Source organism: Acidovorax benzenivorans, assembly GCF_028680575.1.
Classification (GTDB): Bacteria; Pseudomonadota; Gammaproteobacteria; order Burkholderiales; family Burkholderiaceae_C; genus Acidovorax; species Acidovorax benzenivorans.
This window is the reverse complement of sequence record NZ_JAPCKI010000007.1, coordinates 1-111,742: the sequence shown is the minus strand read 5'-3', so window position 1 is coordinate 111,742 and position 111,742 is coordinate 1. Positions and strand designations below refer to the sequence as shown.

Sequence of the window (111,742 nt, the reverse complement as noted above, 5' to 3'; positions counted from 1 at the left end):
ATCTCGGCGATGAAGCGGCTGGGCTGCGCGGCCACCATTTCACGGCCCTTCTTGCGGCGCTTGGTCCAGCTCACGGCCAGGGTGCGCTGGGCGCGGGTGATGCCCACGTACATCAGGCGGCGCTCTTCCTGCAGGCGCTGCAGCGTGTCGTCGCTCACCTTCTGCTGGCGGCCTTCGTCGTCGTCGAGCTTGAAGGGCAGCATGCCCTCGGTCACGCCCACCAGCACCACATGCGGCCACTCCAGCCCCTTGCTGGCGTGCAGGGTCGAGAGCGTGACCATGTCCTGCTCCTGCTCGCGCTCGCTGATGGTGGACAAGAGCGCAATGGTCTGCGACACCTCCAGCAGGCTCTTGGTCTCCTTGGCCACCACGGCGCCCGCCGTGTCGTCGATCTGGCCGCCTGCGCGCTGCGCCATCCAGTCGCAGAACTCCATCACGTTGCTCCAGCGGGCAGCGGCCACCTTCTCGCTGTCTTCGTTGTCGTACAGGTGCTGCTCGTAGCCGATTTCCTTGAGCCAGTCGTTCAGAAACGTGCGGGCATCCTCGGCGCCGTGTGTGCGACGCGCGCTGTACTCCAGGTAGTTGATGTAGCGGCCGAACTCGTGCAGGCCGTCCATCGCACGTTTCGGGATCGCCGCAGGCAGCATGCCGTTGAACAGCGCGCCAAACATGCTCTGCTTGTGCTGGGTGGCAAAGGCCCCCAGCGATGCTAGCGTGGTGTGGCCAATGCCGCGCTTGGGCGTGGTGATGGCGCGCAAAAACGCCGGGTCGTCGTCGTTGTTGATCCACAGGCGAAACCAGGCGCACAGGTCCTTGATTTCGGCGCGGTCAAAAAAGCTGGTGCCGCCCGAGACCTTGTAAGGCACGTTGGCCTTGCGCAGCGCTTTCTCGAACGGCTTGGCCTGATGGTTGGCGCGGTACAAGATGGCAAAACTCTTCCAGTCCGGCGGCGGGTTGCTGGCGGCGCGCAGGCTCTGGATGCGCGCCACAGCGCGTTCGGCCTCGTGCTCCTCGTTGTCGGCGTCCACCACACGCACGGGCTCGCCCTCGCCCAGTTCGCTGAACAGGGTCTTGGGGAACAGCTTGGGGTTGGGCCCGATCACGTTGTTGGCCGCGCGCAGGATGGCGCTGGTGGAGCGGTAGTTCTGCTCCAGCTTGATGACCTTGAGGTGCGGGAAGTCGATGGGCAGCTTTTTCAGGTTGTCCAGCGTGGCGCCGCGCCAGCCGTAGATGGACTGGTCGTCGTCGCCCACGGCGGTGAAATGGCCCTTCTCGCCCACCAGCAGCTTGAGCAGTTCGTACTGCGTGGCATTGGTGTCCTGGTACTCGTCCACCAGCACATGCGACAGCGCGGCCTGCCACTTGGCGCGCACTTCCGGGAAGTCGCGCAGCAGGCGCAGCGGCATGCCGATCAGGTCGTCAAAGTCCACGCTCTGGTAGGCCGCCAGGCGCTCTTCGTAGCGCGCCATCAGCGTGGCGATGATGCGTTCGTTGTCGTCGGCCGCCTGGGCCAGCGCCTGCTCGGAGGTCAGGCCCATGTTCTTCCACTTGCTGATCACCCACTGCCACTGGCGCGCGGTGGCCATGTCGGTGGTGCCGCCCGAGGCTTCCTTCAGGATGCCCGTCACGTCGTCGGCATCGAGGATGCTGAACTGGGGCTTGAGGCCCAGCACGTTGCCATCCTCGCGCACCATGCGCACCCCCAGGGCGTGGAAGGTGCACACCAGCACATCCTTGGCGCGGCGCCCGATCAGGCCCTTGGCGCGTTCGCGCATTTCGGCGGCGGCCTTGTTGGTGAAGGTGATGGCCGCAATGCGCTTGGGCTCCATGCCCTTTTCGATCATGTGGGCGATCTTCATCGTGATCACCCGTGTCTTGCCCGAGCCTGCGCCAGCCAGGACGAGGCAGGCCCCGTCGGTGTAGTGAACAGCCTGGAGCTGGGCGAGATTGAGACCGGCAGACATGGAGAAGGCGAGGGCAGAGAGAGGCGAAGGGAGGGAACCGGGCAGGGCGCGGGGCTGGGGGCGCCACGGGCGCGGGGTGCAAACCAGGGAGGTGTGCAGCGCAAGGGCGCAATGATACCGGCGCGCCTGCGGCAGCTGCGGGGCGAGGGCATCGGCTCCTGCCCCCCGCCCATGCGCGCCCGACGCCTGACGGGCTGCTGACGGGAGCGTCCCCCGGACCACCGTGTGGGCCCCGTGCTCCGGGAAACCCCGCTAGGGGCTTTGTTTTCACAATTTGATACTGGTTTGCGAGTCCCTCCCCCTTGTCGGGAGGGGAGTGTTGTGAATCGAGCCCCGCCATGAACCCTGCCACCCTGCCTTCCACCGCTGCGACTGCCGCAGCCGCTGCCCCCCGACCGAGCCGCCGTCTGCCGCTGCCCGCATGGACCGCATGGGTGGCCGCCGGGATACTGGCGGGCGCGGCGTTGCTGCCGGGGCTGGCGCAAGCGCAGATCGGCGGTAACACCCCCGTGCGCATCGGTGTGGTGGGGCCGTTCACCGGGCCGTCGGCCGACTTTGGCGTGCCCATGCTCAACGGCATCAAGCTGGCGGTGGACGAGATCAATGCCGTGGGCGGTTACCTGGGCCGGCCGCTGGAGCTGGTGGTGAAGGACGATGCCGCCAACCCCGACCAGGGGCGCAAGGTGTCGCAGGAGCTGCTGGCCGACAAAGTCGTCGCCACCATCGGCTTTTGCAACACCGGCGTGGCGCTCAAGGCCATCGACCTGTTTCAGGACGCCAAGAGCCCGCTCATCGTGCCCTGCTCCACGGGCACGGCGGTCACCACCAAATACCCCCCCGCCGACAGCTACATCTTTCGTGTGCAGGCCCGCGATGCGTTGCAGGCCCCCTTCATGGTGGACGACATCGTCAAGCGAGGCTGGGACAAGGTGGCCATCTTTGCCGACAAGACAGGCTATGGCGAGGGTGGCCACGACGACGTGGTGGCGGCGCTGGCCGCCAAGAACCTCAAGCCCGTGCACGTGGCCCGCTTCGACCTGGGCGTGAAGGACCTCACCGCCGAACTCGCTGCGGCGCGCAACGCGGGCGCCAATGTGATCTACAGCTACACCGTGGGCCCCGAAAACGCCGTCATCGCCAACGGCAAGAAGGCGCTGGGCTGGAAGGTGCCCCAGGTGGGCGCCTGGCCGCTGTCGTTCCCGTTTTTCCTGGAGGGCGCCAAGGATGCTGCCGAGGGCGCGCTCATGGTGCAGACCTTCATCGCCGAGCCCAGCAACGAGCGCCGGGCGTCCTTTTTGTCGAGCTACTCGCGCAAATACCAGCGCAAGGTGGCCGTGCCCATGGCCGCCGCCAACGCCTACGACGCCACCTACCTGCTGATGTACTCGTTCCTGGGCATCCGCGACGGCAACCTCACTGGCAAGGCCATCAAGGAGTCGCTGGAGGGCAAGATGAAGACCTACTACGGCGTGGTCTCGACCTACGAAAAGCCGTTCAGCGTGCAGGACAAGGACGCCATCACGCGCAACATGCTGGTGATCGGTCTGGTGAAGAACGGCGCCATCACCTTTGCCTACCCCGAGGACGCCAAGCGCAACCTCATCATCCAGCGCAAGCAATGACCCGGTGTCTGCGCTCGCCAGCCACGAGCCCACCCACCTGACTTTGCGCTGACCACCCCGGGCGCTGCAGGCCCTGGCCGCAGGCGCAACCAGGACAATCGGGCCGTGCTCTCCGTCCTTCTCATCACCTTCCCCTTCTTCGCGCTCGTGCTCTGCGGCTACCTCGCCGCGCGCCGTGGCGTGTTGCCCCAGCCCGCCATTCCGGGGCTCAACGCCTTCGTGCTGTACTTTGCGCTGCCCTGCATGCTGTATCGCTTTGGTGCCAGCACGCCCATCGGGCAACTGCTGGACCCTGCTGTGGCGGGCGTCTATGTGCTGTGTGCTCTGGTGATGGTGGGTGCCACCGTGGCCCTCACGCGCAATGCGCGCATTGGCTGGAACGACGCAGCCTTTGGCGCGCTGGTGGCGGCGTTTCCCAATACGGGCTTCATGGGCGTGCCGCTGTTGGTGGCCTTGCTGGGTGCCCAGAGTGCGGGCCCGGCCATCGTCACCATCGTGGTGGACATGGTCATCACCAGTTCGCTGTGCATTGCGCTCTCGCGCCTCGATGGCGCGGGCACCCACGGCGTGGGCGTGGCGCTGAGGAACGCCTTCAAGGGCATGGCCACCAACCCCATGCCGTGGTCGATTGCACTGGGGGCGCTCGCATCGGCCCTGCAGTTCAAGCTGCCGGGGCCGGTCGACAAGACGGTGGCCATGCTGGCCGATGCTGCCTCGCCCGTGGCGCTGTTCACCATTGGCGCGGTGCTGGCCCGTTCGCAGATGAACGAGCACGAGCAGGTGCCCGCACGCGACTATGTGCCGGTGGCGCTGGCCAAGCTGTTGGTGCACCCGCTGCTGGTGTGGGGCGCGGGCACGGCGGCGATGGCCCTGGGGGTGCCGCTCACGCCCTTTGCGCTGACGGTGCTGGTGCTGCTGGCGGCGCTGCCCAGCGCCAGCAATGTGTCGCTGCTGGCCGAGAAGTTCGGCGCCAACAACGGGCGGGTAGCGCGCATCATTCTGGTGTCCACGGCGCTGGCGTTTTTGAGCTTCTCTGCGGCCGTGGCACTGCTGACCTGAGCTGCGAGGCCGGTGGCGTTCGGCGCCGCCGGGCCACCGGGGGTGTCTTGCACCCTGCCAGGTACACGCGGCCGCTCAGCCTGCGCGTAGGTTTGAAATGTCAAAAATGATAGCTGCTAGCGCTTTATACAAAAAGCGCTACAAGCCAATTTGGCTAAATTTTCCCTGTCTGCCTTGGTCCCAAACGTGGCCGGAAAAGCAGCCGGGCAGCCGCCTTCACCCCGCGCCATTGCCTTCCAGAGATGGCTGCATGGAGAAATCGGCACGAAAAAACATTCGACACGGCATGCTTTTTGCGCGGACGATGCTGTGTGGTCAATGGGTGCCCACGAACGGACAACAACTGGAGATTCAACATGAGCAAGAGGAACATCCGGCTCTGGGCGCTGACGCCCGTGGCCTTGGCGTTGGTGCTTTCGGGCTGCGGCAGCGGTTCGGACAACGACCTGGCCGTGGACAACAATGCGCAGAGCTGCTCGGTGGTGTCCAGCTCCGGCTCGGCCGTGGTGGTGGGCTCTGGCGTGGCGGGCGACCCGGCTGCGCCGGAGGCCGCATCGGGCTACCGCCTGGGCTACAAGGCCAAGCAGTCCAGCAAGTACATGGTGGTGGCCAACACCCCGCTGGCCACCAAGGCCGGGTGCGACGTGCTCAAGGCCGGTGGCACGGCCGTAGATGCGGCCGTGGCCGTGCAGGCCGTGCTGGGCCTGGTGGAGCCGCAGTCCAGCACCATCGCGGGCAGCGCCTTCATGATGTATTACGACGCAACGACCAAGAAGGTGGTGGCCTACGACGGCCGTGAAACCGCGCCTGCCGCCGCCAATGGCTACTATCTGGTGCGGCAGGAGCAGGGCGATGCGTTGTCCCCCGCGCCCGTGCCCAGTGCCCGCCGCAGCGGCCGCTCCATCGGCGTGCCTGGCGTGATGCGCATGCTGGACATGGCCCACAAGGAGCACGGCAAGCTGGCGTGGGGCCAGCTGTTCAACGAGGGCGTCAACCTGGCCACCAACGGCTACAAGATCCCGACCCGCATGGGCTCGGCCATCAGCGGCAGTGCCAGCAGCCTGGCGCTGGACGCCAACGCCGTGGCCGCGTACTTCAACGCCGACGGCACGCCCAAGGCCAGTGGCACGGTGACAACCAACCTGCCCTACGCCCAGTCGCTGCGCGCGCTGGCCAGCGGCGGGGCCGATGCCATGTACTCGGGCCCCATGGCCCAGGCCATCGTGGCCAAGGCGGCCCAGGCGGTGGGCGACGATGCGGCCAAGACGCCCATCACCCCCAGCCTGATGACGTTGAACGACCTCAAGAACTACCAGGCCAAGAAGCGCGAGCCGGTGTGCACCACCTACCGTGCCAGCTACTACGTGTGCACCATGTCGCCGCCGTCGTCAGGCGGCATCGCCATCGCGCAGTCGCTGGGCATTCTGGAGAACTTCGACCTGTCCAAGTACGGCCCCACCAACCCCGCCAACGAGGGCGGCGTGCCCAGCGTGATGGGCGTGCACCTGGTGTCCGAGGCCGAGCGCCTCGCCTATGCCGACCGCGACAAGTACGTGGCGGATACCGACTTCATCCCGCTGCCTGGCAAGGGCGTGTCCACCATGCTGGACAAGGCCTACCTGAAGCAGCGCGCAGCGCTGATCCAGCCGGACGGCAAGTCGCTGGGCGTGGTGTCGGCCGGTGCGCTGGGCGACGTGCCGCTGGGTGTGGACAAAACAGTGGAGTACGGCACCACGCACTTCTCCATCGTGGATGCCTACGGCAACGTGGTGTCGATGACCTCCACGGTCGAATCGAGCATGGGCTCGTACCACATGGTGGGCGGCTTTTTGCTGACCAACCAGCTCACGGACTTCTCGGCCCAGCCCGCAGACAGCGCCGGTGTGCCCATTGCCAACCGCGTGGCTCCTGGCAAGCGTCCCCGCAGCACCATGGCGCCCACGCTGGTGTTCAAGGGCACGGAGCTGGGTGACTTCGTGATGGCCACGGGCTCGCCCGGCGGCGGCACCATCATCCAGTACGTGCTCAAGACCGTGGTCGGCGCGGTGGATTGGAACCTGGACGCCCAGCAGGCCACCTCGCTCGTGAACTTTGGTGCCACCAACAGCGCCACCACCAATGTGGACGGCGCCAACACCGCGCTGGACCTCACCGGGCTGATCGATGGTCTCAAGGCCAAGGGCCACACGGTGAACAACGCCGCGCAGTCGAGCGGTGTGTCCACCATCATGCGGGTCAACCGCAACGGCCAGACCCGCCTGGAGGGTGGCGTGGACCCCCGCCGTGAGGGCATTGTGCTGGGCGACGGCGCGCTGTAGTCGGCGTACCAGGCTCGGGTAAGGCGGGGGCTGCGTCAACGGCGCAGCCCCCGTTGTTTTTGGGCCGCCACACGACCCGTGCGGGCGCGGTTCAGATCGCCAGCGGGTCTACATCCACCAGCCAGCGGACCAGCCCCTTGTGCTCCGGCTGGCTGCGCGTGGCTTGCAACACCGGCTGCCACGCGGCCAGAAAACGCTGCAGGGTGGCGCGGCTGCTGCTTTCCATCAGCATCTGGGCACGCTCCACATTGGCCACGCGCTGGACGGTGAGCGGCACGGGTGGGAACAGGACGACCGTGCCATCCAGCAGCCCCGGCAACTGCGCGGCGTGGGCGGCGGCGGTGGCTGCTGACAGAAAACCCTGCGCCACTTCCTGCGTGCGCGCATCGGCCCGCACCAGTGCCTGGTACGAGAACGGCGGCATGGCGGCCTCCTCGCGCTCCTTGAGCTGCTGGGCGGCAAAAGCCTCGTAGTCGTGGGTGCGCAGCGCCTCGAACACGGCATGTTTGGGGTGAAAACTCTGCACCCACATCTCACACGGTGTGCCTTGTGCGGCCATGTAGGCCGCATCGCGCCCCGCCCGGCCCGCCGCCTGCATCAGCAGCGCAAACAGCCGCTCGGCCGCGCGGAAGTCGCTGCTGAACAGCGCGCCATCGGGCTGCACCGCGGCCACCAGCGTGATGCGCCGAAAGTCGTGCCCTTTGGCGATCATCTGCGTGCCCACCAGCACATCCACCTCGCCCGAATGCACCTGCGCCAGCTGGGCCTCCAGCGCTCCCTTGGCCTTGGTGGTGTCGGCGTCGATGCGGGCGATGCGCGCGGGCGTGCGGTCGGGCCGCAGCACCTCACGCAGCAGGTCGCCCAGTTGCTCCTCCAACTGCTCGGTGCCCCGGCCCATGGGGTGGATGTCGGGGCTGCCACAGGTGGGGCAGTGGTAGGGCACGCGCACGGTGTAGCCGCAGTGGTGGCAGCGCAGGGTGCGGTCGGTCTTATGGAACACCTGGTGGGCGCTGCAGTGCGGGCAGTCGCTTTTCCAGCCGCAGTCCACGCAGTGCAGCACGGGGGCGTAGCCCCGGCGGTTCAGCAAAATCATGCTCTGCTCGCCGCGCGCCACGCGTTCGGTGATGGCCTGCAGCAGCGGCGCGCTGAAGACCGTGCGGCGGGGCTGCTGGTTCATGTCCACCCGGCGCACGCGGGCCAGGGCACCGGCACCGATGCGGCTGGGCATGTGCAGCCGCACATAGCGGCCGCCCTCGGGGTCGTCGGCCGTGGGTGGGCGGCTGGCGTACCAGCTCTCCAGCGACGGCGTGGCCGAACCCAGGATGACCTTGGCGTCCTGCTCGCGCCCGCGCCAGATGGCCAGGTCGCGGGCCGAGTAGCGCGCGCCCTCCTGCTGCTTGTAGCTGGGGTCGTGTTCTTCATCGACCACGATGAGTTTCAGCCCTGGCAAGCTGGCAAACACCGCCATGCGCGTGCCCAGCACGATGCGCGCGCTGCCGCTGTGGGCTGCCAGCCAGCTGGCTAGGCGCTGCGGGTTCGTCATGCCGCTGTGCAGCGACACCACGGCGCCGGGGCCGAAGCGCGGCGCAAAGCGGCCCACAAAGCGCTCCTCCAGCTGTGGTGTGAGGTTGATCTCGGGCACCATGACCAGCGCCTGTGCGGTGGGGTCGGCCTCCAGCATCTCCTGCACGCAACGCAGATACACCTCGGTCTTGCCGCTGCCGGTGCTGCCAAACAGCAGGAAAGGCCCTTTTTCAGAAGAAATTCGGGACCTGGCGCTTTCCTGTTCTGCGGTGAGTGCTATGTTTTCAATAGTGTCGGAGGTGTCGCCTGCCCCCTTGGCCGGGCGCCGCAGCCGGCGCGCCAGTTGCTCGGGGCGCAGGTCGCGCAGCTGGGGGGGCAGGGCGGCCAGGGCCACTTCGCCCAGGGCGCGCTGGTAGTAGCGTGCCGCAAAGGCCACCAGGCGCCGCCAGGGCAGGCCCAGGGGCGCCACGCCGTCCAGCACGCCTGCAATCGGGCGCAGCGTGGCGCCGTCGGGCAGCTCGCCGGTGGCCTCGTCCGCATCCCACACCACGCCCAGCACCTCGCGTGTGCCCAAGGGCACGCGCACCAGCGTACCCGGTGGGAGCGGGCGCTCACTGGCGTAGCTCAGCAGGTCGCCGACCCCACTGTGCGAGGGCGTCTGCAGGGCAACGTGGACGATGGCGGAATGGATAGACACAAGCTATGAGGCAAGAAGCGGGCTTAGTGCAGGGTGTGGATGTGATCTGGAGCTTTGGCGGCTAAGTGCTTGATTTGTTGTGGGTGTGTGAGTAATCCCGGATTTCTGTGGATAACTTTGTTGACATCCTGCCCAGACCCTCGCCCAAGCCGCATGAATACTGGCTGCGAACAGATTGCCCGGAAATGCGGCACACCAAAAAAATCGTTATGAATCAATCATCTGAAGAAATTTACCCCGGATTTTTGTGCTAAGCCCTTTGTGCCGCTCCATGCTGCGCTGCATCACGGTAAGTGTGCATAAGTCGGACACCTGAACTTCGTCAAGAGGACAGATAGCCCCCTTTTTGTGCTAGCGGTGTGTTCCCATGTTCACGCACTTCTTCGATGTAGTCTGCAAGTGCTTGATTTAACAGGGTATTTGTAAGAAATCCAGAATTCCTGTGGATAACTTTGTTGATATCCCTTGGTTTTGTCCCGCAAGTCCTTGTCAATCCGTGCTTTGGCTGGATTGCCTGTCAAAAAAGCAGACGATCTAAATCCATACAAATCAATCACTTAGCGGTCTCGCAAGGATTTTTCGCCAGCCACAGCCTGAAGCCGGGCCGGGCGGGAGGATGCTCCAATTTTGTGCATAAGTGCGCTTGCCGGGCCGCTGGATCTGCTGCGAAACGCCCAAGGATTGTCGCAGGGCCCGAAGTCCCTGGAATCACGGCGGTCCATGTCGCTTTGCTTCAAGACGGCGTTACGGCTTGTGGCGACGATGCCGCCATGGCTACTTACTCTTCTTCCCCCATGGCAGAGGCTCCCACCATGGAGCGCGACGGTTTTGTGCTGGCCCGGCTGGACGAGGTGGTGCAGGCGGCACGCACCGACAGCCTGTGGTTCATGACCTTCGGGCTGGCGTGCTGCGCGGTCGAGATGATGCATGCCGCCATGGCGCGCTACGACTTGGACCGGTTTGGCATCATCCCGCGCTCCAGCCCCCGCCATAGCGACCTGATGATCGTCGCCGGCACCCTGACCAACAAGATGGCGCCCGCCATCCGCAAGGTCTACGACCAGATGCCCGAGCCGCGCTACGTGATCTCCATGGGCTCATGCGCCAACGGCGGCGGCTATTACCACTACAGCTATTCGGTGGTGCGGGGTTGTGACCGCATCGTGCCCGTGGATGTGTATGTGCCCGGCTGCCCGCCCACGGCCGAGGCGCTGCTCTACGGCATCCTGCAGCTGCAGGCCAAGATCAAGCGGCCCCAGGTGATCCAGCGGTAATCGGCAGTCCCCAGCGGGCGGCGGCTTCAACTGCGCCGCAGCAGCCAGTCCGCATCGTCGCCCGGCCGCCGGGTGTGGGCCTTGAGCGCCGCCGGGGGCCTTTCAAACAGGGCACGCGCCTCGCGGCTGAAGTGTGCCTGGTCAGCGTAGCCATGGCGCAGCGCTGCATCAAGTGCACCGGCGTTGCCATCGCGCATGGCCAGCAGGGCATGTTCGGCGCGCAGCATGCGTTCGATCTCGCCAGGCCGCAGGCCCGCCAGTTGCCGGGTGCGGCGCTGCAGGTGCCGGGGCGTCCAGCCGAGCGTGGTAGTCAGGGCCTGGCGTGCACCGCGCTGCCAGGCCTGGTGCAGCACCTGCAACCAGGCGGCATGCCGGTCTGTCACGGTCGCCCAGCGTGGGGTCAGGAAGTCCGCGCAAAGCGCCTGACGCACCCCATGGTCGGGCGCCGCGTGGACGGCCGCGAGGAAAGGGTGCCAGGCTGCGGGCAGCCAGGTCGTTGCGTCCGTGACCCGGTCGGTCAGCGGCGCAAGGTCCTGCCCGGTGAGCAGCCCCAGCGCGCCGGGCTGGAACGCCAGGCAGAACGAATCGCCATCACGGGAGGAGACCGAGTGGTACGGATGTCGGTGGGCGCCCGACAGCGTGATGGCAGGCATGGCCGCTGCTGTGGTCGCGCCCGCACATTCCACGAGTTGGGCCGTGCCCCGCGTGAGCCAGATGATGCCGGGGTAGGGGCTAGGTGGCACGCGCGTGTCCGCCGGGGTGTGGGGCGGCTGGCGGCCCAGGTCGCGCCAGAAGAACGCGCGCACGCAGTCCGCGAGCGCACTGGGCGGGGCTTGCAGGGCCGAGGCGGGCTCCACCGCAGGTGGCATCGGGTGCTCCGTTGCCATGGCCTTGTCACTGGTTTGTGTGGAGGCTGTCCTGGGCCTTCGCTCGGATGCTCAGCCCTGGCGCTGCGCGCGCGAGTGGTTGTGCACGGCCTCCACCAGCGCCGCGACATGCTCGGGCGGCGTGAACTGGCTGATACCGTGGCCCAGGTTGAAGATGTGGGTGGGGCCGGTGGTGCTGCGGTCGGTGTGCGGTGTGCCAAAGCTGTCGAGCACGGCATGCACCTGGGTGACGATCTGTGCAGGTGGCGCAAACAGCACATTGGGGTCGATGTTGCCCTGCAGCGCCTTGCCGGGGCCGCCGACTTGCCCGCCGACGATGGCGCGCGCCTTGCCCAGGTTGGCCGTCCAGTCCAGGCCCAGCACTTCGCAGTCGATGTCCTTCATGTCGTCGAGCCAGATGCCGCCGCCTTTGGTGAAGACGATGCGCGGCACATCGGTGCCACCCACGCCGGTGCGCTTGAGCTGTGCCAGCACGCGCTTGGTGTAAGCCAGGCTGAACTCCTGGAAGGCACCATCGGCCAGCACGCCGCCCCAGCTGTCAAAAATCATCACGGCCTGCGCGCCCGCGTCAATCTGGGCGTTCAGGTACGCTGCCACGCTGTCGGCATTCACGGCCAGGATGCGGTGCATCAGGTCCGGGCGCGCGTACATCAGGCTCTTGACCAGGCGGTAGTCGTCGCTGCCCCTGCCTTCGACCATGTAGCAGGCCAGCGTCCAGGGGCTGCCCGAAAAGCCGATCAAAGGAACACGCCCATTGAGCGCCTTGCGAATGCTGGTGACGGCGTCGAACACGTAGCGCAGCTTGTCCATGTCAGGCACGGCCAGCTCGGCCACGGCCGCTTCGTCGCGCACCACCTTGGCAAAGCGTGGACCTTCGCCCTCGGCAAACGACAGGCCCAGGCCCATGGCGTCGGGCACGGTGAGGATGTCGCTGAACAAAATGGCGGCATCCAGCGGAAAACGCTCCAGCGGCTGCAGGGTCACTTCGGTGGCGTAGTCCACATTGGTGGCCAGGCCCATGAAGCTACCCGCCTGGGCGCGCGTGGCCTTGTATTCAGGCAGATAGCGTCCCGCCTGGCGCATCAGCCAAAGGGGCGTGTAGTCGGTGGCCTGGCGGCGGCAGGCGCGCAGGAAGGTGTCGTTGGCGAGGGGTGCGAAGGTCATTCTGCGATTGTCGCAGGCCGTGTGGAGCGCCATGCAGCTGAAATGATGCTGTCATGGCCAGGATCAAACCTCGGCCCTTCTCTAGGGATGGCCCATGTAACGCCCTGCGGCCGGTGATAGCGCGGGCTCGGGCGGTCCGCTGCGCTGCTTTTCTTGCCAATAGCCCGGCTATTGGCAAGAAAAGACGCCTTGCGGTCCATCCTGATCTGCACTACCTCGCGACTCGCGGGGGTTATGCAGGCCATCCCTAGCGGCCGCTCATAGCAGTTCTGTCTTGGGCCCATGGTTGGTTGCTGCCCGGCTATTGATGCGGCAATGCGTGTGACAATCGGTGTGAATTGAAAATTACTATCGAAGGTGGGACGTGAATCCGGTGGTGAATCTTGTGTTGCATTATTGGTGCAATTTTTAAAGACTCTGTTTGTTTGTCATTTATTCTTGATATCCAATGATCCAAGAAAATCAAAAATCAAAAAATCACTCGATTGAAACGTTGAGGGCGGCAGCGGTGATCATGGTATTTGTGAATCACCTGCATTCTTTGAATATTATCACTGTTCCATACTTTGGTATTTCCGGAGGGTGGCTTGGAGTTCAGATATTTTTTGTCATCAGTGGATATTTGATTGTTCAAAGTGCCCTGCGGCACTCGGCTCTGGACTACTTGAAGTATCGGGTGTTGAGGATATATCCGGCCTATTTGTTCTGGTTTTTTGTTTTTTCCATTTTTTTTGGCAACCTCGCGTTTTCTACGCTTGATATCAAAAGCCTTGTTGTCCACCTGCTTTTTTTCCAGCATTTTTTTCCAGATGCCTATTTGAAGTATGATGCTTTGCGTGTTACTTGGACGCTCACCGTTGAGGCTGTCTGGTATGTTCTGGCCTTTTTGATTGCAGCAAGATTTTTTAAGGCGCCATCGAAGTACACCATTGTTTTTGTTTTGCTGGCCTGTGTGTGGGTCACTGGCGGGGTGAGCCTGCGGGTATTTTCTGGAATACAGGATCCGGGGCAAAAATATTTCTTCGTCCAGAATAGTGCAATCGCACAGCTACCATTCTTCTTTTTTGGGGCATGGATTGCGGTGAAGCAGCCACGATTTGATAAGGCAGCTTTGCTGGCGCTTCTGATTTCTACAGTTGCGTTGTTCAAGTCTTGGGAGCCTGTTGTAGTAACGCCCATATTTATCACGGGCTTGGGAGTTTCTGCGCTTTTTTTGATATTGAAGAACTCGAATTACAGCAACCCGAGGCCGATCAAGCTACTTTCTGATATTTCGTATTCCTTTTATCTGATTCACTATCCCATTCTTATGCTGGTGATGGGCTTTGTTCAAAACAAATACCATCGCACACTTTTGGCGTTTTTTATCACGGTGGTCGTTGCATACATCAGTTATCGTCTGATTGAACGGCCCTTCATGAAGATGGGGAGAAACAAAACGTCTTCTGCTCCAGCCTGATCGATTGCGGCTATCTGTGGCTGCTCAGCTGTAGCTGCTGATGGCCGGTTCTTGATGGCGCAGAATTTACGCGTTCATGTGTCGCAACGCCGCGAACCATGAATCTCGGGTAGCTGCAATGGCTTGAATGCGCCGGGTGCATTGCACTAAAGCCGACGCTCCTACCAAACCTCGGTGATGTGTCTGCGGCAGTGCGAGGGCTGGCTGCCCTGGCCCATTTGCGCAACCTTCGTCGGAGCGTGAGGGCCTACCGCTCTGCAATGTAGTGCGACATGCGCACCACCTCGCCTGGCGCCAGAAACGCACGCACTTCCGTCTCCAGCGCCTGGTCGGCCATGGTGGCGCGGGCGCGCTGGTGTAGGTAGTCGGCCCAGGACTCGACGATGAAGCGCTCCACATAGCGCGAGGGCTCACCCAGGTCTTTGTAGATGCGCCAGAACGTGGCGCCGTCGCGGCGGCGCGGGGCTTTCATGCGGCTGATGGTGTCGAGGAACTCTGCGTCGGTGCCGGGGGCGATGCGGTAGCCCACCTCCACGGCCACGGGGCCGGCCTCGGGCAGGGGCTCGGCTTCGATGAAGAGCTCATCCCAGGGCGTGGCCTGGGTCACCTCGTGCAGCGCGCCCATGCGCAAGGGCATGGGGCGAGCGAGCAGCAGGCCCGCACCCATCAGCGCGGCCGCCACACACAGTGTGGGCATGAGGCCGATCAGGTCCGAGGACGCGCCCCAGAAGGCCGAACCCATCGCAAACGCCCCCAGCGCGGCCACCATGTGCATGGCCACGGCGCGCGAGCGCACCCACTGTGGTGCGCTGGCCTGTGTGGCGGTGTTGAAGGTGGACATGGCCGACATCCAGGCCGCGCCCGCGAACAGCATGGCGATGTAGACCACCCAGGCGATGTGGGTCAGCGCCGCCACCAGCATGGCCGCAGCAAACACCACACCACCGGTGCCGACGATGGCCTCCAGTCCAAAGCGTGCGCGCAGCCGCCCCAGCACCAGGCCCACGGCCACGGCGCCGGTGCCCAGGCAACCCATTAGCAAGCCAAAGCCCTGCGCGCCCGTACCCAACTGGCGCTGTGCAATCACAGGCAGCAGCGCCCACAGGGCCGAGCCCGCCGCGCTGAACGCCATCACCCGCACCAGTTGTGCCAGGATCATGCGCGAGTGCCAGGCAAACCGCAGTCCGCTGAGCGTGCCGCCCCACAGGCGCTCGGCGGGCAGCTTGGAGGGTGGGTGCGCCTTGGGCGGCCAGCGGCGGATCGACTCCCACATCACCAGCGTGGTGGTCACCGTGACGGCAAACACCCAGCCTGCGCCCAACTGCGCAAACACCAGCCCGGCCATAGTTGGCCCCACGGCGCGCGCTGCGTTGTAGGCAATGCTCACGGCGGTGATGGCCTGGGGCCACTCGTCACGCGGCACCGGGTCGATGACCGACGAGTTCCAGGCGGGCGTCAGCACAGCCGTGCAGCAGCCGCAGATGAACACGAGGAAGAGCACCGACGCCGGGCCGCTCCAGCCCCCCAGCGTCAGCAGCGTGAGCAAGGCGCACGCCCCGGTCTGCGCCAGCAGCGCGCCCGATATCAACCGGCGCCGGTCGGTGGTGTCGGCCAGCACCCCGGCGGGCAGGGCCAGCAAAAACATGGGCATGAACACCGCCGTCTGCACCAGAGCGGCCAGAAACGACGAACCCGTGAGTTCCACCATGAGCCAGGCCGCCGCCATGCTCTGCATGCCGCTGCCCACAAAAAAGATGCCGCCACAAATCCACAGGCCCCGGAACGCGGGTTGGCGCAGGGGGCTCCACAAAGAAGTCGAGTGTTGGGACATGGAATGTGGGCGTTGGGTGTGCGTGGGTCGTTGTAGGACGGGGATGCGCGGGTGCGCCGTGGGCGGGTGGCTCAGGGCGGGTTTGAGGATATCGCTGGATCTCTGTTTGGGGGCGCCCCGTGCTGCAAACCCCCTCAATCCACATGCCGACCGCCCCGCAGTCGGTAGGTGCGCGGCACATCGGTGCGGGTGGCGACCAGCCCCTCGGCGCGCTGCTGCATGTCGGTGAGGGCCTGGTCCAGCATGTGCACGGCCTCGGCGTCCAGCCCCGCCAGCAGGTTCTGGTTGAGAGCCTTGACCTGCGGGAACAGGTCGTCGTGTACTGCCTGGCCCGCAGGCGTCAGCGACAGCTTGGCCTGGCGCCGGTCGCCGGGCATGGCGTCGCGCGTGACGAGTTTCTTGGACAGTAGCGAGGTGATGGCGCGCGAGGTGCGGGCGCGGTCCAGCCCCAGGCGCTGGGCCAGCTCCGCCGGGGGCATGCCCGGGTACTGCGCCAGCATCATGAGCAGGCCCCATTCGCGCCGGGTGATGCCGTAGCCGCCTTCGCACAACCGCACCACCAGACTGCCCGCCACGGCCAGCAGGCGGTTCAGGCGGTACATCAGCAGGTCATTGGCGGCCTGTGGCTCCGTCAGGCGTTGGCCGGGCAGGGCGGGCGGGCTGGGCGCCGGGGCGGGCTCTGGCATCAGGGTATTTCCGGGCAAGAATTGATTAGATCAATTGATTGTGTGGCCAATACAGTGGGTCTATCCACCGGCGTTCGCCGACGTTGGTTTTTCGTTCGTTCTTGCCCTGGAGCCCCTCACCATGTGGAAACCCCTTGCCTCCGTACTGGCCTCCCTGCTGGCACTTGGTGCCTCGCTCGCACAAGCCCAGGACACCCCGCTGCGCATCGTGGTGGGCTATGCCCCCGGCGGCGCCACCGACCGTGTGGCCCGCATCGTGGCCGACAAGCTGGGCACCAAACTCGGCACGCCGGTGATCGTGGAGAACAAGACCGGCGCCGGTGGCCGCCTGTCGGCCCAGGCTGTGAAGGCCGCGCCCGCCAACCAGCCCACCCTGCTGCTGGCTAACCCCGCCGTGATGCTGGTGGCGCCTCTGGTGTTCCCGGACGCGGGCTATGACCCCGAGCGTGACTTCCGCCCGGTGAGCCATGTCAACAGCTACGAGTTTGGCGTGGCCGTGGCCAGCGCCGTGCCGGTGAAGGAGCTGTCGCACCTCATGGCCTGGCTGCGCGCCAACCCCGACAAGGCCAACTTTGGCGTGCCCGCCACGGGCAGCCTGCCCCACTTTTTTGGCCTGATGGTGGGCGACGCCGCCAAGGTGCGCGCCGAGGTGGTGGGCTACCGGGGCTCGGCACCGTTGCTGAACGACTTGCTGGGCGGCCAGGTGCCGGTGGCGTTCGATACCTTCGACACCCTGCTGCCTCAGCATGAGGCGGGCAAGATCCGCATCCTGGCTGTGTCGGGCGCCAAGCGCAGCCCGCTGGACGGCAAGATCTCCACCTTCAAGGAGGGTGGCCTGGATGTGGCCGCCACAGGCTGGAACACCTTCTTTGCCCCCATGAGCATGCCCAAGGCCCAGGCCGAGCGCCTGGCCGGGCTGATCCATGAGGTGATGAAAGACCCGGACACGCAGCGCAAGTTCGAGTCCGCCAAGATGGAGCCCGTGGTGGCGACCATGGCGCAGACCGAGGCGATGCTCAAGGCTTACCGGGCGCAGTGGGCGCCGGTCGTACAACGCTCTGGCTTCAAACCTTGACAGGAAGCCCCCCTGAGCGGCTTCGCCGCTTCCCCCGAGGGGGACGGCGGCCTTGCTGCGGGGCGGCCCTTGCTAGCAGCCCCCCGCATGGGCCGTGCCAGTTGCGCAGGTCGCAGCCAACGGTCAATAACATTGAATTCCAGAGATGAACACGCACCCCCGCCCCAACATCATCTTCATCGTCGCCGACGACCTCGGCTATGCCGACCTGGGCTGCTACGGCGGGCGCGACGCGGCTTTTGGTCCGGTGTCGCCGGTGCTGGATCAGATGGCGGCGAACGGCCTCAAGCTCACGCAGGGTTATTCCAACTCGCCGGTGTGCTCGCCCACGCGCTTTGCGCTGATGACGGCGCGCTACCAATACCGCCTGCGCGGCGCCGCCGAAGAACCCATCAACAGCAAGAGCCGCGGCAGCACCACGCTGGGCCTGCCGCCCGAGCACCCCACGCTGCCGTCGCTGCTGCGCGCATCGGGCTACCGCACGGCGCTGGTGGGCAAGTGGCACCTGGGCTATCCGCCCGCGTTTGGGCCGTTGCGCTCGGGGTATGACGAGTTCTTCGGCCCCATGTCGGGCGGGGTGGACTACTTCACGCACTGCAGCTCCAACGGATCACACGACCTGTACCTGGGCGAAGAGGAGAAACAGCAGGACGGTTACCTTACCGACCTCATCACCGACCACGCGCTCGACTACGTGGAGCGCATGGCACCGGGCGCACAGGTGGGCAACCCCTTCTTCTTGAGCCTGCACTACACAGCCCCCCACTGGCCGTGGGAAACGCGCGACGACGAGGCGCTGGCGCAGGAGGTCAAGGGCAACCTGTTCCACCTGCACGGCGGCAACATCGAGACCTACCGCCGCATGATCCACCACATGGACGAGGGCATAGGCCGCCTCATGGCCTTGCTGGAGGCCAAGGGCCTGGCGCGCGACACGCTGGTTGTTTTTACGAGCGACAACGGCGGCGAGCGCTTCTCGGACAACTGGCCGCTGGTGGGCGGCAAGATGGACCTGACCGAAGGCGGCATCCGCGTGCCGTGGATCGCGCACTGGCCCTCCGTCATCGCGCCAGGGGGCATCAGCGCGCAGACCTGTTTGACCATGGACTGGTCGGCCACGATGCTCGACGCTGCTGGCGTGTCTGCGGCACCGGACTACCCGCTCGACGGCCGCTCTTTGATGCCGCTGCTGCGCGATGCCTCGGTGCACGATGAGCCCCCGCTGTTCTGGCGCATGAACCACCGAGGCCAGCGTGCCATGCGTCAGGGTGTGTGGAAGTACCTGCGCGTGGATGGCAACGATTACCTGTTCAACCTGTCGCAGGACGAACGCGAGCGTGCCAACCGCGCGCCCGTGGAGCCCCAGCGCCTGCAGGCCATGCGCGCGGCGTGGGAGGCGTGGAATGCGTCGATGCCCGCCATCCCGGACGACGCCACCGTCAGCCTGGGCTATTCCAGCAAAGATATTCCTCAACGCTGAAGTTATAGCTGTTTTAGCCCCTGGCGCTTATCAGTAAAGCGCTAGCAGCTATCAATTGAGTAGCGTTCCGCCGTGGCCTACCTCCAGCAGCCGCGTGAGCAGCGGGTGCATCACCTTGCGGGCGCTGTAGATCAGGTGGAACTGCTCCTGCACGTCGGGCGTGGTGCCCACCTGCACCAGGCCATGGGTCTGCGCCAGGTGCTCGCCCAGCGACACCGGCGCAGGCATCACGCCCATGCCGGTGGCAGCAAAGGTGCTCAGCAGGGCGCTGTCTTCAAACTCCCCAGCGATGTGCGGGCGGATGCGTTCGCGCTCCAGCCAGTGGTCGATGCGCGCGCGCATGGCGGCGTGGTCGGTGGGCAGCAGCACGGGCACCACGGTCAGGCTGTGCGGGAAGTTGTGGGCCGCCGCCTCGGCCCACAGCGGGGGGGCGTACCAGGCGATGGCGCTGGTGCCCAGCAACTGGCTGGTGGTGCGCAGGGCCGGGTTGGGCGGCGCGGCGCGGTCGGCCAGCACCGCGTCGAGCTTGTGCAGGGCCAGCTCACCCAGCAAGGGCTGGAACTCGCCCTCGTGGCACAGCAGGCGCAGGTGGGGTTCGTCCAGTACCGGGGTGAGCAGCCGGTGCACCGCCAGCTTGGCAATGCCGTCGGAGATGCCCAGGTTCAGCCGCATCGTGGGGCCGCTGGCGGCCTCGCGCACGCGCATGGGCAGCAGCTCGCCCAGCGCAAAGATGTGGTCCGCCTCGTGCAGCGCGGCCACGCCCGCATCGGTCAGCACCAGGTTGCGGCCTTCGGTGCGCAGCAGGCTCACGCCCAGCGACTTTTCCAGCTCGCGCACCTGGGCGCTGATGGTCTGCACCGCCATGTCCAGCCGCTCGGCGGCGCGGGCAATACCACCCTCCTTGGCCACCACCCAGAAGTAGAAAAGGTGGCGGTAGTTGAAGCTCTGGCTCATGGGCGCCTTTCGGGGGGGGGGGGGGGATTTGGTTCGTAAAAACCGAACCTATGCTACCAATATCACAGGTTTTTAAGAAGCCATGCTGCCCCTACAGTGCGGGTCTATTGCCGGGTGGACGCCCGGCGAGGCGAATCCCCTTTCGGAGAAAAAAGCATGGAAACGATAGGTACCTGGTGGATGTGGGCGGCTTTTGCCGTCTTCGTGGTCGTGGCCATCGGCATCGACCTCTTGGTGATGGAGCGCCAGGGCGCGCACAAGGTCACGATGAAGGAAGCCGTGCGCTGGAGCCTGTTGTGGTTCTCGCTGGCGTTTGTGTTTGTGGGGCTGCTGTGGTGGTACCTGGACAGCAGCCAGGGGCGCGAGGTCGCCAACGCGGTGTCCATGCAGTTCATCACCGGCTATTTGGTGGAGAAGAGCCTGTCGGTGGACAACATCTTTGTCTTTCTGATGCTGTTCAGCTACTTTGCAGTGCCGCCGCAGTACCAAAAGCGTGCACTCATCATCGGCATCGTCGGTGCCATCGTGCTGCGCACGCTGCTCATTCTGGCGGGCGCCTGGCTGCTGGCTACCTTCCACTGGCTGCTGTATGTGTTTGGTGCGTTCCTGGTCGTCACGGGCGTGAAGATGTGGTTTGCCGCCGGGCAGGAGCCCGACATCGCCACCAACCCGGTACTCAGGGTCCTGAAGCAGCGCATCCGCATCACCGACCGGTTCGACGGTGAAAAGCTCTCGACCATGATCAACGGCGTCAAGCACTACACCCCGCTGTTCGTGGTGTTGATCCTGATCGGCACCACCGACATCATCTTTGCGGTGGACAGCATCCCGGCCATCTTTGCGATCACCAGCGACCCGTTCATCGTGCTCACGGCCAACATCTTCGCCATCCTGGGCCTGCGTGCGCTGTACTTCCTGCTGGCTGACCTGGCAGACCGCTTTCATCTGCTGGCCTACGGCCTGGCACTGGTGCTGGTCTTCATCGGCGGCAAGATGCTGATCATCGACTTTGTGAAGATTCCGATTGGCTATGCGCTGCTGGTCACGGCCACGCTGATCGCCGGGTCCATCTTCCTGTCGCTGCGCAACTCGGGCGAAAGCGCCCACGGCGCTCCGGCCCTGCCGCGCAAGGACTGAGTTCTGTGGTCACCTCCATGTTGTGTTCCCTGCGCCGCTGGCTGCGCGCTCTGGAGCCCAGGGCCCGCCAGCTTCTGGACCGCAGCTGGCTGGCGCAGTTTCAGCCCTGGCTGGAGCAGCGGGCCCTGTTCCGCTTTCAGCGCCAACCCCTGGCGCGTGGGGTGGCGGCCGGCATGTTCTGCGGACTGATCCCCGGGCCGCTGCAGATCCCGGGCACGCTGCTGGTGTGCGCCTGGCTGCGCGGCAACGTGGTGGCCGGCGGCGTGGCCACGTTCTATACCAACCCGCTCACCACGGTGCCGCTGTATGTGATGGCCTTTTACCTGGGGGCGCTCGTGATGCCCGGCGCGCAGACGCTGCCCGCCTGGAGCAGCGTGGCGCCGGGCGGTGAATTCACGGTGCAGGCCCTGGGCACCTGGATGCAGGCGCTGGGCACGCCGTTGCTGATCGGCCTGCCCACCCTGGGGCTGCTGCTGGCAGCGTTGGGCTATGCGACGGTGCAGCTGCTGTGGCTGGCACCAGCCCTGCACCGCAAACGGCGGCTGGCGCGCAGCCGCTGAGCGCCATATTCGGCGCGCAATGTGGGCGCGGCGCAAGCCAGCGCCACCGTGGAGCTGGCTTTGCCAGGCCACGGGTGGCGTCCCCCTGCAGGGGGATGCGGCGCAGCCGCTCAGGGGGTTAGTCGAGTTTTACGCCCACCTTGGTAATGACGCGGCCCCACTTCTCCCGCTCGGTGCGCGCAAAGCTGCCCATCTGGGCGGCCGTGCCGGGCATGGGCTCCACGCCCAGGGCCTGCAGGCGAGCCTTGGTGCGCGTGTCTGCCAGGGCCGTCTGCAGCGCCTTGCTGAAGTTGGCCACCACATCGGCTGATGCGCCCGTGGGCACGACCAGCCCTTGCCACGCAAAGCCTTCAAACCCTTGCAGCCCTTGCTCGGAAATCGTGGGCACATCGGGCATGGTGCTCACGCGCTGAGGGCTGGCGACGCCGATGGCACGCACCTTGTTGCCCGCGAGGAACGGGTACACCGTGGCGCTGTCGATCCACATCGCGGGCACTTGGCCGCCGATCACATCCTGGATGGCCGGTGCCGCACCCCGGTAGGGCACATGGGTGAGCTTGAGCCCGCTTTGCTCGCGGAACAGTTCGCCCACCAGGTGGTGCGGGCTGCCCGGCCCGGCGGACGCCCAGTTCACACCATCCGGCTGGCCCTTGGCCCAGGCCATGAACTCCTTGAGGTTCTTGGCCGGTACGCTGTTGGACACCACCAGGAACATGGGGAACCGCACCAACAGGCCCACAGGCTGAAAGTCCTTTTCGGCGTTGTAGCTGAGCTTGCTGAACAGTGACGGGTTGGCCGCCAGCGTGGCGAAGTCGGCCGAGAACATCAGGTTGCCGTAGTCCTTGTGGCGTGCGCTGTATTCGGCGGCAATGTTGGTGCCCGCACCGGGCTTGTTGTTGATGACGATGGGGCGGCCCAGCGTGGCCGACATCGATTCGGCAATCGTGCGCGCCACGATGTCCGAGCCGCCGCCAGCGGCGTAGCCCACCACCCATTCGAGCGGCTTGGAGTCCTGGGCGTGGGCCAGGGGGAGGGTGGTGGCAAGGGCCAGGCCCGCGAGGGTGGCGAGGAAATGTTTGCGCTGCATGGTGGTGTTGTCTCCGTGGTGGTCAAAGTTCAAGGCGAGTTGGGCCCTGCACCGTCTGCGCGGTGCTGGGGCACAAGGTGGATGGTGTGTAGGCTAGGCCGCCACCGCGTGGGTGGGCACCACGGGCGTGATGGCCGGGGTGGTGCGCCGGTCGGCTGTGGGCACGGCACTGCCGCGCGCCAGTTGCAGCGCGTGCTGCAGCGTGGCCTGCTCACCGATGTGGTTGGCCAGCAGCAGCACCAGGCGTGCGTTCATGGCGTGGCTCTCGGGGGTGGATAGGCCCTGGTGCGCTGCAATCAGCGCTTCGTAAAAGTCGTCGCAGGCCTGTAGGTTCGGTTGGGTGTTCAGCATGGGCGTGTTCCTTGTCGTCTTCCTGGTCAGACGGCTGCGGCCGTGGCACGGGCCAGTGCGCTGCGCACAGCCGCTTCGGTGGGCGTGCGCCAGCGTGCGCACACATGCTGGTCGGGTCGCACCAGGTACACGGTGCGCGGCAGCGCATCCAGCCGCTGGGCGGCCAGCGCCTGGTGGTCGATCACGTCGATGCCGATCTGCAGCACCTTCACGCCGGGCAGGTCATGGGCCCATGCCGGAGCCGGGCCAAACACCAGCAGCGTGAAGTCCGGCCCCAGCTCGCGCAGCAGCCAGGTGGGCTGGCCCTGCTTCGTCAAGGGGGCGTCCAGCAGCACCGCGCCGGGCACCTGCGTGCCCACAAATTTGTCGCTATCGGGTGTGTTCAGCGGCGATGTATGCAGCGTGGCAGGTACCGACAGGCGCCCGCTGTTCACGATGCGCCGCGCAAACGCATGTTCGCGCGCCAGGTGCAGCGCCGCGTCGCGGAACAGGCGGCTCACCTCGCTTTTGGGCGTGATGAAGTCGGTGGCGCGCGTGGAGTTGCACAGGTTCTCGTCGGCCGCGTATTCACGCTCGGGGCCGTAGGTGGTCACCAGCGCGGGGCTGGCGCGGCCCCGGAGCACCCAGTCCAGCTTCCAGGCCAGGTTCTCGGCATCCTGCACGCCGCTGTTGGCGCCGCGTGCGCCAAAGGGCGAGACGCCGTGGGCGCTGTCGCCCGCAAACACCACGCGGCCGTGCACGAACTGGTCCATGCGCAGGCAGGCAAAGGTGTAGACGCTGGCCCAGTCCAGCTCGAACTGCGCATCCGCACCCAGCAGCGCCTTCACGCGCGGGATGATGTTCTCGGGTTTTTTTTCTTCCTCGGGGTCGGCGTCCCAGCCCAGCTGAAAGTCGATGCGCCACACGTTGTCGGGCTGGCGGTGCAGCAGCACGCTCTGGTTGGGGTGAAAGGGCGGGTCAAACCAGAACCAGCGCTCGGTCGGAAAGTCCGCATCGCCCGCCAGCTTCACATCGGCAATCAAGAAGCGGTCCTGAAAAATGCGGCCCTTGCTCTCCCGCCCCAGCATCTGCCGCGTGGGCGAGCGTGCACCGTCGCAGGCCACCAGCCATTGCGCGTCGACCTGGTAGGCGCCCTCGGGCGTGTCGATGGTGAGCAGTGCGCCGTCCGCGCGGCTTTGCACCGCAGTGACCTTGTTGTGCCAGCGGATGTCGATGCCCGGCAACTGCAGCGCGCGCTCTACCAAGTAGGCCTCGGCGTAATACTGCTGCAGGTTGATGAAAGCAGGGCGCTCGTGGCCCTCTTCGGGCAGCAGGTTGAATTCGTACAACTGCTCGTCTTTGAGGAACACCTTGCCCAGGTTCCACGAAACGCCCTTGGCCACCATGGGCTGGCCCACGCCCAGGCGGTCCCAGATCTCCAGCGTGCGCTTGGCAAAACAGATGGCGCGCGAGCCGATGGAGAGCTTGTGGTCGTTGTCCAGCACCACCACGCGCTGCCCGCGCTGGGCCAGGTCGATGGCGAGCGACAGGCCCACGGGGCCCGCGCCGATGACCACGATGGGGTGCTGTGCGGGCGTGGCGCGGTCCTGGTCGGGCGAGCGCACGTAGCCGAAATCGAGTGCCTGCACCTCGGCGCCACTCGCGTGGAAGGCCTCCGGGGGGATGTCTCTGGGGTTCATTTTTTGTCTCCTCCAGCCTCAGTGGCTCAGCCTTCCAGCGATTTCCACATCTGCACGTCGCGCTCGGCAGTCCAGATGCGCGGGTCGGGGTACTGCGTGGCCTCGTCGTACGCGCGGGTCACGTCAAACGGCATGCAGTGGTTGAAGATCACCCAGTGGCCGTACTTCGGCTGCAGCTTCGCGAAGGTGGCCTCGTACACCTTGCGCAAGTCTTCGCCTTGCGCAGCGCTGGCCTTCACGCTGTCGTACAGGTCGCTGATGAAGGCACGTGTACCAGCGAGGCCGGCCTGCACCTGCTCGGGTGTCTGCAGCGCGGCGCCCCGGCCGGGTACCAGCTTCTCTGGCTTCAAGGCGGCCAGGTTGTCCAGCGTCTGCGGCCAGTCCTTGAAGTACGCATCGCCCGCATACGGCGTGGCGTCGAACTCCACCAGGTCGCCGCTGAACAGGATCTTTTCTTGCGGCAGCCAGGCCACCGTGTCGCCCTTGGTGTGGCCCCGGCCCAGTTGCAGGATCTGCACTTCCACGCTGCCCAGCCACAGGGTCATCTTCTTGTTGAAGGTCATGGTCGGCCAGGTCAGGCCGTCTGGCACGCTCTCCACGTTCTGGAACAGGCGCGGAAAGCGGCCGATCTCGCTGTCCTTGTCGAACTGGCCGCGCTCCACGATCAGGTCGCGCGTGTCTTCGCTGGCAATGATGTGCTGGGCGCCATAAGCGCTGGCGCCCAGCACGCGCACGGCGTGGTAGTGGGACAGCAGCACGTATTGGATGGGCTTGTCCGTCACTTCGCGGATGCGGCGGATCACGTCCTGCGCCATCACGGGCGTGGCCTGGGTGTCGATGACCATCACCGCGTCGTCGCCAATGATGATGCCTGTGTTGGGGTCGCCTTCGGCCGTGTAGGCGTAGGCGTGGTCGGAGAGCTTGTCGAAGCTCACCTTCTTCACTTCGAGATCGGCGGCGGAGGCAAAGGTTTTGACGGTGCTCATGGTGGTGATTTGTTAATGGTGAATGCGTTTATCTAAACGGAATGTGTTGATGTTAGGCAAGAAATTTGTTCATGTCTAACTCATTTGTTTAGGTGAAAACCCGAGGGGGCTGACCTTGTCGCCGGGCGTGGACAATCGGGCCCATGGCCACCACGATCCCCGACCTGCCCCCCGCCGATGACGAAGACACGCCCCGCAGCCCGCGCGGCATTCAGAGCGTGGAGGTGGGTGGCCAGCTGCTGAAGGTGCTGGCGCGCACCGGCCGACGCATGGCGCTCAAGGACCTGGCCCGCGCGGCGGACATGACGGCCGCCAAGGCCCACCCCTACCTGGTGAGCTTTGGCAAGCTGGGCCTCATTGAGCAAGACGCCGTGAGCGGCCACTACGGCCTAGGCCCCTTGGCCATGCAGCTGGGCCTGATCAGCCTGCAGCAGGTGGACCCGGTGCGCCTGGCCATTGCCGAGCTGCCCGCGTTGGCCCAGCGCATCGGCTACACCGTGTCGGCCTCGGTCTGGGGCGACAGTGGCCCCACCATCATCCGTGTGGAGGAAGGCCCCACCGCCGTGTATGTGGCCATGCGCCACGGCACCACGGCCTCGGTGCGGCACACGGCCACGGGCAAGGTGTTTGCAGCCTTCGGCCCGCACGAGCGCGCTGCGGCTGCGCTGGCGGCCGAAGGGTTTGCGGGGGCCCTGGATGAACCCGCGTTTGCGGCCGAACTGGAGGCGGTGCGCCAGCACCAGATCAGCGAAGTGACCGACCAGCTCCTGCCCGGCATCAGCGCGCTGGCCACGCCGGTGTTTGATGGGTTCGGGCAGCTGGTGCTGTGCATCGCCGTGATCGGCCCCAGCGCCACGCTGCAGACCGGGCCGGCCAGCCCGGCAGCGCAGCACCTGCGCGAGGCGGCGCGGAGTTTGTCGCAGCGCCTGGGGGCGCCGGTCAGCCCCGTGTAGGTTGTTGGGCGATCAGCCCGCTGCGCGCCCCAGCGCCTGGTCGATGTCCCACAGGATATCTTGAAGGTCTTCAATCCCCACCGACAGCCGCACCATGTCCGCGCTCACACCCGCGCGGGCCAGCTCTTCTTCGCTCAGCTGGCGGTGCGTGGTCGATGCAGGGTGGATCACCAGCGTCTTCGCGTCGCCGATGTTGGCGAGGTGGCTTAAGAATTCGCAGGCGTCGATGAACTTCTCCCCGGCGGCTGCGCCGCCCTTCACGCCAAATGTGAGGATGCCCGAGGCGCCCGGCGCCCCGTCCACCGCGCGGAACTGCTTTTGCGCCAGCTCGTAGTACGGCGAATCCGCCAGACCCGGGTAGTTGACCCACGCCACCTGCGGGTGGCTCTGCAAAAACTTCGCCACGGCCAGCGCATTGCGGCAGTGCTCGCGCATGCGCAGGTGCAGGGTTTCAGCGCCCTGCAGCAGCTGCCACGCGTTCATGGGCGAGAGCACGCCGCCGAAGGTGCGGTTGACCTCCATGCGCGCCTTCATCGTGTAGCCAAAGTCGCCAAAGGTCTCGTAGAACTTCACGCCGTGGTACGCGCGGCTGGGCTCGACCATTTCGGGGAACTTGCCGTTGTCCCAAGGAAACTTGCCCCCCTCCACCACCACGCCGCCCATGGTCGTGCCGTGCCCGCCGATGTACTTGGTGGCGCTGTGCACCACGATGTCGGCGCCCAGTGCCAACGGGTTGCACAGGTAGGGGCTGGCCACCGTGTTGTCGATGACGAGCGGCACGCCATGCGCATGCGCCACCTCGGCCACGGCGGCGATGTCGAGCACGTTGACCAGCGGGTTGCCGATGGTTTCGCCATACACGGCGCGGGTGTTGGGGCGCATGGCGCGCGCAAAGTTTGCGGGGTCGGCCGGGTCCACGAATGTGGTCTCGATGCCCAGGCGAGAGAAGCCCACGCCCAGCTGCCCCACCGTGCCGCCATACAGTGTGCTGGCTGCCACGATGTGGTCACCCGTTTTGAGGATGGCTAGCAGCGCTGCCATCTGCGCGGCCATGCCGCTGGCACAGGCCAGGGCCGCGCGGCCGTTTTCAAGGCTGGCGATGCGCTCCTCGAACACCGCCACCGTGGGGTTGCTGATGCGGCTGTAGACGTTGCCAAAGGTCTGCAAGTTGAACAGGCTGCTGGCGTGCTCCGCGTTGTCGAACACAAAGCTGGTCGTCTGGTGGATGGGCGTGGCGCGCGCGCCGGTCACCGGGTCGGGCTGGGCACCGGCGTGAATGGCGCGGGTGCCAAAGCCAAAGGCGCGGTCGGCGCCGGAGGGTGGGTTGGAAGACATGGTTTATGAATAAAAAAGGCCGTTTGCGCGCGATGGGTAAGCGGTTGAAGCTATCAAATTGCTAGTAAGGCAGCTGCCGCAAGCGCTTGGCGCTGATCACGCGCGTGTTCACGCCCATCCAGCCCAGCCCCCCAAACAGCCGCGCGTGTTCGATCTTCACGCAGCGGTTCTGGATCACCTGCAGGCCAGCCGCTTCGGCGCGCTGGCCTGCCGCTTCGTTGAACACGCCCAGCTGCAGCCACAGGCATTGGGCGCCGATGGCGATGGCCTCCTCGGCCAGCGGGGGGATGTCCTCGCTCTTGCGAAAGCAGTCCACCATGTCGATCTTCTGCCCCTGCGCCGCCAGCGCGGCGGCCGCCTCTGTCACGCTGGCGTACGCCGTCTCGCCCAGGATCTGCCCGCCCTCGCGCGCCACCAGCGGGTTGACCGGCACGATGCGGTAGCCATGCGCCTGCATGTACTTGGCCGCGAAGTAGCTGGGGCGGTGCCACTGCGGTGAAAGGCCCACCACCGCGATGGTGCGGCAGGTGGTGAGCAGGTGGCGCAGGGTGCTGATGGTGTCGGGGGTGTGGAGCATGGGGCGATGGGCTACGGAAGGCGGGTGGGGGACGGGGCTGCAGGGTCCGGCGTGTACAAGCGCTTGTGCCGCTCCACCGAGCGCCGCCACACAACGGCGGTCAGGCAGCCTGCTGCAGCCAACCCGAGCCAGGCGCACCACAGGGGGAGCTGGGCCGCCTGCGGGGCGGTCCGGATGCTGGCCATGATGGCTACTCCGATGATCGAGAGCGCCCAAAATTTGTGCTTCTGGAAGGGTTGGGGCTGCGCCAGTACGAAGTGACCGGTACCGCGCCCTGGGCCCTGTATGGTGGGACGCACTGCGATGACAAACATTGCTAGCAGCAACAGCGGGATCAGGACGGCAAACCATTTGCCCATATGTTCTTTGATCCACTGCAAAAGTGGCGTGGGAATGGTGACGTAGAGTGCCCAGGTCATGCCTATGGCGATGCCCTGAAGTCCTGATGGGAGTTGTGCGGGTTCAGGATCGCGCTTCCATTGCAGGGTCTCCTTGCACAAGGGGCACGTTGGTACATCGTATTGGGGCGTGTACCAGCGGGCGTTGCGTGGCAAGAGGCTTGTAGTCCACCGATCGAAGGAACCGCTACATGCAGGGCAGCGGTAACGCCCCTCGCCGATGGGGGTGCCTACATCCAGATGGCTGGGTGCGGACAGCTCCTGGTCGCAGGCCGTGCAGATGGCGGTCGGGTTGGCGAGCGGACGCCCACATTGTTGGCATTGCATGCCCGCATCTTAGTGGTGCCTGCCAATGCACAACAGTGCCGCCGCGCACTGCATGGAGTGTGGGCGGCGACGCAATTTCTAGCTCAGGACTTGTACTTGATGCTGCACCCGTACGGCGCCGTCGTCGCCGCCGAAATCGGCTTGCCCGCCAGTGCCTCCGCCAGCCCCACCTTCACATAGTTGGTGGCTTTCTCGATGTCTGCCGGGCGGGCCGAGGGGATGCTGTCGATGCCGCCTGCGTACACCAGCATGCCCTGCGGGTTGACGATGTACATGTGCGGTGTGGTGCGCGCGCCGTAGCTCTTGCCCACGGTGCCTTCCTCGTCCATCAGCACGGCGGTGGGGGCGGCCTTGCGCTCGGTCTTCCAGGCCGCGAGCTTGGCGGGCTCCAGGTAGTCGCTGCTGGCTTTTTCGGTGGAGTTGATGGACAGCCACACCACGCCTTTGCCGGTGGCATCTTTCTGCGTGGCGGGCATGTTGCCGCTGTCGTAGTGTTTGCGCACAAAGGGGCAGCCGGGGTTGGTCCATTCCAGCACCACGTGTTTGCCTTTGAAGTCTGACAGGCGCACGGTTTTGCCCGACGTGTCCTTGAGTGTGAAATCGGGCGCGGGCTGGCCCACGGTGGCGGCGGCCTGGGAGCCCAGGGCGACCAGGGCGGCGGTGGCGATCAACGTACGGCGAAGCAGCTTCATGGCAGGGTCTCCTGAAGGGTTGGCGGGTGGTCGAAAGCAGGGAGGGCTACAGCTGGGCGATGGTGGCGCGCACCTCGTCCACGCTGAGCACCTCGGTCAGCACTACGGGCGGTTTGCCGGGGCGGTAGAACACGTACACGGGCACGCCGCTGCGGCCCAGCGCGGCCAGGGCTGCGGTGATGGCGGGGTCGCGGCGCGTCCAGTCGGCGCGCAGCAGGGCGACGTTCTTGGCTTGCAGGTCGGCCAGCACGTCGGCGTCGGCCAGCGTCGTTTTCTTGTTGTACTGGCAGGTCACGCACCAGGCGGCGGTGAAGTCCACAAACACGGGGCGGCCCCCTGCCACGATCTGCTCGGCCGCGCCGGGCGCCCAGGGCTGCCAGCCGGTGGCTGAAGCCTGCGGAGATGGCGTGGCGGCCTGCGCGGTGGGAATGTGGGTGATGTGGGGCGCAAAGGCCCAGACCAGCAGCGCCATGGCCGCGATGGATACCGTGGCCATCCACACCCGCGCACGCCCGGCCAGCGACAGGGCCCATACCACCAGCGACAGCCCCACCAGCAGGATCAGCAGCGCACCCGCGCCGTCGATGCCGCTTTGCTGGCCCAGCACCCACACCAGCCAGACCACGGTGGCGAACATGGGGAAGGCCATGAGCTTGCGGAAGGTGTCCATCCACGCGCCGGGGCGTGGCAGCGCGCGGGCCACGGCGGGGATAAAACTCGCGGCCAGGAACGGTAGCGCCAGGCCCAGGCCCAGGGCCGCAAACACGGCCAGCGCCTGCGGGGTGGGCAGGGTGGCCGTGAGGCCCATGGAGGCGCCCATGAACGGTGCGGTACAGGGCGACGCCACGGCCACGGCCAGCACGCCGGTCAAGAAGCTGTCGGCCACTGGGTGGCGCGCCTGCAGGCTGGCGACGGAGGAGGGCAGGAAATGCCCGAACTCGAACACGCCCGCCAGGTTGAGCGCAATCAGCGTGAACAGCGCTGCCAGCGATGCCACCACGGCAGGCGACTGCAACTGAAAGCCCCAGCCAATCGCCTCGCCCGCCGCGCGCAGGCCCAGCATGAGTGCGCCGAGCAGCATGAACGACAGCACCACGCCCACCGTGTAGGCGATGCCACTGAGCCGGTGGGCGCGACGGTCTTGCGCGTGCTGGGTGAAGCCCACCACCTTGATCGCCAGCACCGGGAACACGCAGGGCATGAGGTTGAGGATGAGGCCGCCGAGCAAGGCGCCCAGCAACGCGGCAGTGAGGGTGAGGGACGAGGCGCCAGAGCCTGCAGCCGATGTAGCCGCTCCGCCCGCCTGCGCCGAGTTGGCTGCATTGGCCTTCAGCGCAGCCTCCAGCGCGGGCGACACGCTGGCCACCGATGCCGCTTGCTGCCAGGTACCCAACACCTTCAGCTCGGCGCGGTAGCCGGTGCGTGTATCGGGGCCGGTGGCGTGCGCGGTCGACTGCTCGGCCAGCACCACAGGCATCAGGCTGGGGCTGGCGCTGCGTTGGGCGGACAGGGGAATCTGCGCGGTCCACACGCTGCCGTTCCAGGCCTGCTTCCAGCTGGCGGCGTTGTCGATGACCTCGGCGGTTTCGGGGAACAGGTCCAGCGTTTTGCCGCGCAGCGCCACGGGCAGGCCCTGCACGCTGACGTTCAGCAGGTTGCCGTCCTGCGCAATCTGCGCCTGGCTGTCCGGCACGATGCCGGTGGTGCCCGCCAGCACGGGGCGGGGTTGTGCCTTGGCGGCTGCCTCAAAGGCAGCGCCGTTCAGTGCCGTGGTGCTCTGGATGGGCAACTGCAGCGTGAATTCGCCTTCTTCAGGAATGCACTCCTTGCGGCACACCAGCCACGCTGCTCGCAGCTTGATGGTGGCGTCCTTGGCCAGCGGGCCGGGGGCGAAGGTGCTGGCCACGGTGACAGGCACGGGCAGCAGCACCGTGCCTTCATAGCCATAGTTGGCCAGTGTGCCGATGGGAATCTTCTTGGGCAGGGGCCAGGCGATCTCGCCTGTGTCCAGCCCGGCGGGCAGCGTCCAGGCCAGGTCGGTGGGCAGGCCGGAGTCGCCAGGGTTCTTCCAGTAGGTGTGCCACTCGGGCTGGTGGGTGATTTGCAGGCCCAGCCACAGCGGCTGGCCGGGTGCCACACCCTGCGGCGCATGGGCCAGCAGCTCGGCGCGCACATAGGGCGTGGTGACCACGCTGGTGCCTTGTCCGCTGGTTTTTGTGCCAAATTGGGCACTGGCGCCCGTCCATAAAGCGCTGGCAGCTATAAAAAAGAGAGTGGCTGCGAGGCGGTGGAGCAGGCGTGAAGGCATGGTGCAGTGTGGGAGCGGGCGGGGCGGGTTTGGTTCCGGCGCCCTGCGCTCTGCCTGCGGGGCGATGGGGCTGGCTGGCGGGAGATTCGCCCAGAACGTCCCGCCAGCCAACCGCTTATTGTGTCGCCAGGCTCAAATCCGCACGAGGTGTCCACTTTTCAGGCTGTTTGCCCGATTTGGGGGCCGCCACAAACAGTCGTTCCAGCGGCAGCTTTTGCGACACCAGGTACGCGCGGATCGCCTGGCCGCGCTGCGTGGCCAGATCGGCGGCCATGGCCTCGGTGGCGGGTTGGTGGGCCAGCAACAGGGCTTCCATCTCGGGCACGGTGAGATCCTTGGCCAGGCCGACCAGGTTGCGCGGCTTCGGGATGTCGGCGCGGCGGTACACCTCCTTGAGCAGGGCGGGGTATTCGGCGGTCGACACGGGGGCGGTGTCGCCGGGGCTGGCGCGGCGTTTTTCGGCCAGCACCCTTTGCTGCAGGTGTTCGCGCTGCAGGCCTTCGCGTTCGTCCTGCAGGCTGGCCATGCCGGTCACGGTGATCTTGAGTGCGGGGCGGTCGGTCAGGGCCTTGACCACCTTGCCCAGGTTCTGCTGCGCCTCGGGCGTGAGCGTGGCGCTGCCGGGGGCAAAGGGCACATGGCTCATTTCGTCGCCGCCGCCAAAGGCGCTGGCCAGCAGGCTGAAGGGCGAGGTCAGCGCCTTGCCGATGAGGTTGACGATGATCTTGAAGATCACCGGGCCAATGCGGAACTGCGGGTCGTTGAGCGAGCCGCTGATGGGCAGGTCCAGGTCGATCACGCCCTGGCGGTCTGCCAGCAGGGCCACGGCCAGCTTCACGGGCAGGCTGTTGGGGGCGCCCTCCACGGGCTCGCCAAACGTCAGCTGGTTGAGCACCAGCCGGTTGCTGGCGGTGAGTTGGCCGTTGGGCAGCACCTTGTAGTTCACGTCCACGCTGAGCTTGCCGCGCTCGATGCCGTGGCCCGCGTATTTGACGGAATAGGGCGTGAGCGGGGGCAGCTCCAGGTCGCGCACCTTGCCCATGATGTCGAGCGCCAGGGGCTTGGCCAGGGGGTTGAGCTTGCCGGTGACTTCGAGCGACGCCGAACCCTCGGCGCGGCCGCGCAGCTCCAGGTCGGCCAGCACGGGCTCGCCACCCGAGGCTTCGGACGAGAACGCGCTGAGCTTGCCGGTCAGCTCCGACAGGTCGGCCGAGTAGTTGGGCTTGATGAAAAAGTCCGAAAACAGCACCTTGCCGTTGACCAGGCTCACGGGGCCAAAGACCACCACAGGGGCCAGCGGGTCGGCCTGGGCCACCGCAGCAGGGGCAGGTGCGGTGGGCGTTGCCGATGCGGCTGAGGCGGGGGCTGATGTCGTGGGGGCGGCCGTGCTGGCCGCAGCGCTGGCCGCATTGGCCGCCCGTGCCTCGGCCGGGGTCTTGGCAATGTCGCTCAGGTTGATGCGGCCGGCCTCGTTGATGGTGACCCGGGCAAAAAAGTCCACCAGGCTGGTCTCCTTGACCTCCACGCGCGGCGCGGTGCCGGGGGCGGTGGCCACGGCCAGGCCGCGCAGGTTCAGGCTCTTCCAGGCCAGCAGTTCCTCGCCCACCTGGGCCTCGGTCTTGGGGGTGAAGGCGGCCGTGCTGTTGGCCTGCAGGTCTTCCACCACCACATCGCCGCTCAGGCGCAGGCTGGTGCCCTTGTCGGTCTGCGCCAGGGCCACCTGGCCCCGGTAGCCCACATTCGCGCGCAGCAGCTCTACCGACAGCTGGCTGGCCAGGTAGCCGTCCAGCGCGTGCAGCGGTAGGCGGGTGGCGTCGAGCTTGCCCTGGGTGGCCAGCGGTTGCAGGGCCAGCGTGCCCTGGTAGTCGAGCTTGCCCGGCGCGGCCTTGCTGCCCTTGCCCGGTGCGGCGGCGCGGGCGGTGAGCGTGAAGGCTTCGGGCTTGCTGCCGTCGCTGGCGAGGTTGCGGGCGGTGATGCCCAGGGCCGTCACGTCCAGCGCCACGGGGCGCGGCTGGGCGTTGTCGGCCAGCGAGACGGTGCCGCCTTGCAGCGAGAAATCGGCCACGCGCAGCTTCCACGGCGCGGTGTCGCTGGCGGGCGCGGCGTCGGCCGGGGCTGCGGCGCTGCCTTGCGCAGTGGGCGCCGCTTTCAGCCAGCGCTCGAACATCCAGCGCCCGTCCGCACCCCGTTCCACCGCCACTTGCGGCTGGCTGATGGTCAGGCGCTCCAGCGTAGCGGTGCGCGCGTCCAGGGGCACTTCGGCGCCCGCAATGTCGAGCTTGCCCAGGCTGGCCAATGTGGTCTTGCCCTGTTTGACGGCCAGCTGCTCCAGCGCCAAGGGGCCCGCCTTGATCGTGACACCCGTGGCGCCGACCCGTGCGGCTTGGGGTGTGGGGGCTTGCCACAACACGCCCACATCGCCGGTGAGCTGGCCAGTCACCGTGGGCTCCAGCGCCTGGGCCAGGTAGGGCGCCGCCAGCTGCAGCGCCAGCGAGTTCAAGGTGGCGTTGACCTGGGCCTTCTGGTCGGTGGCTTCGCCGGTAAAGCTGAGGGTGCTGCCTGGCAGTTGGAGCCCGCCCTTGAAAGTAAAGGGCTTTGCAAAGGGCAGGGCCAGGTCGGCCGCGTCCAGCGTGACCTCGGTGGCCTGCAGGGCTGCGGCGGGGCGCGTGGTCTGGTCGGCCCAGCGCAAGGTGCCGCCGCGCACGGCAGCGGTGGCGACTTCCACCACCCAGGCGGGGGCGGTCTTGGCATTGGATTTGCTGGAAGACGCGGGTTCAGCAGATGCGGGCGCTGCAGGTTCAGTGGTCTTGCCCTTGGTCGCGGAGGGCTGTGGGGCGGGCGGCGCCAGTTGCGCCAGGTTGATCTGGCCTGCCGCGTCACGCGTGGCAGTCACCACGGGCGCGGTCAGCTCAATATGCTGCAGGCGCACCACCTGGTCCAGCGGGCGCACATCGGCCATGTCGATCTTCAGGCGCTCGTAGCTCAGCAGGTCGGCGCCCTGGCGGTCTGCGATGCGTACACCGCTGGCTTGTACGGTGCCGGTGAGCTTCACGGCCATGCGCGGGTGTTGCTCAAAGGCCACTTTCACGTCCGCATCCAGCGTGGCGCCCAACACCTTGATGGGCAGGGTGGCTGGCAGATAGGCCAGGTAGGGCGCGAGGTTCAGCCCGTCCAGCCGAATCTGCGCGTCGGCCTGGCCGGTCTGCGCAAACGGCGTGCCCTGGGCGGACGAGTCAAACCGGCTGCCATCCAGCGTGAACGCCAGGTGGGGCTCGACCTTTACCTCGCGCTGCGAGGGCAAGGTGCTGATGAACGGCACTTGCAGCGTCAGCGCACGCACCTCGTGGGTCTCGCTGACGGTGTTGTCGACGAAGTCGATGCTGCCACCCGTGAGCGCCAGGTTGTACAGCGCCAGGCGTGCGGGGCCTTTGTCGGGCTCGGGTTCGCTCTTGGGCGCAGTGACCTTGGCGATGATGTCGTCCACGTCATACCGGCCATCGCCCAGGTGCGTGATGCGCAGCACCGGGTTTTCGATGGTGAAAGCGTCCACCACGGGCGCCAGACGCAGCAGCGATTGCAGCTCGCCATCGGCATAAATGCGGCCAATGGTCAGTTGCGGGGGCGCACCGTTGGCGCCCGCCACAGCCACATCGCGCAGTGCGAATTCCAGGCTCCAGGGCTGGAAGTCGATACCCCCCACCGTGACCTGGCGCCCCAGTTGCTCGGACGCGATGCGCTCCAGCGGGCCCTTGACCAGCGGTGGAAGGGCCAGCCAGGTGACCAGCCACAACACGATCAAGCCCCCCAGCGCGCGGACGGCGGGGCGGAACCAGCGGTGCTGGCGCAGAGTGGCAAAAGAGACGGAGCGCAGGGAGATCGGCATGGCGGCAGGCTAGGGTAGGCGCCGCGACCCTAGAAGGGACTGGTGAAAAACCAGAGGGGTCGCGCGCGAGCCGCCTATTGTCCCCGTTGTGCGTCAGCCGAGGTAAGCCATTGCAACAGGTGGGAGGAGGCGGTTCAAGATTGTTGACAGTGAGTTGCGGCAGCTTTTCGCTGCGCTCACTGGGCGAAGCCCAGCACCACCCTGCGGGTGGTAGTTGATGGCAAGGGCTTTTGGTGCGGCCTCACTTGCACTGTGTGCAAATGATTCCGCCCCAAAGAAAAGCGCTCTTCGCTTCGCTCACTGGGCAAAGCCCAGCACCACCCTGCGGGTGGTGGCGCTTTTTTTCTCAATCTTGGTCACCACGATGGCGCCGATCTCTGCCGTATTGGCCACATGCGTGCCGCCACAGGGCTGCAGGTCGATCAGCGGTGCGTCGTTGTCGCCCCCGATGCGGATGGTGCGGATGCGCCCGGTGCCGCGTGGGGGTTGCACGCTCATGCTTTTGACCAGGGTGGGGTTGGCGTCCAGTTCTTCATCGCTGATCGAGGCCACCGTGAGCGGGTGCGCGGCGGCCACCAGGGTGGCGATGGCGGCGGTGAGTTGCTCCTTGTCCAGCGGGTCGGTCATCGCAAAGTCCAGCCGCGCGTAGTCGGGCGTGATGGAGCAGCCGTTGACCAGCTGCGGCACCACATGGCACAGCAGGTGGCTGGTGGTGTGCAGTCGCATCATGCGGTGGCGGCGGTCCCAGTCGATGCGGGCCGTGACGGCGGTGCCGGGCGTGAGCTGCGCCACGCGGTCTTCCTGCCCAGGGGCGGGGATGTGCACGATGTCGCTGGTGGGGTGGCCTTCGGCGTCCTTGCCCTTGCGGGTGTCGGCGATCGCGATGTCGGTGCCGTCCGCTAGCACCAGCACGCCGCTGTCACCGGCCTGGCCGCCACCCAGAGGGTAGAACACGGTCTGGTCCAGCACGATGCCGGCATCGGTGACGGCGGTGATGTGGGCGCTGCATTCGCGCAGGTAGGCGTCTTGGCGGAAGAGGTCTTGGGTCATGCGGTGATGGTAGCGGGATGGGCGGCAGCGCGTGGCGGTGGGGCGGGCGCTATGCTGGGCTGCAGGGGTTTCTGCCACCCCATCCCGCACCACGCCACCTTCGGGTTTTCATGAACATGCCCTTGCCTTCATCGCCGCAGTCGTCTTCTTCGGCCCCGCTCTCGCGCATGGCGGTGTGGGTCTCGCGCACGCTGGACGTGCTGCTGCTGGGGCTGTGCGTGGCATTGGGGGCACTGTCCTACTACACCTTCACGCTGTACTGCGAGAGCTTTGGCTGTCTGGGCGTGGGGCTGTTGTGGATGCTGTGGGCCGGGCTGGCAGCGGTGAGTTGGGTGGTGGCGCTGGTGCTGCGCGCCTGGCAGCGCCGCCGTGGCCTGGGCCGCAGGGCCAGCGGGCTGGCGTCCGCCGCGCTGCTGCTGATGGGCGCGGGGCACCTGCTGTACTGGCTGGGCAAGATGGTGCTGAAGTGACGCGCCCCTGAACAGGCCCTAACATCGCGGCATGACCGCTGCCGCCGCGCCCCAACTAGCCCCACTCTCCTTGCCCTCGCGTTTCTGGGCTGACCTGTCCACCCGCGACTTTGCCGCGCTGCAGCACAGCGGCCAGGCCGATCAGGTGGTGGCCGTGTTGCCTGTGGCGGCCGTCGAGCAGCATGGCCCGCACCTGCCGCTGTCGGTCGATGCCACGCTGCTGCAGGGCGTGATCGATGCCGCGCTGCCGCAGTTGCCCGCCGACCTGCCGGTGCTGTTCTTGCCGCCGCAGAACGTGGGCCTGAGCCCGGAGCACATCCGCTTTCCCGGCACGCTCACGCTGTCTCCCGCCACGGTGATCGCGCTGTGGACCGAGATCGGCGAGTGCGTGGCCCGCGCGGGCGTCAAGAAGCTACTGCTGTTCAACGGCCACGGCGGCCAGGTGAGCGTGATGGACATCGTGGCGCGTGAGCTGCGCACGCGCTGCGGCCTCATCGTCTACAGCGCCAGCTGGTTCAGCCTGCCGCTGCCCGACGCGGTGGCCGGTCAGTTCAGCGCCCAGGAGCATCGTTTTGGCATCCACGCGGGCGAGATCGAGACGTCGATGATGCTGCACCTGGCGCCTGCCACCGTACACATGGAGCATGCGCAAAACTTCCGCTCCACGTCGCAGGACCGGTCGGAGCGCTACGCCATCCTGGGCAACGGCAAAAGTGCCAAGCTGGGCTGGCAGATGCAGGACTACCACCCGGCCGGGGCGGTGGGCGATGCGGCTGCCGCCACTGCCGACAAGGGGCGGGCGGTGGTGGACGCTGCAGCGCAGCAACTGGTAGCGCTGCTGCAAGAACTGCAGGCGTTGCCGCTGTCTACCCTGGCGGATGGGCCCCAATTGCGTTGAGCTAAATTGCTATATTTTTAATAGCTGTCGGCGCATAGTCCACTGGCGCAAGCGGCCTAAAAGACTAAAAAACTGAAATATCGGCGCTCAGGCGTGTGTCACCCACTGCGCATGCTCCAACTCGTTCAGGTGCGGCAGTGTGTTGAAGGTCTGCAGCATCAAGCGCTTGGGCGAGATGGAGAACTCCGTCACCGCACTGTTGCGGATGCGCATGTTCAGCGCAATCGTCACCTCGGGCGCGGTGCCTAGCACCTCGCCCACGGCGGTGGAGATGGGGCCGCCGCTGCTCACCAGCAGCACGTTCTGGCCTGCGTGGTGGTGGCGCACGTGGTCCAGCGCGCTGCGCACGCCAGCCGAAAACTCGTTCCAGCTGGGCATGCCCTGGGGGCTGATGACGCCCGCCATCCACTGCGCCAGCGCGTCGCACAGGATGCGAAAGTGCGCGCGGTAGCGCTCGGGCGTGTCGGCCGGGCCGAGGGGCTGGGGGTGGATGGCGGCGATCAGCGCGTGGCTGTCGTATTCGTTGAGGCCTGGCAATTGCAGCGCCTCGGGCGTGGTCTGCAAGCCTTCGGCAATGCCTTCCAGCGTTTGTGTGTGGCGGCGCAGCGTGCCGGTGATGACGGCGTCAAACCCCAACCCGCGTTGGCGCCAGTGTTCGCCCAGGCGCACCGCCTGCTGGCGGCCCAGGGGGCTGAGCTGGTCGTAGTCTGCTGCGCCAAACGAGGCCTGGCCGTGGCGCACGAGGTAGAGGGTTCCCATGCGGCGGATTGTGAGCAGAATCCGCCGCAGGCGCTTGTCGCAAAAGCGACCGATGCTATTAAATGTGTAGCTTTTTCGGCCGAGGCTGCAAGGGCTTCAGCCCGCCAGAACGCGGCTGAATACGGGCGCGTCCACGTTGCCGCCCGTCAACGCCAGGCCCACGTTCAAGCCTTGGAGTCGGTCGCGCTCCTGTAGTGCCGCAGCCAACGCCGCAGCACCCGCGCCCTCGGCCACGTTGTGCGTGTCGGTGAACAAGGCGTGCATGGCGGCGGCCACTTCGGCGTCGCTCACCTGCACGATGTGGTCGATGTGCGGGGCCAGCACGGCCAGGGCTTCGGGGTCGGCCACGCGGCAGGCCATGCCGTCGGCGAGCTGGGTGGTGACGGGCGCCTCGACCACGTGGCCTGCGGCCAGCGAGTCGGCGTAGGTGGTGGCGTGGCTGCTGACCACGCCCACCACGCGCACGGGGTGCTGCAGTGCCAACTTGGCGGCGATGGCCGAGCATGCGCCTGAGCCCTGGCCGATGGGCACGTACACCACGTCGAGCTGCGGCACGGCGCGCAGGAACTCCCACCAGTAGGTGCTCACGCCGCGCAGCAGGTCGGTGTGGAAACTGGGCACCATGTGGGCGCCGCGCTGGGCTGCGAGCTGGATCGCGTGTTCGCGCGCTTCCTGGAAGTCATCGCCGTGCTCGATGAGTGTGACGCCCAGCGCGCGCATGGCGGCGTTTTTCTCCAGCGAGTTGCCGCGCGGCACGACGATGGTGCACGCCACGCCGTGGCGCCGCGCGGCCCAGCCCATGCTTTGGCCGTGGTTGCCGCGTGTGGCGCTGATGACCTCCTTGGGCAGCGCGCCGCGTTGGGCGAGCTGGTCAAAGTAGGTGAGGCCGCCACGGATCTTGAACGCGCCCACGGGCGTGTGGTTCTCGTGCTTGAGCCAGCAGTCAGTGCCCAGACGCTGGCTGAGCAGTGCCCAGCGGTACTGGGGTGTGGCGGCGAAGTCGCGGTACACCACCTGGGCGGCGGCTTCGATGTCGGCCAGGGTGGGCAGCAGGGCGGTGGGGTCGAGGCGGGCGTTCATGCGGTGGCTTTCTTTTCGGTGAGGAGGCGCAGGGCGAGCAGGCCCAGCACGGTGCCCATGAAGTAGCGCTGGGCGCGCATCCATGCAGCGTTGCGGTTGAGGAACAGCGCCACGCGGGCGGCGCCCAGCACCAGCAGCGCGTTCACGGCGGCGCTGGTGCTGATCTGCACTGCGCCCAGCGTCAGGCTTTGTTGCAGCAACTGGCCGCGTTCGGGGTGCAGGAATTGCGGGAAGAACGACAGGTAGAACATGGCCACCTTGGGGTTCAAGAGATTGGTCATGAACCCCATGAGGAACAACGTGCGCGGGCTGTCGTGCGGCAGGTTGCGCGCTTCAAACGGCGCGGCGCCACCGGGCTTAACAGCCTGCCAGGCCATCCACAGCAGGTAGGCGGCACCGGCGTAGCGGATGGCATCAAACGCCAGCGGCACGGCGGCCAGCAAGGCGGTGAGGCCCAGTGCCGCTGCCAGCAGGTGCACGACAAAACCCAGCACCACGCCGGTCAGCGAAATGAGCCCGGCACGCGGCCCCTGGGTGAGGCTGCGCGAGACGCAATACACCATGTTGGGGCCGGGCGTGAGCACCAGCACGAGGGCGGCGAGCGCGAAAAGCAGCAGTTCTTGCGGCGAAAACAGCATGGTCAGGTCTCCGGGGTGAAGGATGTGATGGCCACAGGCCCGCGCGGGGTGACGAGCTGCGCAGTGAGGCGCGGTGCATCGCCGGGGGTGATGGTGACGCCGGTGCCTATCCCGATGGCTGCGCACGCCGCTTGCAATGTGGCCGCCTGCGGGTGCTGCAGCGTGAGCTGCAGCAGCTGCACGCCGCTGGCGGGCAGGCTGTCGCAAGGGTGCGCGGCGCCCCACTGGATGAGGGTGGGCAGGCAGCCGGCCATCAGGCGCAGGCCGTCGTCGCGCACGGTGATCTGCCACTGCAGCAGGCCGTTTGGCGTGGGGCGGCTGGCGGTGAGGATGGGGCCACGCTCGATGTCCAGCGCGGCCAGCGCCGCACACCGGTCGGCCACGTCGGGCACGCTGGCCACCCAATGGATGAGCTGTGGTCCGTGTTGTTCCACCTGTTGTTGCAAGGCGGCATCATCCATGTCAAACCAGCGTCTGGCGCCCGTTGGTATTGCGGGGGTAGCTCCTTTGTTGATAGCAATGATTTCCAGGTATGCACGCGGGTGGGCGGGGCTGGAGACATTGAAGATGCGGTTGTGTGTGCCCATCAGCGGGTGCTCGCCACCCGCTGTGGGCGTGATGCCCAGCGTGCGTTCGCACCAGGCCACGCCGGTTGGCAGGTCGGGCGCGAGCACCACGAGGTGGTCCACGCAGGGAAGCGGGGAGGGTGCCGTCACAGCAGCACCTCGCCCGCCATGCAGGTGACCGAGCTGCCGCCGACCCAGATGGTGTCGCCGTCCTGCTCCACAAACACCCGCCCGGCGCGCCCCAGGCAGGTGCCTTGCGCGGCCACATATTGGGCGGGGGCCAGCCCGGCGCCGATGAGCCATTGCGCCAGCGCTGCGTTGAGGCTGCCAGTCACGGGGTCTTCGGCCAGGCCGTTGTTGCCGGGGAAGAAGGCGCGCACTTCAAAGGCGATGCCTTCGGCGTCGGTGCTGCCAATGACGCCCACCTTGCCACGCGGGCCGACCACGCCCACGTCCAGCTGGCCAAGGATGCTGGCGTCAGGCTTCAGCGCCAGCACCTGTTCGGCGCTTCGCAGCATCACGCCGCGCCAGTTGGGGCCGTTGTCGCACCAGGCGTGGTGCAGGATGTCGCCGCGCGCCACGCCCAGGCCGCGTGCGATCAGCGCCACATCGTCTTCTGCCAGCGGGCCGCTTTTGATGAGGGGTGGAGCGGCAAACGCCAGGCGCTCGCCATCCTGCCGCAGCGTGACCAGGCCCACGCCACATTCCTGCATCACCTTGCCAGCCACCTGGGGCTGGCCGCCTGCCTTGAGCCACGCATGGCAGCTGCCCAGTGTGGGGTGGCCCGCAAAAGGCAGCTCGCGCCCGGGGCAGAAGATGCGGACGCGGTAGTCGGCACCTGCGGCGCGGCCTTCGGGCGTGGGGGGCAACAAGAAGGTGGCTTCGGACAGGTTGGTCCAGTTGGTGAAGTCCTGCATGGCTTCGGTGCTGAGGCCGGTGCCGTCCAGCACCACGGCCAGGGGGTTGCCACGGTAGGGCGTGGCGGTGAACACATCGACTTGCTGGAAGGGGCGTTGGTGCATGGTGGTCAGGTCCTTGGTATCAAACGAGCAGTGAAGCGGGGTGGGCCGGGCACGCCGGGGGCTCACCGGGGGGGCGGTGGGGATGACTTCGTGGTGGCTCAGCCCTCGCCGTGCGAGGGGCCGAGGGGGAAATCAGCCGCTGGGGCGCGGGGCGGGGCGGCGCTGGCTCATAGCAGCACCGTGCCTTCGATGCAGGTGACCGCACGGCCACCCACCCAGAGCTGGTGGTGGTCGTCCTGGCGGATGTGCACGCGGCCTGCGCGGCCCAGGCATTCGCCCTGGGCCACCAGGTAGCTGCGGGGGGCCAGGCCATCGGCGATCAGCCATTCGGCCAGGCTGGCGTTGAGGGTGCCCGTCACCGGGTCTTCGGGGTTGCCCATGGGGGCGGCAAAGGCGCGCACCACCGCGCCGGGCTGGGCGGCGTTGCTGGCGGCGGGGCTCACATGGATCACGCCCACATCCTGGCCCAGGTCCTTCAGGCGGGCGTGGTCCGGGTGCAGGCCCAGCACCGTGTCAGCGCTGTCGAGCAGCAGGCCCAGCCACACGGGGCCGTTGTCCAGCATCTGCGCGCCCAAAATTTGCTGCGGGCGCAGGCCCAGGGCGCTCGCAATCAGCGGCACCAGCGCGGGGCTGGGGGCGCTGCGCTTGAGCGGGGGCGCCGCAAACGCCAGAGTGTCACCGCTCAGTGCAATGCGCACCAGGCCCAGTGCGCATTCCTGGATCACCATGCCGTCTTGCCGCGGGCTGTGGCCCATCTGCAGCCAGGCATGGCAGGTGCCCAGCGTGGGGTGGCCCGCAAAAGGCAGCTCGCCGTTGGGGCTGAAGATGCGCAAGCGGTAGTCAGCCCCGGCCGCGCGCCCTGCGTCGGTGGGCGGCAGCAGAAAAGTGGTCTCCGACAGGTTCGTCCAGGCCGCAAAGCGGCGCATGTCGCTGTCGCTCAGGCCGTCGGCGTCCAGCACCACGGCCACGGGGTTGCCGTAGCCGGGGCGGTCGCTGAAGACATCGATCTGCTTGAAAGGGCGCTGGTGCATGGTGGCCTGCGGTCAGGAGAGGGATTGGTCCAGGACCCCGCGTGCGCCGGGTCGGGTGCTGACCGTGTTGTACCACCGCTCCAGGTGGGGGTGTGCGGCGCGATCTTGCGGCAAGCCCCACCAGCGGTGGATCTCGCAGCCCACCGGGATGTCGGCCATGGTGAAGCGCTCGCCCGCCATGAAGGGCTGGTGTGCCAGGTGGGCGTCCAGCATGGCCAGCAGGGGCTCCGTGGTCGCCACCGATGCGGCAATCAGTGCCTCGCTGCGCTGTGCCGCTGGCGTCCGTATCCACTGGATGAAGGCATCGCGCCCGGCCGGGTTCAGCGTGGTCTGCTGCCAGTCCATCCACTGTTCGGCCACAAAACGCGAGCGCAGGTCCTCGGGGTACAGGTTGCCCAGCGAATGCCGGGCGCACAGGTAGCGCACGATGGGGTTGGACTCCCACAGCGTTACGCCCGTGTCCTCGTCCTCGATCAGCGGCACCAGGCCGTTGGGGTTGAGGCCCAGAAAGCGCGCCTCGCGCACGATGCCGTACTGGCCGCCCGCGTCGGTGCGCTGCACCGATGGGAGGCCGAGCTCCTGCACGGCCCACACCACCTTGCGCACGTTGATGGACGACAGGCGACCCCAGAGCCTCAGCATGGTGAATCAGCCCTTGTGCTCACGAATGGCAGCGGCCAGCGCTGCAACGCCCGTGGCGATCTGCTCGGCGGTCGACGTGACGAACGACAGGCGCAGCGTGCGCGGGTCGGCGTTGTCGGCATAGAAGGCCGCGCCGGGCACAAAGGCCACGTTGCGTTCCACCGCCTTGGGCAGCAGCTCGATCGCGCTCATGCCTTCAGGCAGGCGCACCCACAGGAACATGCCACCGTCGGGGCGGTTCCAGTGCACATCCAGGCCCGCCATTTCCTTGGTCAAGGCGGTCAGCATGGCCTCGCACTGCTGCTTGTACAGCGCGCGGATGGTGGGCACATGGCGGTCCAGGAAGTTGCCCTTCATCACCTCGGCCACCAGGCGCTGGTTGTAGCCGGGCGTGTGCAGGTCGGCCGCCTGCTTGGCTTGCAGCAGCTTGGGGTAGACGGCTTTGGGGGCCACCACGAAGCCCAGGCGCAGGCCGGGGGCCAGTACCTTGGAGAACGAGCCCATGTAGATGCAGCCGTCGGGGTTGCGGGCCGTGAGCGGGGCGGGCGGAGGGGCGTCAAACCACAGGTCGCCGTAGGGGTTGTCTTCCACCAGTGGCAGGTTCAGCTCGGCGGCGGCGGCCACCAGCTCGGCGCGGCGCGCATCGCTCATGGTGCGGCCGGTAGGGTTCTGGAAGTTGGGCAGCACGTACAGAAAACGTGCCTTGTTCGCGCCGGTGCCCACCTTGGCACGCAGGTCGTCGATGAGCACACCCTGGTCGTCGCTGGCAACGGACACCACGTTGGGCTCCATGGGCGTGAAGGCCTGCAGCGCCCCCAGGTAGGTGGGCGTCTCCACCAGCACGCGGCTGTCGGTGTCGATGAGAATCTTGGCGATCAGGTCCAGCGCCTGCTGCGAGCCGGTGGTGATCAGGATCTGGTCGGCATCCACGTCCCAGGGCAAGAAGTCGGCAATCGCCTGGCGCAGCGGGCCATAGCCTTCGCTGGCGGCGTATTGCAGGGCGCCGGGGCCGTCGTTGGCCAATACGGCGGCCGAGGCTGCGGCAAATGCGGAGACCGGGAAGGTCTTGGGCGAGGGCAGGCCACCGGCCAGGCTGATGATGCCGGGCTTTTCCGTGACCTTCAGGATTTCGCGGATGACCGAGGGGTTCATGCGCTCGGCACGGCGTGCCAGGGTCCAGGTGCTGGTGGTGGGAAGGTCGTTCAGTTTCACTCTCGTCTCCTGCGGGTGGCCGCCTGGGCCGCTACGGTTGCAAAGTTGTCGTCAAAAAAAGGGTATGCAGCAGCCCTCTCAGGCGCTAAGTCAATCCACGATGAACAGGGTGGCGCCCTGTGGCGATGTGGACCGATGGGGTTCTGCATTGTCCGCCACCTGGTAACTCATGCCGGGTGTCAGGGTGTACTGGCGGCCGTCGGCCAGCTCGGTGTGCAGCTCTCCGCTCAGGCACAACAGCACATGGCCCTTGGTGCACCAGTGGTCCGATACATACCCCGGTGTGTACTCGACCATGCGCACGCGCACATCACCAAACTGTTGGGTGCGCCAGAACGCCTGGCCAGCCTGCGCGCTTTTTTCTTCGCGCGGCACGGCGGCCCAGTCGGTGGTGGCAAACGGGATGTGGTGCATCTTCATGTGGCGGGCCTTGGTGTGGTGTGGACGGGCATCCTCTTGCCCAGAAACACCGTGGCAATCACGGCAATGGCAAATACCAGGGTGACGGCATCCAGGTGTTCGCCCAGCAGCGGCACGGCAAACAGCAGGCTCAAAAACGGCTGGATCAGCTGGATCTGGCTGACCCGCACAGCACCCAGTGCCAGGGCGCGGTACCACGCGAAGAAGCCGATCCACATCGAGAACAAGGCCACGTACAGAAAGCCCACCCAGCTCATCGCGCCAATGCTGGAGGGCACCGCCGGGGCAAACCACCATGCCACCGGCAGGGTGAGTGGCAGGCAACAAACCAGCACCCAGCAAATCACCTGCTCGGCCCCCAGGCGGGGCGTGAGGCGGGCGCCGCCGATGTAGCCCAGGGCACCCGTGGTCATGGCGATCAGCAGGTAGATGTTGGCCGCGCCCAGATACAGGCCGCCTGCACGCCACACCATGAAACCCAGCACCAGCCCGCTGCCCAGCACCGCACAGGCCCAGAAGCCTGCCGAGGGCCGCTGCCGGTACCACAGTGCACCCAGCAGGGCGGTGGACAGCGGCAGCAGGGCCGTGACCACGGCGCCGTGGGTGCTGGGCACATGGCGCAGTGCCAGTGCCAGAAACAGCGGGAACCCCACGATCACGCCGAAGGCTGTGATGCCCAACAGCGGCCACTCGGCCCGGGTCGGCCGGTTCAGGTGCCCTTGCGCGCGCTGCCACAGCAGGTAGCCAATCGACAGCAAGCCCGCCACGGCGGCACGCCCGAAGGTGACAAACCAGGGGGACAACTGGGGCGCATCGGTAGAGCCCACCGCCAGCCGTGTCATGGGCAGCGTGGCTGCAAACAGCGTGACACCGACCAGGCCCCAGAGCAGGGCTTCTTTTTCCTGTGTGCGGTTCATAGCGTGAGCATCCAGTAGGCAGTGAGCACCAGCACCAGGGCCAGCGCACGGTTGAACCACAGCAGCCGTGTGCCCTGTGCCAGCCACTGGCGCAGCAGCGAGCCCACGAGCGCATAGACAAAATTGCTGGTGAAGGCGAACACCATCATCACGCCGCAGATGATGGCCAGGCGTTCTCCGGGATTGGCGGCGGGCTGCCCGGCGGCGTTGACCACCCAGCCTGCGCTCAGGGTGAGCGCCAGCATCCAGGCCTTGATGTTCACGAACTGCAGGCCCACGCCTTGCCAGAAGGTCACGTTCAGGCGCGAGGTGTCGATGGTGGTCATCTGGCCGGCGCGGCTGAGCTTGAAGGCCAGCCAGAGCATGTAGGCCACGCCCAGCAGCGTCACCGCCCAGCGCAGGGCGGGCACGCCGGTGATGAGGGCACCCAGGCCCAGCCCGCTGCCCAGCATGAGCAGTGTCCAGCCTGCGGGGACAGCGAAGCAAAAGCGCAGCGCGCGCTTGAGCCCCAGGTTGGCCGCCAGCGCGGTGGACAAGGTGGTGTTGGGCCCAGGCGAAAAGCTCATGGCGGTGCAAAACAGCAGCAGGGCGGTGAGTTCGGCGACGCTCATGGTGGGTGCTGGATGGGGTGGGGGACTTGTCGGGGGTCTGCCTTCAATGTAATCTTGCTACCAATACACAACCAGTACAGACAGTCGGCGCAGTTGCAAATCTGTATTGCCCGGCAAAACAATACACACAGGCGCCAGGCGGCGCACCTTGCAGGATGCCCCCATGCTGATGAAATCGTCCACCCAGTCGCTGACCGAACAACTGTCTGCCCGGTTTGCCGAGCGCATCCGCAACCGCCTGATGGCGCCGGGGGCGCGCCTGCCTTCGGTGCGCCAGTGTGCGCAGCAGCATGGGGTGAGCCCGTCCACCGTGGTGGCGGCCTACGACCAGCTGCTGGCGCAGGGCCTGGTGGAGGCGCGCAAGAACCGGGGGTTTTTTGTGCGTGAAAGTGGCCGTGTGGTGGATGCGCCAGACGGTGACCCTGACACACGCGCTCGCCCCGACGACCTGGCTCTGGAGAGTGCAGCGGCCAACTGGAGCACTGCGCACTGGTTTGCGGCGCGTGCCGCCGGCCGCGCGGGTCCAGGGGTGTCGCCCGTCAACGCCACGGCGCTGATCCGGGGCATGTTCCACAAGATCAGCGACAAGCCCCAGCCCGGCATGGGGGTCTTTCCACCCGACTGGCTGGAGTCCACCTTCATGCCCGCTGCCGTGCGCAAGGTCACCAACTCGCGCGCCTTGCAGGAGTTTTCGCTGCAGTATGGCGAGCCGCTGGGCGATGCAGGCCTTCGGCGCGTGCTGGCCAAGAAGCTGTCCACGCTCAACGTGCATACGGTGCCCGAAAACATCATCACCACCGTGGGGGCCACCCATGCGCTCGACATCGTGAGCCGCACCCTGCTGCGCCCGGGCGACCCGGTGATGGTGGAGGAGCCCGGCTGGGCGGTGGAGTTTGCGCGCCTGGCCGCTTTGGGCATGCACATCCTGCCCGTGCCCCGCCGTGCGGACGGGCCCGACCTGGAAGTGATGGCGCGCTACTGCGAGGTGCACAAGCCCAAGCTCTACGTGAGCGTGAGCGTGTTCCACAACCCCACGGGTTACTGTCTGTCGCCGGGCAGCGCCCACCGCGTGTTGCAGTTGGCCAACCAGCACAACTTTCATGTGGTGGAAGACGACACCTACAGCCACATCGCGCCGGAGCACGCCACGCGCCTCACGGCGCTGGATGGCCTGCAGCGCACCATCTACGTGAGTGGCTTTGCCAAGATCCTGGCGCCCAACTGGCGCATTGGCTTCATGGCCGCGCCGCCCGCGCTGGTGGAACAATTGTTGGACACCAAGCTGCTGGCCACATTGACCACCCCGGCGCTGCTGGAGAAAGCCCTGGCGCTGTGCATCGAGCAGGGCCAACTGCGCCGCCACGCCGAACGCATCCGCACCCGGCTCGATGCCGCACGTGCGCGCAGCGTCAAGCTAGCCCTGGGTGCGGGGTGCACCTTTGCGGCCGAGCCGGTGGGCCTGTTTGGCTGGGTGGAGACGGGGGTGGACACCGATGCGCTGTCGCAGCGCATGCTGGACGAAGGCTACCTGCTGGCGCCCGGTGCGTTGTTCCATGCAGAGCGCAAACCCAGCACGCTCATGCGCATCAACTTTGCGACGACGCAGGAGGCCGCGTTCTGGAAGACGTTCGCCCAGGTGCGCGACGAGCAGGCGAGGTAAGTAGCCGAGAGCGGCTTACAGCTTACCCGTGCATGGCGGGTGCTTCATCGTGTTGTCGGCTCGAACCCGCGTGCGGCCCATACCAGTGCCACCGCGTAACTGGCTCCGCCAGGCCGCTGGTGGCGTCCCCTTTGGGGGGAAGATGCGCAGCGGCCCAGGGGGAGCTTATTTCCTGTCCACTTCCAGGTCAGACAACACCCGCAGCAGCGCGCGGTTGACCTCTTCCAGGTCCATCTCGAAGGTCTCGCACAGCTGGCGGATGGCGCTGGCGTCGTCCGTCTCCAGCGCGCAGGCCATCTGCAGGCCACCGGTGTAGGGGCCGGTGCGCAGCACGGTGGCGTCGTAGATGCGTTCGGACAGGGGCAGGCGCTTGAGGATGGTGCCCAGCGGCTCGCCCAACAGCTCATCGAGCTGGGAGAGCAGGCCACACAGGTAGATCTCGCGGCGCAGGTCGTTCTCGATGCCCGCGTCCAGCAGCCGCGCAGTGAGCTGGGCGCGGATCACCATGGCTTCGCGCACGGGCTGCATGTTGGCCTCGGTGCTCGCATGGGGCAACTGGTCGGACAGCCAGCGCTTGATGGAGCTGTAGCCCATCATCACCAGGCCCCGGCGCAGCGAGTCGATGCCCGTGCGCAGGCCCAGGGCGGCCGAGTTGGTATAGACCATGAAGCGGTACGCAAGCAGCGGATCCTCACCCATGATGTCTTCAAAGGTTTCCAGCGACTGCTCGTCGTCGATGGCCTTCATGAGCTTGAAGATCACTGCGTGCGACGGCTGCTGCGGGTGGTGGCGCAGGCTGTACAGCACGTCTTCCGTCGGCCACCCGGCCAGCGCCATCGCGTTGCCCTGGTCCAGGCAGTGGTCCATGAGGGCCCGGCTGGCGATGTTTTCGTACATCTGGCCGGCCAGCACCGGGCTGGGGGTGCGTTTGGCGGCAGGTGCCGCTGCGGCGGCAGCACTACCGGGGCGTGGGGGCGTGGCCTGCAGTGCGGCCACGGCGTCTTCGGGGCGCAGGGTCAGCAGGCTGTTGTCGAAGCAGCGGGCGATCTCGGGCTCGGGCAGCTTGTCCATGTCGCCCCGCCACACCATGCGCAGCCCGCGCTGGTGAGCGGCCTTCACACGGTCATAGATGGCGGAGTCCGACAGCCACTCGCCGCGCACCTCGATCCAGGGCGCAGCCCGTGGCGCGTGTTCGAGCAGGTCGCACAGCAACTGGCGGGTCTGTGCCGAGATCAGCAGTGGCGGCGAGCTGGCCGACCACAGCTCCTGCAGCGTGCGCAGCAGGTGGCCGCCATCGACCGTTGCCGACGCCTCGTTGTGGGCATACAGCTGGATGCCAGCGAGTTTGCGGGCGCGGTTCCACAAAGGGCGGTAGCCCAGGATCAGGCTGCCAAGGACGGATTGGACCATGTGCTCTCAGGCAAAAAAACGGGGCCAGCCAGCGCGCGCGGGATGGGTGTCGCCACGTTGCACCAACCGGTGCTGAAGCCTGGCGGCACAGGGTGCGATGGGCGCTGCGCCCGAACACCCCCTGCCGCGCGGGCTCCTAGCCAATAAAGTTGAACAGCGACAACTTCTGAACCTGCGCATAGGACTTGAGTGCAGCCTCATAACCCACCTGCTGGTTCTGGAAGTCGGAAATGCCCTTGATCATATCGAGATCCTCCGCCCGCGAACGGTCGCCTTCGAGCTGGATGGAGCGCTTTTCCTGGTCGCCGGTGATGCGGTCTGCGCGGTTGAGCAGCTCGCCTGCGTAACTGCGCATGTTGTGCACGCGTTCCAGTCCGATATCGATGTTGGCCAGTGCTTGCCCCACGGCCTGGATGGCGCCGTTGTTGTTGGGAGCGTTGCGGATGCCGTTGATGGCGCTGTCCAGTGTGCTGAACATGCTGGCGCTGGGCTGCAGGGTGATGGTGTCCCCGTTGGCGGGGTTGCCCTTGATATCGAAGGACAGCCCCGGAATGCCGGGAACTGAAATGGTGACCGGCTTGTCGGTGGGGTAGTCCGGCACCACCACGGGGGCAGATACGGCGCCTGTGGTGGTGTTGGTGATGGTGTACGTGGCCGTGCTGGTGCCGGTGGTGGCGCCCGGACCCACCGCGCTGAAGGCAATGGTGTAGTTGTCGCCCGTTACCAAGGCCGTGTTGGTGGGCGTGATGGCCGTGGTGGTGAGCTGTCGGCCTACCGGGATGGTGCTGACTCCGGCGGCATAAACACCGTCGCGGTTGGGGTCGAACATAAAGGCAGAGTCGCCGTCGAGCGTCCCCGGCACCGTCACGCCGCTGCTCGCCGTTTGACCAGGCAAGCCCTGGAAGTCGTAGTCGGGCGAGCTGCTCAGTGGACCCAGGAACGGTGCCAGCGCGCTGCCCAATGCACTCAGCAAGGGGATGCCGTTGGTGTCCTTGCGGTTGGCAACTTCCAGCAGCTGTTCCCGCAAGCCCTGCAGCTGGTTGGCCACAGTGGCGCGGTCGTTGGGGGTCATGCTGGCGTCGCCCGCACTGACCACCAGCTCCCGAAAGTTCTGGATCAAATTCACTGCGTCGCCCAGTGAGGATTCCCCCTGCGCGATGGCGTTGCGCTGGGTCTCCAGCGCACGTTGCTCGGTCTGGATGCGCGACAGGCGGTTGAGCGCACGCTCGGCCTGCGCGGCAGACACGGGGTCGTCGCTGGCCCGCACCACGCGCTTGCCCGAGGTCAGGTTTTCCTGCAGGTTGCTCAGGCTGGTCTGGCGCGCGCCCAGGTTGCGCAGCGCGTTGTCGTACATGTTGGCCGTGCCAAGGCGGTAGATGTTAGTGCTCATGTCGAACTCCTCTGGCGGGGACTATGGTCATCGGCCCAGGCCCTGGATCAGCGAATCAAAAATGTTCTGCGCAATCTGGATCATCTTGGCAGACGCCTGGTAGGCCTGTTGGTATTGGATCAGCTTGGCGGCCTCTTCGTCCAGGTTCACGCCCGACACCGCCGTGCGGTCGCGCTCCAGGTTGGCAGCGATGGTGGTGGACAGCTGTTCTGCAAACTTGGCGCTTTGCGTGCGTGTGCCTACCTGTGCAATGGCGCCAGCGTACCCGTCCGTGAGGGTGGACTCGTCAAACATTTTCACGTCGCGCAGGCCCATCAGCGCACTGGCATTGCCCGCATTGCGGGTGTAGGTGTCACCGTATTGCGGGTCCAGCGCGTTGCCGATCACCACGGTGTCGCCCGTCTTGGGGGTGCCCTGCAACGTGATTTCCCACCCGTTGATCGAGATAGGCTGGCCCGAGGTGTAGGGCTGCGCAGTCGCCAGCGAGGTGGGGGGCGTGGTCCCGCGGTCGAGCACGTCGTAGGTCGTGGGCGGCCCGGCGGTGAACTGCAACTGGATACCTCCCAGGATGGGCGGGATGGCTGCTGGGTTGGCATTGGCCGGCAGCACCAGCCCCGGCGGGTTGGGCAGGCCCGTGGCCTTGAGGCTGCCCAGCTGCATGGTGCCGCCGTTGGACGTGCCCATGGCCGCGTTGATGGGGTTGGCTGCTGCCAGGTCGCGCGGCGAGTACACCAGCGCCTGGATGTTGTTGGCAGCCGTGCTGAACGGCTTGAACAGCATGCGCTCGCCCGGGTTGCCAGGCGTGGTCAGGTTGAAGTTGAGCCCGTCGATCTGCAGCGTGGCCAGGTTGGCCGCGTCGGTGAACGGGGTTGATTTGCCGTCGGACAGGCGCACCACCTGCCCGGCCGTACCGGTGGTGAAGCGGATCTCATAGTCGGACGCTGCAAACTGCGTAGGGCCGGTGAACGACACCGTGCCCACACCCGCGCCGTTGGTGGAGCCCGGCATGCTGGTAGGCAGCGCGAACAGGTCCTTGCCCGGCACGCCATCCAGCGTCAGGCCCAGGTTCTGCTGCTCGTTCATCGTCATGCCGATGGCCAGCGCCATGCGGCCCAGCAGGTTGCGCCCTTCGGTCAGGTCCGTGTTTTGAAAGCGCAGCAGGCCCGAGACGGTGCCGCCGCCCAGCACGTTCTCGTCCAGTTCGACGGGGGTGGCACCGGGGCGGTTGAAAAACAGCTTCGACTGGCCGCTGCCAGGGAAGGCCGTGGCGTCATCAATCGACAGGGTGGTGGCCGTGGAGCCCAGCACCAGGGGCTGACTGCCTGCCACGAACAGCCCCACGGTGCCGTCATCCGCCGGGATCTGGGTGGTCTGCACATACTGGTTGATGTCGCGGATGATCTGGTCGCGCTGGTCCAGCAGGTCGTTGGGGCTTTGACCGTTGCCGGTGGCGCGGGCGATCTGCTCATTGATGGCCGCCATCTGTGCTGCCAGGCTGTTGATCGCAGTCACGCTGCTTTGCAGCTGTTCCTTGACGGTGTATTCGATCTCGTTGATCCGGTCGCTCGCCGTGCGCATGCGTGCGGCCGTTTCGTCCAGCCGCGTGAGCACCACCGTGCGCGCGGTGATGTCGGTGGGGCTGCTGACCACATCCGAGAATGCGTTCATCATGTCATTGATGGCGGCGCCCAGGCCTTGGGTGCCGCCGCTGAACACTTCCTGCAACTGGCTCAGGCGCTCGGCACGCACGGCATCGGCTGCCTGGGTCGATCCGGCAGCGGCCGACTGGCGCGTGAGCAGCTCGCTCTGGTTGCGCAAGATGGTCTGCACATCCACACCCTGGCCGATGTAACCACCGCCCGTGAACTGGCCCTGCACGGTTTGCAGCACCACCGTCTGGCGCGAATAGCCGGGCGTGTTGACATTGGCGATGTTGTGGCCTGCCGTCTGCAGGGCCACCTGGTTGGCCAGCAGGGCGCGGGCGCCGACGTTGAGCAGACTCATGGCTTACCTCGGTTCTTCTCGTCCATCACGCTTGGGCACGTTGCACGCGCAGCGCACTGTTGATGGCGCCGCTGAGCTTCTTGGCGTACTCGGGGTCGGTGGCGTACCCGGCCTTTTGCAGCTCGGCCGCGTAGGCCACGGCAGAGCCCGTCTTGGCCGTGGCCTGGGCTTTTTCATAGCGCGGGCTGTCGGTGATCAGCTTGGCGTAGTCGCGGAAGGAATCTTCGTATGAGTCGTACGCGCGGAACTTGGCCACCACCTTGCGCGGTGTGCCGTTGATGTATTCGGTGGTGGTGACCTCGGCCACCTTGCCAGTCCAGCCCTTGCCCGCCTTGATGCCGAACAGGTTGAACGAGGTGCCGCCGTTGGCGGTCTTGATCTCGCTCTTGCCCCAGCCGGTTTCGTGCCCGGCCTGGCCCAGCATGAAGCTGGCGGGAATGCCGCTCTCTTGCGCCACGCGCTCGGCGGTGCCGCTCAGGTGCTGCACGAACCCTTCGCGGCCCTTGGGAACGGGCAGGGTGGTATCGACGGACGATGTGGTGGCGGAGGTCGCAGACCGGGGCTGCGCCTGCGGCAGGCTCAGTGTGGACGGCACCGAAAAGTTGGCATCCGCCCCCCCCATCTGGCGCGAGAGCTGGCGGGCGATGGCTTCCGACAGGCCGCCCTGCAGGCCCGACATGTTGACCGACAACTGCTGGTCCAGCATGTCCTGGCCCAGGTTGGCCTGCTCGCCCTCCATGAGGCCGGACTTCATCGTGGCGTCGCGCATGCTCTTGATGAGCTCGCGCATGAACAGCGATTCAAACTGCTTGGCCGCCTCGCGCGTGACCTGTGAGCTGTTGCTGGTGCCCGCTTCGTATTTGAGGGAGTTGAGCGAGCGGATATCGACCGCCAGCGCGTTCGACGGGCTGGTGGTGCTACCGGAGGACGGGAGGGTGAGGGCCATGGTCAAGCCTCTTGCGGTGGGTCACCCACAGGCCGTGAACCCGGCGCGGCGCAGTCCAGTGCACCCGTGGAACTGGCTTTGCCAGGCCACCGGGTGCGTTCCCCTCCCGCAGGAGAGGGGGAAGGCGCGAAGCGACTCAGGGGGTGCTTCATTCAGATCACCTCCAGCTCGGCGTTCAGCGCGCCGGCGGCTTTGATGGCCTGCAGGATGGCCAGCAGGTCTCCGGGCGTGGCGCCCAGCGTGTTGAGGGCCTTGACCACGTCCGCCAGTTGCGGCGACGCGGGCATCTGGATCACGTTGCCCGGCTCCTGGTTGATGGTGATGTCACTCTTTTGCGTGACCACCGTCTGGCCCTGCGAGAACGCATTGGGCTGGCTGACCACCGGTGTGGAACTGATGGTGATCGACAGGTTGCCGTGGGCGATGGCGCAAGGCCCCAGCGTGACCGCCTGGTTGAGCACCACCGACCCCGTGCGGGCGTTGATGACCACCTTGGCCGAGGGCACGGAGGATTCAAGCGGAAGCTCTTCCAGGTCGGCAATGAAGCCCACGCGGGCGCCGGGGTCGATGGGCGCGCGCACCTGCACTGTGCGGCCGTCCAGCGCGGTGGCCAGGCCGTTGCCCAGCTTGGCGTTGATCACCTGCGCCACGCGGCGGGCGGTCTGGAAGTCCGAGGCGTTGAGTCCCAGGTTGATGGTGTCGCCTTCGTTGAGGGGGGTGGGCACGGCCCGTTCCACCTGCGCGCCCAGCGGAATGCGGCCTGCGCTCAGGTGGTTGATCTGTACCTTGCTGCCACCGGCCGATGCGCCCGCACCGCCCACCACCATGTTGCCTTGGGCCAGTGCATAGATTTCGCCGTCAGCGCCACGCAGCGGTGTGACGATGAGCGTGCCGCCCTTGAGCGACTTGGCGTTGCCCATGGATGAGACGTTCACATCGATCTGCTGGCCCGGCTGGGCAAAGGCGGGCAGTTGCGCGGTGACGATCACCGCCGCCACGTTCTTGAGTTGCAGCTGCGAGGCCGTGCCGGGCGGCAGGCTGATGCCCATCTGCTGCAGGTAGTTGGACATGGCCTGCGTGGTGTAGGGCATCTGCGTCGTCTGGTCGCCTGTGCCGTCCAGCCCCACCACCAGGCCGTAGCCGGTCAACTGGTTGCTGCGCACGCCCTGCACTGCCGCCACTTCCTTGATGCGCAAGGCCTGTGCGGGTGTTGCCAGGCCTGCGGCCACCAGGGCCAGCAGCAGCCACAGCGCGCGCACGGTGCGGGGCAGGGGGGAGTGGGACGAGGCTTTCATGGCATCCATTGTGGTGGGCCATGGCCAGAACTAAAACCCAAAAAGAAGCGGGTTCACCGGCTTATTGCATGGGTCCAGAGTGGGGCGAAACCGACCAATGGCGCACTGCGCACCCGGAGGTCACCATAAGATGAAATTTGAGAGAAATTGGCTGCTGGCGCTTATCTATATTGCGCAAACAGCTATTAAATTAATAGCATTCTCGATGCTCTGCACCGGAGGCACTGGCGCGGCCAAGGCGGGGGGCGCCGCGCAAGAGCCGCCCCCGCCGCGCTGGCGGCGTCCCCCCTCAGGAGGAGGCGCGCAGCGGCTCAGGGGGCTAGAACGGCGTGACGGTGTTGAAGAAGCGGCCCAGCCAGCCCATGGCCTGGGCTTCGTTCTGTGCGCCGCGTCCGCGCGACTCGACGCGCACATTGGCCACCTGGGTCGAGTTCACGATGCTGCCGGGTTGCAGCGCGCGCGGGTCCACCGTGCCCGAAAAGCGCAGCACGTCCACGTTCTGGTTCACGCCGATCTGTTTCTCGCCGGTGATGACCAGGTGGCCATTGGGTAGCACGTCCACCACGGTGGCGGTGATCGATCCGGTGAAGGTGTTGGCGCTTTCTGTGCCGCCCTTGCCGGAGAACGCATTGCCCGAGTTGGCACCTACGCCCAGCTTGTCGGTGAAGGTCTTGTTGGTGAAGGGTAGCGCCGTCACGCCAGCGGAGACTTCGGAGGTGCGGTCCACCGTGGACGAAGACTTCTGGCTGGCCGTCACGTTCTCCACGATCTGGATGGTCACGTTGTCGCCCACCAGGCGCGCGCGGCGGTCTTCAAACGCGGGGCGGTAGCTGGCGTTGTGGAACAGCCCGCCAGTGACCGGCGGTGTCGTGCGCGGTGCAGCGGCCAGCGGGGGTGGGGTGGTGGGCAGGATGTCCACTGGTGGCGGTGGCGACAGCGTGGCGCAGCCCGCGCACAGCAGCGCAGCGCCCACGGCGGGTACGCCCGCGCGCAGCGAGCAAAGCGCCTGCAGCAGGCGAAGGGAGCGGGTGAAAGTGCGCATGGCGAAGGTCCTGGGCAAAAGCGCGCGGGGCGTTGCGGTCACAGCTGGGCGAGCTTGGCGAGCATCTGGTCCGAGGTCTGGATGGCCTTGGAGTTCATCTCGTAGGCGCGTTGGGTCTGGATCATGGTGACCAGCTCTTCCACCACGTTGACGTTGGAGGCTTCCAGAAACCCCTGCTTGATGATGCCCAGGCCGTTCGTGCCCGGCGTCCCTTGCTGGGGCTGGCCGGAGGCGGCGGATTCCTTGAACAGGTTCTGCCCGATGGGCTCCAGGCCGGCGGGGTTGATGAAGCTGGCCATGGCCAGGTTGCCCACGGTCTGCGGCTGTGTGTTGCCGGGGACCGTGACCGCCACAGCGCCTTCGGCACTGATGCTGATGCTGGTGGCGTTGGCCGGGATGGTGATGCCGTTGACCACGGGCAGGCCGCTGGACGTGACCATGCGGCCCTGGGCATCGACCTGGAACGAGCCGTCGCGGGTGTAGCCCACGGTGCCATCGGGCATGGTCACTTCAAAGAAGCCGTTGCCGTTGATGGCGACATCCAGGTTGTTCTTGGACTCCTGCAGGCTGCCCTGCATGAAGTTGCGGCTGGTGGCCACGGTGCGCACGCCCAGGCCCAGGTGCAGGCCGGTGGGCAGTTGGTTTTGTTCGGTCGTGTTCGCACCCACCTGGCGCAGGTTTTGGTAGATCAGGTCTTCGAACACCGCGTTGTTGCGCTTGTAGCCGGTGGTGGAGACGTTGGCCAGATTGTGCGAGATGACATCGAGCTGGGTCTGCTGGGCAGACATGCCGGTCTTGGCGATCCAGAGGGAGTTGATCATGGTGCTTCCTTAGGGCGGGTGCGTGCGTTGGTTGGCAGTGGCATCAGCCGTTCATGCTCAGCAACTGGCTGGCGGTCTTGTCGTTGGTTTCGGCGGTCTGCAGCAGCTTCATCTGCTGCTCGAACTGGCGCGATGCAGCGATCATTCCGACCATGCATTCGACCGGGTTCACGTTCGAGCCCTCCAGCGCGCCCGACAGCATGCGCGCGTTGGCGTCGTTGGGCATGGGGTCGCCCGATGCGGTGCGAAACAGCCCGTCGTCACCACGCTTGAGCGGGTCTTCGGGCGTGGGCGTGGCCAGCTTGAGGCGGCCAATGGCCTGGGCGGGCTGGCCCGGGATCTTGGAGGTCAAGGTGCCGTCGGACCCGAGCGACACATCGGCCCCGGGCGGCACGTCGATGGGCGCTCCGCCATCGGACAACACGGGCAGCCCGGTGGGGGTGAGCAGTTGGCCGGTGGCAGACACCTCGAAGCTGCCGGCGCGGGTGTAAGCCTCGGTGCCATCGAGCCCCTGCACCGCAAACCAGGCATTGCCTGCCGCCATGGCATCGAGATTGCGGCCGGTGCGTTGCACGGGGCCGGGGGTGTTGACGTAGCCCGAGGTGGCCTCCAGCGCAAACACGCGCGTCTTGGCGCCGTCGCCTTGCAGTGGCACCGAGCGGAAGGTGGACATCTCGGCGCGGAACCCGCCGGTGGACACGTTGGCCAGGTTGTTGGACAACACCGCCTGCCGGTGCGCTGCGGCGTTGGCGCCTGTCATCGAGGTGTAGATGATGCGGTCCATGGGGGCTCTCCGGTGTCCTGGGCGGGTTCAGTAAGGGCTCAGCCGATCAACGCAGGTTCACCAGGGTGGACATCACCTGGTCTTGCGTCTTGATGGTCTGTGCATTGGCCTGGTAGGCGCGCTGGGCGGTCATCATGTTCACCAGCTCGGCGGTCAGGTCCACGTTGGAGTCTTCGAGCGCGCCCGAGCGCAGCGAGCCAAAGCTGCCATCGGTGGCCGTGCCTGCGACGGGCTGGCCTGATTCGAACGTGGCCACCCAGTTGTTGCTGCCCACCGAGGCCAGGCCCTGCGTGTTGCGGAAGCTTGATAGCGCGAGCTGGCCCTCGGCACGCGTCACACCGTTGGAGTAACGGGTCATGATCATCCCGTTGTTCTCGATGTTGATGCCGGTCAGCTCGCCCGAGGTGTAGCCGTCCTGGCTCAGGTTGGACACCGCGAATTTGGTGCCGAACTGGGTCACCTTGTCCAGGCTCACGTCCACGGTATAGGTGGGCAGGTTGTTGGGGTTGGGCGGCGTGGGGTTGACGGTGAGCGGCAGCGAAAAGCCCGTGGCGGGTGGCGTGGCCACCGGGCCGGTGATGGCGCCGTTGTTGTCGAATGTGATCTGGCCGATGGGCGTGGCCACCACGGGCGGCACGGCCGTGGGGTCGTCCAGGGCGTCATACACGTCCCAGGTGTTGTCGGTGGCGGTCTTCTGGAAGTACAGGCTCACCGGCTTGGCCACGCCCTGGCTGTCGAACACGTTGATCGACGTGCCGTACGTGGCGCGCGGTGTGGCCGGGATGGGGGGCGTGGCTGCAGGGTCGCCCGCCGCGTCGGTGGCGCGGGCGTCCAGGTTGAAGGCCGCCGTGATCTTGGTGGTCTGCTTGGCGGGGATTGGCTCGGCCGTCGGGAACACCATGGGGATGGGGTCAGTGCCTGTACGCAGGCCCGTGACCGGGTCCACCGGGTAACCCATCACCTTGGCGTTGTCGTTGGTGATCATGTTGCCTTCCTTGTCCAGCTTGAAGTTGCCGGATCGGGTGTAGGCGGCGGTGCCGTCGGGCAGGGTCAGGGTGAAGAACCCGTTGCCGTTGATGGCCACGTCCAGGCTGTTGCCGGTGATGCTCAGGTTGCCCTGGGTGAACTGCTGCGCCACGGCAGCCACTTCCACCCCGATGCCCGCGTTGGAGCCACCTGCCGAGCCGATGGCCGAGGCCACCATCTCGGCAAACTCGGCCCGCGAGGCCTTGAACCCGACGGTGTTGGAGTTGGCAATGTTGTGCCCGATGACATCGAGGTTCTTGCTGGCGGCGTTCAAGCCGGACAGGCCTTGCTGAAAACTCATGGTGTTCTCCTGTTGACGCGATACGAAGCAGGCTGGTGTTACACCAAGGCCTTGATCTGGCTGTAGTTGATGGTTTTGCCGTTGGACAGGCTCAGCACGAGCTGTCCGTCTTCGGCGCCTGCGGCCGTCACCTTGGCCAGGCTCAGTGCGGTGGAGTCCAGCTTGGTGGAGCCATTGACGGCCGTCACGCGGAACTGCAGTGCATCGGTGGCGCCGGTGTATTTGCTGGCGTCCCAGTCAAAGGTGTGGCGGCCTGCCGCCTTGGCGCCCAGGTCGATGGTGTCCACCACCTGGCCGCCAGCGGTTGTGACCTCGATCTTCACGTTGGTGGCGGCCGAGCCCAGCTCGAAACCGCCCTTGCCGGTCTTGTCGGCCACCGCCAGGCTGGAGCCCTCGGTCAGCACATTGCGACCCACCAGGGCGGTGCCCTGCATGACCTGCAGCGAGTTGAACTGCGCAGCCATGCTCTGCATCGTCTGGTTGAGTTGCTGGATGCCGGTCACCGTGTTGATCTGCGCGATCTGCGAGGTCATCTGGGCGTTGTCCAGGGGGTTCATCGGGTCCTGGTTGTTCAGCTGCGCAACCAGCAGTTTCAAAAAGCGGTCTTGCGCTGCAGCCGGGTCGGTGGACGCGTTGGCCTTGGTGCCGGACGAGTCCGTCACCGTGGGGGCGTTGGTGGCACTGAGAATCATGGTGGTGTCCTTCTTGGAGCAGGCTTTTGCCTTACTGGCCCATCTGCAGGGTCTTGAGGAGCAGTGACTTGGCCGTGTTCATGACCTCGACGTTGTTTTGGTACGAGCGCGAGGCCGAGATCATGTTGACCATCTCCTCGACCGCGTTGACGTTGGAGTGCGTCACATACCCTTGCTCGTCGGCCGACGGGTGGCTGGGGTCGTGTACGCGGCGGCCGGGCACATTGCTTTCGCTGATGCCGCTGACCTTGACGCCCGCAGAGCTGTCGGCTCCCATGGGCACTGTCTGGAACACCGCCTGGCGAGCCTTGTAGGCCTGGCCGTCGGGGCCGGCCACAGCGTCCACGTTGGCCAGGTTGCTGGCCACCACGTTGAGCCGTTGTGACTGCGCACTGATGGCGCTGCCGGACACATTGAAAATCGAAAACATGGACATGGAGTGGCTCGCTTTCTGCGTTGCAGGGCTGGCTGGTTATTGGCCCTGGATGGCGCTGAGCATGGTTTTGGCGTTGCCGTTGATGAACCGCAGCGTGGCTTCGTAGCGCACGGCGTTGTCCACGGCGTTGGCGCGCTCGCGGTCCAGGTCCACCGAGTTGTTGTCCAGGCTCGGCTGCGTTTGCACGGCATAGCCCAGGGCGCCCTGCCGGTCGATGCTGGTGCTGGAATTCACGGTGGGCAGCGGAATATGGTGCGGATCGGTGGTGCCTGCGGTTCCGTACGAGCCTCCGGTTGCCAGCCGCGTGACCGCTGCGCCAGCGATGCCTGTGGCGGAAGAAGTCATGCCCGTGGCCTCGCGCAGCGCATCGCCAAACTTGAAGTCGCGGGCCACGTAGCCGGGGGTGTCGGCGTTGGCAATGTTGCTGGCGATGGCGCGCTGACGTTCCCCGCGCAGCACCAGGGCGTTGCCGTGAAAATTCAGCTGGTTGGTCATCTTGTCAAGCATGTGTGCCTCACACCGTCGGTTGCAAAGGCGCCAGCCCCGGAGGGCTTTTTGGCGTTGCTCGATTATGGAAACCGCGCCTTTTTTCTAAAGCGCGAAGAAGTGGCAAATGGATGCGCAGTTCCGGGTTTTGCGCCCGGGCCATCTGCCTATAGTTCTTGGGGTGAAATGGCCCCTGCCTTCCTTAGCGCCCCGTGCGCGGGCAGCCTGGCCAGCCGATGTCCAGGAGGCCCCATGACCACTCGCTCCTTTTTTTCTCGTGCCAACAATGGCGCCGCGCTGCGCAGCGCCCCCCGGTCGTCGCTGGCTGCGCGTGCTGGTGCCGTGGTGCGCGCGCTGTGCCTGGTGGGTGCCGTGGCTGGGGCCGCGCTGGGTGCCGGTGGGGTCGCACAGGCCCAGTCGGCGGCAGACCCGGCGGCGGACCTGGGCCCGCTCACCCAGCGCTGGCTGGACGATGCGTTGGCTCGCAACCAGTCCTCCGCGCTGCCGTTGCGTATGGAAGTGAGCGTTGGCTCACTGGATTCGCGCCTACGGCTGGCGCCCTGCGCGCGTGTCGAGCCCTATCTGCCCGTAGGGGCCCGCCTGTGGGGCCGGACACGCCTGGGGCTGCGCTGTGTGGAGGGTGCCACCGCATGGAATGTGTTTTTGCCCGTCACCATCAAAGCGTTTGGTCCGGCCTGGGTGTTGACCAATAATGTGGCGCCGGGCGCCGCGTTGACGGCCAATGACGCCACCGAGGCCGAAGTGGACTGGGCGGCCGATGCCTCTCCCGTCCTGGCCAACCCCGACCTGTGGGTGGGCCAGACCGCTGCCCGCCAATTGGTGGCAGGGCAGGCGGTGCGCCAGGCCATGGTGCGCGCGCCGCTGCTGTTCAAGGCCGGTGCGCAGGTGAAGGTGGTGGCGCAGGGGCCGGGCTATGCGGTCAGCTCTGCGGGCCAGGCACTGACCGCAGGCTCCGCCGGGCAGACTGTGCGCGTACGCATGGAGAATGGCCGTATAGTGAGTGGTACTGTGAGTGATTCTGGGACAGTGGACGTCACTCTGTGATGACGTCCCGGTAATAAATGGCTAAAGTCCGGGCCAAACGGGTCGAAAACATTGCTACTGATGCCCCACATCCAACGGGGTGGTGGAGAGAGCGATGAAGATAGGTCAAACACCGGAACTGCCGGGCGGGTTGCCGCCGACGGGGCTTGCCAAGCAAGCCAAGGCCCCAGCAAGCGCTGCTGAAGGCGCCACCAAAGACGCGCTGGTTGCGTCATCCGTCGGTGTGCCTGTCACTGTTTCCACGGCTGCCCGGGCGCTCAGCCCCACGACCCGCAGCACGGCAGATTTCGATGCAGGCAAGGTCAAGGCCGTGCGCGCCGCTATCGACAAGGGTGAATTTTCGGTGGATGCCGAAGCCATCGCCGACAAGCTGTTGTCCAACGCCCAGGAGATCCTGTCCCGCTCGCGGGGTTGATCGGCGTTTTGCTCCCAGGCGCAATCCATCGCACAATGCGCCATGTCTCTGGAAGAATCCCTCTCGGCTGTTGAGCAGCTGATCGAACAAGTCTCCACCGCACTCCTGGCGGCAGATCCCACCTCCCTGGAAAAACACAGTACGGCCCTGCGTAATGCAGCGGCCGATTTTTCGCGTGCGCTGGAGCAGGCGGCTGCGCGGGGTTTGCCCTTGCCGGCGTCGCTGCAAAAGCGCGCGGATGCCATCCGTACCATGCTGGTTGTGCACCGCGAGAGCTTGGCCCGGCTTGCCGCCAGCACCGACCGCCAGGCCGCGGGCTTGCTGCCACCCTCCAACGCGGCCGCTACCTATGGTGATGGCCTGGGGACACGCGGTGCTGCGCCGGGCGTGGCGCGCATCTACCGCTCGGCGGGCTGAGCTTCACCCGTTTTTCAGAAGGGGTTGTGGGCCAGGTCGCCACAGGCGGCGCCCCGTAACCCTATGGACGTGCGCCACAACCTGCGTGGCGCCTTGTATCGGCCGGTTATGTGCGCTCAGTGCGCACGCATCTTGGCCCGCAGCCGGGCGATCGACTGGCTGTGCAACTGGCACACGCGCGACTCGGTGACGCCGAGCACGGCGGCGATCTCCTTGAGGTTCATGTCATGTTCGTAGTACATGCCCATGATGTACTGCTCGCGCTCGGGCAGCGTTTTGATGGCGTTCACCAGCGACGTTTTGAGTCGCTGGTCGCGCAGCAGCTCCACCGGGTCGGCTGCGCTGTCGGCAACGTGGCGGTCCAGAAATCCGTCCTCGTCGTCGTTGCCATGTGTCATGTCTTCCAGGTACACCAGTTGGGTACCACGGACCTTGCCCAGCAGATTCTGGTAGTCCGCCAGGTTCATGCCCATCTCGCCCGCTATTTCTGACTCCAGCGGGCTGCGGCCCAGCTTTTGCTCCAGCCGGTGCACGGCGTGTTCAATGTCTTTCTGGCTCTTGCGCGAGCTGCGGCTCATCCAGTCACCCTCGCGCAGCTCGTCGAGCATGGCGCCCCGGATGCGCTGGGTGGCAAAGGTTTCAAACTGCACGCCTTGAGCGACTTCGTAGCGCGACAGGGCGTCGGCCAGGCCCATCATGCCGACCTGGATCAAGTCATCCAGCTCCACATTGGGAGGCAGCTTGGCGATCATGTGGTGCGCAATCCTCCGCACCAGCGGTACATGCTGGCGGATCATGGCATCGCGATCAAGCTGGCCTTTGGCGGTGTACATAGAGAGGGTGTTATGCACTGGTAGGGCGGGTATGCGATCTTGTTCTGGAGCCGCTTGAGGGGGGCATCGCCCGATGCTCACCCGCCGCTCGGGGCCAGCGACTTGCCGAGCCGTTTAGAGCGTTTCGGGTGAACGTGGGTACGTAGAGGTGCATCACAGGCTCTGGTCAATGGCTCCGGACAAAATGCGCAGACATGCCTGTCAAGTTGCTGGGTGTCAGCGCAGCCAGCGCTCCGTTCATAGTGCCCGCATTTTCCAGCAGTTGCAAGGCCAGGCGCTGTAGCTCCTGGGGATTCTGCGTGGCAATGGTGGTGGTCCGTATCGGGCCGCCCAGATGGCGTTCGGCGCAGGCCTGCAGCGTCATCAGTTGGGACTGGGCCTTGCGGCGTTCAGCGGCCGTGTTGTTGTGCAGCAAAGCGGCCACCATGCATGGCAACCCGGTGTGCAGGGCAATCTGCTTGAGGCTCTTGTAGCTGGTCATTACGCCCGCTGCACCACTGCCCATGACCACTAGCGGCACTGTGGTCGTGTGGGTCAGCAGGGGCCCCAGGGTGGACGCTGGTGCGTGAATCACCATCAGACCGTAGGTCCTGAAGTAGGGCAACAGGCTCTCCATCGGCGACCGCGTGGTGCCGCTTGCCTTGCGGCTCAGATACTGCAGCCCCTTGGCCGCCGGTATCACGGCGAGCGAGGATGCCGTGGCGCCCAGGTTCAGGCTCGCACCGTCATTCCAGGTGGCATGTTGCAGCAGGTGCAGCAGCCCGGGGCTGTCGTCGGACTCCTGCGCCGTGCCGTCGAGCACTACCACCGGATAGCCCAGCCGCTGCAGGCTGGCGCAGATCTGCCACAGCGTTTCCAGACCGCTCGCAGTGTTGCCCTGGCTGGCCACCGCCAGCAGCCGCAACTCGGCCTGCGGGGTGAGGCTGTGCAGGCTGGACGCCTGATGAAAACCCAGATCAAGCATCGACCAGCCCCCCCTCCGTCACGGTGTCGGGAGAGTGCGAGAAAAAGAAGTTCAGGTCCGTGGCCTTGGGGTCGAACGCCGACTTGGCTGGCGCGCGCATGGACGCGCTGATCAGTTGGTGGGCGTTGGCGCGTTCCCAGTCCTCGGGCACGCGCTGGCCGTTGGTCACGCCGCGCAGCACCATCTGGTGACGGATCAGCGCATCGATCGCGGGGCCCAGCTTCACGGCTTCGTCCACCTTGGACAGGATGGCCTGCTGCGAGCCGTCGGTCTTGAAGGCGGTCAGCACGTCGTCCAGCGTGTCGCCGTGGCAGCCGGCGTTGAGCACCAGCAGGCGGTTGACGTGGGGCAGGTCCAGCACGTCCAGCATGTCGCGCTTGCGGGGGTCGCGAGGGGCCACGCCGGTGGTGTCGATCAGCACCATCTTCTTGCCGCTGAGCAGGCCCAGCAGGTCCTGCAGCGCGGCGCGGTCATGGGCCAGGTGGGCCACGATGCCCAGCATGCGGCCATACGTACGCAGTTGTTCGTGGGCACCCACACGGTAGGTGTCCAGCGTGATCAGGCCCACGCTGCCGGGGCCGTGGATGCGTGCGCACATCGCGGCCAGTTTGGCGGTGGTGGTGGTCTTGCCCACACCGGTGGAGCCCACCATGGCGAAGATGCCGCCCTGTTCGTAGAGTGGGGGATCGGTCTGGTCGGTCTTGAGGTTGCGCTCCAGCACCTCCATCAGCCAGCGCACCGATTCGCCAGCCGACAGGTCTTCAGGCATGCGTTCGAGCACGGCGCGGGCCAGCGATGGGGAGTATCCAGCACGGATCATCTTGAGCATCAGGTTGGACTGGATCGGGTTCTGGCGCGCCTGGCCCAGCCAGGCCAGCGTGTTGAAGCGGTCTTCAATCAGCTCCTTCATCGCGTGCAGTTCGTTCATCACGCTTTGCTGGTTGTTCGACTGGATCAGGTGGGCGCTGGGAGCCTCTTGCCGACGGCGTGGTGGTTCGGGCGGGATGTCCATCGGGATGGTGCGCAACGGGTTGTGGCGCGCCACAGAGGGCGCTGGCATGCGTTCGCGTTCCGGCTCCTGGTCGCGGCTGCGTTCAGACAGTGTTTGGGGCTCCGACGGGCCGTTCAGTGCCTCGTGGCGACGGCGCAGCATGCGCTCGCGCACATAGTCCTGGAACGACAGCGTGCTCATGGCCAGTTGTTCGGTGTCTTCCTCCACCGGGTTGCGGCCCAGGCCAGACGCTGCGGCAGGCTGGCTGGCGCGCTGTGGTGCGCTGCGCGCGGTGCTGGGCGCCAGCAGGGGTGGGTTGGAAGAAGAGGTGGGCACACCACCGTCCAGGGCCGACAGCGTGTCCTCGGCCGTGGCCACCACTTCGACGCCGTTGGCCGTGGGGCGGTTGGACAGGATCAGCGTGCCGTCGCCAAAGGCCATGCGCGCCTTGGCCAGAGCCTCCCGGGAGGTGGGGGCGGTAAAGCGTTTGATGTTCATGCTGATGCACCTCTAAGGATCGGCCCAATACGGATGGTGTGGGTCTCTGGAATTTCACTGTGTGCCAGCACCTGCAGGCGGGGCGCCACGCGGCGCACCAGGCGGGAGATGGCATTGCGGATCTGGTCTGGAACGAGCAGGCAGGCGGGCAGGCCCATTTCTTCCTGCTTGAGGGCCACTTCGGCCGCTTTTTGCGTGAGGATGTCGGCCACGCCTGGGTCCAGCGCAGGCCCTGCGGCGTTGCCCAGGGCTTGCACCAGCAGGCGCTCCAGGCCGGGCTCGATGGCAATGACGTTGAGCTCGCGGGTGGGGCCGTAGATCTGCTGCACGATGGCAGGCGAGAGCGCAATGCGCACGCGGCGGGCCAGCTCGACGGGGTCCGAGACACCACCGGCAAACTCGGCCAGCGTTTCGATGATGGTGCGGATATCGCGGATGTGCACAGACTCTTCCAGCAGCAGCTGGAGGACTTTCTGGAACGTTGCGATGGAGACCATTTTCGGAACCACTTCTTCGATGAGCTTGGGGGCCAGCTTGGCCACGTGTTCCACCAGTTGCTGGGTCTCGGTACGACTCAGAAGCTTGGCGGCTTGCACTTGCATCAAGTGTGACAAATGGGTGGCCATCACGGTTTCGGAATCAACGACGGTAAAACCAGCCATTTGTGCCGCTTCCTTCTGCCGATCGTCGATCCAGTGTGCTGGCAGGCCAAAGGCGGGGTCCGTAGTGGCCGTGCCGATCAGTGGTGTGGTGATGCCGCCGGGGTTGATGGCCAGGAACATGCCGGGGAAGGCTTCACCCTCGCCCACCACCACGCCGCGCAGCGTGATGCGGTAGCCGCTGGGCTTGAGTTCGAGGTTGTCGCGCACGTGCACGGCCGGTGGCAGAAAGCCCACCTCTTGCGCAAACTTGCGGCGCACGCCCTTGATGCGGGTGAGCAGGTCGCCCTGGCGGCTCTTGTCCACCAGGCTGATAAGGCGGTAGCCCAGTTCCAGGCCCAGCAGGTCCACAGGCTGCAGGTCGTCCCAGGTGGCTTCGCCGTCGGCGACAGGAGCGGGTGGCGCTTCGACCACCGGGGGCGCCTTCTGGCGCTCGTACATCACCCAGGCGCCATAGCCCAGCAGACTGCCCATGGTCAGGAACACCACGTGCGGCATGCCGGGGATCAAGCCGAGCAAAATCAGGATGCCGGCGGTCACGCCCAGCACGCGTGGCGACATGAACAGCTGCTGCACGATCTGGCGGCCCATGTCGTGGTCCTTGCCCACGCGCGAGATCACCATGGCGGCTGCCACCGAAATCAGCAGGCCGGGAATCTGTGCCACCAGCGCATCGCCAATGGCCAGCAGGATGTAGCTGTCTGCGGCCTGCTTGGCCGACAGGTCGTGCTGCAACACACCAATGGCGAAGCCGCCAATGATGTTGATGAGCAGGATCAAGATACCGGCGACCGCATCGCCGCGCACGAACTTGGAGGCACCGTCCATGGAGCCGAAGAAGTTGGCTTCTTCTGCCACTTCGGCGCGGCGGCGCTTGGCTTCTTTTTCGTCGATCAGGCCCGCATTCAGGTCGGCGTCCACCGCCATCTGCTTGCCGGGCATGGCGTCCAGGGTGAAGCGGGCCGACACTTCGGCAATGCGCTCCGCGCCCTTGGTGATCACCACAAAGTTGATGACCACCAGAATGGCAAACACGATCAGGCCAACGGCAAAGTTGCCGCCGATCAGGAAGTGGCCGAAGGCCTCGATCACCGCGCCAGCGGCGCCCGGGCCCTGGTGGCCTTCGAGCAGCACCACGCGCGTGGAGGCCACGTTCAGCGACAGGCGCATCAGCGTGGTCAGCAGCAGCACCGAAGGGAAGGCCGCGAAGTCCAGCGGGCGCAGCATGTAGGCCGCCACCATCATCACCATCAGCGCGACGGCGATGTTGAGCGTGAAAAACGCATCCAGCAGCCACGGCGGGATGGGCAACACCATCAGCGCCAGAATCGCCACCACCAACAGCGGTGCCGACAGGCCCTGCAGGGCACCGGCGTTGGTGCCCGCCCATTGCTGCAAAGACTTTACAGAGGTGTTCATACGGCGGCACCTTGCACCGTGGTGCGGTTCAGCGGATCGAGTTCAGGCGGCACGAAAGGCTCCACCAGGCTATCGGGCATACGGCCTTCGCCACGCAGGGCGGCCTTCAGGCGGTACACATAGGCCAGCACCTGGGCCACAGCGGTGTAAAGCGTGGCGGGGATGGCCTGGTCCAGCTCGGCGTGGGCATACAGCGCGCGGGCCAGCATGGGCGACTGCAACACGGGCACGTCGTGCTCCTTGGCCACGTCGCGGATCTTCATCGCGATGAGATCGGTGCCGCGCGAGATGACCTGGGGCGCGCTCATGGTCTTCTCGTCGTACTTGAGGGCCACCGCATAGTGGGTGGGGTTCATCACCACAAAGTCGGCCTTGGGCACGGCGCCCACGCTGGCGCGGTCGGCGATCTCGCGCTGCTTTTGGCGAATGCGACCCTTGGTATGGGGGTTGCCGTCCGACTCCTTGTGCTCCTGCTTGACTTCCTCGTGCGACATTTTCAGGCGCTCCTTGAAGAAGTGCGCCTGCAAAGGCACATCCACCAGAGCTGCCAGGAATACGACCAGCAACAACAGGCTCATGCCCGAGGTCAGCCAGTCCGCAATCTGGCGAATGGCCAGCGGCGAGGGCTGCAGCACCAGCATGGCGACCGATTCGATGCTGTTGCCCAGGAACTTCCAGGCCACGTAGCTCAGGATGGCGGTCATCAGCACCATCTTGGCCACGTTGGCCATCTGTTGTTTGGAAAACAGGTTGGTCAACCCGGAGATCGGGTTGAGGCGGTTGAACTGCGGCGTGATGGGCTTGGCGCTGAGGATCCAGCCGCCCGCCCCAATGGCGCTGATCAGCGCGGCAGCGCTGGTGAGCGTGGCAAACACTGTGCTGGCCACCAAGCCCACGATGACCATGTCCTGCAGACGGGAGAGCATGGTGCCCGGCGCCATCACGGTGGCCGCATTGAACGCCAGCTGCTGGCTCATGGCCCACTGCATGCGGTCCATCAGCTCAGGCGCCAGCAGCAGCATGCACGCCGCCCCTGCGCCCAGGATGGCCAGGTGCGACAGGTCGCGCGAGCGTGCCCCTTGACCGTCTTCGCGCGCTTTTTGCAGCTTGCGCTCTGACGCGGGGAGGCTTTTTTCTTGGCTGGATTCCATGGTGGCATGACGGCTGGTGTCATGCCATTGTCGTGAGCGACCTGGAAATCTAAAGGCTGATAAGGGGGCTGCAGCCCCCTCTTTTCGGTAACGGCCTGGGTGTTTTCAGTGGCGGGACTCTGCCCGGATCGCGCCGTGCGCTACCATTTTCAATATCAAAATGATAGCTGCTAGCGCTTATTGCATAAGCGCTAGCAGCCAATTAGACCGGAGGTGGAGGGTCAGAAGCCGAGGCTGGCCAGCAGATCGTCCACCTGGGACTGGTCGGTGACCACGTCGGGGGTGTTCTCCGGGTCCACCACCGGGCCCTGCAGGTGTGCTGGGCGGGCGGGCTCGGCGGGCACCTGCGCGCTGGACGGGGCCGTCTGGATGAGCAGCTGTACCAGTTGCTCTTCAATGGTGGCTGCCAGGTTCACCACGCGCGCAATCACCTGGCCGGTGAGGTCGTGGAAGTCCTGCGCCATCATGATTTCCGTGAGGTGCGTGTCGGCCTCTTTGGTCACGCGCTCCACGTCGGTCATGAAGTTGAAGATCTCGCCCTTGGCCACGGCAGCCACCGGGTCTGCAACCAGCGAGTTGACCACCCGGCGCGTTTCCGCCGCGATGTAGTCGTGCTGGGCCTTGGCTTGTTCGACGCGGTTGAGCACCTTCTCGGCAGCCTCTCCGGTCAGGCGGGCGATGTATGACAGTCGGCTCTGCGCGTCGGGCAGTTCGCCCATCGAGCCGCGCAGCTTGTCGGCGTAACCCAGCTCGTTGAGCGAGTCGTGAAGTTGGCGAGTCAGCAGGCCAATTTTGTGGTGAACATCGGCTGGCTGGCTGTTGTCCGGTGTGTCGTCCATGGTGTCATAACCCCATCTTCTTCAGAATCAAGGTCACCTTCTCTTCCAGGGTCGCCTTGGTAAAGGGTTTGACGATATAGCCCGCAGCACCCCCCTGCGCAGCGGCAACGATGTCTTCCTTGCGGGCTTCGGCGGTCACCATCAGGACGGGCAGGTGTTTGAGCTTGTCGTCCTTCTTGATTTCGGCCAGCAGCTGGAAGCCGTTCATGTTGGGCATGTTGATGTCGGTCACCACAAAGTCAAACTTGCTATTGCGAAGTTTGTTGAGTGCGGCGACGCCGTCCTCGGCTTCGTCAGCGTCTGCAAACCCGCTCTCCTTGAGCAGGTTGCGAACGATGCGTCGCATGGTGGAGAAGTCGTCAACGATCAAAAAACGAAGGGCTGTGGTCACTTGGGACCCTTTCAGTCGAGATTTACTGTAAGCATTGTCATGGGCGGCAGGTTTGGTGACAAGTCGTAACTGTTACCTGCTTGGGGGGGGATTTTCCCGCTTTTCAGTCAACAGTTCTGTGGACGTGATTTCGGGGATCCCTTTGCCCATGAGCCGTTCTTCGGCCTCGCGGGTCAACACCGTGATGGTGATGCGCCGGTTGGAGGGGGAGCGTGGGTTCTGGGGATCCAGCAGATCACTGGCGGCCAAGCCCACCACACGGCCCAGTTTAGCGTCTGGCATACCGGCAGAGACCAGTTCCCGCCGCGAGGCGTTGGCGCGGTCGGCCGATAGCTCCCAGTTGCTGTAGCCCTTTTCACTGTTGCCATAGGGCACGGCGTCGGTGTGGCCCGCAAGACTGATGCGGTTTTCGACGCCCCCCAGGGCCGCGCCAATTTCTCGCAGGATGTCGCGCATGTAGGGTTTTACCAACGCACTGCCGCTGTCGAACATGGGGCGGTTCTGGTCGTCAATGATCTGAATCTGCAGGCCGTCGGGTGTGATGTCGATGCGGATCTGCGACTTGTACTCATTCAGGCGCGGGTTTTCGGTGATCAGGGCATCGATCTTGGCCTCCAGGGCCTTGATGCGTTCCTGGTCCTGCTTGGCGCGTTCTGCGCGTGCGGCATCGATGCTCATGCGGCGCTGTTTGGCTTCTTCCACATCGGAGCGGCGCACTTGGCCGTGCACCTTGGCCAGATCGTTGCCGCCGCCCGGAATGACGCTGGAGCTGTTGCCCGCACCGTCGCCTCCGGTCATCGCCACTTTGAGTGGCGAAGCGAAATACGCCGCAATGCCCTGCAGTTCGCCCTTGGCCGTGGAGCCCAGCAGCCACATCAGCAAGAAGAACGCCATCATCGCCGTCACAAAGTCGGCGTAAGCGATCTTCCAGGCGCCACCATGCACCGCGTGGCCGCCTTTCTTGACGCGCTTGATGATGATGGGCTGAAGCTTCTTTTCTGCCATGGTCAGCTATCTCTCCGGCTTTCCATGACGCTGCGCACCGCCTGCGGCCTTTGATACCAGCGCGTCCCAGGCCAGGGCAGCCGAGAAAGGGCCGCCCCGCAGCGCCTCAGGGAGGAGTCTCATTTTTTCCCCTTCACATGCCCTTCCAGCTCCGTGAAGCTGGGACGGACGTTGGAGAACAGCACCTTGCGGCCAAACTCAATGGCTGTGGCGGGGTTGTAGCCTTGCATGCTGGCCAGCAGGGTGGACTTGATGCACTGCAGCTCTTTGGCTGCGTCCTCGGTCTTTTGCTCGACGAGGCCGCCCAGGGGCTCGACCACGCCGTAAGCCAGCAAAATGCCCAGGAACGTGCCCACCAGCGCCGAGCCGATCATGCCGCCCAGCACCGACGGCGGCTGGCCCACCGATCCCATGGTGTTCACCACGCCCAGCACGGCCGCCACGATACCGAACGCAGGCAGGGCGCCCGCCAGCCGCGCAAGGGCCGCAACGGGGGCGTGGGCTTCCTGGTGATGGGTGTCGATTTCGCTGTCCATCAGCGCTTCGATCTCGTGCGAGTTGAGGTTGCCCGACACCATCATGCGCAGGTAGTCGGTAGTGAACTCGATCACGTGGTGGTCGCTGCCTACGGTGGGGTATTTCTTAAAAATCTCGGATTCGTGGGGTGCCTCGACATCCTTTTCAATGGCCATCAGTCCCTCTTTGCGGGCTTTTTGCAGGATGTCGTAGAGCATGGCCATCAGCTCCATGTAGCGCTCTTTGGTGTATTTGGAGCCCTTGAGCGCCATCGGCAGCGCGGCCATGGTGGCCTTGATCACCTTGGGCTGGTTGTTCACCACAAACGCACCCAGTGCGCCCCCCAGGATGGTGATGATCTCAAACGGCAGGGCCTTGAGAATCACGCTGATATTGCCTCCGTGCACGATGTACACACCGAAGATGCAGCCGAGGCAGACGACGTAACCAATGATGACAAACATGCTTTAGACGTGTTGGGCGGCAGCTGGGGCACGACTGCAGCGTAGTGGTCTGCAGTCCACGGATTGACCGAAGGTTACTGTAAATGTATCGGATTGCAGAACGCGGAATGCCGCAAGAGAGCGGTCAACAGGGGGCTTCTTGGGCGAATGGGCGCCTGCCTGGCTATCGAGTGCGGGGCTGAGGGGCTGAATTGGCTCGACGGGTGATCTGCAAGCCAGCAGAGCGCTGCAGCCTCCCGATTTTGCCAAAACGTGTCGATGCGCAGGTGTTCTATGCCTTTGTTGCTATTTTGTTTATAGCAATCTGGAGATTCCGTGCACTACCAATGCGTCGTTCGCCGTTGATGGCGCTTGCAAACGCCCTATTTGGGCGGTGTTTCTGCGGCGACTGGGCCTTTTTGGTCATCTGGGGCTGCACTATGCTGCGGGCATGAAAGCTGTACTGCTGGCGGGCGGGCTTGGCACCCGCATCTCGGAAGAGTCGCACCTGCGGCCCAAGCCCATGATCGAGATCGGTGGGCGGCCCATCCTGTGGCACATCATGAAGATGTACGCCGCCCATGGCGTCAACGACTTCATCATCTGCCTGGGTTACCGGGGCTACGTGATCAAGGAATACTTCGCCAACTACTTCCTGCACATGTCGGACGTGACCTTTGACATGGCCAACAACCGCATGGAAGTGCACCACCGCCACGCCGAGCCCTGGCGCGTGACGCTGGTGGACACCGGCGAAAGCACCATGACCGGCGGGCGCCTGCGCCGGGTGCAGGAATATCTGCCTGCGGGCGAGCCCTTTTGCTTTACCTATGGCGACGGCGTGGCCGACCTCGACATGACGGCCCAGTTTGCCTTTCACCGCGCCCACGGTCTCCAAGCGACCGTGACCGCCGTACAGCCGCCGGGCCGCTACGGCGCCCTGGTGCGTGACGGCGACACCGTGGCCGGGTTCGAGGAAAAACCGCGTGGCGACGGCGGCTGGATCAACGGCGGCTTCTTTGTGCTGCAGCCCGAGGTGATCGATCTCATCGACGGCGACGCCACCAGCTGGGAGCAGGAGCCCATGGCCCGCCTGGCCAGCAGTGGCCAGCTGCGCGCCTTTGAACACACCGGCTTTTGGCAGCCCATGGACACGCTGCGCGAGAAGAACCTGCTCGAAGACCTGTGGCAATCGGGCCGCGCGCCCTGGAAGTGTTGGTAATCCACGATGCGCCCTGATCCCGACTTCTGGCGCGGCAAGCGCGTGTTGCTCACCGGCCACACCGGTTTCAAAGGTGCCTGGCTCGCCCTGTGGTTGCAGCGCCTGGGCGCGCAGGTGACCGGTGTGGCGCTGCCGCCTGCCACCGACCCCAATCTGTTTGCTCTGGCCCAGCTGGCCCAGGCAGGCGCGGGCATGGAGAGCCATTTTTGCGATATCCGCAGCGCGCAGGCCTTGGCGATGCGGGTGCGCGCCGCCCGGCCTGAGGTGGTGCTGCACCTGGCCGCGCAGGCGCTGGTGCGGCCCGGCTACGCGGCACCGCTTGACACCTTTGCCACCAACGTCATGGGCACGGCGCATTTGCTCGATGCCTTGCGCGGCCTGGCGGGCGTGCGCGTGGCGGTGGTGGTCACCACCGACAAGGTCTACCGCAACCGCGAATGGGCCTACCCCTACCGCGAGGACGACCCCTTGGGCGGGCACGACCCCTACAGCGCCAGCAAAGCCGCCGCCGAGCTGGTCACCGCCAGCTACCGCGATTCCTTCCTGGCCGCCCAGGGTGTGGCCGTAGCCACCGCCCGCGCGGGCAATGTGATTGGCGGCGGCGACTGGGCGCAAGACCGCCTGCTGCCCGACGCCGTGCGCGCCTGGGAAAAGGGCGAGACCCTGCACATCCGCCGCCCCCAGGCCACACGCCCCTGGCAGCATGTGCTGGAGCCGCTGGCCGCTTACCTGCGCCTGGCCCAGTGCCTGTGGGAGTCGCCCACGCTGGCCGGTGCCTACAACTTTGGCCCGCTGCCGCACGAGGCGGCCACCGTCAAAAATGTGATCGAATTGGCCGCTAGTGCTTATCCATCAAGCGCTACCAGCTATGACAACGATAGCAAAGGACCGCACGAAGCCGGTTGGCTGGCGCTGGAGACCGCGCACGCCCGCCAGGTGCTGGGCGTGGCCCCGCACTGGGCGCTGAACACCGCCGTGGCCCGCACCATGAACTGGTACCGCCAACAACATGGCGGTGCCGATGCGCGCGCGCTGTGCCTGGCCGACATCGACGCCTGGGAGGCGCGCCCATGAGCCGCCTGGCCCTGGCGCCGCTGCCGCTGACGGGGTTGTTCCGCGTGCAACGCCAGCCCTTGGTGGACGAACGCGGCTTTTTTGCGCGCCTGTTCTGCGCCGAGGAGCTGGCGGGCTCGGGCTGGACGGCGCCTATCGCCCAAGTCAACCAGAGCTACACGGCGCTCAAAGGCACCGTGCGTGGCATGCACTACCAAAAGCCGCCACACGCCGAGATGAAGCTCGTGAGCTGCCTGCGCGGCGAGGTCTGGGATGTGGCCGTGGACCTGCGCCACGGCTCGCCCACCTTTTTGCAATGGCATGCCGAACATTTGTCGGCCGACAACGGCAGCGCGCTGCTCATTCCGCCTGGTTTTGCGCACGGTTTCCAGGCGCTGACGGACCATGCCGAGCTGCTTTACTGCCACTCCGCGGCCTACGCGCCAGCGGCCGAGGCCGGGTTGCACCCGCTTGACCCGCGCCTTGCCATTGCCTGGCCCCTGCCTGCGAGCCACCTCTCGCCCCGCGATGCGGGCCAGCCCTGGATGACCGAAAAAATCGAAGGAGTGCGCCTGTGAAGTGCCGACACTGCGGCAGCCCGCTGCAACTGCCGTTTTTGGACCTGGGCAGCGCGCCCCCGTCCAATGCTTACCTGAGCGAGGCCGCCCTGCGCGCGCCCGAAACCTGGTTCCCGCTGCGCCTGCTGGTGTGCGAAACCTGCTGGTTGGTGCAGACCGAAGACCACGCCGGGCGTGAGGCGCTGTTCACCGACGACTACGCCTATTTCAGCTCGTTCTCGTCGTCCTGGTTGACCCATGCCAAGGCCTATGTCGACGCGATGCGTGAGCGCCTGGGCCTGACCGCCGAAAGCTGCGTGGTCGAGGTCGCGTCGAACGACGGCTACTTGCTGCAGTACGTGTTGGCTGCGGGCATCCCCTGCTATGGCGTGGAGCCCACCGCCAGCACAGCGGCGGCGGCGCGCGCCAAAAGCATCGAGGTGGTCGAGCGTTTCTTTGGTGTGGCGCTGGCCGACGAGCTGGCCCGGGCTGGTCGCCAGGCCGACCTGATCGCCGCCAACAACGTGTTGGCCCATGTGCCCGACATCAACGACTTTGTGGGCGGCTTCACGCGGCTGCTCAAGCCCCACGGCGTGGCCACGTTCGAGTTCCCGCACCTGCTGCGCATGGTGGAGGGCTGCCAGTTCGACACGGCGTACCACGAGCACTATTCCTATTTGTCGCTCACGGCGGTGCAGCGCATCTTCGCGGCCAACGGCCTGGTGGTGATCGACGTGCAAGAGCTGCCGACGCATGGCGGCAGCCTGCGAGTGTTCGCCGCCCGCGCCGACGCTGTGGGCCACCCGCAGGCCACGGCTGAAGGCGCCGCCCGCGTGCAGCAACTGCTGGCCAACGAGGCAGCGGCAGGCATGCTGGGCGCAGGTTTTTACAGCGATTTCCAGGCCCAGGCCATACGGGTCAAGCGCGAGCTGCTCACATTTTTGCTGCAGTGCCAGGCCGATGGCGTGAGCGTGGGCGCCTACGGAGCTGCCGCCAAGGGCAACACCCTGCTCAACTTCGCGGGCGTGCGGCCCGACCTGTTGCCCTATGCGGTGGACAAGAACCCGGCCAAGCAAGGCCAGTACCTGCCCGGTAGCCACATCCCGGTGGTGAGCGAGGCGCACCTGCGCGCCCACAAGCCCCAGCGCATCCTCATCCTGCCCTGGAACCTGCGCAGCGAGGTGGCTGACCAGCTGGACTACACGCGCAGCTGGGGTGCGCAGATGGTGGTGGCCGTGCCGCGCCTGGAGGTGTTTTAGGTGATCGAGCTGCACCCCACCGCCAAGGTTTCGCACTTGGCAGACATCGAAGACTCGGTGCGCGGCACGCGCATCGTGGTGGGCGCGCATTCGGTGATCGACAGCTTCGTCAAGGTCAAGCCTGCGGGCGGCAGCGGCGACCTGGTGGTGGGCGAGCATGTGGTCATCAACGCGGGCTGCGTGCTCTACACCGGCAACGGCATCCATATCGGCAACTACGTGGCGATTGCCGCCAATTGCACGTTTGCGCCGGTCAACCACGCCTATGCCGACCGCAGCCGCCTGATTCGCGAGCAGGGTTTTTTGCCCAGCAAGGGCGGCATCGTGATCGAAGACGACGTATGGATCGGCGCCAACTGCGTGCTGCTCGACGGCGCCGTGCTGCGGCGCGGCTGTGTGGTGGGCGCGGGCTCCATCGTGCGCGGTGAGCTGCTGGCGTACACCGTGTATGCCGGGCAACCGTTGGCGGCCGTGGGGGAGCGCCGGTGACGGGCCTGCCCCTTTCGACGTTTACCGTGCTGGGCGCCTCGGGCTACATCGGCAGCCGCCTGGTGGCGCATCTGCGGGCCCAGGGCCACACGGTGTGGGCGCCTGCGCGCGGCGATGCCGAGGTGTTCACCCGGCCGCTGGGCCATGTGATGTATTGCGTGGGGCTCACCGCCGACTTTCGCACGCGCCCGTTCGACACGGTGGACGCCCATGTGGGCCTGCTGGCCGAGGTGCTGCGGCGCGCGCAGTTCGACTCGCTGCTGTACCTGTCGTCCACGCGTGTCTACATGGGGGCAGCGTCCACGCACGAGGATGCACCGCTGACGGTGCTGCCGGGCGACCCCTCGTACCTGTACAACCTCACCAAGCTCACCGGCGAATCGCTGTGCCACGCCAGTGGCCGCGCCGGGGTGCGCGTGGCGCGCCTGTCCAACGTGGTGGGGCCGGGTTTGGACGCTGCATCGGGCAACCTGGTGGCCGACCTGGTGCACCAGGCGCAGGGCGGCCACATCGTGCTGCGCTCCGATCCGCAGTCCGCCAAGGACTATCTGCATGTGGACGACCTGCTGGACTGGCTGCCACGGATTGCGCTGACGGGCCGTGCGGCCGTCTACAACGTGGCCAGCGGCCGCCAGACCACCCACGCCCAGTGGCTGGCCTGGTTGCAGGCGCGCACGGGCTGCACGGTGGAGGTGGTCGCTCACGCACCGCTGCAGGCGTTTCCCCCTATCAACGTGCAGCGGCTGCTGGGTGAATGGGGCGTGGCGCCCCGCGCCGTGCAGGCCGATGACCTCTTGCCATTTCTGCCGTCGAATGACCCTGTTGGAGTACCCCCGCCATGAACCCCGTTGACCAATTCGCCCAGGAACGCCGCGACCGCCTTGCAGGCTATGCCCAGGACACCGCCTTCCAGACCCTATCGCGCGACTGGCTGCAGGCCTCGATGCAGCGGCAGTACGTCTACAACTTCGACTGGATGGGGCGGCCCATCATCCAGTACCCGCAGGACATGGTCGCGATGCAGGAGCTGGTGTGGCGCGTGCGGCCAGACCTCATCATCGAGACCGGCATCGCGCACGGCGGCTCGCTGGTACTCAGCGCCTCACTGCTGGCGCTGCTCGACATGAGCGATGCGATTGAGGCGGGCACCACGCTCGACCCGCGCGCCTCGCGCCGCAAGGTGCTGGGCGTGGACATCGACATCCGCGCCCACAACCGCGCAGCCATCGAAGCCCACCCCATGGCCAGCCGCATCGCCATGATCCAGGGCTCCGCCGTGGCGCCCGAGGTGGTGCAACAGGTGCATGAATTTGCCCAGGGCTACCAGCGCGTGCTGGTGTGCCTCGACTCCATGCACACGCACGACCATGTGCTGGGCGAGCTCAACGCCTACGCGCCGCTGGTCACCCCCGGCAGCTACTGCGTGGTGTTCGACACCTTTGTGGAAGACATGCCGCCCAAGTTCTTTGCCGACCGCCCCTGGGATGTGGGCAACAACCCCAAGACGGCGGTGCACCAATGGCTGGCCGGGCACGCCGAGTTTGAGATCGACGCCGAGATGGAGCAGCGGCTGCAGGTCACCGTGGCGCCACATGGGTTTCTGTGCCGCAAGGGGTGAGGGCGAGGCCCTTGGGGGCGAGATTTTGGCTAAAAATGCTGCCTGGCGCTTGATGAATATGAGCTGGTAGCTATCAAATTGATAGTGATCGCCTGGGCGGAGCAGCCCCCGCAGCCAGGCGCCCGCCCCTGGGCGTCAGGCTGCAGACCCGGAGCCCAGGCCCATCGCCTGCGTGGCATGCCGCAAATAGGTCACGGCAAATTCGGTGTGGCCGTGGGCGTGTTCCACCTCCGCCAGGCAGGCCAGGGCCACGGGGTCGTTGGGCACGGCGCTGAGCACGGTTTCGGCCAGTTCGGTCACGGCGATCCAGTGGCGGTCCTTGAGGGCCGGGCCCTCGCTGGCGTCGGTGCCGGTGGCGGGTGTGGGCGGCGGGGCGGCCTTGGCCTTGTCCACCAGGCCCTGCAGGCGCTGGTGGGCTTCGTGCAGGCTCACGCGCTGGCCGGGTTTCAGGCCCACGCCGGGCACGGGCGGCTGGGTCCAGGCCTCGGGTAGCTGGGGCAGCCAGTCCTGAATCGCTTGCGCCTGGGCTTCGGGCTCGCCGGGGTGCTCGGCCCGGGCCAGCCACTGCAACCACATCACACGCAGGCCTTCCGCGAAGTGGTGGTTGAAGATGTCCTCGCGCATCAGGGCAGACGCCTCCACCTCAGCGCGCAAGCCCTGCCGCAGGGTGTTCAGCGCCTGCACATCGGCCGCCAGGTCGGTGGCGATGCGCACATAGTCCTCGGGCGTTTCGGCCAGCCATTCGGTGCGGCCCAGGTAGGCGAGCAGGCCTACGCCCATGCGGCTTTTGAAGCTCTCGCCCACCATCGACACGATGGGCAGGCCCATCCACAACACGTCGAAGGTGGTGGTGCCGCCGGTCAGCGGGAAGGGGTCGAGCGCGATGTCGATGCGGTGGTAGGTCAAGTACTGGTTGTCGTTGCGCAATGCCACCAGGTCTACCTGTGCCGGAGGCAGACCCAGGCGCTCACAGCGCTCTCGGTAGGCCTGCGCAAAATCGGGGCGGTCCAGGTTCTTGCCCTCGATGAGCAGGCGCGAGCCCGGCACGGCGGCCAGCACCTGGCCCCACAGGGCCAGCACCTCGTCGGTGAGCTTGCCCAGGTTGTTGCAGGAGCCAAAGGTGATGAAGCCGTTGGCGAGCGCAGGCGCGGGGCGCACCTGGTAGCGCGGCTGGTAGCGCCACAGCGGGTTGCGGCTCATGGGGCGGTAGCAGGCAAACAGCGTGGGCAGGCGGTAGAGCTGCTCGGTGTACTGCGTTTCGGCGCCAGGCGGGTCGGTGATCTCGTCGGTGAACTTGTAGTCCACGGCCGTGAGCCCGGTGGTGGCCGGGAACCCCAGCCATGACACCTGCACCGGGGCCGCCTTATGGGCCAGCGTCAGCAGGCCGTTGTTGCCGGTGTGGCCTGCCAGGTCGATCAGGATGTCGATGCCTTGGGCGCGAATGGCCTCGGCCTGCTGCTGCGGGCTGAACCCGGCCAGGGGCACAAAATGGTCGGCATGGCGCTGGACGCGCTGGGTGACGTGATCGTCCCGCGGGAACAGATAGAAAGCGAAAACCTCAAACTGCCGCCTGTCCAGTTGCACCAGCAGGCCCTCCACAAAGTACATCACCGAGTGCACGCGGAAGTCGGGGGAGAGGAAGCCGATCTTCAGGCGTCGCCATGGCGAGCCCCGGTGCTCCTGGAAATCGGGCCATTCTGGGCGCAGCGGTGGCTCGAACACAGCGCCGTACTGCCGGGCTGCCTCCGAGAGCTGGGCGGCGTTCACCTGGGGATCTGCCAGCATGAACAATAACTTGTTGGTGTAGTTGCCTGGGTCGTTGTAGCGCAGGGCGATGGCTGTCTCGCAGTCCTTCACCGCCTCGCGCACCTGGCCCAGCTCGCGCCGGTGGATGGCGCTTTGCATGAGTGCGGCGACGCGGTCGTGCAGTGTCTCGGCCAGGGCGGCGGCCTTCTGGCTGGCGTCAAAACCCTTGTCGTGTTGGGTCAGCAGGTAGCAGCATTCGGCCAGCTTGATCCAGCCAATGGCCTGCTGGGGACGCAGCTCGCACACCTTTTCCAGCAGAGGCAGGGCGTCGATATTGCGTGCTTGCTCAATGAGCACGTTGGCATAGTTGACGAGTAGCTCGGCGTCTTCAGGCCAGTACACATAGGCCTGTCGGTACGCCTTGAGGGCGGCGTCGAACTCGCGCTGCTTGTTCAGCGAGAAGCCCAGCAGCCGATGCGCGCTGAGGTTGCGACTGTTTTTGCGCAGGGCCTGGCGGCACAAGCGGGTGAGAAGGGGCCAGTCGGCAGCAGCAAGTGCGGCCTGCAGGCGGGACGCGTCCTGTTCGGTGTGTTTGGTGTGCACGGTGGCGCCGATCTACGAGCAAAGGAGCGGGAGGTGGATGCAGTGTGCCATGTACAAAGGGGCCCGATGGGCCCCTTTGGTGTTGCTGTTTCACTGCGCAGCGTGTGGTTTGGTCAGGTTACTTGAGCAGAGACAGCACGCCCTGCGGGATCTGGTTGGCCTGGGCCACCATCGCCGTACCGGCCTGTTGCAGGATCTGGGCGCGCGACAGGTTGGCGGTTTCGGCCGCGAAGTCTGCGTCCTGGATGCGCGAGCGCGATGCAGACAGGTTCTCAGACGTGATCTGCAAGCTGGCGATACTGGTTTCGAAGCGCGATTGCAGGGCGCCGAGCTTGGCGCGCTCGCCGTTGATGAAGGCCAGGGACGAATCTACGGTCTTGAGCGCGTCGGTGGCGTTGGTGAACGTGGTCACGTCCAGGTTGGCCACGGTGTGCAGCGAGGAGCCACCGTTGTCCAACTGGTTGCTGGCCGAGGTCACGGCGAAGGACTTTTCGGAGTCCAGCGTGATGTAACCGCCCGTGTTGATGAACTCCACGTTGGCGTCGGCCGCGAGCGTCTGGGTCGCGCCGTTGCTGGCACCGGCTGCATCGTAGCCGGTCACGGTCACGGCGCCCGCGTTGGCGTTGACGGTGTCACCGATCACGATGTTGTTGCCCGTGGCATTGGTCAGGATGATCTGCGTGCCGTCTGAGCTCAGCGAGGCATTGATGCCTGTCTTGGCCGATTGCTCGTTGATGGCCGACACGGCAGGGGAGAGGCGGTCGGTCCCCGTGCCTGCGACCAGCGTGAATGAAATGGTGCGGGGGCTGCCGACGTTGTCACCTTCCAGCGTCAACGAATAGGACCCGGCCGCCGCCATGCCACCCAGGTGTACTTCGGTGCGGGCTGTGGCGGTCACGCCGGTGGTGGCCTGCAGGGCATTGATCTGGTCGGCGGTGGCTTTGGCGGTAGCACTTGCGGCCACTGTCAGGGTGCCGGTGCCCAGGTAGCCGCTGACGGCTACCGAGCCAGTGGTCACACCGTTGGTGCCTGCGGTGGCTTGGGTGGCCGATGCGCCAATGCCGGAGCCGTTGGAGGCAATGTTCTGGTTGTTGCCATAGACATTGGTGCGCAGGTTGGCTGTGGCAGCCACAATGGTCTGGTTGGCGTTGGCACCCACCTGGAACTGCTGCGTACCAAAGGTGCCGTCCAGCAACTTCTGGCCGTTGAATTCGGTGGTTTGCGAGATACGGTCCAGTTCAGCGACCAATTGGCCGACTTCCTGTTGCAGGGCCTGGCGGTCACCGGCGCTGTTGGAGGCGTTGGCCGATTGCACTGCCAGTTCACGGACCCGCTGCAAAATGTTGCCAGCCGACCCCATTGCACCTTCAGCCACCTGTGCCAGAGAAATCCCGTCGTTCGCATTGCGAACAGCCTGGTTCAGGCCACGGATCTGGCTGGTGAAGCGCTCGGAAATCGCCAGGCCGGCGGCGTCGTCCTTGGCGCTGTTGATGCGCAGACCAGATGACAACCGCTGAATAGCGGTGTTCAACGAGGTCTGGCTCATGCCCAGATTACGCTGCGCGGTGAGCGAGCTGATGTTGGTGTTGATGGTTGCTGCCATGGCGAAACTCCTTAACGTCGCGAGACGGATCTGTTTGCCGGTTCAAGCGCACCCGTCCGGCTGTCAATGGGGGAACGATGGATGGATTGTGGAGACGCTGATTTCTGGTGTAGGGGAGATAAGCGGCAAAAAAGTCGCGCAACTTGTGCGTTTGCCCCTCAAGTTTTCCGGCGGCGACCCGAAAACAATTGCAACGGTCCGTAAGCGGCCCGCCGTTCACCAGATGGCCTGCAGCACTGGGAACCCAGGAGGCCAGCGCGGTGCTGGCGCCCCCGGCTGGCGGCAACGCCATATTCAGTCAGTTCTTTCAGGAGATTTGCAATGGCTTCCACCATCAATACCAACATCGCTTCGCTCACGGCCCAACGCAACCTGGGTATGAGTCAGACTTCTCTCAATACGTCCATTCAGCGCCTGTCGTCCGGCTTGCGCATCAACAGCGCCAAGGACGACGCTGCTGGCTTGGCGATTTCCGAGCGCTTCACCAGCCAGATTCGGGGCCTGAACCAGGCTGTTCGTAACGCCAACGACGGTATCTCCCTGGCGCAAACCGCTGAAGGCGCCTTGAAGGCTTCCGGCGACATCCTGCAACGGGTGCGTGAACTGGCTGTGCAGTCGGCCAACGCCTCCAACAGCGCTGGCGACCGCCAAGCCCTGCAACAGGAAGTCGGCCAACTGGTGTCCGAACTGGACCGTATCTCGCAAACCACGGAATTCAACGGCTCCAAGCTGCTGGACGGCAGCTTTGGTACGCAGCAGTTCCAAGTGGGTGCCAACGCCAACCAGACCATCGTGGCTGCCACGGGCAACCTGCGCACCAGCGTCTACGGCAACAACCAGAACGTCGCCTCCAACGGCTCGGGTATTGGCGCATCGGCCACCCAAGCTACCGCAGGCACCAACGGCGTGACCACTGGCAGCGTGGCCATTAGCGGTGCTCTGGGCACAGGTACGCTGACCGTGGCTGTCAGCGCCACGGCCAAGGCTACGGCCGACCAGATCAACGCACTGAAGGCCGACACCGGTGTGACCGCCACGGCCCGTACCGAAGTGCGCCTGGGTGGCATGGCTGCAGCCGGCTCTTACTCGCTGACGCTGGAAGGTGACAACGTGGGGGCGCCGCGCACCGTGTCGTTCACGCTGACTTCCGCTACCGGCACTGACCGCCTGTCGGCCGCCGTGTCGGCTATCAACGACCAGACGGCCAAGACGGGTATCAACGCCTCGCTCAGCTCCGACGGCAGCCAGATCATCCTGACCAACGCCACCGGCAACAACATCGTGGTCGGTGATACGACCAACGCCAATGCCGCCGCAGTGACGGTGACTGGCTACGACGCAGCCGGTGCCAGCAATGGCACGGCCCGCACGTTGGCAGCTGACACCACTGCTGAGTTCGTGAACACTGGCGGCTACATCACGCTGGACTCGGAAAAGTCCTTCGCTGTGACCTCGGCCAGTAACCAACTGGACAACGGTGGCTCCTCGCTGCAAACCGTGGCCAACCTGGACGTGACCACGTTCGGCAACGCCACCAACGCCCTGAAGACCGTGGACTCTGCCCTGGCCTTCATCAACGGCGAACGCGCCAAGCTCGGTGCTCTGCAGTCGCGCTTTGAAACGTCGATCAGCAACCTGCAAGTGACCTCGGAAAACCTGTCTTCTTCGCGCAGCCGCATTCTGGATGCCGACTTCGCCGCAGAAACAGCTAACCTGTCGCGTTCGCAGATCCTGCAACAGGCCGGTACGGCGATGGTGGCCCAGGCCAACCAGCTGCCACAAGGTGTGTTGGCCCTGCTGCGCTAGTAAGCGGCGGGCACGTCGGTCGGGGCGTTGCAGCGCCCTGACGGACCCCAGGCGGCGGCAGATTTCTGCCGTCGCCCTTTGGCTTTTTGGGACAGCGGGTGCCAGGACCGCTGGATAAGACGGGTTTCCTGGCGTGTTTACGGACGTTCTTGATCGCCGTTCGGCGCCATAATTTCCGTTGAACCAGTTCAGGAGGTTTGTATGGCAACCATTTCATCCCCAGGCGTCGGCACGAACGGACTTGATGTCAAGAGCATCATCTCCCAGCTCGTCGCCCTGGAAAAGAGGCCCCTGGACACGCTCAAGCTGCAAGCGGCCACAGTCAATACCAAGATTTCCGCCTTTGGACAGATCAAGTCGCTGGTGTCCACGCTGCAGGATGCCGCGGGCAGGCTCACCAGCGTGACCGGGTGGAATGGTGTGGCCACCACATCATCCGACTCCAAATATGTTTCCGCCACTGCCGTTGGGGGCACGCTGCCCACAACGTTCAGCGTGGAAGTCCAAGGCCTTGCCAAGGCGCAGGCTACAGCGTCGGCCGCTTTGCTGCCTGTAGGTGGTGCGCTCGGGGCTGGCACGCTGCGCCTCGAACTGGGAAAGTGGAGTGTGGCGCCCGCATCGTTCACGCCTGGCAGCGGCCAGCCTGTGGACATCACCATCAGTGCCAGCGACAAGCTGTCGGACGTGGCCAGCAAGATCAATGGCGCCAACGCTGGCGTAACTGCGTCGGTCCTGACCGATGCCTCCGGCGAGCGCCTGCTGCTGCGCAGCAAAAGCACCGGTGAAGAAGCCGGCTTTCGCCTGAGCGTGATGGAAGGCGGGGACACCGACCCCCAGAGCGCTGGCAACACCGATGCTACAGGCTTGTCCCGCCTCGTCAATGGCGCCACGGTCACACAGGCTGCCGCCGATGCCAAGGCCACTGTCAACGGGATTGCCGTGTCCTCGGCCACCAACACGTTTGCGTCCACGATCTCGGGCGTGACTTTCAAGGCCGAGCAGGTGACGACCGCGCCCATTGAGGTCACGGTGAGCAAAGACAATTCTGCGATCCAGTCCAATATCGATGGATTCGTGAAAGCCTACAACGCCATCAACCAACTGTTGCAGGATGCCACCAAATACGACGCTGCGACTAAGTCGGCGGGCTTGTTGCAGGGCGACTCTACGGCGGTGGCCCTGCAAAGCTCCCTGCGCAATGCCATCCAGTCGGTCACTACGGGAGGCGGAGCCTTTCAACGGCTGGCGGACATTGGTATTACTCAACAGTTGGGTGGTGATCTAGCGGTCGACTCCACCAAGCTGAACAAGGCGCTGTCGGAGAGTCCCGACGACGTGAAAAACCTGTTCCGCAATACCGGCGGCGGCTCTGCCGACGGTATCGCTGTGCAGCTGAAAGCGCTGACGACCAACCTGCTGTCCAATGATGGCTTCTTCAAATCCAAGGACGCCACCCTGCAGCTGAGCCTCAAGCGCAACAGCCAAGACCAGACGCGGGTGAATGAGAAGGTCGATGCGTTTGAAAAACGCATTACCCAGCGCTATAACGCGCTCGATACCAAGCTGAGCAGTCTCAATGGCCTGAATGCGTACATCTCTCAGCAGGTCACCGCCTGGAACAAATCGACCGGTTAATCAGGGGCTTCAGTTTTTCTGGCGAATGCCGATAACTTAAGTAATACCTCGGAAGGATTGTCAGCATGTTCAGCGCCTACAGCCCCCGTGCAGCCAACGCATACCAGCGCATCAATGTAGAGACCAGCATGCACACGATGGACCAGCACCAGTTGGTCAGCCTGTTGTATGAAGGTGTTCTCAACTCCATTGCCACAGCACGCGGCGCCATGGCGCGCGGTGATGTGCTTGGCAAGGTCAATGCCATCTCCAAGGCAGTGCGCATCCTCGAAGAGGGCCTGAGCACCTCGCTCGACAAGGTCGATGGCGGAGAACTGGCCGAGAACCTGGGGGCCCTTTATGACTACTGCATCCACCGCCTGATCCTGGCCAACGCCCGCAACGACGATGCCTTGATGCAAGAAGTCATGCGCTTGATCGAGCCAGTGGCAACCGGGTGGAACGAAATCAAGAAATCGGGTGTCGGCGCTGCCGAAACGCCCGCCTCGGGCCAGCCAGTGCTGGTGGAGGCCTAACCATGTCACACATGTTGATTGACTACTACAAGGCGATTGAAGACAGCAGCGCCAAGATGCTGGAGGCTGCCAAGCTCAAGGACTGGGATGGCGTGGTGCGCTACGAAGGTGCCTGTGCCGTGCTGATCGAGCAACTGCGCTTCAAGTCGCAAGAGCACGAGCTGCTGCCTGAGCACCGCCGTGAAAAGACCCGCATCATGCAGCGCATCTTGCGCAACGATGCCCAAATCCGCTGCCTGGCAGAGCCTTGGCTCGCGCAGTTCGAGCATTTGTTTGAGGGCCAGCCTCAGATGATGCATTGAGGCATGCTGCAGCCCCAACACTAAGCCGACCTCATGAGGTCGGCTTTTTTATGGCCAAAATTGCCCGTTGCGCTTATGAATAAAGCGCTTGCAGCTATAAAAACAAGAGTGATGGACTGGGATGTTTGGGCGGAAGCGCCCAAAGCCCAAGCGGTGTAGCCGCTCTGGGCGGGTTACACCTGCATGTTCATGATGTCGGTGTACGCCTGCACCATGCGGTTGCGCACGTGCAGGGTGGCTTGAAAGCCGATTTGCGCCTTCTGGATGGCCACCATGGTTTCTTCCAGGCTCACGGAGGGGTTTTCCATTTGCACCTCCTTTTGCATCTCGGAAGACTTGTTCTGCGCGGCACTCACTGACTGTAGTGCGCCCTTGAGCGCGCCGGAGAAGCCGACTTCATTGCCCGTGGTTTGCGGCGCTGCGGCACGGCGCGCCACGCCAGCGCCCGTCAGCGGGGCGGTTGAGCTGGAGATGCGAAGGTCCATGGCGGTATCCGTAGGGGAATGGCGGTATGCTGCGTATCCTAGCTACCGGCCCGGAATGCATCGTTCTGAATAGATGGCCAAACGGATGGCTTATCCAGCGAACATTTTGGGGGCGTGACCGAATAATCGACCCCACGCTAGGTCTGTTGCAGGGCCTGCTTTAATGGAAAGCAAGATGTCTGCTGTTGCTGAAGTCCCTCTCAATCCGCTCCCGACGCCGGCCAGTCCCAACTGGCTGCAGCGGCTGTCTGCCCTCGACCGGGCGCAGCGCATGCGGCTGGGTGCGGGCGTGGCGCTGCTGGTGGCTGCTGCTGTTGCGGCCGTTGTGATGGGGCGCCAGCCCGACTACCGGGTGCTGTTTTCCAATCTGGGCGACAAGGATGGCGGGGCCGTGGTGGCCCAGTTGTCCCAAATGAACGTGCCCTACAAGTATTCCGAGGGTGGCGGCGCCATCCTGATTCCTGCGGAGCGCGTGCATGATGTGCGTCTGCGGTTGGCCACGCAGGGCCTCCCCAAGGGCTCCGTAGCGGGCTTCGAACTGATGGAGTCCAGCAAGTTCGGGATGACGCAGTTCCAGGAGCGCCTCAACTTCCAGCGCGGGTTGGAGGGGGAGCTCACCCGGTCCATCCAGGCCTTGTCATCTGTGCAAAGTGCCCGTGTGCACCTGGCGCTGCCCAACCAGAACGGTTTCTTCCGTGAGCAGCAAAAACCCTCGGCATCGGTGCTGGTGAGCCTGCACCCCGGACGCATTCTGGACCGCGCACAACTCGCGGGCATCGTGCATTTGGTGGCCTCCAGCGTGCCAGAACTGGCACCGTCTGCCGTGAGTGTGCTCGACGACACAGGCAAGCTGCTCTCCCAGTCGCCCGACAGCACCGCCGGTGCTGAAATCAATGCCCAGCAACTCTTGTATGTGCAGCAGCTGGAGCAGCAGTATTCGCGCCGCATCATGGACATCCTGGAGCCCGTGGTTGGCCGCGACAATGTCAAGGCACAGGTGACGGCCGAGGTGGATTTTTCGCAGACCGAGTCCACCTCCGAGCAATTCCGCCCCAACCAGACGCCAGACGCCAGCGCCGTGCGCAGCCAGCAGGTGCTGGAGAGTCGTGGCAGCGCGACCAAGACCGCTACGGGTGTGCCCGGTGCTGTCGCCAACCAGCCTCCCGCTCCGTCTGCCGCGCCCATCAACGGCGCCAACCCTGCGCCCAATGCGGGTGGCCAACAGGGCACGGAGGAGCAGTCCAACAAGCGCGAGTCCACCACCAACTACGAAGTGGACAAGACGGTGAAGGTGGTTCGTGGCAGCACGGGCGCCGTCAAGCGGCTGAGTGCTGCGGTCGTGGTCAACTACCAGTCGACCGAAGACAAGGGCAAGACCGTGACCAAGGCGCTCACGCCCGAGCAGATCGAGCAGATGACCGGGCTGGTGCGTGAAACCATTGGCTTCAATCGCGAGCGCGGTGATTCGGTGAATCTGATGAACACACCCTTCCAGGTCACTGCAGTGCCCACCACCGACACTCCGCTGTGGAAGCAGCCTGAGGTGATAGATCTGGCCAAGACCTTTGCCTGGCCGGTGGGTGCCGTTCTGTTCGCTGCCCTGGTGCTGATGGGCCTGGTGCGGCCCGCACTCAAGGGCACAGCGGCAGCCAAGGCAGGTGCCGCCAAGCCGGTGGCTGGTGGCCAGCTCGACGCGCTGGAGGCAGAGACGCCCGAGCGTCCGGCATTGGCAGCACCCGCTCGCAAGGACGAAGTATTGCCCGCGACCCCCGAGCAACTGCGCCTGGAAGATGCGCGCACGCTCGCCAAGGAGAACCCGGTCGCGGTCGCCAATATTCTCAAGACTTGGCTGAACGGCGATCCCGCTTAGTAGCCGCTATCGATTGCACGGACGATGACCATGGACGACCAAGGACTCCACGATGCCGCCATCATGCTGATGTCCCTCGGCGAGGAAGAGGCGGCCGAGGTGTTCAAGCACTTCTCGCCCAAGGAGGTGCAGAAGCTGGGCGAAACCATCGCGCGCATGCGTTCGGTGTCGCGCGAAAAGGTGGATGAGGTCATCAACAAGTTCTCCAACGCGGCTGCAGCGCAAAGCCTGCTGGTGTCCGACACCGGCAACTACGTGCGTGCCGTGCTCAAGCGTGCCCTGGGCGATGACAAGGCCGGCCTGCTGATCGATCGGATCTTGCAGGGCGGCGATGTCTCTGGCATCGAGAGCCTCAAGTGGATGGACCCGCTGTCAGTGGCCGAACTGTTGCGCAATGAGCACCCGCAGATCGTTGCCGCCATCCTGGTGCACCTGGACAGCGACCAGGCGTCGGGCATCCTGATGCACCTGACAGATCGCCAGCGCAGCGAGATCTTGCTGCGCGTGGCCACGCTGGAAGGCATCCAGCCCACGGCCCTCAAGGACCTGAACGAGGTGCTGTTCAAGGTGCTGGCGGGTGGGGACAAGATCCGCAAGAGTTCGCTGGGCGGCGTCAAGGCGGCTGCAGAAATCATCAACTTGCTGGGGGGCAACATGGACGCCGTGGTTCTTGAGTCCATCCGGGGCTACGACCCCGACCTGGCCCAGAAGATCATGGACAAGATGTTCGTGTTCGAGGACGTGCTCAAGCTCGACGACAAGGCCATTCAGACAGTGCTCAAGGAAGTGGCATCCGAGACCCTCATCGTGGCCCTCAAGGGTGCGGTGCCCGAGCTGCGCGAAAAATTTCTGTCCAACATGTCTTCGCGCGCTGCCGACGCGCTGCGCGAAGACCTCGAATCGCGTGGCCCGATGCGGCTGTCCGAGGTTGAGGCGCAGCAGAAGGAAATTCTCAAGACAGTGCGACGCCTGTCTGACGAAGGCCAGATCGTGATCGGAGGCGGTGGTGATGATGCCTTCGTCTAACCAGCGGTCCTATTCGCGCTTCATTCCGAGCGAGGAAGTCGGCGACTTCAAGCAGTGGAAGTTTGCCGCCGTAGACGGCTCCGACCTGGTGGAGCCAGAGCTGGAGCCGGAGCCTGTGGCAGAGCTACCCGCCGAGCTGGATGAAGCGGCACAGCAGGCGCTGGTCCAGCAGGCTTGTGACGATGCGTATGCCGAGGGCTTTGCCCAAGCGCAGGCGCAGACCGCGCTGGAGTGGCAGCGCCGCATGGATGAATACATTGCCCAGCAGGGGCAAGAGGCGACACAGCGCCTGCAGAGCGTGCTGCAGACGCTGGACGCGAGCCTGATCGACATGCAGCAGCAGATGGCGCAGCAGGTGCTCGAATTGGCGTGCGACATCGCGCGCCAAGTGGTGCGCCAGGAACTGTCGGTCAACCCCAACGCCTTGCTGCCTGTGGTGCGGGAGGCCGTTGGCATGCTCGTGACCGAGGGGCGTCCCGCCACGGTGCGGCTCAATCCGGTGGACATGGAAGCCATGGCCGAACCCCTGCGCGAAGAGACCAATGCGCCCGGCGTGCAGTGGATGGCTGATGCCGCCGTGCCTACGGGGGGCTGCCTGGTGGAGTCGGCTGGCACGGTCGTCGATGGCAGCATCGACAAGCGGTGGCAGCGCGCCATTGCGTCGCTGGGACTGCAGTCTCCCTGGGATGACGGGGAGCGTGGGGATGGCGATGACCGTTGACACATCTTCTGCCTGGACCCGCTTCATGGACGATGCGCGCGAGCGCGTTGCTGAGGGTGCGTCGCTGGAGACGCGCGGTACGCTCACCCGGTTGACGGGCCTGGTGTTGGAGGCAGTGGGCATCCGTGTGCCCGTGGGCTCGCAGTGCATGGTGCAAATGCCCGGACACGCGCCGGTGCTGGCGGAGGTTGTCGGGTTTTCTGCCGACCGTGCATTTTTGATGCCTGCAGGCGATATCCACGGGCTGTCCAGTGGCGCCAGCGTGGTGCCAGCTGCGCCCTACATTCCGATGCCCCGCTTGGGCGAGCCCCCTCGGCCCGTTCAACGCGCCGGAGTGCTGCGTTTGCCCATGGGCGATGGCCTGCTGGGGCGCGTGGTGGATGCCCAGGGTCTGCCCCTCGACCACGGCGGGCCGGTGCAGGATGTGGTGTCCGAACCCATGGGGCGGCGGCAGATCAACGCCATGGACCGCGATCCGGTGCGCGAGCCCCTGGATACCGGCGTGCGCGCGATCAACGCCTTGCTGACCGTGGGACGCGGTCAGCGCCTGGGGTTGTTTGCGGGCTCTGGAGTGGGCAAGAGTGTGTTGCTGGGCATGATGGCCCGCTACACCCGAGCCGATGTGATCGTGGTGGGGCTCATTGGCGAGCGGGGGCGCGAGGTCAAGGAGTTTGTGGAAGACATCCTCGGTGAGGAAGGCCGTGCGCGGTCGGTGGTGGTGGCTGCACCTGCCGACGCGCCGCCGTTGTTGCGCATGCAGGGTGCGGCCTATGCCACCGCAGTGGCAGAGCATTTTCGCGACAAGGGCCAGCATGTGTTGCTGCTCATGGACTCACTCACCCGCTACGCGATGGCGCAGCGCGAAATTGCCCTGGCCATCGGCGAACCGCCTGCGACAAAAGGGTATCCGCCGTCATGTTTTGCCAAGCTGCCGCAGCTGGTCGAGCGCAGTGGCAATGGCCTGCATGGTGTGGGCTCCATCACGGCGTTTTATACGGTGCTGTCGGAGGGGGATGACCAGCAGGACCCAATTGCCGATGCCGCACGCGCCATTTTGGATGGGCACATCGTGTTGTCACGCGCCCTGGCGGAGACCGGGCATTTCCCAGCCATCGACATCGAGCAATCGGCATCGCGGGTGATGCACAACGTGGTGTCACGCGGGCATTTTGACCTGGCGCGGCGGTTTCGCGCTGTGTATTCGCGCTACCAGAAGAGCCGGGACTTGGTGCAGGTGGGGGCTTACATGAGCGGCTCCGACCCCGCGTTGGACGAGGCGATCCGCTTGCAGCCGCAGATGGCGGGTTTTCTGCAGCAGGACATGTTTGAGGCTGCCTCCATGGACCACAGCGTAGCCGCGATGGCGGCGGTGCTGGACCATTGAAGGTTGACAGGTAATTCATCATGTCCGGTCTCAGTGCCCTCTCTGTCGCAGTCGAAGTGGCCACACGCAAGCGGGACGATGCCCGCAAGGTGCTGCAGGACACCCTGGCTGCCGAGCAGGCTGCGCGCGCCCAGCTCGGTCAGCTGGAAGACTATGCCCGTGAAACCGAGTCCCGTTGGGGTGTGAAGGCCAACACGGCCATGCAGCCTGAAGTGATGTACCACCACTACCAGTTCATGGACCGGCTGGGCCATGCGGCCAGCATCCAGACCGGTGTGGTGGGTGACCAGTCTGCGCGGGTACAGGCTGCGCAGCGCGCACTGCTGGATGCAGAGCTGAGGTTGGCCAGTTTGCGCAAGGTGGTGGACAAGCGGCGCAACGACCTTGCCCTGCAGCAGCAGCGCAGGGACCAGAAACAGACCGATGAACGTGCCGCGCTGCAGTACCGCAACGCTGGCCAGGAGAATTGAACATGGAACCGACCAAAGTAGCCTCCTCGCAGGGCACCCAGCCCGCCCACGCGGCCCGCACCAAGTCGCCGTCCCAGCCTTCGGCCACAGATGCTAGCGATCCTGCTGCTGGGGGCGGTTTTTTGGCGCTGCTGGCGGCGTTGGGGGGCGGGGCGGACGGGAATCCGCTTGGCGATGCCTCGGGTGAAACTCTGTTGCCTTCTGCTGAAAGCGGCGCTGATGTCGCCTCGTTGTCTGCGGCAGATACTTCTGCCATGGCTGCATGGCAAGGCCTGCTTGCTCCGACGCAAGACAGGAATGAACTGGGTGCTTTCAATGGGCAGACTGCCTTGGGAGCGTCTCAATCGGCCAACCCAGGTTGGGGTGGCATAGCGGCAGGAATGCAGTCGGGCGTGCAAGGACTTGTAGCCTCCCCAGGAAATGCGCTCAGTGACATGCTGGGCATGCCCCAAGGGTTGGTTGCCGAGACTGTGAAGCTGGATACGTCCGCTGACCTCAAGGAGGAGCCTTCGCAAGGAGCCTTGGCTGGTTTGGGGCGTGCCTTCTCGCGCTTGCAGAGTGCTAGCGCTCAACGAGCCGGCGGCATGGGGGCGGCCGATGCACCCTTGGGTTCAGCCACCTTGCGGGATTCTGCAGCGCGTTCCAATGCCGTTCAGAGTGCCTCCGTCGCGCTGGTTTCCTCTGTCGGAGAGCGGGCTGTCGCAGGGGTGATGGCTGGCTCAGCGGTGGAGCGATCAGGAGTTGCTCAGTCAAATCCTGCTGCGGGCGCGGACGGGGTACCACCTTTGGCGGACGGTCTGCTGGCGGCTGTCGGGCCAGCACATGCTCCAGAGTCACCGGCTGACGGGCGTTCCAATGGCGATGGCACAGGGGCGGGCGGCGCCTGGTCTGAAGGTGCATCCGGGGCATCACCTGTAGAGTCGGGCAACTTCACCGACGCAACGGTCACTGCGGACCCAAACGCCCTGGGGGCAGAGGATCAGGTGGCCGAGCAGGTGGCCTACTGGGTGAATCAGAAGACCCAGAACGCGGAATTGACGCTGCAGCGTGATGGGCAGCCGGTGGAGGTGTCGGTGTCTCTGTCGGGCAATGAAGCGCATGTGTCGTTCCGCAGCGACCAACAGCAGACGCGGGAGCTGCTGGACCAGAGCATGGCGCAGTTGAGCGACTTGTTGCGCAGCGAGGGCTTGGTGTTGTCAGGCATGTCGGTGGGTACATCGGCGCGCGACAGCGCGGATGGTGGCGAGGCGGGGCAGCAGCGCCCTCGCGACGGAGCGCGCCAGGCGCAGGTGGTGTCTGCCGTGCCCGCAGGCACGGCCTCGCTGGCGCGCGGTGGCGGGGCCACGGACCGCGCTGTAGACGTATTCGTCTGATTTTTGTGGAGTGATGTGGACAGCCCACAGTTCTGTTCACCCCAGCAGTGCAGGCGAGCGCGGTGAATGCCATGGTTTTGGGCTTTTATTCTGGCTATTATTGGTTACACCCCCGACCAATAATGGGCTACCCGGTGGAGCTTGCGCTTTGATAGCGCCAGTGCCGCCTGTTCCCTACCGCAAGGAATTCCATCGTGTCAGCCAATACTCCCGCAGCAGCAGCGCCCGCCAAAAGCAAGAAAATGCTGTTGATCATCATCGGCGTGGTGGTGGCTGTGCTGGTGATTGGAGGGGGGGCGGCAGCGTGGTTTATCTCCAGTCGCTCGCATGCCGCAGAGGACGAAGAGGGCGGCGGTGCGCCTGCCGCACACAAGGAAGCCCCTAAAGTGGCCCCCACCTTCTTGCCCATGGAAAACATGGTGGTCAATCTTGCTGATCCGGGCGGTGACCGCTTTGCGCAGATTGGCATCACCCTGGAGCTGGAAGACGCCAAGACTGCGGAACAGGTCAAGCAGTACCTGCCAACGATTCGCAGTGGCATCCTGATGCTGGTGTCGCAGCGCACGTCCACGGAACTGCTGCAGCGCGAGGGCAAGGAGAAATTGGCCACCGATATCTTGCGCGAGGTCTCGCGGCCCTTGGGCTATTCAGTGCCGTCAGAGCGCGAGCGTGCCAAGGCGGCGGCTGCCGCCGAGCATGACGAGGGGGATGCAGAGGAGCGTCCCGCCGCGCGAAAGCGCACAGAGCGTACAGAGCGCAATCCTGTGCGCAAGGTGCTCTTTTCGAGCTTCATCATCCAATGAGCCAGCCGGGCAAGGACCAGCCATGAGTGATTCATTTCTTTCGCAGGAAGAGGTCGATGCCCTTCTGGAAGGGGTCACTGGCGAGAGCCAGAAGTCCGTCGAGGAAGTGGCTGAGGCGGGGGCGGTACGCAACTACGACATTTCCAGCCAGGAACGCATTGTCCGTGGCCGCATGCCGACGATGGAAATCGTCAACGAGCGGTTTGCACGCAACTTCCGTATCGGGCTGTTCAACTTCATCCGCCGCAGCCCCGAAATTTCGGTGGGGACCGTGTCGGTGCAACGCTACAGCGCGTTCCTGCGGGAGCTGGCGGTGCCCACAAACTTCAACATCGTGGCGATCCGTCCCTTGCGCGGCAGCGGGCTCATCGTCTGTGAGCCTTCGCTGGTCTTCGGCATCATTGACACCCTGTATGGCGGGGTCGGAAAGTTCCAGACCCGCATTGAGGGCCGTGATTTTTCGCCCACCGAGCAGCGCGTCATCAACCGGCTCGTGGATGTGATCTGTGCGGAGTACAAGAAGGCTTGGCAGGGCATCTACCCGTTGGAGCTGGAATACCAGCGCTCGGAAATGCAACCCCAGTTTGCCAACATCGCCACACCCAGCGAGATCGTGGTGTCCACGGCTTTCCAACTGGAAATCGGTGACCTTTCAGGCGCTATTCATATCTGCATGCCGTATGCAACGCTAGAGCCAATTCGCGATGTGCTGTATTCGTCCACGCAGGGCGATTCCATTGAAGTGGACCGCCGTTGGGTGAATGTGCTCAAGCGTGAAATCCAGTCAGCAGAAGTCACACTGGTGGCGGAGCTGGCGAAGGCTGATGCCACCGTGGAGCAATTGCTGGCCATGAAGCCGGGTGACTTCATAGAGCTGGACCGTGAGCCCCGCATCCGTGCGTCGATCGGAGGGGTTCCAATTTTTGAATGCCAGTATGGAACCCACAATTCCAAGTACGCCATCCGCATTGAAGAGTGCCTGCGTACATCGGACATGAGCTGGCTGGGAGAGAAAAATGGCAACTGAAGAAGACAACAAGGATGCAGGCGCGGACGACCCGTTTGCGGGTTGGGCCGAGGCGCTCGAAGAGCAGAAGCGGACGGATGACAAGCCGGCGGACGCAGAGCAGGGGGGGCCGCTCTCGGGCGAGCCTGTGCGGCCATTTTCCGGCGCTGCGGGCGGCGATAGCGTCAACGACATCAACATGGTGCTGGATATTCCGGTGCAGCTGTCGGTGGAGTTGGGGCGCACTAAAGTGCCCATCAAGTACATCCTCCAACTGGCGCAAGGCTCGGTGGTGGAACTGGATGCGCTGGCGGGCGAGCCCATGGATGTGCTGGTCAATGGATACCTCATCGCCCAAGGCGAAGTGGTGGTGGTCAATGACAAGTTCGGTATCCGCCTGACCGATGTGGTCACGCCGTCGGAACGTTTGCGCCGGGTGAGCCGTGGATAGTGGGAGCATGACGCAGACACTGCTCGTCGTGGTGCTTTTTGTGGGCGCCATGGCGTTGCTTCCGTGGGCTGTGCGGCGGTTGCAGCAGCGTCAGGCCGCTGGGGCGCTGGCTGTCGGGGCGGCGTCCCGTGTGGTGTCGGCAGTAGCCGTCGGGCCCCAACAGCGGGTAGTGACGGTGGAAGTCGGACCTGAAAATGCGCGTACCTGGCTGGTGTTGGGCGTCACTGCGCAGCAGGTCAGCTGCCTGCATGTGCTGCCAGTGACGGCCAAGGGGGCTGGTGAGGCGGTGAAGGCACCACTCCCAGCGGGGCCGTCGTTTGCCCAGGAGATGCGAACTGCGTCCGCTGATTCTGGAAAGCCCGCACATGTCTGAAAGCCAACCCTCCCTCGTAAAGCGTGGGGCGCGGATGGCGTGGCGTTCATGGCCGTGGGCCGTCGCTGTCTTGGGCCTGGTGGCACAGGACTCTGCCTGGGCCCAAAGCGCAGGCGCATTGCCACTGGTGGTAGGCAGTGGGCCATCTGGCGCCAGCTACTCGGTGCCAATCCAGACCTTGCTGTTTTTTACGGCGCTGTCGTTTTTGCCTGCGGTGCTGTTGATGATGACGGGCTTTACTCGCATCGTGATCGTGTTGTCCTTGCTGCGCCAAGCCTTGGGAACGCAGTCGGCCCCCCCCAACCAGGTCATCATCGGTCTGTCGTTGTTCCTGACCTTTTTTGTCATGGGGCCGACGCTGGATCGTGTGTACCAGGATGCGTACGTTCCCTACACCAACAACACGATCAGCTTCGAACAGGCGCTGGACAGGGCAGAGGCGCCCATGCGCAGCTTCATGCTCAAGCAGACGCGGCAATCTGACTTTGCGCTTTTTTCAAGATTGGCACGTCTTGACCCCAAAGTGACGGCTGAGACGGCACCCATCCGTGTGTTGGTGCCGGCCTTTGTGACCAGTGAGCTCAAGTCGGCGTTCCAGATCGGGTTCATGATCTTCATCCCGTTTCTCGTCATCGACATGGTGGTGTCCAGCATCCTTATGTCGCTGGGCATGATGATGTTGTCGCCGGTGTTGGTGGCATTGCCGTTCAAGCTCATGTTGTTCGTGCTGGCAGACGGCTGGAACCTGCTGATCGGATCATTGGCCGCCAGCTTCGTCACCTAGAGGATTCCGCCATGACTTCACAAATGGTGCTGACCATTGGGCGTGATGCCCTCACGCTGCTGTTGATGATTTCCATGCCTGTGCTGGGGGTGGTCATGGCGGTGGGTTTGTTGGTCAGTATTTTTCAGGCTGTCACGCAGATCCACGAAGCCACGCTAGCCTTTGTGCCCAAGCTGATTGCTGCCATGGTGGTGTTTGCGATTGCGGGGCCCTGGATGCTCAGCACCTTGGTGGACTTCATCCGCAGGACGATCGAATCGATTCCGTCGATGATTGGATAGCGCCATGCCAATCTGGGCCCTTGGCTGCCTGAGAACAATGCAGGGCTGCCTGCGCTGGCGACCCGCACAGGGGACTCTGGCGCCTTTTCCGTCAATGGGCCCCAGCCAGGCCATTGGAGGAGGGGCGTGATTACCTTTTCCGAGGCGCAGATCATGGCGTGGCTGTCTCCCATCCTGTGGCCCTTTTTGCGCGTGCTGGCCTTGTTTTCGGTGGCTCCGGTGTTCTCCATGCGCGTTGTGCCCATGCGCGTCAAGGTTGGCCTCGCGTTTCTGGTGGCCTTTTGTGCGCAAGGGGTGCTGGGCGAGCAGCCCGTCATCAGCGTGAACGGCCGTGAGGCGCTGGGCACGGTGGCACAGCAGGTGGCTGTAGGGCTGGCGATTGGTTTCTCGGTCCGCCTTGTGTTCACTGCCGTCGAGCTGGCCGGCGAAATCATTGGGTTGCAGATGGGGCTCAACTTTGCTTCATTCTTTGACCCCACCTCCAATGGGCAGATCAGCGCCGTGGCCCGTTTTTTTGGCCACATGTCCATGCTGCTCTTCATTGTCATCAACGGTCATTTGTTGATCCTGATGGCCGTGGTCAAGAGCTTTGACCGTTTTCCCGTCGATGGCAACTTTCTGCAGGCGTTGGGGCAGATGCGTTTGTATGAGCTGGGGGCTTCGCTCTTTTCCAGTGCGCTCTGGATTGCCATGCCCATGATTGCGTTGCTGCTGTTCGTCAACCTGACCATGGGCATCATCTCGCGCGTGGCGCCGCAAATGAACATCTATGCGGTGGGTTTTCCCGTCACGCTCACGGTGGGGATGCTGGGGATTGCGGCAACATTGCCGATGCTGGAGCAACCCGTGCTGGCGTTGATGCAGCAGGCCGTGGATCTGTTTGCGGTCGGTCGGTAGTGAAGCTGGCCGCTGGCTATACCAGTTGGTTGCGGATGGCGTAAACGGTCAGTTCAGCGTTGTTCGAGAGCTTCAATTTCTCGAGAACCCGTGAGCGGTACACGCTCACGGTTTTGGGGCTCAGCATCAATTCTTCGGCGATGTCCGACAGGCGCCGACCCGAGGCAATCTTGACAAGGGTTTGCAGTTCGCGTTCGGATAGTGTCGTATGGGGCGCCTCTGGCGTGGGTTGGGCCAGGCTGTCTGCCAGCATCTGAGCCACTTCGGCCGTGAGGTACTTGCGCCCCTGCATCACCGTGCGTACTGCCGCAATCAGCTCAACCGGATCGCCAGCCTTGTTGGCGTAACCCTGGGCTCCCGCCTTGAGGCAGCGCAGTGCGTATTGATCCTCGGGGTACATCGAAACCACCAGTACCTTGATGGTCGAGTGGGTCTCGCGCAGACTGGCCAATACTTCCAGGCCACTGCGTCCAGGCATGTTCAGGTCCAGCAGCAGCACATCACAGGCGGCCGTGCGCAGAACTTCACGCAGCTCGGAATACCCGCCCGCTTCGCCGGTCACCTGAATGTCCGGTGCTTCGGCGAGTGTGTCGCGAATGCCGCGCCGCAATACGGCATGGTCGTCGCACAAGACGACATGGATCACTGGGCATCTCCTGGAGCGGATGTGGAGGGAGATATTAATGGGATGGACAGGATGACCGATGTGCCCTGACCCGGGCGACTGCTGATGTCCAGCCACCCCCCTACGGTACGCGCACGCTCTTGAAGGCCCTTGAGGCCGAAGGCCTTGGGTTTGTCGCGAACTGTGGCATCCATACCACGGCCGTTGTCTGCAACCTCCAGGGTCAATACCCCCTCCTTGTCAGACAGTTCAATGTCCACCTTGCTGGGCTGCGCATGCTTGGAGATATTGGTCAATGCTTCCTGGGCGGTGCGGTACGCCACCAACTGAACGTCGGTGGGGGTGTCAATGGTGTCGTTGCTGCTCTGCAGCCTCGTGGGAATGCCGGTCCTGCGTTCAAAGCCCGTGGCCAGCCACTGGACGGCCGCAACCAGCCCTTGTTCCAGGATGGGCGGACGCAGGTTCATCATGATGCGCTGGCTGGCGCCGATGGCGTGTTGCAGCATGTCCGCTGCCGATGTGGCGTGTTCTTGCATGGCCGAATCTGTGCTGTGGCGCCCGATCCAGGCTACGTCAAAGCGCACGGCCGTCAGTGCGCCGCCAATGTCGTCGTGAATCTCACGGGCGATGGAGGCACGCTCTTGCTCAATGGAGGTCTGCAGGTGTTCGGCCAATTCGGCCAAGCGGCGCTGTGACGCAGCCAACTCGCCAATGGCCTGCTCGCGCGCATTGCGCGCTTCGTGCACCTCCAAGGTCCGGGCGATCACATGGGGCAGGCGCTGGATATCGTCCTTGAGCAGATAGTCCGCTACCCCGAGCCGCATCGCGTCTACCGCCGCAGGCTCGCCGATAGCGCCCGAAAGCAGCACAAAGGGCGGGTGATGCGGTTTTTGCGCCACATGGGCCCACGCATCCAATGCGGTGAAGCCTGGCAGGCGGTAATCTGCCAGGATGATGTCAAAGCTGCCGTTGTCCGTCAGTCTTTGGAATTCTGAAAGAGTATCGACCCGCTGGAGGCGGCATTGGAGCCCGGATCGACGCAACGCACGCGCTGCCAATTCGTGATCGGCCGGTGAATCTTCAAGATGCAGGATTTCAAGGGTCTGGTCTGATGTTGCAGGGCCCATAGGAGCGCTATCATAGGATACAAATTGGAACAAACAAGGGTGTTTGTCCGGTTGGGATGGTTTGTGTGTCAGCGTCCAATGGGCGCGGATGCTCCGGTTTGCTCGGGGGCCTCGGCAGGTTACTGATGCATGTATCGTAGTCCTGTGTATTTGCGTGTTTTGCCGCTACGTGCTGCGATGGAGAAACGATGCAATCTACGCTAACAACGCCTGGAGGACCTGCTGTCCAGGTTCCCGTCATGGTGGCGGCAGAGCTTCAGGACTCCCTGCTGGTCGTGATGCACGATTTGCACCGCTTGGAAGGCCTGCTGAACCACGCCACCGACAATCTGCTGGAGCGGTTTGGCGAGGCGAACGCCATGTTGACAGATGCCGTGGTGTCAGACTCGCCAGAACTGGTGGCCGCGCGTACGGCGCTGCGCAGCGCGGTGACTGAGCTGCAGTTCCAGGATATGGCCTCCCAACTCATATGGCATACCACCAAGGTGCTGCAGGGCTGCGCCTTCCGGCTGGCCTCGGAAGCCATGGGGCATGAAGAAGGTGAAGATGCCGCGCCCTTTGCGGAGATGGCGCCCGACAGGCCGAATCCTGTCACCCAAAGCGAGATGGATGCAGGTTCTGTGGACCTGTTTTGACGTTCACATCACTGGTTACCTTATATATTCAAGTCAGTTGGAGCCATACATGCAATCGATCCTTGCCGTTGATGATTCACCTTCCATGCGCAAAATGGTGTCGTTCACCCTCACTGGTGCCGGCTATCACGTCGTGGAGGCGGTGGATGGGCAAGATGCCCTCGAAAAGGCCGAGACGCACAACATTGACCTAGTTTTGGCCGACCAGAACATGCCACGTCTTGATGGCATTGGCCTGACCCGCAAACTGCGCGAGCACCCCAAATTCAAGACTATTCCCATCCTGATCCTGACGACAGAGTCGAGCGATCAGATGAAGCAGGCGGGCCGCACGGCGGGTGCCACGGGATGGCTGGTAAAACCTTTTGATCCGAATCGCCTGATCGAAGTCATCCAGAAAGTGATCCGCTGAGCCGGGTTGACTGAGATCATTTAGTACACAGGAGCCCACCATGGCGGAAACCTACCAAGAAGGATCAGGTGCAGGCGCTGACTTCGACCTCAGCCAGTTCTATCAGATCTTTTTCGAGGAAGCGGGTGAGAACCTCGACCAGATGGAGCAGATGCTCCTGAGTCTGGACCTGAGCAGTGCCAACGACGAAGAACTCAACGGTATCTTCCGTTGCGCTCACTCGATCAAGGGTGGCTCTGCCACCTTCGGGTTTTCTGATGTGGCCGAGCTGACCCATCAGATGGAGTCTCTGCTTGACCGTCTGCGCCGCCATGAGCTGCAACCCATCCCTCAGATGGTGGACGTTCTGCTGGAATCTGCCGACGCTTCCCGCAGCCTGCTGGCTCGCCATCAGGCGGGTGGACAGGGCGAGGCGGTTTCCACCACCTCCTTGGTTCGCCGCATCAGTGACTTGGCGGCAGGTTTGGTGCCCAGCGACGATGCGCCCGAGGTCGCCGCACCGCCTCCCCCAGCACCCGCGCCGGTAGCGGCAGCTCCGGCGCCCAAGCCTTCCTCCCCCGCAGTGCCCGGCCAGGCGCGGCAGTTGGAGATCCATATCGGCCCGCTGGATCGCCCCGAGCAAGCTGATGCGATCAAGGAACTGTTCCGTGACATCCCCGGTTTGGGTGCGATCCGCGATGTGCAGGGCAGCCAAGCCAACACGCGGGTCTTTGCGGTGGAAACGACTTCTACCAACGACGATCTGCTGGACCTGTTTGCCTTCCACGTTGCCAAGGAGCAGGTGCTGATTCGTGATGCGGCTGCTTCGGACGATGGTGCTGCCGCTGCCGCTGGTGCCGATGATGAGGCTGCGGCTGCTGTGGATGCATCGGCGGGCGAAGCACCTTACGGATTCTTCACCGGCGCACCTGGCGCGCCCCATGGTGAAGCAGTGGCAACTGCGCCTGCGCCTGCGCCTCAAGTTCCAAAGGCCGCTCCCAAGGCTGCCGAGCCCAAGGTGGCAATGCAGGCGCAGATGGAGTCCACGACCATCCGCGTGGACGTGAAGAAAGTCGATCAGCTGATCAACTTGGTGGGTGAGCTGGTGATTACCCAGGCGATGTTGGCGCAGAACAGCCGGGGGCTCGATGCTGGCGCGTACCAGCAGTTGTTGGCCGGGCTGGCGGACCTGGATCGCAACACGCGCGACTTGCAAGAGTCGGTGATGTCGATCCGTATGATTCCGATGTCCATCGTTTTCAGCCGCTTCCCGCGCATGCTGCGCGACCTAGCGAACAAGTTGGGCAAGAAGGTGGAGCTGGTGACTTTGGGTGAAGCCACCGAACTGGACAAGGGGCTGGTTGAAAAGATCACCGACCCGCTGACCCACCTGGTGCGCAACAGCTGCGACCATGGCATCGAAATGCCTGCTGATCGGCTTGCCAAGGGCAAATCCGAGCATGGCACCATCACGCTGTCGGCGTCGCACCAAGGCGGCTCGATCGTGATCGAGGTGCGCGATGACGGCCGTGGCCTGTCGCGCGAGAAAATCCTTGGCAAGGCCCAGGAGCGCGGTATTGAGGTGTCGGAGCAGATGAGCGATGCCGATGTCTGGCAGCTGATCTTTGCCCCCGGCTTCTCCACGGCTGACGAGGTGACCGATGTGTCCGGCCGTGGTGTCGGCATGGACGTGGTCAAGCGCAATATCGCAGCGCTCAACGGCTCGGTAGAGATCGATTCTGCAGAGGGTTACGGCATGAAGGTGTCGGTGCGTTTGCCGCTGACGCTTGCCATCATGGATGGCATGTCGGTGGGTGTGGGCGATGAGGTCTACATCCTTCCCCTGTCTTCGGTGGTGGAGTCGTTCCAGGTCAATGCGGACGATGTCAGTACCGTCGCGCAAGGCTCGCAGTTGGTCAAGGTGCGCGACGAATACATGCCCGTCATCGCGCTGGAGAAGATCTTCCAGGTCCCGCGCTTTGACCTCAATAAATCCAGCAACATCATGGTGGTTGTAGAGGCTGATGGCAGCCGTGTGGCGCTGCTGGTAGATGAGTTGCTCGGCCAGCACCAGGTGGTGGTCAAGAACCTGGAGTCGAATTACCGCAAGGTGCCCAACGTATCGGGCGCCACCATTTTGGGCGACGGCACCGTGGCATTGATTTTGGACACGGGTGGCTTGGTGCGCCGGGCGCGCCACTAGATACAGGCGCGGGCGCCCGGGAGGCGCTGCGCCGTCATGAAAGGAGAATGCACCATGAGTGTGATCGGTAAAGCTGCAGACGCTGCACCTACGGGCGCGCGTGAATATCTGACGTTCCGCCTCGACCAGGAAGAGTACGGCATCGACATTCTGAAGGTGCAGGAAATCCGTGGCTACGAGCCACCCACACGCATTGCGAACGCGCCGGACTTCATCAAGGGCGTGGTCAATTTGCGTGGCACGATTGTTCCCATCGTGGACATGCGCATCAAGTTCAACTGCGCGCAGGCGGACTACAACAGTTTCACGGTGGTCATCATCCTCAACCTGCGCAACCGTGTGGTGGGTATCGTGGTGGATTCCGTGAGCGATGTGATGGAGCTGACGCCTGAAAGCATTCGATCGGCGCCCGATATCGAGAGTGCCATTGACAACAGTTGCATTCTGGGCCTGGGGTCGGTGGGCGAGCGCATGTTGATCTTGCTGGATATTGAGAAGCTCATGTCCAGCGTGGACATGGGCTTGGTGACCGCCAACGAATGAGGCGCAATAGTCAGCAGCCAGTGGTGGTGCAGGCGCATGTCAGGCTGTGAGCAGGGCTTGCAGACCTTTTGGAGCGAACAGGATTTCCTCTCGGACGATCAATATGGCCCAAACCACCAGTGCTTCTGCGTCAGTCCGGTCAGGCCCAGCAAGGGCAGATCCTTCGCATGCTGCAGCGGCAGCGCCCTCTGGCCCTTTGGCGCAAGGGCGGGAGTTTGTCTGGACCAACGCAGACTTTGCCCGGGTTCAGGCCCTTATCTATCAGCGCGCTGGCATCAGCCTGCATGATGGCAAGCACGCGATGGTGTATAGCCGCCTATCGCGACGGCTGCGCGACACCGGGTACACCAGTTTTCACGACTACCTGAGCTGGCTGGAGACCCACGATGGGCCGGAGTGGCAGGAGTTTGTGAATGCATTGACCACCAACCTCACGGCCTTTTTCCGTGAGCAGCATCACTTCGAAATTTTTGCGTCGCACCTGCGGTCCAAACCATCGGCCGGCTGGAAGGTTTGGTGCAACGCAGCGTCCACTGGCGAAGAGCCCTATTCCATCGTGATCACTGCGCTGGAGGCGCTGGGAGCCAATGCTTCTTTCAAATTGACGGCCAGTGACATCGACTCGCGCGTGCTGGCCACGGCCGCGCAGGGCGTGTACCGGCTCGACAGCGTCAAGGGCTTGAGTCCTGAGCGCCTGCAGAAATTCTTTCTCAAAGGCAAGGGCGGGAATGCGGGCATGGTCCGCGCCAAGCCTGAACTGCGGCGTGCCATCGACTTCATGAGCGTGAACCTCATCCGCGACGATTGGCCGTTCAAAGAGCCGTTCGATGTGGTTTTCTGCCGAAACGTGATGATTTACTTTGATGCCCCCACGCAGCGGCGCGTGCTCGAAAGAATCCACCGCGTGCTCAAACCGGGTGGCATGCTGTTTGTGGGGCACGCCGAGAACTTCAGCGAGTCCAAAGATCTGTTCACCCTGCGTGGCAAGACGGTGTACGAGCGCCGCTGACCTGTCCATGTTGTCCTGCACATTGCACCCATGACCAACATTCACACAGGTTCATCCTCTTCCAGTGCCGCGGCTGTGCCCGGTTCTTCCGAAAGACGCCGCGCTCCGCGCATCGCGCCGCTGAGCGCCGACATCTACACCTCGGGCAACGGGCCCGCACGGGAGTCGTCGCTGCAGGAACTCAAGGCACGCAGCCGCAAGCCGGGAGAAGCCTCATTTTTCTACCTTGATCACCACTTTCAGCACAACGCGGTGAAGGTGCTACCCGGCGAATATTTTGTGTCGGATGAGAACATGGTCATCATGACCGTGCTGGGTTCGTGCATCGCGGCCTGCCTGTGGGACAGCCGCGCGCGTATTGGGGGCATGAACCATTTCATGCTGCCTGATGGAGATCTGGCGGACGCATCGGGGCGGTATGGTTCCTACGCCATGGAGCTGTTGATCAACGAAATGCTCAAGCTCGGAGCCCGCCGTGAAACTATGCAGGCCAAGATTTTTGGGGGCGCCCAGGTCATGCACAACTTCACCACCATGAACGTGGGTGAGCGCAACACGAATTTTGTGTTGAATTATTTGCACACGGAACGTATTCCGATCGTCTCCGAGGATGTGCTGGACATCTACCCACGCAAAGTGGTTTTTTTCCCGGTGACAGGCAAAGCCATGGTCAAGCGGCTGGCGCATGCCCATCCCGAAACCCTGGTGGCCCAGGAGGTCCGTGGCAATGCCGCCACTGTGGCCAAGACCACATCGGGTGGTTCTGTGGATCTGTTTTGATAAAGGTTTGAGTTAATGAGCAGGAAAATCCGGGTGATCGTGGTGGACGATTCGGCGCTGGTCCGTAGTCTGCTGTCGGAGATCATCAACCGCCAGCGCGACATGGAGTGCATTGGCACTGCCAATGACCCCTTGGTGGCGCGCGAGATGATTCGCGAATTGGATCCGGATGTCATTACCCTGGATGTTGAGATGCCCCGCATGGATGGCATTGATTTTCTGGGCCGCCTCATGCGCCTGCGGCCTACGCCGGTGGTGATGATCTCTACGCTGACCGAGCGTGGTGCTGAGGTCACGATGAGGGCCTTGGAGTTGGGCGCGGTGGACTTTGTGGCCAAACCGCGCGTAGGGCTGGCCAACGGGCTCAATGACTTGGCGGCGCAGATTGTGGACAAGATCCGTGTCGCTGCCGTTGCGCAGGTGCGCCGCGCGCCGACGCGCGACACAGCACCAGCCAGCGGGCCGGGTGGCGCTGCCGTGCCTCTTGCCGTGCCTGCGGCTGGGTTGCTGGGCCGTCTGTCCACCGAAAAGCTCATCTGCATCGGGGCGTCCACAGGGGGCACGGAAGCCATCAAGGAGGTGCTGGTCCAGATGCCTGCGGACTCACCCGCGATTGTGATCACCCAGCACATGCCCCCAGGGTTCACCACCAGTTTTGCGGCTCGCTTGAACGGGCTGTGCCAGATCACAGTCAAGGAAGCTGTGAATGGCGAGCGCATTTTGCCCGGCCACGCCTACATCGCGCCGGGCGGCACCCAGTTCCATGTAGCCCGCAGTGGCGCCAACTATGTGGCGGTGGTGGACGATGGTCCACCGGTCAATCGCCACAAGCCCTCGGTCGAGGTGCTCTTCAAGTCCGCAGCGGCGGTGGTGGGGCGCAATGCGTTTGGCATCATGCTCACAGGCATGGGCAACGATGGCGCAGTCGCAATGCGTGAGATGAAAGACGCGGGCAGCTACAACTACGTTCAGGACGAAGCGACCTGCATCGTGTTTGGCATGCCGCGCGAGGCTATTGCCCATGGCGCTGCCGACGAGGTGCTGCCGCTGGGGCAGATTGCCCCAGCGTTGATTGCTCGTTTGCGCGGAACGACGGACCGCCTGCACCACCGGATTTGAGGGCTATCGCTGCTTCCTGAGGGACAGGCCTGCGCAATGGCCTGCCTCAGGAGTGTCCGATGTAGGGAGTGCGCTCGCGCCTATTCAGAGAGTGCGGTCCATCGCTCCAGTGCCGTCATCAGCTCTTCGTCGATGGCGGCGGCTCGGCCTGTCATGGCGGCGGCGCGAGTTGGGTCGATGCCAAAGAGTGATCCGTCAGCCAGTGCGTCCTGAAGGGTTTTTTGTTCAGTCTCCAGCGCGCTGATCAGGTCGGGCAGTTGATCCAGTTCGCGCTGCTCTTTGTAGCTAAGCTTCTTTTTTGATAGCTGTGCAGGCTTATTAGATAAGCGCTCCGGCGTGTTTTGATCTGAAATTTCGGGGGTGGACGGTTTGGCGGACGTTGCAGCAGCAGCTTGCAGCGACCGACTGCGTTTGGATTGGAGCAGCCAGTCCTGTACGCCGCCTTCGTACTCGCGCCACAGGCCGTTGCCTTCAAAAGCGAGGGTGCTGGTCACCACGTTGTCGAGGAAGGTGCGGTCATGGCTGACCAGGAACACCGTGCCGTCGTAGTTTTCGAGCAACTCCTCCAGCAGGTCCAGGGTGTCGATGTCCAGGTCGTTCGTGGGTTCGTCCAGCACCAGCACATTGGCCGGGCGGGCGAACAGCCGGGCGAGCAGCAGACGGTTGCGTTCGCCGCCGGACAGCGACCGCACTGGGGAGTGCGCGCGCGCGGGGGAGAACAAAAAGTCACTTAGATAGCTCTTGACATGTTTGCGCTGATTGCCGATCTCGATCCATTCGCTGCCGGGGCTGATGAAGTCCTCCAGCGTGGCGTCGAGGTTGACGGCATGGCGCATCTGGTCAAAGTAGGCTACCTGCAGGTTCGCTCCCTGCCGGATGGTGCCTTTGTCGGCCTGTAGTTCGCCCAGGATCATCTTGAGCAGCGTGGTTTTGCCAGCGCCGTTCGGGCCGATCAGACCCACCTTGTCCCCGCGCAGTATGGTCCCGGAGAAGTTGTGCACGATGGTTTTGTCGCCGAAGGATTTGCTCACCCCTTGCAGTTCCGCCACGATCTTGCCCTGGTAACCGTTGGAGCCTCCGCTGGCAACATCCATGCGCACGCTGCCAACGACTTCGCGGCGAGCCTCTCGGCGAGCGCGTAACTGTTCCAGGCGGCTGATGCGGCTTTGGCTGCGGGTGCGGCGCGCTTCTACGCCACGTCGGATCCACACTTCTTCTTGTGCCAACAGTTTGTCGGCCTTGGCTGCGATCACCGCCTCCTGTGCCAACTGCTCCTCTTTTTGGATCTGGTACTGGGCAAAGTTGCCGGGATAGGAGCGCAACTGTCCTCGGTCCAGCTCCACGATGCGGGTGGCCACGCGGTCCAGGAAGGACCGGTCGTGGGTGATGGTCACGACGCTGCCCGGAAAGTCCAGCAGCAGGTCCTCCAGCCACTCGATGGAGTCCAAATCCAGGTGGTTGGTCGGCTCGTCCAACAGCAACACATCAGGGCGCGCTACCAGCGCCTGCGCCAGCGCCACGCGTTTTTTGGTGCCGCCAGAGAGTGTTCCGACCACGGCTTCGGGGTCCAGATGCAACCTCTGCAAGGTTTCTTCTACACGCTGCTCCCAGTTCCAGGCATCGTAGGCCTCGATCTCCGATTGCAAGGCATCCAGATCCAGGCCGTCCGCGCCCGAAAGGTATTGATCGCGGATAGCGATCACGCGCTGCAGGCCCTCGGAGGCCGCCTTGAAAATGGTGGCATTGGGGTCTAACGTGGGCTCTTGCGCGACGAATGCAATGCGCACCCCTTGCTGAACTTGTAAGGTGCCATCGTCCGGTTTGGCAAGTCCTCCCAGGATTTTGAGAAGGGAGGATTTCCCCGCGCCATTGCGGCCAATCAGGCCAACCCGCTCGGCGGTCTCCAGGGAAAAGCCGGCGTGATCCAGCAATGCAACATGCCCAAATGCGAGTTGGGCGTCCAGTAAGGTGATAAGTGCCATAGGGCGGGATTATCCGTGTCGCGCTCTATTGGGCTTTTGCGCCCGTCCCTGATGGCTTGGCGGTAGTGTGGGGGGGCTTTGACTTGCGAAAGATTGGGCGGTGAGCTCCGCCTGTATTGCGTCAGAACCTGTCGCGCCCCTGCAAGCGCGCAAGGATGCGCAAATCTTCCCCGATTCGATCCACCGAATGGAAGCTAAGGGCATGCGCCTCAGAAAGCGCGGCCAAAGGAGTCATCTGAGCCATTCCCATGCCCTCTCCAATCAGCTTGGGGGCGAGATAGACCAGCAATTCATCCACCAGGCCTTCGCGCAGCAGTGAGCCATTGAGCTTGTATCCCGCTTCAACGTGCAACTCATTGATCTCCCTGCGTCCCAGGTCTTGCACCATCGCTGGCAAATCCACCTTGCCGACATTGTTCGGCATCGTGATCACGATGGCGCCCAAAGCTTCCAGCGCACGGCGTTTCTCCTCATGCGCAACCGCTGAATAGATATAGACAGGGCGTTTTGCTGCGAAAAGCAACGCGTCCAAAGGTACTGCCAGTGCACTGTCCACCAAAACGAGGGCTGGCTGTCGATCGGTCTGTACATCCCGCACATCCAGTCTCGGGTTGTCCGCGAGCACGGTTCCGATGCCAGTCAGTACCGCGCAAGCCCTTGCGCGCCAGGCATGTCCGTCAGCACGCGCAGCGGGCCCGGTGATCCATTGGCTTGCTCCATTGGTCAATGCGGTTACACCGTCGAGCGAGGCGGCTGCTTTCATCCGCAACCAAGGCTTTTTTCGAATCATCCTGCTGAAAAACCCCAGGTTCAGTTCCCTGGATGCCTCTGCCCCCTGTCCTACATCCACAGCTATGCCTGCAGCACGCAGGCGGGCAAACCCGTTGCCCGCCACTGCGGGGTTGGGGTCGGCGATCGATGCGATCACTTTGGTGATGCCCGCTTGAATCAACGCATCGCAGCAAGGACCTGTGCGCCCGTGGTGTGAGCAAGGTTCTAGCGTGACGTAGGCGGTAGCGCCCTGGGGCGAATTACCCCGCTGTTCTGCGTCGCGCAGGGCCATCACCTCAGCATGTGCCCCCCCCGCGCGCTGTGTGGATCCTTGGCCAATGATGGTGCCGGCGTTGTTTACGAGCACGCAACCCACCCGGGGATTGGGGGAGGTGCGGTACATGGCCTCTTGGGCGAGATCCAATGCCGTCTTTGTGTAATCCGTCATGGTAGGTGTCGATGAAGAGCGAACGGTCCGAGTTGTCGTTACGGCAGCTTACGCGACGTTCAGTGCTCAATGCCAACCGCTGCTAGAGAGGCGTGGCGTATCTGTTCATAGATGCTTTGGAGGCTGGGGTTGCTGGATTGGTGGGTGGTTGAGCGGGTGCGGATAAAGCCTCGGGTTTCCCCTGCTGCCTGTACAAACCGTGCTATAGTCGAGGGCTTCGCTACTGAGACCTGAGAGCGCAAGTGATCAGGTTGATGGGGCGGTTTGTGGTGGTGCTTTGTGCTGCTGTGGATTG

At 64.8% G+C, this 111,742-nt stretch carries 103 protein-coding genes (1 of these 103 cut by a window edge); 47 read left to right on the top strand and 56 right to left on the bottom strand.

Features of this window, described 5'->3' with window-relative positions:
* Positions 1–1,964, bottom strand: partial view of an ATP-dependent helicase gene (locus tag OIN59_RS14230; RefSeq protein WP_274111399.1) — the 5' portion only. It extends 136 nt beyond the left edge of the window; only the first 1,964 of its 2,100 coding nucleotides appear in the window; it begins with the start codon at positions 1,962–1,964; its stop codon lies beyond the left edge, outside the window.
* 338 nt (positions 1,965–2,302) lie between these two features.
* On the opposite strand from OIN59_RS14230, the gene OIN59_RS14225 reads away from it, so the two are divergent.
* The 3 genes from OIN59_RS14225 (at position 2,303) to OIN59_RS14215 (ending at position 6,963) form a co-directional block, all read left to right on the top strand.
* Positions 2,303–3,586: an ABC transporter substrate-binding protein gene (locus OIN59_RS14225; protein ID WP_274111397.1), complete on the top strand. Its 1,284-nt coding sequence runs from the start codon at positions 2,303–2,305 to the stop codon at positions 3,584–3,586.
* A gap of 105 nt (positions 3,587–3,691) precedes the next feature.
* Positions 3,692–4,645 (top strand): AEC family transporter, encoded by a 954-nt coding sequence (locus OIN59_RS14220; protein ID WP_274111395.1) that lies wholly within the window; start codon positions 3,692–3,694, stop codon positions 4,643–4,645.
* A 356-nt stretch (positions 4,646–5,001) separates the two neighbouring features.
* Positions 5,002–6,963 (top strand): gamma-glutamyltransferase family protein, encoded by a 1,962-nt coding sequence (locus OIN59_RS14215; protein WP_274111393.1) that lies wholly within the window; start codon positions 5,002–5,004, stop codon positions 6,961–6,963.
* Positions 6,964–7,054: 91 nt separating this feature from the next.
* Here OIN59_RS14215 and priA read toward each other — a convergent pair whose 3' ends face one another.
* Complete coding sequence (gene priA / locus OIN59_RS14210; protein ID WP_274111668.1) at positions 7,055–9,178, bottom strand: replication restart helicase PriA; 2,124 nt, start codon at positions 9,176–9,178, stop codon at positions 7,055–7,057.
* An 818-nt stretch (positions 9,179–9,996) separates the two neighbouring features.
* Between priA and OIN59_RS14205 the strand changes: the two genes are divergently transcribed.
* Positions 9,997–10,458 (top strand): NuoB/complex I 20 kDa subunit family protein, encoded by a 462-nt coding sequence (locus OIN59_RS14205; RefSeq protein ID WP_369817519.1) that lies wholly within the window; start codon positions 9,997–9,999, stop codon positions 10,456–10,458.
* A gap of 26 nt (positions 10,459–10,484) precedes the next feature.
* Here OIN59_RS14205 and OIN59_RS14200 read toward each other — a convergent pair whose 3' ends face one another.
* Positions 10,485–11,345 (bottom strand): helix-turn-helix domain-containing protein, encoded by an 861-nt coding sequence (locus OIN59_RS14200; RefSeq protein WP_274111391.1) that lies wholly within the window; start codon positions 11,343–11,345, stop codon positions 10,485–10,487.
* 51 nt (positions 11,346–11,396) lie between these two features.
* Entirely contained in the window at positions 11,397–12,509 is a 1,113-nt protein-coding gene (gene hemE / locus OIN59_RS14195; RefSeq protein ID WP_274111389.1) for a uroporphyrinogen decarboxylase, read from the bottom strand.
* A gap of 448 nt (positions 12,510–12,957) precedes the next feature.
* Here hemE and OIN59_RS14190 point away from each other — a divergent pair, with 448 nt between their 5' ends.
* A complete protein-coding gene (locus OIN59_RS14190) occupies positions 12,958–13,968 on the top strand; it encodes an acyltransferase family protein (protein WP_274111387.1) in 1,011 nt (336 codons plus the stop codon).
* A gap of 247 nt (positions 13,969–14,215) precedes the next feature.
* Here the strand turns inward: OIN59_RS14190 and OIN59_RS14185 are convergent, their stop codons facing one another.
* A complete protein-coding gene (locus OIN59_RS14185) occupies positions 14,216–15,799 on the bottom strand; it encodes an MFS transporter (RefSeq protein ID WP_274111385.1) in 1,584 nt (527 codons plus the stop codon).
* A 134-nt stretch (positions 15,800–15,933) separates the two neighbouring features.
* Positions 15,934–16,485 carry a MarR family winged helix-turn-helix transcriptional regulator gene (locus OIN59_RS14180; RefSeq protein ID WP_274111383.1) on the bottom strand — a complete coding sequence of 184 codons (552 nt, stop codon included), beginning with the start codon at positions 16,483–16,485 and terminating at the stop codon, positions 15,934–15,936.
* Positions 16,486–16,606: 121 nt separating this feature from the next.
* Here OIN59_RS14180 and OIN59_RS14175 point away from each other — a divergent pair, with 121 nt between their 5' ends.
* Together OIN59_RS14175 and OIN59_RS14170 are read left to right on the top strand one after the other, a co-directional pair.
* Positions 16,607–17,560, top strand: coding sequence for a tripartite tricarboxylate transporter substrate-binding protein (locus OIN59_RS14175; protein WP_274111381.1), 954 nt, complete (start codon positions 16,607–16,609; stop codon positions 17,558–17,560).
* 145 nt (positions 17,561–17,705) lie between these two features.
* Positions 17,706–19,040, top strand: coding sequence for a sulfatase family protein (locus OIN59_RS14170; RefSeq protein WP_274111379.1), 1,335 nt, complete (start codon positions 17,706–17,708; stop codon positions 19,038–19,040).
* 51 nt (positions 19,041–19,091) lie between these two features.
* On the opposite strand, the gene OIN59_RS14165 is transcribed toward OIN59_RS14170, so the two are convergent.
* The gene (locus tag OIN59_RS14165; protein ID WP_274111376.1) at positions 19,092–19,994 is read right to left on the bottom strand and encodes a LysR family transcriptional regulator; all 903 of its coding nucleotides are present in this window, start codon (positions 19,992–19,994) and stop codon (positions 19,092–19,094) included.
* A 156-nt stretch (positions 19,995–20,150) separates the two neighbouring features.
* Between OIN59_RS14165 and OIN59_RS14160 the strand changes: the two genes are divergently transcribed.
* Positions 20,151–21,131, top strand: coding sequence for a TerC family protein (locus tag OIN59_RS14160; RefSeq protein ID WP_274111374.1), 981 nt, complete (start codon positions 20,151–20,153; stop codon positions 21,129–21,131).
* A 17-nt stretch (positions 21,132–21,148) separates the two neighbouring features.
* The gene (locus OIN59_RS14155) at positions 21,149–21,691 is read left to right on the top strand and encodes a DUF2062 domain-containing protein (RefSeq protein WP_274111373.1); all 543 of its coding nucleotides are present in this window, start codon (positions 21,149–21,151) and stop codon (positions 21,689–21,691) included.
* Between the two features lie 118 nt (positions 21,692–21,809).
* Here the strand turns inward: OIN59_RS14155 and OIN59_RS14150 are convergent, their stop codons facing one another.
* The 4 genes from OIN59_RS14150 to OIN59_RS14135 form a co-directional block, all read right to left on the bottom strand.
* Entirely contained in the window at positions 21,810–22,778 is a 969-nt protein-coding gene (locus OIN59_RS14150) for a Bug family tripartite tricarboxylate transporter substrate binding protein (protein WP_274111371.1), read from the bottom strand.
* 93 nt (positions 22,779–22,871) lie between these two features.
* Positions 22,872–23,129: a DUF2783 domain-containing protein gene (locus OIN59_RS14145; protein ID WP_274111369.1), complete on the bottom strand. Its 258-nt coding sequence runs from the start codon at positions 23,127–23,129 to the stop codon at positions 22,872–22,874.
* Between the two features lie 26 nt (positions 23,130–23,155).
* Positions 23,156–24,808 carry an FAD-dependent oxidoreductase gene (locus OIN59_RS14140; protein ID WP_274111367.1) on the bottom strand — a complete coding sequence of 551 codons (1,653 nt, stop codon included), beginning with the start codon at positions 24,806–24,808 and terminating at the stop codon, positions 23,156–23,158.
* A 26-nt stretch (positions 24,809–24,834) separates the two neighbouring features.
* Positions 24,835–25,794 carry an MBL fold metallo-hydrolase gene (locus tag OIN59_RS14135; RefSeq protein ID WP_274111365.1) on the bottom strand — a complete coding sequence of 320 codons (960 nt, stop codon included), beginning with the start codon at positions 25,792–25,794 and terminating at the stop codon, positions 24,835–24,837.
* Positions 25,795–25,937: 143 nt separating this feature from the next.
* Here OIN59_RS14135 and OIN59_RS14130 point away from each other — a divergent pair, with 143 nt between their 5' ends.
* Positions 25,938–26,747, top strand: coding sequence for an IclR family transcriptional regulator (locus tag OIN59_RS14130; protein WP_274111363.1), 810 nt, complete (start codon positions 25,938–25,940; stop codon positions 26,745–26,747).
* A gap of 12 nt (positions 26,748–26,759) precedes the next feature.
* On the opposite strand, the gene OIN59_RS14125 is transcribed toward OIN59_RS14130, so the two are convergent.
* The 6 genes from OIN59_RS14125 to OIN59_RS14100 form a co-directional block, all read right to left on the bottom strand.
* Positions 26,760–28,082 carry an O-acetylhomoserine aminocarboxypropyltransferase/cysteine synthase family protein gene (locus OIN59_RS14125; protein ID WP_274111361.1) on the bottom strand — a complete coding sequence of 441 codons (1,323 nt, stop codon included), beginning with the start codon at positions 28,080–28,082 and terminating at the stop codon, positions 26,760–26,762.
* Between the two features lie 61 nt (positions 28,083–28,143).
* Positions 28,144–28,659 (bottom strand): CoA-binding protein, encoded by a 516-nt coding sequence (locus OIN59_RS14120; protein ID WP_274111359.1) that lies wholly within the window; start codon positions 28,657–28,659, stop codon positions 28,144–28,146.
* Between the two features lie 808 nt (positions 28,660–29,467).
* Positions 29,468–30,076 carry a thioredoxin family protein gene (locus tag OIN59_RS14115; protein ID WP_274111357.1) on the bottom strand — a complete coding sequence of 203 codons (609 nt, stop codon included), beginning with the start codon at positions 30,074–30,076 and terminating at the stop codon, positions 29,468–29,470.
* Positions 30,077–30,122: 46 nt separating this feature from the next.
* Positions 30,123–32,384: a protein-disulfide reductase DsbD family protein gene (locus tag OIN59_RS14110; RefSeq protein WP_274111355.1), complete on the bottom strand. Its 2,262-nt coding sequence runs from the start codon at positions 32,382–32,384 to the stop codon at positions 30,123–30,125.
* A gap of 115 nt (positions 32,385–32,499) precedes the next feature.
* Positions 32,500–36,267 (bottom strand): DUF748 domain-containing protein, encoded by a 3,768-nt coding sequence (locus OIN59_RS14105; RefSeq protein ID WP_274111353.1) that lies wholly within the window; start codon positions 36,265–36,267, stop codon positions 32,500–32,502.
* A 297-nt stretch (positions 36,268–36,564) separates the two neighbouring features.
* Positions 36,565–37,317, bottom strand: coding sequence for an alanyl-tRNA editing protein (locus tag OIN59_RS14100; protein WP_274111351.1), 753 nt, complete (start codon positions 37,315–37,317; stop codon positions 36,565–36,567).
* Between the two features lie 110 nt (positions 37,318–37,427).
* Here OIN59_RS14100 and OIN59_RS14095 point away from each other — a divergent pair, with 110 nt between their 5' ends.
* Both OIN59_RS14095 and OIN59_RS14090 read left to right on the top strand, forming a co-directional pair.
* Positions 37,428–37,787: a hypothetical protein gene (locus OIN59_RS14095; protein ID WP_274111349.1), complete on the top strand. Its 360-nt coding sequence runs from the start codon at positions 37,428–37,430 to the stop codon at positions 37,785–37,787.
* 31 nt (positions 37,788–37,818) lie between these two features.
* Entirely contained in the window at positions 37,819–38,685 is an 867-nt protein-coding gene (locus tag OIN59_RS14090) for a creatininase family protein (RefSeq protein WP_274111347.1), read from the top strand.
* An 87-nt stretch (positions 38,686–38,772) separates the two neighbouring features.
* On the opposite strand, the gene OIN59_RS14085 is transcribed toward OIN59_RS14090, so the two are convergent.
* The 11 genes from OIN59_RS14085 to OIN59_RS14035 form a co-directional block, all read right to left on the bottom strand.
* Complete coding sequence (locus OIN59_RS14085; protein ID WP_274111345.1) at positions 38,773–39,444, bottom strand: histidine phosphatase family protein; 672 nt, start codon at positions 39,442–39,444, stop codon at positions 38,773–38,775.
* A 96-nt stretch (positions 39,445–39,540) separates the two neighbouring features.
* The gene (locus OIN59_RS14080) at positions 39,541–40,524 is read right to left on the bottom strand and encodes a threonine dehydratase (RefSeq protein ID WP_274111343.1); all 984 of its coding nucleotides are present in this window, start codon (positions 40,522–40,524) and stop codon (positions 39,541–39,543) included.
* Positions 40,521–41,162 carry a LysE family translocator gene (locus OIN59_RS14075; protein WP_274111341.1) on the bottom strand — a complete coding sequence of 214 codons (642 nt, stop codon included), beginning with the start codon at positions 41,160–41,162 and terminating at the stop codon, positions 40,521–40,523. The genes OIN59_RS14080 and OIN59_RS14075 overlap by 4 nt, the downstream gene beginning before the upstream one ends.
* Positions 41,163–41,164: 2 nt before the next feature.
* Positions 41,165–41,851, bottom strand: a complete 687-nt coding sequence (locus OIN59_RS14070; RefSeq protein WP_274111339.1) for a VOC family protein — start codon at positions 41,849–41,851, stop codon at positions 41,165–41,167.
* A 23-nt stretch (positions 41,852–41,874) separates the two neighbouring features.
* Positions 41,875–42,750, bottom strand: coding sequence for a PhzF family phenazine biosynthesis protein (locus OIN59_RS14065; RefSeq protein ID WP_274111337.1), 876 nt, complete (start codon positions 42,748–42,750; stop codon positions 41,875–41,877).
* A 167-nt stretch (positions 42,751–42,917) separates the two neighbouring features.
* The gene (locus OIN59_RS14060) at positions 42,918–43,781 is read right to left on the bottom strand and encodes a PhzF family phenazine biosynthesis protein (RefSeq protein ID WP_274111335.1); all 864 of its coding nucleotides are present in this window, start codon (positions 43,779–43,781) and stop codon (positions 42,918–42,920) included.
* 12 nt (positions 43,782–43,793) lie between these two features.
* Entirely contained in the window at positions 43,794–44,423 is a 630-nt protein-coding gene (locus tag OIN59_RS14055; RefSeq protein ID WP_274111333.1) for a glutathione S-transferase, read from the bottom strand.
* Between the two features lie 6 nt (positions 44,424–44,429).
* The gene (locus OIN59_RS14050; protein WP_274111331.1) at positions 44,430–45,635 is read right to left on the bottom strand and encodes an aminotransferase-like domain-containing protein; all 1,206 of its coding nucleotides are present in this window, start codon (positions 45,633–45,635) and stop codon (positions 44,430–44,432) included.
* Positions 45,636–45,725: 90 nt separating this feature from the next.
* A complete protein-coding gene (locus OIN59_RS14045; RefSeq protein WP_274111329.1) occupies positions 45,726–46,055 on the bottom strand; it encodes a DHCW motif cupin fold protein in 330 nt (109 codons plus the stop codon).
* A complete protein-coding gene (locus OIN59_RS14040; protein WP_274111327.1) occupies positions 46,052–46,972 on the bottom strand; it encodes a DMT family transporter in 921 nt (306 codons plus the stop codon). The genes OIN59_RS14045 and OIN59_RS14040 overlap by 4 nt, the downstream gene beginning before the upstream one ends.
* Entirely contained in the window at positions 46,969–47,583 is a 615-nt protein-coding gene (locus tag OIN59_RS14035) for a LysE family translocator (protein WP_274111325.1), read from the bottom strand. Before OIN59_RS14035 ends, OIN59_RS14040 begins: the two co-directional genes overlap by 4 nt.
* 163 nt (positions 47,584–47,746) lie before the next feature.
* Between OIN59_RS14035 and OIN59_RS14030 the strand changes: the two genes are divergently transcribed.
* Positions 47,747–49,243: an aminotransferase-like domain-containing protein gene (locus tag OIN59_RS14030; protein WP_274111323.1), complete on the top strand. Its 1,497-nt coding sequence runs from the start codon at positions 47,747–47,749 to the stop codon at positions 49,241–49,243.
* A gap of 165 nt (positions 49,244–49,408) precedes the next feature.
* On the opposite strand, the gene OIN59_RS14025 is transcribed toward OIN59_RS14030, so the two are convergent.
* The 12 genes from OIN59_RS14025 to flgB all read right to left on the bottom strand — a co-directional run bounded on the left by OIN59_RS14025 (position 49,409) and on the right by flgB (position 61,897).
* Positions 49,409–50,653 carry an HDOD domain-containing protein gene (locus OIN59_RS14025; RefSeq protein ID WP_274111321.1) on the bottom strand — a complete coding sequence of 415 codons (1,245 nt, stop codon included), beginning with the start codon at positions 50,651–50,653 and terminating at the stop codon, positions 49,409–49,411.
* A 136-nt stretch (positions 50,654–50,789) separates the two neighbouring features.
* Positions 50,790–52,043, bottom strand: a complete 1,254-nt coding sequence (flgL, locus tag OIN59_RS14020; RefSeq protein ID WP_274111319.1) for a flagellar hook-associated protein FlgL — start codon at positions 52,041–52,043, stop codon at positions 50,790–50,792.
* A gap of 27 nt (positions 52,044–52,070) precedes the next feature.
* Positions 52,071–54,047 carry a flagellar hook-associated protein FlgK gene (gene flgK, locus OIN59_RS14015; RefSeq protein ID WP_274111317.1) on the bottom strand — a complete coding sequence of 659 codons (1,977 nt, stop codon included), beginning with the start codon at positions 54,045–54,047 and terminating at the stop codon, positions 52,071–52,073.
* Positions 54,048–54,072: 25 nt separating this feature from the next.
* The gene (flgJ, locus tag OIN59_RS14010) at positions 54,073–54,993 is read right to left on the bottom strand and encodes a flagellar assembly peptidoglycan hydrolase FlgJ (RefSeq protein WP_274111315.1); all 921 of its coding nucleotides are present in this window, start codon (positions 54,991–54,993) and stop codon (positions 54,073–54,075) included.
* Positions 54,994–55,145: 152 nt separating this feature from the next.
* Positions 55,146–56,288 (bottom strand): flagellar basal body P-ring protein FlgI, encoded by a 1,143-nt coding sequence (locus OIN59_RS14005; protein ID WP_407655101.1) that lies wholly within the window; start codon positions 56,286–56,288, stop codon positions 55,146–55,148.
* Positions 56,289–56,607: 319 nt separating this feature from the next.
* On the bottom strand, positions 56,608–57,330 hold the full coding sequence (locus OIN59_RS14000; protein WP_274111311.1) for a flagellar basal body L-ring protein FlgH: 723 nt from the start codon (positions 57,328–57,330) through the stop codon (positions 56,608–56,610).
* Between the two features lie 38 nt (positions 57,331–57,368).
* Positions 57,369–58,151 carry a flagellar basal-body rod protein FlgG gene (gene flgG, locus OIN59_RS13995; RefSeq protein WP_274111309.1) on the bottom strand — a complete coding sequence of 261 codons (783 nt, stop codon included), beginning with the start codon at positions 58,149–58,151 and terminating at the stop codon, positions 57,369–57,371.
* A 43-nt stretch (positions 58,152–58,194) separates the two neighbouring features.
* A complete protein-coding gene (gene flgF / locus OIN59_RS13990) occupies positions 58,195–58,935 on the bottom strand; it encodes a flagellar basal-body rod protein FlgF (protein WP_274111307.1) in 741 nt (246 codons plus the stop codon).
* Positions 58,936–58,981: 46 nt separating this feature from the next.
* Complete coding sequence (gene flgE / locus OIN59_RS13985) at positions 58,982–60,262, bottom strand: flagellar hook protein FlgE (RefSeq protein WP_274111305.1); 1,281 nt, start codon at positions 60,260–60,262, stop codon at positions 58,982–58,984.
* Between the two features lie 38 nt (positions 60,263–60,300).
* Complete coding sequence (locus tag OIN59_RS13980; RefSeq protein ID WP_274111303.1) at positions 60,301–60,954, bottom strand: flagellar hook assembly protein FlgD; 654 nt, start codon at positions 60,952–60,954, stop codon at positions 60,301–60,303.
* Between the two features lie 31 nt (positions 60,955–60,985).
* Positions 60,986–61,390 (bottom strand): flagellar basal body rod protein FlgC, encoded by a 405-nt coding sequence (flgC, locus tag OIN59_RS13975; protein ID WP_274111301.1) that lies wholly within the window; start codon positions 61,388–61,390, stop codon positions 60,986–60,988.
* A gap of 36 nt (positions 61,391–61,426) precedes the next feature.
* Complete coding sequence (flgB, locus tag OIN59_RS13970; protein WP_274111299.1) at positions 61,427–61,897, bottom strand: flagellar basal body rod protein FlgB; 471 nt, start codon at positions 61,895–61,897, stop codon at positions 61,427–61,429.
* A gap of 231 nt (positions 61,898–62,128) precedes the next feature.
* On the opposite strand from flgB, the gene flgA reads away from it, so the two are divergent.
* The 3 genes from flgA (at position 62,129) to OIN59_RS13955 (ending at position 63,773) form a co-directional block, all read left to right on the top strand.
* The gene (flgA, locus tag OIN59_RS13965; RefSeq protein ID WP_274111297.1) at positions 62,129–62,941 is read left to right on the top strand and encodes a flagellar basal body P-ring formation chaperone FlgA; all 813 of its coding nucleotides are present in this window, start codon (positions 62,129–62,131) and stop codon (positions 62,939–62,941) included.
* Between the two features lie 94 nt (positions 62,942–63,035).
* Complete coding sequence (gene flgM / locus OIN59_RS13960) at positions 63,036–63,356, top strand: flagellar biosynthesis anti-sigma factor FlgM (protein WP_274111295.1); 321 nt, start codon at positions 63,036–63,038, stop codon at positions 63,354–63,356.
* Between the two features lie 42 nt (positions 63,357–63,398).
* Positions 63,399–63,773 carry a hypothetical protein gene (locus OIN59_RS13955; protein ID WP_274111293.1) on the top strand — a complete coding sequence of 125 codons (375 nt, stop codon included), beginning with the start codon at positions 63,399–63,401 and terminating at the stop codon, positions 63,771–63,773.
* A 116-nt stretch (positions 63,774–63,889) separates the two neighbouring features.
* On the opposite strand, the gene OIN59_RS13950 is transcribed toward OIN59_RS13955, so the two are convergent.
* From OIN59_RS13950 to motA, 9 genes are all read right to left on the bottom strand, one after another.
* Positions 63,890–64,606: an RNA polymerase sigma factor FliA gene (locus OIN59_RS13950; protein ID WP_274111291.1), complete on the bottom strand. Its 717-nt coding sequence runs from the start codon at positions 64,604–64,606 to the stop codon at positions 63,890–63,892.
* Between the two features lie 166 nt (positions 64,607–64,772).
* Complete coding sequence (locus OIN59_RS13945; RefSeq protein WP_274111289.1) at positions 64,773–65,570, bottom strand: hypothetical protein; 798 nt, start codon at positions 65,568–65,570, stop codon at positions 64,773–64,775.
* Positions 65,563–67,059 (bottom strand): flagellar biosynthesis protein FlhF, encoded by a 1,497-nt coding sequence (gene flhF, locus OIN59_RS13940; protein WP_274111287.1) that lies wholly within the window; start codon positions 67,057–67,059, stop codon positions 65,563–65,565. The genes OIN59_RS13945 and flhF overlap by 8 nt, the downstream gene beginning before the upstream one ends.
* Positions 67,056–69,137, bottom strand: coding sequence for a flagellar biosynthesis protein FlhA (flhA, locus tag OIN59_RS13935; RefSeq protein ID WP_274111285.1), 2,082 nt, complete (start codon positions 69,135–69,137; stop codon positions 67,056–67,058). Before flhA ends, flhF begins: the two co-directional genes overlap by 4 nt.
* Positions 69,134–70,288 carry an EscU/YscU/HrcU family type III secretion system export apparatus switch protein gene (locus tag OIN59_RS13930; protein ID WP_274111283.1) on the bottom strand — a complete coding sequence of 385 codons (1,155 nt, stop codon included), beginning with the start codon at positions 70,286–70,288 and terminating at the stop codon, positions 69,134–69,136. The genes flhA and OIN59_RS13930 overlap by 4 nt, the downstream gene beginning before the upstream one ends.
* Before the next feature lie 221 nt (positions 70,289–70,509).
* Positions 70,510–71,127, bottom strand: a complete 618-nt coding sequence (locus OIN59_RS13925) for a protein phosphatase CheZ (RefSeq protein WP_274111281.1) — start codon at positions 71,125–71,127, stop codon at positions 70,510–70,512.
* A 4-nt stretch (positions 71,128–71,131) separates the two neighbouring features.
* Positions 71,132–71,518: a chemotaxis response regulator CheY gene (gene cheY / locus OIN59_RS13920; protein ID WP_010466076.1), complete on the bottom strand. Its 387-nt coding sequence runs from the start codon at positions 71,516–71,518 to the stop codon at positions 71,132–71,134.
* Positions 71,519–71,590: 72 nt separating this feature from the next.
* Entirely contained in the window at positions 71,591–72,523 is a 933-nt protein-coding gene (gene motB, locus OIN59_RS13915) for a flagellar motor protein MotB (protein WP_274111275.1), read from the bottom strand.
* Between the two features lie 119 nt (positions 72,524–72,642).
* Positions 72,643–73,503: a flagellar motor stator protein MotA gene (motA, locus tag OIN59_RS13910; protein WP_274111273.1), complete on the bottom strand. Its 861-nt coding sequence runs from the start codon at positions 73,501–73,503 to the stop codon at positions 72,643–72,645.
* Between the two features lie 430 nt (positions 73,504–73,933).
* Between motA and rfbF the strand changes: the two genes are divergently transcribed.
* The 7 genes from rfbF to OIN59_RS13875 are packed head-to-tail and all read left to right on the top strand — an operon-like array spanning position 73,934 to position 79,680.
* Positions 73,934–74,704, top strand: coding sequence for a glucose-1-phosphate cytidylyltransferase (gene rfbF, locus OIN59_RS13905; RefSeq protein WP_274111271.1), 771 nt, complete (start codon positions 73,934–73,936; stop codon positions 74,702–74,704).
* Between the two features lie 6 nt (positions 74,705–74,710).
* Entirely contained in the window at positions 74,711–75,778 is a 1,068-nt protein-coding gene (rfbG, locus tag OIN59_RS13900; protein WP_274111269.1) for a CDP-glucose 4,6-dehydratase, read from the top strand.
* Positions 75,775–76,335, top strand: a complete 561-nt coding sequence (locus tag OIN59_RS13895; protein WP_274111267.1) for a dTDP-4-dehydrorhamnose 3,5-epimerase family protein — start codon at positions 75,775–75,777, stop codon at positions 76,333–76,335. Before rfbG ends, OIN59_RS13895 begins: the two co-directional genes overlap by 4 nt.
* Positions 76,332–77,573: a class I SAM-dependent methyltransferase gene (locus OIN59_RS13890; RefSeq protein ID WP_274111265.1), complete on the top strand. Its 1,242-nt coding sequence runs from the start codon at positions 76,332–76,334 to the stop codon at positions 77,571–77,573. Before OIN59_RS13895 ends, OIN59_RS13890 begins: the two co-directional genes overlap by 4 nt.
* Positions 77,574–78,062 carry an acyltransferase gene (locus tag OIN59_RS13885; protein WP_063461651.1) on the top strand — a complete coding sequence of 163 codons (489 nt, stop codon included), beginning with the start codon at positions 77,574–77,576 and terminating at the stop codon, positions 78,060–78,062.
* Positions 78,059–78,904, top strand: a complete 846-nt coding sequence (locus OIN59_RS13880; RefSeq protein WP_274111261.1) for an NAD-dependent epimerase/dehydratase family protein — start codon at positions 78,059–78,061, stop codon at positions 78,902–78,904. Before OIN59_RS13885 ends, OIN59_RS13880 begins: the two co-directional genes overlap by 4 nt.
* Positions 78,901–79,680: a cephalosporin hydroxylase family protein gene (locus OIN59_RS13875; protein WP_274111259.1), complete on the top strand. Its 780-nt coding sequence runs from the start codon at positions 78,901–78,903 to the stop codon at positions 79,678–79,680. The genes OIN59_RS13880 and OIN59_RS13875 overlap by 4 nt, the downstream gene beginning before the upstream one ends.
* A 135-nt stretch (positions 79,681–79,815) precedes the next feature.
* Here OIN59_RS13875 and OIN59_RS13870 read toward each other — a convergent pair whose 3' ends face one another.
* Complete coding sequence (locus OIN59_RS13870) at positions 79,816–82,029, bottom strand: O-linked N-acetylglucosamine transferase, SPINDLY family protein (protein WP_274111257.1); 2,214 nt, start codon at positions 82,027–82,029, stop codon at positions 79,816–79,818.
* A 118-nt stretch (positions 82,030–82,147) separates the two neighbouring features.
* Complete coding sequence (locus OIN59_RS13865; RefSeq protein ID WP_274111255.1) at positions 82,148–83,632, bottom strand: flagellin N-terminal helical domain-containing protein; 1,485 nt, start codon at positions 83,630–83,632, stop codon at positions 82,148–82,150.
* 321 nt (positions 83,633–83,953) lie between these two features.
* On the opposite strand from OIN59_RS13865, the gene OIN59_RS13860 reads away from it, so the two are divergent.
* The 4 genes from OIN59_RS13860 (at position 83,954) to OIN59_RS13845 (ending at position 87,890) form a co-directional block, all read left to right on the top strand.
* The gene (locus OIN59_RS13860; protein WP_274111253.1) at positions 83,954–85,438 is read left to right on the top strand and encodes a flagellin N-terminal helical domain-containing protein; all 1,485 of its coding nucleotides are present in this window, start codon (positions 83,954–83,956) and stop codon (positions 85,436–85,438) included.
* A gap of 201 nt (positions 85,439–85,639) precedes the next feature.
* The gene (fliD, locus tag OIN59_RS13855; protein WP_274111251.1) at positions 85,640–87,073 is read left to right on the top strand and encodes a flagellar filament capping protein FliD; all 1,434 of its coding nucleotides are present in this window, start codon (positions 85,640–85,642) and stop codon (positions 87,071–87,073) included.
* Positions 87,074–87,138: 65 nt separating this feature from the next.
* Positions 87,139–87,588, top strand: a complete 450-nt coding sequence (fliS, locus tag OIN59_RS13850) for a flagellar export chaperone FliS (protein WP_274111249.1) — start codon at positions 87,139–87,141, stop codon at positions 87,586–87,588.
* 2 nt (positions 87,589–87,590) lie between these two features.
* The gene (locus OIN59_RS13845) at positions 87,591–87,890 is read left to right on the top strand and encodes a flagellar protein FliT (protein ID WP_007860919.1); all 300 of its coding nucleotides are present in this window, start codon (positions 87,591–87,593) and stop codon (positions 87,888–87,890) included.
* Between the two features lie 173 nt (positions 87,891–88,063).
* Here OIN59_RS13845 and fliE read toward each other — a convergent pair whose 3' ends face one another.
* Positions 88,064–88,375: a flagellar hook-basal body complex protein FliE gene (gene fliE, locus OIN59_RS13840; protein ID WP_056065729.1), complete on the bottom strand. Its 312-nt coding sequence runs from the start codon at positions 88,373–88,375 to the stop codon at positions 88,064–88,066.
* 175 nt (positions 88,376–88,550) lie between these two features.
* On the opposite strand from fliE, the gene fliF reads away from it, so the two are divergent.
* The 13 genes from fliF to fliR all read left to right on the top strand — a co-directional run bounded on the left by fliF (position 88,551) and on the right by fliR (position 99,814).
* Positions 88,551–90,245, top strand: a complete 1,695-nt coding sequence (gene fliF / locus OIN59_RS13835) for a flagellar basal-body MS-ring/collar protein FliF (RefSeq protein WP_274111243.1) — start codon at positions 88,551–88,553, stop codon at positions 90,243–90,245.
* Positions 90,246–90,275: 30 nt separating this feature from the next.
* Complete coding sequence (gene fliG, locus OIN59_RS13830) at positions 90,276–91,271, top strand: flagellar motor switch protein FliG (protein ID WP_056065732.1); 996 nt, start codon at positions 90,276–90,278, stop codon at positions 91,269–91,271.
* Complete coding sequence (locus OIN59_RS13825; protein WP_274111241.1) at positions 91,255–91,992, top strand: FliH/SctL family protein; 738 nt, start codon at positions 91,255–91,257, stop codon at positions 91,990–91,992. Before fliG ends, OIN59_RS13825 begins: the two co-directional genes overlap by 17 nt.
* Positions 91,982–93,376, top strand: a complete 1,395-nt coding sequence (gene fliI / locus OIN59_RS13820; RefSeq protein WP_274111239.1) for a flagellar protein export ATPase FliI — start codon at positions 91,982–91,984, stop codon at positions 93,374–93,376. Before OIN59_RS13825 ends, fliI begins: the two co-directional genes overlap by 11 nt.
* 20 nt (positions 93,377–93,396) lie before the next feature.
* A complete protein-coding gene (locus OIN59_RS13815; protein WP_274111237.1) occupies positions 93,397–93,846 on the top strand; it encodes a flagellar export protein FliJ in 450 nt (149 codons plus the stop codon).
* Between the two features lie 785 nt (positions 93,847–94,631).
* Positions 94,632–95,219 (top strand): flagellar hook-length control protein FliK, encoded by a 588-nt coding sequence (locus OIN59_RS13810; protein WP_274111235.1) that lies wholly within the window; start codon positions 94,632–94,634, stop codon positions 95,217–95,219.
* Between the two features lie 194 nt (positions 95,220–95,413).
* Positions 95,414–96,022 carry a flagellar basal body-associated FliL family protein gene (locus OIN59_RS13805; protein ID WP_274111233.1) on the top strand — a complete coding sequence of 203 codons (609 nt, stop codon included), beginning with the start codon at positions 95,414–95,416 and terminating at the stop codon, positions 96,020–96,022.
* A gap of 22 nt (positions 96,023–96,044) precedes the next feature.
* A complete protein-coding gene (gene fliM, locus OIN59_RS13800) occupies positions 96,045–97,049 on the top strand; it encodes a flagellar motor switch protein FliM (protein WP_274111231.1) in 1,005 nt (334 codons plus the stop codon).
* On the top strand, positions 97,039–97,479 hold the full coding sequence (gene fliN, locus OIN59_RS13795) for a flagellar motor switch protein FliN (RefSeq protein ID WP_274111229.1): 441 nt from the start codon (positions 97,039–97,041) through the stop codon (positions 97,477–97,479). The genes fliM and fliN overlap by 11 nt, the downstream gene beginning before the upstream one ends.
* A 7-nt stretch (positions 97,480–97,486) precedes the next feature.
* Positions 97,487–97,852, top strand: coding sequence for a FliO/MopB family protein (locus OIN59_RS13790; protein WP_274111227.1), 366 nt, complete (start codon positions 97,487–97,489; stop codon positions 97,850–97,852).
* Positions 97,853–97,886: 34 nt separating this feature from the next.
* On the top strand, positions 97,887–98,636 hold the full coding sequence (gene fliP, locus OIN59_RS13785) for a flagellar type III secretion system pore protein FliP (protein WP_274111663.1): 750 nt from the start codon (positions 97,887–97,889) through the stop codon (positions 98,634–98,636).
* 11 nt (positions 98,637–98,647) lie between these two features.
* On the top strand, positions 98,648–98,917 hold the full coding sequence (gene fliQ / locus OIN59_RS13780; RefSeq protein WP_015015801.1) for a flagellar biosynthesis protein FliQ: 270 nt from the start codon (positions 98,648–98,650) through the stop codon (positions 98,915–98,917).
* 126 nt (positions 98,918–99,043) lie between these two features.
* Positions 99,044–99,814, top strand: a complete 771-nt coding sequence (gene fliR, locus OIN59_RS13775; RefSeq protein ID WP_274111222.1) for a flagellar biosynthetic protein FliR — start codon at positions 99,044–99,046, stop codon at positions 99,812–99,814.
* A 16-nt stretch (positions 99,815–99,830) separates the two neighbouring features.
* Here fliR and OIN59_RS13770 read toward each other — a convergent pair whose 3' ends face one another.
* Both OIN59_RS13770 and OIN59_RS13765 read right to left on the bottom strand, forming a co-directional pair.
* Entirely contained in the window at positions 99,831–100,460 is a 630-nt protein-coding gene (locus OIN59_RS13770; protein WP_274111220.1) for a response regulator, read from the bottom strand.
* Positions 100,457–101,566, bottom strand: coding sequence for a hybrid sensor histidine kinase/response regulator (locus OIN59_RS13765; protein WP_274111218.1), 1,110 nt, complete (start codon positions 101,564–101,566; stop codon positions 100,457–100,459). Before OIN59_RS13765 ends, OIN59_RS13770 begins: the two co-directional genes overlap by 4 nt.
* Positions 101,567–101,754: 188 nt before the next feature.
* Here OIN59_RS13765 and OIN59_RS13760 point away from each other — a divergent pair, with 188 nt between their 5' ends.
* From OIN59_RS13760 to OIN59_RS13730, 7 genes are all read left to right on the top strand, one after another.
* Positions 101,755–102,201: a hypothetical protein gene (locus OIN59_RS13760; protein WP_274111216.1), complete on the top strand. Its 447-nt coding sequence runs from the start codon at positions 101,755–101,757 to the stop codon at positions 102,199–102,201.
* Positions 102,202–102,250: 49 nt separating this feature from the next.
* Positions 102,251–102,613, top strand: coding sequence for a response regulator (locus OIN59_RS13755; RefSeq protein ID WP_015015796.1), 363 nt, complete (start codon positions 102,251–102,253; stop codon positions 102,611–102,613).
* A gap of 40 nt (positions 102,614–102,653) precedes the next feature.
* Positions 102,654–104,795: a chemotaxis protein CheA gene (locus OIN59_RS13750; protein WP_274111212.1), complete on the top strand. Its 2,142-nt coding sequence runs from the start codon at positions 102,654–102,656 to the stop codon at positions 104,793–104,795.
* A 54-nt stretch (positions 104,796–104,849) separates the two neighbouring features.
* Positions 104,850–105,338 (top strand): chemotaxis protein CheW, encoded by a 489-nt coding sequence (locus tag OIN59_RS13745; protein ID WP_056648307.1) that lies wholly within the window; start codon positions 104,850–104,852, stop codon positions 105,336–105,338.
* A gap of 103 nt (positions 105,339–105,441) precedes the next feature.
* On the top strand, positions 105,442–106,347 hold the full coding sequence (locus OIN59_RS13740) for a CheR family methyltransferase (RefSeq protein ID WP_274111208.1): 906 nt from the start codon (positions 105,442–105,444) through the stop codon (positions 106,345–106,347).
* A 30-nt stretch (positions 106,348–106,377) separates the two neighbouring features.
* Entirely contained in the window at positions 106,378–107,127 is a 750-nt protein-coding gene (cheD, locus tag OIN59_RS13735; RefSeq protein ID WP_274111206.1) for a chemoreceptor glutamine deamidase CheD, read from the top strand.
* A 15-nt stretch (positions 107,128–107,142) separates the two neighbouring features.
* Positions 107,143–108,246 (top strand): protein-glutamate methylesterase/protein-glutamine glutaminase, encoded by a 1,104-nt coding sequence (locus tag OIN59_RS13730; RefSeq protein ID WP_274111204.1) that lies wholly within the window; start codon positions 107,143–107,145, stop codon positions 108,244–108,246.
* An 80-nt stretch (positions 108,247–108,326) separates the two neighbouring features.
* On the opposite strand, the gene OIN59_RS13725 is transcribed toward OIN59_RS13730, so the two are convergent.
* Positions 108,327–110,228: an ATP-binding cassette domain-containing protein gene (locus OIN59_RS13725; RefSeq protein ID WP_274111202.1), complete on the bottom strand. Its 1,902-nt coding sequence runs from the start codon at positions 110,226–110,228 to the stop codon at positions 108,327–108,329.
* A 121-nt stretch (positions 110,229–110,349) separates the two neighbouring features.
* Positions 110,350–111,447: a bifunctional diaminohydroxyphosphoribosylaminopyrimidine deaminase/5-amino-6-(5-phosphoribosylamino)uracil reductase RibD gene (gene ribD / locus OIN59_RS13720; protein WP_274111200.1), complete on the bottom strand. Its 1,098-nt coding sequence runs from the start codon at positions 111,445–111,447 to the stop codon at positions 110,350–110,352.
* Between the last annotated feature and the right edge of the window lie 295 nt (positions 111,448–111,742).

What these genes read in the sequence shown, in the direction of transcription:
- rfbF (WP_274111271.1), top strand. Translation starts at nt 73,934, where the DNA reads ATGAAAGCTGTACTGCTGGCGGGCGGGCTTGGCACCCGCATCTCGGAA.
- OIN59_RS14125 (WP_274111361.1), bottom strand. Translation starts at nt 28,082, where the DNA reads ATGTCTTCCAACCCACCCTCCGGCGCCGACCGCGCCTTTGGCTTTGGC.
- flgB (WP_274111299.1), bottom strand. Translation starts at nt 61,897, where the DNA reads ATGCTTGACAAGATGACCAACCAGCTGAATTTTCACGGCAACGCCCTG.
- rfbG (WP_274111269.1), top strand. Translation starts at nt 74,711, where the DNA reads ATGCGCCCTGATCCCGACTTCTGGCGCGGCAAGCGCGTGTTGCTCACC.
- fliM (WP_274111231.1), top strand. Translation starts at nt 96,045, where the DNA reads ATGAGTGATTCATTTCTTTCGCAGGAAGAGGTCGATGCCCTTCTGGAA.
- OIN59_RS13945 (WP_274111289.1), bottom strand. Translation starts at nt 65,570, where the DNA reads ATGCTTGATCTGGGTTTTCATCAGGCGTCCAGCCTGCACAGCCTCACC.
- OIN59_RS14065 (WP_274111337.1), bottom strand. Translation starts at nt 42,750, where the DNA reads ATGCACCAACGCCCCTTCCAGCAAGTCGATGTGTTCACCGCCACGCCC.
- OIN59_RS13980 (WP_274111303.1), bottom strand. Translation starts at nt 60,954, where the DNA reads ATGATTCTCAGTGCCACCAACGCCCCCACGGTGACGGACTCGTCCGGC.
- OIN59_RS14025 (WP_274111321.1), bottom strand. Translation starts at nt 50,653, where the DNA reads ATGGTCCAATCCGTCCTTGGCAGCCTGATCCTGGGCTACCGCCCTTTG.
- OIN59_RS14085 (WP_274111345.1), bottom strand. Translation starts at nt 39,444, where the DNA reads ATGGGAACCCTCTACCTCGTGCGCCACGGCCAGGCCTCGTTTGGCGCA.
- OIN59_RS13875 (WP_274111259.1), top strand. Translation starts at nt 78,901, where the DNA reads ATGAACCCCGTTGACCAATTCGCCCAGGAACGCCGCGACCGCCTTGCA.
- OIN59_RS13755 (WP_015015796.1), top strand. Translation starts at nt 102,251, where the DNA reads ATGCAATCGATCCTTGCCGTTGATGATTCACCTTCCATGCGCAAAATG.
- fliQ (WP_015015801.1), top strand. Translation starts at nt 98,648, where the DNA reads ATGACTTCACAAATGGTGCTGACCATTGGGCGTGATGCCCTCACGCTG.
- flgE (WP_274111305.1), bottom strand. Translation starts at nt 60,262, where the DNA reads ATGAGTTTTCAGCAAGGCCTGTCCGGCTTGAACGCCGCCAGCAAGAAC.
- OIN59_RS14175 (WP_274111381.1), top strand. Translation starts at nt 16,607, where the DNA reads ATGTGGAAACCCCTTGCCTCCGTACTGGCCTCCCTGCTGGCACTTGGT.
- OIN59_RS13955 (WP_274111293.1), top strand. Translation starts at nt 63,399, where the DNA reads ATGTCTCTGGAAGAATCCCTCTCGGCTGTTGAGCAGCTGATCGAACAA.
- OIN59_RS13845 (WP_007860919.1), top strand. Translation starts at nt 87,591, where the DNA reads ATGTCACACATGTTGATTGACTACTACAAGGCGATTGAAGACAGCAGC.
- flgJ (WP_274111315.1), bottom strand. Translation starts at nt 54,993, where the DNA reads ATGGCCCTCACCCTCCCGTCCTCCGGTAGCACCACCAGCCCGTCGAAC.
- OIN59_RS14005 (WP_407655101.1), bottom strand. Translation starts at nt 56,288, where the DNA reads ATGAAAGCCTCGTCCCACTCCCCCCTGCCCCGCACCGTGCGCGCGCTG.
- OIN59_RS13765 (WP_274111218.1), bottom strand. Translation starts at nt 101,566, where the DNA reads ATGGGCCCTGCAACATCAGACCAGACCCTTGAAATCCTGCATCTTGAA.
- OIN59_RS13790 (WP_274111227.1), top strand. Translation starts at nt 97,487, where the DNA reads ATGACGCAGACACTGCTCGTCGTGGTGCTTTTTGTGGGCGCCATGGCG.
- OIN59_RS14040 (WP_274111327.1), bottom strand. Translation starts at nt 46,972, where the DNA reads ATGAACCGCACACAGGAAAAAGAAGCCCTGCTCTGGGGCCTGGTCGGT.
- fliI (WP_274111239.1), top strand. Translation starts at nt 91,982, where the DNA reads ATGACCGTTGACACATCTTCTGCCTGGACCCGCTTCATGGACGATGCG.
- fliS (WP_274111249.1), top strand. Translation starts at nt 87,139, where the DNA reads ATGTTCAGCGCCTACAGCCCCCGTGCAGCCAACGCATACCAGCGCATC.
- OIN59_RS14170 (WP_274111379.1), top strand. Translation starts at nt 17,706, where the DNA reads ATGAACACGCACCCCCGCCCCAACATCATCTTCATCGTCGCCGACGAC.
- OIN59_RS14030 (WP_274111323.1), top strand. Translation starts at nt 47,747, where the DNA reads ATGCTGATGAAATCGTCCACCCAGTCGCTGACCGAACAACTGTCTGCC.
- OIN59_RS13865 (WP_274111255.1), bottom strand. Translation starts at nt 83,632, where the DNA reads ATGGCAGCAACCATCAACACCAACATCAGCTCGCTCACCGCGCAGCGT.
- OIN59_RS13825 (WP_274111241.1), top strand. Translation starts at nt 91,255, where the DNA reads ATGATGCCTTCGTCTAACCAGCGGTCCTATTCGCGCTTCATTCCGAGC.
- fliN (WP_274111229.1), top strand. Translation starts at nt 97,039, where the DNA reads ATGGCAACTGAAGAAGACAACAAGGATGCAGGCGCGGACGACCCGTTT.
- OIN59_RS14035 (WP_274111325.1), bottom strand. Translation starts at nt 47,583, where the DNA reads ATGAGCGTCGCCGAACTCACCGCCCTGCTGCTGTTTTGCACCGCCATG.
- OIN59_RS14080 (WP_274111343.1), bottom strand. Translation starts at nt 40,524, where the DNA reads ATGAACGCCCGCCTCGACCCCACCGCCCTGCTGCCCACCCTGGCCGAC.
- OIN59_RS14000 (WP_274111311.1), bottom strand. Translation starts at nt 57,330, where the DNA reads ATGCGCACTTTCACCCGCTCCCTTCGCCTGCTGCAGGCGCTTTGCTCG.
- flgF (WP_274111307.1), bottom strand. Translation starts at nt 58,935, where the DNA reads ATGGACCGCATCATCTACACCTCGATGACAGGCGCCAACGCCGCAGCG.
- OIN59_RS13740 (WP_274111208.1), top strand. Translation starts at nt 105,442, where the DNA reads ATGGCCCAAACCACCAGTGCTTCTGCGTCAGTCCGGTCAGGCCCAGCA.
- fliE (WP_056065729.1), bottom strand. Translation starts at nt 88,375, where the DNA reads ATGGACCTTCGCATCTCCAGCTCAACCGCCCCGCTGACGGGCGCTGGC.
- OIN59_RS14165 (WP_274111376.1), bottom strand. Translation starts at nt 19,994, where the DNA reads ATGAGCCAGAGCTTCAACTACCGCCACCTTTTCTACTTCTGGGTGGTG.
- OIN59_RS14135 (WP_274111365.1), bottom strand. Translation starts at nt 25,794, where the DNA reads ATGAGCACCGTCAAAACCTTTGCCTCCGCCGCCGATCTCGAAGTGAAG.
- OIN59_RS14140 (WP_274111367.1), bottom strand. Translation starts at nt 24,808, where the DNA reads ATGAACCCCAGAGACATCCCCCCGGAGGCCTTCCACGCGAGTGGCGCC.
- motA (WP_274111273.1), bottom strand. Translation starts at nt 73,503, where the DNA reads ATGTTTGTCATCATTGGTTACGTCGTCTGCCTCGGCTGCATCTTCGGT.
- OIN59_RS14155 (WP_274111373.1), top strand. Translation starts at nt 21,149, where the DNA reads ATGTTGTGTTCCCTGCGCCGCTGGCTGCGCGCTCTGGAGCCCAGGGCC.
- OIN59_RS13815 (WP_274111237.1), top strand. Translation starts at nt 93,397, where the DNA reads ATGTCCGGTCTCAGTGCCCTCTCTGTCGCAGTCGAAGTGGCCACACGC.
- OIN59_RS14105 (WP_274111353.1), bottom strand. Translation starts at nt 36,267, where the DNA reads ATGCCGATCTCCCTGCGCTCCGTCTCTTTTGCCACTCTGCGCCAGCAC.
- OIN59_RS14185 (WP_274111385.1), bottom strand. Translation starts at nt 15,799, where the DNA reads ATGTCCCAACACTCGACTTCTTTGTGGAGCCCCCTGCGCCAACCCGCG.
- OIN59_RS14145 (WP_274111369.1), bottom strand. Translation starts at nt 23,129, where the DNA reads ATGCTGAACACCCAACCGAACCTACAGGCCTGCGACGACTTTTACGAA.
- OIN59_RS14120 (WP_274111359.1), bottom strand. Translation starts at nt 28,659, where the DNA reads ATGCTCCACACCCCCGACACCATCAGCACCCTGCGCCACCTGCTCACC.
- OIN59_RS14150 (WP_274111371.1), bottom strand. Translation starts at nt 22,778, where the DNA reads ATGCAGCGCAAACATTTCCTCGCCACCCTCGCGGGCCTGGCCCTTGCC.
- flgA (WP_274111297.1), top strand. Translation starts at nt 62,129, where the DNA reads ATGACCACTCGCTCCTTTTTTTCTCGTGCCAACAATGGCGCCGCGCTG.
- OIN59_RS14110 (WP_274111355.1), bottom strand. Translation starts at nt 32,384, where the DNA reads ATGCCTTCACGCCTGCTCCACCGCCTCGCAGCCACTCTCTTTTTTATA.
- flhA (WP_274111285.1), bottom strand. Translation starts at nt 69,137, where the DNA reads ATGAACACCTCTGTAAAGTCTTTGCAGCAATGGGCGGGCACCAACGCC.
- flgL (WP_274111319.1), bottom strand. Translation starts at nt 52,043, where the DNA reads ATGAGCACTAACATCTACCGCCTTGGCACGGCCAACATGTACGACAAC.
- OIN59_RS14090 (WP_274111347.1), top strand. Translation starts at nt 37,819, where the DNA reads ATGACCGCTGCCGCCGCGCCCCAACTAGCCCCACTCTCCTTGCCCTCG.
- fliF (WP_274111243.1), top strand. Translation starts at nt 88,551, where the DNA reads ATGTCTGCTGTTGCTGAAGTCCCTCTCAATCCGCTCCCGACGCCGGCC.
- OIN59_RS13745 (WP_056648307.1), top strand. Translation starts at nt 104,850, where the DNA reads ATGAGTGTGATCGGTAAAGCTGCAGACGCTGCACCTACGGGCGCGCGT.
- OIN59_RS14100 (WP_274111351.1), bottom strand. Translation starts at nt 37,317, where the DNA reads ATGACCCAAGACCTCTTCCGCCAAGACGCCTACCTGCGCGAATGCAGC.
- flgC (WP_274111301.1), bottom strand. Translation starts at nt 61,390, where the DNA reads ATGTCCATGTTTTCGATTTTCAATGTGTCCGGCAGCGCCATCAGTGCG.
- OIN59_RS14215 (WP_274111393.1), top strand. Translation starts at nt 5,002, where the DNA reads ATGAGCAAGAGGAACATCCGGCTCTGGGCGCTGACGCCCGTGGCCTTG.
- OIN59_RS13750 (WP_274111212.1), top strand. Translation starts at nt 102,654, where the DNA reads ATGGCGGAAACCTACCAAGAAGGATCAGGTGCAGGCGCTGACTTCGAC.
- fliD (WP_274111251.1), top strand. Translation starts at nt 85,640, where the DNA reads ATGGCAACCATTTCATCCCCAGGCGTCGGCACGAACGGACTTGATGTC.
- OIN59_RS14225 (WP_274111397.1), top strand. Translation starts at nt 2,303, where the DNA reads ATGAACCCTGCCACCCTGCCTTCCACCGCTGCGACTGCCGCAGCCGCT.
- OIN59_RS13860 (WP_274111253.1), top strand. Translation starts at nt 83,954, where the DNA reads ATGGCTTCCACCATCAATACCAACATCGCTTCGCTCACGGCCCAACGC.
- OIN59_RS14055 (WP_274111333.1), bottom strand. Translation starts at nt 44,423, where the DNA reads ATGCTGAGGCTCTGGGGTCGCCTGTCGTCCATCAACGTGCGCAAGGTG.
- OIN59_RS14130 (WP_274111363.1), top strand. Translation starts at nt 25,938, where the DNA reads ATGGCCACCACGATCCCCGACCTGCCCCCCGCCGATGACGAAGACACG.
- OIN59_RS13725 (WP_274111202.1), bottom strand. Translation starts at nt 110,228, where the DNA reads ATGGCACTTATCACCTTACTGGACGCCCAACTCGCATTTGGGCATGTT.
- OIN59_RS13895 (WP_274111267.1), top strand. Translation starts at nt 75,775, where the DNA reads ATGAGCCGCCTGGCCCTGGCGCCGCTGCCGCTGACGGGGTTGTTCCGC.
- OIN59_RS14200 (WP_274111391.1), bottom strand. Translation starts at nt 11,345, where the DNA reads ATGGCAACGGAGCACCCGATGCCACCTGCGGTGGAGCCCGCCTCGGCC.
- OIN59_RS14115 (WP_274111357.1), bottom strand. Translation starts at nt 30,076, where the DNA reads ATGAAGCTGCTTCGCCGTACGTTGATCGCCACCGCCGCCCTGGTCGCC.
- fliG (WP_056065732.1), top strand. Translation starts at nt 90,276, where the DNA reads ATGGACGACCAAGGACTCCACGATGCCGCCATCATGCTGATGTCCCTC.
- flhF (WP_274111287.1), bottom strand. Translation starts at nt 67,059, where the DNA reads ATGAACATCAAACGCTTTACCGCCCCCACCTCCCGGGAGGCTCTGGCC.
- cheD (WP_274111206.1), top strand. Translation starts at nt 106,378, where the DNA reads ATGACCAACATTCACACAGGTTCATCCTCTTCCAGTGCCGCGGCTGTG.
- flgG (WP_274111309.1), bottom strand. Translation starts at nt 58,151, where the DNA reads ATGATCAACTCCCTCTGGATCGCCAAGACCGGCATGTCTGCCCAGCAG.
- OIN59_RS13930 (WP_274111283.1), bottom strand. Translation starts at nt 70,288, where the DNA reads ATGGAATCCAGCCAAGAAAAAAGCCTCCCCGCGTCAGAGCGCAAGCTG.
- OIN59_RS14045 (WP_274111329.1), bottom strand. Translation starts at nt 46,055, where the DNA reads ATGAAGATGCACCACATCCCGTTTGCCACCACCGACTGGGCCGCCGTG.
- OIN59_RS13925 (WP_274111281.1), bottom strand. Translation starts at nt 71,127, where the DNA reads ATGGACGACACACCGGACAACAGCCAGCCAGCCGATGTTCACCACAAA.
- OIN59_RS14060 (WP_274111335.1), bottom strand. Translation starts at nt 43,781, where the DNA reads ATGCACCAGCGCCCTTTCAAGCAGATCGATGTCTTCAGCGACCGCCCC.
- OIN59_RS13760 (WP_274111216.1), top strand. Translation starts at nt 101,755, where the DNA reads ATGCAATCTACGCTAACAACGCCTGGAGGACCTGCTGTCCAGGTTCCC.
- flgK (WP_274111317.1), bottom strand. Translation starts at nt 54,047, where the DNA reads ATGAGTCTGCTCAACGTCGGCGCCCGCGCCCTGCTGGCCAACCAGGTG.
- OIN59_RS13730 (WP_274111204.1), top strand. Translation starts at nt 107,143, where the DNA reads ATGAGCAGGAAAATCCGGGTGATCGTGGTGGACGATTCGGCGCTGGTC.
- OIN59_RS14205 (WP_369817519.1), top strand. Translation starts at nt 9,997, where the DNA reads ATGGAGCGCGACGGTTTTGTGCTGGCCCGGCTGGACGAGGTGGTGCAG.
- fliP (WP_274111663.1), top strand. Translation starts at nt 97,887, where the DNA reads ATGGCGTGGCGTTCATGGCCGTGGGCCGTCGCTGTCTTGGGCCTGGTG.
- flgM (WP_274111295.1), top strand. Translation starts at nt 63,036, where the DNA reads ATGAAGATAGGTCAAACACCGGAACTGCCGGGCGGGTTGCCGCCGACG.
- OIN59_RS14190 (WP_274111387.1), top strand. Translation starts at nt 12,958, where the DNA reads ATGATCCAAGAAAATCAAAAATCAAAAAATCACTCGATTGAAACGTTG.
- OIN59_RS14095 (WP_274111349.1), top strand. Translation starts at nt 37,428, where the DNA reads ATGAACATGCCCTTGCCTTCATCGCCGCAGTCGTCTTCTTCGGCCCCG.
- OIN59_RS14160 (WP_274111374.1), top strand. Translation starts at nt 20,151, where the DNA reads ATGGAAACGATAGGTACCTGGTGGATGTGGGCGGCTTTTGCCGTCTTC.
- hemE (WP_274111389.1), bottom strand. Translation starts at nt 12,509, where the DNA reads ATGACCTTCGCACCCCTCGCCAACGACACCTTCCTGCGCGCCTGCCGC.
- OIN59_RS13950 (WP_274111291.1), bottom strand. Translation starts at nt 64,606, where the DNA reads ATGTACACCGCCAAAGGCCAGCTTGATCGCGATGCCATGATCCGCCAG.
- OIN59_RS14075 (WP_274111341.1), bottom strand. Translation starts at nt 41,162, where the DNA reads ATGCTGTTTTCGCCGCAAGAACTGCTGCTTTTCGCGCTCGCCGCCCTC.
- motB (WP_274111275.1), bottom strand. Translation starts at nt 72,523, where the DNA reads ATGGCAGAAAAGAAGCTTCAGCCCATCATCATCAAGCGCGTCAAGAAA.
- OIN59_RS14180 (WP_274111383.1), bottom strand. Translation starts at nt 16,485, where the DNA reads ATGCCAGAGCCCGCCCCGGCGCCCAGCCCGCCCGCCCTGCCCGGCCAA.
- ribD (WP_274111200.1), bottom strand. Translation starts at nt 111,447, where the DNA reads ATGACGGATTACACAAAGACGGCATTGGATCTCGCCCAAGAGGCCATG.